At 32.6% G+C, this 115343-nt stretch carries 113 protein-coding genes and 1 riboswitch (2 of these 114 cut by a window edge); of the genes, 44 read left to right on the top strand and 69 right to left on the bottom strand.

Annotation, left to right across the window (positions count from 1 at the left end):
* The 15 genes from thrA to cysM form a co-directional block, all read left to right on the top strand.
* Positions 1-158, top strand: the 3' portion of a protein-coding gene (thrA, locus tag VCM48_RS03410) for a bifunctional aspartate kinase/homoserine dehydrogenase I (RefSeq protein ID WP_482271622.1). It extends 3241 nt beyond the left edge of the window; only the last 158 of its 3399 coding nucleotides appear in the window; its start codon lies beyond the left edge, outside the window; it ends in the stop codon at positions 156-158.
* A gap of 99 nt (positions 159-257) precedes the next feature.
* Positions 258-1424 (top strand): O-succinylhomoserine sulfhydrylase, encoded by a 1167-nt coding sequence (locus VCM48_RS03405; protein ID WP_482271621.1) that lies wholly within the window; start codon positions 258-260, stop codon positions 1422-1424.
* A gap of 23 nt (positions 1425-1447) precedes the next feature.
* A complete protein-coding gene (locus tag VCM48_RS03400) occupies positions 1448-1855 on the top strand; it encodes an RrF2 family transcriptional regulator (RefSeq protein WP_028891802.1) in 408 nt (135 codons plus the stop codon).
* 117 nt (positions 1856-1972) lie between these two features.
* Positions 1973-2227 carry a DUF2061 domain-containing protein gene (locus tag VCM48_RS03395; protein WP_028891803.1) on the top strand — a complete coding sequence of 85 codons (255 nt, stop codon included), beginning with the start codon at positions 1973-1975 and terminating at the stop codon, positions 2225-2227.
* Between the two features lie 11 nt (positions 2228-2238).
* On the top strand, positions 2239-2847 hold the full coding sequence (locus VCM48_RS03390) for a phosphoadenosine phosphosulfate reductase domain-containing protein (protein WP_482272205.1): 609 nt from the start codon (positions 2239-2241) through the stop codon (positions 2845-2847).
* 11 nt (positions 2848-2858) lie between these two features.
* On the top strand, positions 2859-3764 hold the full coding sequence (cysD, locus tag VCM48_RS03385) for a sulfate adenylyltransferase subunit CysD (RefSeq protein ID WP_028891805.1): 906 nt from the start codon (positions 2859-2861) through the stop codon (positions 3762-3764).
* A 123-nt stretch (positions 3765-3887) separates the two neighbouring features.
* Positions 3888-5135 carry a sulfate adenylyltransferase subunit 1 gene (locus VCM48_RS03380; RefSeq protein ID WP_482271620.1) on the top strand — a complete coding sequence of 416 codons (1248 nt, stop codon included), beginning with the start codon at positions 3888-3890 and terminating at the stop codon, positions 5133-5135.
* A gap of 13 nt (positions 5136-5148) precedes the next feature.
* Positions 5149-5496 (top strand): 4Fe-4S dicluster domain-containing protein, encoded by a 348-nt coding sequence (locus tag VCM48_RS03375; RefSeq protein ID WP_099214174.1) that lies wholly within the window; start codon positions 5149-5151, stop codon positions 5494-5496.
* 37 nt (positions 5497-5533) lie between these two features.
* The gene (locus tag VCM48_RS03370; protein ID WP_482271619.1) at positions 5534-7636 is read left to right on the top strand and encodes a HEPN domain-containing protein; all 2103 of its coding nucleotides are present in this window, start codon (positions 5534-5536) and stop codon (positions 7634-7636) included.
* A gap of 14 nt (positions 7637-7650) precedes the next feature.
* On the top strand, positions 7651-8418 hold the full coding sequence (gene cobA / locus VCM48_RS03365; RefSeq protein WP_482271618.1) for a uroporphyrinogen-III C-methyltransferase: 768 nt from the start codon (positions 7651-7653) through the stop codon (positions 8416-8418).
* Complete coding sequence (locus VCM48_RS03360) at positions 8418-8993, top strand: precorrin-2 dehydrogenase/sirohydrochlorin ferrochelatase family protein (protein ID WP_440121809.1); 576 nt, start codon at positions 8418-8420, stop codon at positions 8991-8993. Before cobA ends, VCM48_RS03360 begins: the two co-directional genes overlap by 1 nt.
* A 7-nt stretch (positions 8994-9000) precedes the next feature.
* A complete protein-coding gene (locus VCM48_RS03355) occupies positions 9001-10056 on the top strand; it encodes an NAD(P)/FAD-dependent oxidoreductase (protein WP_124589042.1) in 1056 nt (351 codons plus the stop codon).
* A gap of 135 nt (positions 10057-10191) precedes the next feature.
* The gene (locus tag VCM48_RS03350) at positions 10192-10527 is read left to right on the top strand and encodes a 2Fe-2S iron-sulfur cluster-binding family protein (RefSeq protein WP_482271617.1); all 336 of its coding nucleotides are present in this window, start codon (positions 10192-10194) and stop codon (positions 10525-10527) included.
* 23 nt (positions 10528-10550) lie between these two features.
* Positions 10551-11294: a serine O-acetyltransferase EpsC gene (gene epsC, locus VCM48_RS03345; protein WP_482271616.1), complete on the top strand. Its 744-nt coding sequence runs from the start codon at positions 10551-10553 to the stop codon at positions 11292-11294.
* A gap of 19 nt (positions 11295-11313) precedes the next feature.
* Positions 11314-12198 (top strand): cysteine synthase CysM, encoded by an 885-nt coding sequence (gene cysM, locus VCM48_RS03340; protein ID WP_482271615.1) that lies wholly within the window; start codon positions 11314-11316, stop codon positions 12196-12198.
* Positions 12199-12358: 160 nt separating this feature from the next.
* Here the strand turns inward: cysM and VCM48_RS03335 are convergent, their stop codons facing one another.
* The 3 genes from VCM48_RS03335 to VCM48_RS03325 all read right to left on the bottom strand — a co-directional run bounded on the left by VCM48_RS03335 (position 12359) and on the right by VCM48_RS03325 (position 15079).
* Entirely contained in the window at positions 12359-12823 is a 465-nt protein-coding gene (locus VCM48_RS03335; protein ID WP_482271614.1) for a hypothetical protein, read from the bottom strand.
* Between the two features lie 398 nt (positions 12824-13221).
* Complete coding sequence (locus tag VCM48_RS03330; RefSeq protein WP_482271613.1) at positions 13222-14208, bottom strand: hypothetical protein; 987 nt, start codon at positions 14206-14208, stop codon at positions 13222-13224.
* A 238-nt stretch (positions 14209-14446) separates the two neighbouring features.
* Positions 14447-15079, bottom strand: coding sequence for an NAD(P)H-dependent oxidoreductase (locus tag VCM48_RS03325; protein WP_482271612.1), 633 nt, complete (start codon positions 15077-15079; stop codon positions 14447-14449).
* A 936-nt stretch (positions 15080-16015) separates the two neighbouring features.
* On the opposite strand from VCM48_RS03325, the gene VCM48_RS03320 reads away from it, so the two are divergent.
* On the top strand, positions 16016-16519 hold the full coding sequence (locus VCM48_RS03320; protein ID WP_482271611.1) for an ecotin family protein: 504 nt from the start codon (positions 16016-16018) through the stop codon (positions 16517-16519).
* Between the two features lie 87 nt (positions 16520-16606).
* On the opposite strand, the gene VCM48_RS03315 is transcribed toward VCM48_RS03320, so the two are convergent.
* The 4 genes from VCM48_RS03315 to VCM48_RS03300 all read right to left on the bottom strand — a co-directional run bounded on the left by VCM48_RS03315 (position 16607) and on the right by VCM48_RS03300 (position 19218).
* The gene (locus VCM48_RS03315; RefSeq protein ID WP_482271610.1) at positions 16607-17071 is read right to left on the bottom strand and encodes a cupin domain-containing protein; all 465 of its coding nucleotides are present in this window, start codon (positions 17069-17071) and stop codon (positions 16607-16609) included.
* A 94-nt stretch (positions 17072-17165) separates the two neighbouring features.
* Positions 17166-17621 (bottom strand): DUF3291 domain-containing protein, encoded by a 456-nt coding sequence (locus tag VCM48_RS03310; protein WP_482271609.1) that lies wholly within the window; start codon positions 17619-17621, stop codon positions 17166-17168.
* A 15-nt stretch (positions 17622-17636) separates the two neighbouring features.
* Positions 17637-18467, bottom strand: coding sequence for a DUF4238 domain-containing protein (locus VCM48_RS03305; RefSeq protein ID WP_482271608.1), 831 nt, complete (start codon positions 18465-18467; stop codon positions 17637-17639).
* A gap of 151 nt (positions 18468-18618) precedes the next feature.
* Positions 18619-19218, bottom strand: a complete 600-nt coding sequence (locus VCM48_RS03300; RefSeq protein ID WP_482271607.1) for a hypothetical protein — start codon at positions 19216-19218, stop codon at positions 18619-18621.
* A gap of 238 nt (positions 19219-19456) precedes the next feature.
* Positions 19457-19561, top strand: a riboswitch (SAM riboswitch).
* 50 nt (positions 19562-19611) lie between these two features.
* Between VCM48_RS03300 and VCM48_RS03295 the strand changes: the two genes are divergently transcribed.
* The 4 genes from VCM48_RS03295 to VCM48_RS03280 all read left to right on the top strand — a co-directional run bounded on the left by VCM48_RS03295 (position 19612) and on the right by VCM48_RS03280 (position 25529).
* Positions 19612-20628 carry a homocysteine S-methyltransferase family protein gene (locus tag VCM48_RS03295; RefSeq protein ID WP_482271606.1) on the top strand — a complete coding sequence of 339 codons (1017 nt, stop codon included), beginning with the start codon at positions 19612-19614 and terminating at the stop codon, positions 20626-20628.
* 3 nt (positions 20629-20631) lie between these two features.
* The gene (metH, locus tag VCM48_RS03290; protein WP_482271605.1) at positions 20632-23307 is read left to right on the top strand and encodes a methionine synthase; all 2676 of its coding nucleotides are present in this window, start codon (positions 20632-20634) and stop codon (positions 23305-23307) included.
* A 238-nt stretch (positions 23308-23545) separates the two neighbouring features.
* Positions 23546-24502 carry a methylenetetrahydrofolate reductase [NAD(P)H] gene (metF, locus tag VCM48_RS03285; RefSeq protein WP_274641320.1) on the top strand — a complete coding sequence of 319 codons (957 nt, stop codon included), beginning with the start codon at positions 23546-23548 and terminating at the stop codon, positions 24500-24502.
* A gap of 238 nt (positions 24503-24740) precedes the next feature.
* Positions 24741-25529 (top strand): PhzF family phenazine biosynthesis protein, encoded by a 789-nt coding sequence (locus VCM48_RS03280; RefSeq protein ID WP_482271604.1) that lies wholly within the window; start codon positions 24741-24743, stop codon positions 25527-25529.
* A 209-nt stretch (positions 25530-25738) separates the two neighbouring features.
* On the opposite strand, the gene VCM48_RS03275 is transcribed toward VCM48_RS03280, so the two are convergent.
* Positions 25739-26746: a formimidoylglutamase gene (locus VCM48_RS03275; protein WP_482271603.1), complete on the bottom strand. Its 1008-nt coding sequence runs from the start codon at positions 26744-26746 to the stop codon at positions 25739-25741.
* 124 nt (positions 26747-26870) lie between these two features.
* Entirely contained in the window at positions 26871-28103 is a 1233-nt protein-coding gene (gene hutI / locus VCM48_RS03270; protein WP_482271602.1) for an imidazolonepropionase, read from the bottom strand.
* A 49-nt stretch (positions 28104-28152) separates the two neighbouring features.
* Here hutI and VCM48_RS03265 point away from each other — a divergent pair, with 49 nt between their 5' ends.
* Positions 28153-28575: a DUF3995 domain-containing protein gene (locus tag VCM48_RS03265; RefSeq protein WP_482271601.1), complete on the top strand. Its 423-nt coding sequence runs from the start codon at positions 28153-28155 to the stop codon at positions 28573-28575.
* A gap of 54 nt (positions 28576-28629) precedes the next feature.
* Here VCM48_RS03265 and VCM48_RS03260 read toward each other — a convergent pair whose 3' ends face one another.
* From VCM48_RS03260 to VCM48_RS03235, 6 genes are all read right to left on the bottom strand, one after another.
* Positions 28630-29613 carry a BtrH N-terminal domain-containing protein gene (locus VCM48_RS03260; RefSeq protein WP_482271600.1) on the bottom strand — a complete coding sequence of 328 codons (984 nt, stop codon included), beginning with the start codon at positions 29611-29613 and terminating at the stop codon, positions 28630-28632.
* 129 nt (positions 29614-29742) lie between these two features.
* Positions 29743-30798 carry an alpha/beta hydrolase gene (locus tag VCM48_RS03255; protein WP_482271599.1) on the bottom strand — a complete coding sequence of 352 codons (1056 nt, stop codon included), beginning with the start codon at positions 30796-30798 and terminating at the stop codon, positions 29743-29745.
* On the bottom strand, positions 30798-31304 hold the full coding sequence (locus VCM48_RS03250; protein ID WP_482271598.1) for a cupin domain-containing protein: 507 nt from the start codon (positions 31302-31304) through the stop codon (positions 30798-30800). Before VCM48_RS03250 ends, VCM48_RS03255 begins: the two co-directional genes overlap by 1 nt.
* Positions 31305-31321: 17 nt before the next feature.
* Entirely contained in the window at positions 31322-31771 is a 450-nt protein-coding gene (locus tag VCM48_RS03245) for a cyclophilin-like fold protein (RefSeq protein ID WP_482271597.1), read from the bottom strand.
* Positions 31772-31773: 2 nt separating this feature from the next.
* Positions 31774-32337, bottom strand: a complete 564-nt coding sequence (locus VCM48_RS03240; RefSeq protein WP_482271596.1) for a sugar O-acetyltransferase — start codon at positions 32335-32337, stop codon at positions 31774-31776.
* 78 nt (positions 32338-32415) lie between these two features.
* On the bottom strand, positions 32416-33282 hold the full coding sequence (locus VCM48_RS03235) for a helix-turn-helix domain-containing protein (protein WP_482271595.1): 867 nt from the start codon (positions 33280-33282) through the stop codon (positions 32416-32418).
* A gap of 794 nt (positions 33283-34076) precedes the next feature.
* Here VCM48_RS03235 and VCM48_RS03230 point away from each other — a divergent pair.
* Positions 34077-35483, top strand: a complete 1407-nt coding sequence (locus VCM48_RS03230) for a glycosyl hydrolase family 18 protein (protein ID WP_482271594.1) — start codon at positions 34077-34079, stop codon at positions 35481-35483.
* 91 nt (positions 35484-35574) lie between these two features.
* Here the strand turns inward: VCM48_RS03230 and VCM48_RS03225 are convergent, their stop codons facing one another.
* From VCM48_RS03225 to VCM48_RS03195, 7 genes are all read right to left on the bottom strand, one after another.
* Positions 35575-35925, bottom strand: a complete 351-nt coding sequence (locus tag VCM48_RS03225; RefSeq protein ID WP_482271593.1) for a hypothetical protein — start codon at positions 35923-35925, stop codon at positions 35575-35577.
* 11 nt (positions 35926-35936) lie between these two features.
* Complete coding sequence (locus tag VCM48_RS03220; protein ID WP_440121772.1) at positions 35937-36320, bottom strand: hypothetical protein; 384 nt, start codon at positions 36318-36320, stop codon at positions 35937-35939.
* Positions 36321-36379: 59 nt separating this feature from the next.
* Entirely contained in the window at positions 36380-37021 is a 642-nt protein-coding gene (locus VCM48_RS03215) for a hypothetical protein (protein ID WP_482271592.1), read from the bottom strand.
* A gap of 596 nt (positions 37022-37617) precedes the next feature.
* Positions 37618-38241, bottom strand: a complete 624-nt coding sequence (locus tag VCM48_RS03210) for an FMN-dependent NADH-azoreductase (protein WP_482271591.1) — start codon at positions 38239-38241, stop codon at positions 37618-37620.
* A 66-nt stretch (positions 38242-38307) separates the two neighbouring features.
* The gene (locus VCM48_RS03205; protein ID WP_482271590.1) at positions 38308-38889 is read right to left on the bottom strand and encodes a Crp/Fnr family transcriptional regulator; all 582 of its coding nucleotides are present in this window, start codon (positions 38887-38889) and stop codon (positions 38308-38310) included.
* Between the two features lie 23 nt (positions 38890-38912).
* Positions 38913-39563, bottom strand: a complete 651-nt coding sequence (locus tag VCM48_RS03200) for a class I SAM-dependent methyltransferase (RefSeq protein WP_482271589.1) — start codon at positions 39561-39563, stop codon at positions 38913-38915.
* A 120-nt stretch (positions 39564-39683) separates the two neighbouring features.
* Positions 39684-40679 (bottom strand): dienelactone hydrolase family protein, encoded by a 996-nt coding sequence (locus VCM48_RS03195; RefSeq protein ID WP_482271588.1) that lies wholly within the window; start codon positions 40677-40679, stop codon positions 39684-39686.
* A gap of 139 nt (positions 40680-40818) precedes the next feature.
* On the opposite strand from VCM48_RS03195, the gene VCM48_RS03190 reads away from it, so the two are divergent.
* Positions 40819-41028, top strand: a complete 210-nt coding sequence (locus VCM48_RS03190; protein ID WP_482271587.1) for an SHOCT domain-containing protein — start codon at positions 40819-40821, stop codon at positions 41026-41028.
* 88 nt (positions 41029-41116) lie between these two features.
* On the opposite strand, the gene VCM48_RS03185 is transcribed toward VCM48_RS03190, so the two are convergent.
* Positions 41117-41590, bottom strand: coding sequence for a nucleoside deaminase (locus VCM48_RS03185; protein WP_099214218.1), 474 nt, complete (start codon positions 41588-41590; stop codon positions 41117-41119).
* A gap of 218 nt (positions 41591-41808) precedes the next feature.
* On the opposite strand from VCM48_RS03185, the gene VCM48_RS03180 reads away from it, so the two are divergent.
* Complete coding sequence (locus VCM48_RS03180; RefSeq protein ID WP_482271586.1) at positions 41809-42666, top strand: hypothetical protein; 858 nt, start codon at positions 41809-41811, stop codon at positions 42664-42666.
* A gap of 162 nt (positions 42667-42828) precedes the next feature.
* Positions 42829-43314: a hypothetical protein gene (locus VCM48_RS03175; RefSeq protein ID WP_482271585.1), complete on the top strand. Its 486-nt coding sequence runs from the start codon at positions 42829-42831 to the stop codon at positions 43312-43314.
* A 233-nt stretch (positions 43315-43547) separates the two neighbouring features.
* On the opposite strand, the gene VCM48_RS03170 is transcribed toward VCM48_RS03175, so the two are convergent.
* Both VCM48_RS03170 and VCM48_RS03165 read right to left on the bottom strand, forming a co-directional pair.
* Entirely contained in the window at positions 43548-44684 is a 1137-nt protein-coding gene (locus tag VCM48_RS03170; protein WP_482271584.1) for an NAD(P)/FAD-dependent oxidoreductase, read from the bottom strand.
* 8 nt (positions 44685-44692) lie between these two features.
* On the bottom strand, positions 44693-47881 hold the full coding sequence (locus VCM48_RS03165; RefSeq protein WP_482271583.1) for a LodA/GoxA family CTQ-dependent oxidase: 3189 nt from the start codon (positions 47879-47881) through the stop codon (positions 44693-44695).
* Between the two features lie 422 nt (positions 47882-48303).
* On the opposite strand from VCM48_RS03165, the gene VCM48_RS03160 reads away from it, so the two are divergent.
* Entirely contained in the window at positions 48304-48552 is a 249-nt protein-coding gene (locus VCM48_RS03160) for a hypothetical protein (RefSeq protein WP_274640032.1), read from the top strand.
* Between the two features lie 74 nt (positions 48553-48626).
* On the opposite strand, the gene fumC is transcribed toward VCM48_RS03160, so the two are convergent.
* A complete protein-coding gene (gene fumC, locus VCM48_RS03155; protein ID WP_482271582.1) occupies positions 48627-50027 on the bottom strand; it encodes a class II fumarate hydratase in 1401 nt (466 codons plus the stop codon).
* Between the two features lie 145 nt (positions 50028-50172).
* Here fumC and VCM48_RS03150 point away from each other — a divergent pair, with 145 nt between their 5' ends.
* The gene (locus VCM48_RS03150; RefSeq protein WP_164505156.1) at positions 50173-50349 is read left to right on the top strand and encodes a hypothetical protein; all 177 of its coding nucleotides are present in this window, start codon (positions 50173-50175) and stop codon (positions 50347-50349) included.
* A 166-nt stretch (positions 50350-50515) separates the two neighbouring features.
* On the opposite strand, the gene VCM48_RS03145 is transcribed toward VCM48_RS03150, so the two are convergent.
* The 3 genes from VCM48_RS03145 to VCM48_RS03135 all read right to left on the bottom strand — a co-directional run bounded on the left by VCM48_RS03145 (position 50516) and on the right by VCM48_RS03135 (position 56786).
* Positions 50516-52963: a TonB-dependent receptor gene (locus VCM48_RS03145; RefSeq protein ID WP_482271581.1), complete on the bottom strand. Its 2448-nt coding sequence runs from the start codon at positions 52961-52963 to the stop codon at positions 50516-50518.
* Between the two features lie 127 nt (positions 52964-53090).
* Complete coding sequence (yidC, locus tag VCM48_RS03140) at positions 53091-54971, bottom strand: membrane protein insertase YidC (RefSeq protein ID WP_482271580.1); 1881 nt, start codon at positions 54969-54971, stop codon at positions 53091-53093.
* A 195-nt stretch (positions 54972-55166) separates the two neighbouring features.
* Positions 55167-56786, bottom strand: a complete 1620-nt coding sequence (locus VCM48_RS03135; protein ID WP_482271579.1) for a CTP synthase — start codon at positions 56784-56786, stop codon at positions 55167-55169.
* A 229-nt stretch (positions 56787-57015) separates the two neighbouring features.
* On the opposite strand from VCM48_RS03135, the gene rpmH reads away from it, so the two are divergent.
* Together rpmH and carB are read left to right on the top strand one after the other, a co-directional pair.
* Positions 57016-57177: a 50S ribosomal protein L34 gene (rpmH, locus tag VCM48_RS03130; protein WP_028891113.1), complete on the top strand. Its 162-nt coding sequence runs from the start codon at positions 57016-57018 to the stop codon at positions 57175-57177.
* Between the two features lie 103 nt (positions 57178-57280).
* Complete coding sequence (gene carB / locus VCM48_RS03125; protein WP_482271578.1) at positions 57281-60133, top strand: carbamoyl-phosphate synthase large subunit; 2853 nt, start codon at positions 57281-57283, stop codon at positions 60131-60133.
* 56 nt (positions 60134-60189) lie between these two features.
* Here carB and VCM48_RS03120 read toward each other — a convergent pair whose 3' ends face one another.
* The 6 genes from VCM48_RS03120 to VCM48_RS03095 form a co-directional block, all read right to left on the bottom strand.
* Positions 60190-60741 carry a hypothetical protein gene (locus tag VCM48_RS03120; RefSeq protein ID WP_482271577.1) on the bottom strand — a complete coding sequence of 184 codons (552 nt, stop codon included), beginning with the start codon at positions 60739-60741 and terminating at the stop codon, positions 60190-60192.
* 82 nt (positions 60742-60823) lie between these two features.
* Entirely contained in the window at positions 60824-62911 is a 2088-nt protein-coding gene (locus tag VCM48_RS03115) for a M64 family metallopeptidase (RefSeq protein ID WP_274640025.1), read from the bottom strand.
* A gap of 9 nt (positions 62912-62920) precedes the next feature.
* Positions 62921-64009: a hypothetical protein gene (locus VCM48_RS03110; protein ID WP_482271576.1), complete on the bottom strand. Its 1089-nt coding sequence runs from the start codon at positions 64007-64009 to the stop codon at positions 62921-62923.
* Between the two features lie 260 nt (positions 64010-64269).
* Positions 64270-64962 carry a cyclase family protein gene (locus VCM48_RS03105; protein WP_099214230.1) on the bottom strand — a complete coding sequence of 231 codons (693 nt, stop codon included), beginning with the start codon at positions 64960-64962 and terminating at the stop codon, positions 64270-64272.
* Positions 64963-64964: 2 nt separating this feature from the next.
* Entirely contained in the window at positions 64965-65513 is a 549-nt protein-coding gene (locus VCM48_RS03100; RefSeq protein ID WP_440121755.1) for an acyl-CoA thioesterase, read from the bottom strand.
* Complete coding sequence (locus VCM48_RS03095) at positions 65503-65889, bottom strand: 6-phosphogluconate dehydrogenase (RefSeq protein ID WP_274640022.1); 387 nt, start codon at positions 65887-65889, stop codon at positions 65503-65505. Before VCM48_RS03095 ends, VCM48_RS03100 begins: the two co-directional genes overlap by 11 nt.
* A gap of 104 nt (positions 65890-65993) precedes the next feature.
* On the opposite strand from VCM48_RS03095, the gene VCM48_RS03090 reads away from it, so the two are divergent.
* A complete protein-coding gene (locus tag VCM48_RS03090; RefSeq protein ID WP_482271575.1) occupies positions 65994-67169 on the top strand; it encodes a GlmU family protein in 1176 nt (391 codons plus the stop codon).
* Between the two features lie 42 nt (positions 67170-67211).
* Here the strand turns inward: VCM48_RS03090 and VCM48_RS03085 are convergent, their stop codons facing one another.
* From VCM48_RS03085 to VCM48_RS03060, 6 genes are all read right to left on the bottom strand, one after another.
* Complete coding sequence (locus VCM48_RS03085) at positions 67212-69584, bottom strand: TonB-dependent receptor plug domain-containing protein (protein WP_482271574.1); 2373 nt, start codon at positions 69582-69584, stop codon at positions 67212-67214.
* On the bottom strand, positions 69581-70501 hold the full coding sequence (locus VCM48_RS03080) for a FecR family protein (protein WP_482271573.1): 921 nt from the start codon (positions 70499-70501) through the stop codon (positions 69581-69583). Before VCM48_RS03080 ends, VCM48_RS03085 begins: the two co-directional genes overlap by 4 nt.
* A 73-nt stretch (positions 70502-70574) precedes the next feature.
* The gene (locus VCM48_RS03075; RefSeq protein WP_482271572.1) at positions 70575-71093 is read right to left on the bottom strand and encodes an RNA polymerase sigma factor; all 519 of its coding nucleotides are present in this window, start codon (positions 71091-71093) and stop codon (positions 70575-70577) included.
* Positions 71094-71155: 62 nt separating this feature from the next.
* Positions 71156-72904, bottom strand: a complete 1749-nt coding sequence (locus tag VCM48_RS03070; RefSeq protein ID WP_482271571.1) for a M14 family metallopeptidase — start codon at positions 72902-72904, stop codon at positions 71156-71158.
* Positions 72905-72922: 18 nt separating this feature from the next.
* A complete protein-coding gene (gene coaD, locus VCM48_RS03065; RefSeq protein WP_482271570.1) occupies positions 72923-73375 on the bottom strand; it encodes a pantetheine-phosphate adenylyltransferase in 453 nt (150 codons plus the stop codon).
* Positions 73375-74358, bottom strand: coding sequence for a D-alanine--D-alanine ligase (locus VCM48_RS03060; RefSeq protein WP_482271569.1), 984 nt, complete (start codon positions 74356-74358; stop codon positions 73375-73377). The genes coaD and VCM48_RS03060 overlap by 1 nt, the downstream gene beginning before the upstream one ends.
* Before the next feature lie 154 nt (positions 74359-74512).
* Between VCM48_RS03060 and VCM48_RS03055 the strand changes: the two genes are divergently transcribed.
* Positions 74513-75094: a PASTA domain-containing protein gene (locus VCM48_RS03055; RefSeq protein ID WP_440121746.1), complete on the top strand. Its 582-nt coding sequence runs from the start codon at positions 74513-74515 to the stop codon at positions 75092-75094.
* 15 nt (positions 75095-75109) lie between these two features.
* Positions 75110-76144, top strand: coding sequence for an RluA family pseudouridine synthase (locus VCM48_RS03050; RefSeq protein WP_482271568.1), 1035 nt, complete (start codon positions 75110-75112; stop codon positions 76142-76144).
* 41 nt (positions 76145-76185) lie between these two features.
* Here VCM48_RS03050 and VCM48_RS03045 read toward each other — a convergent pair whose 3' ends face one another.
* The 9 genes from VCM48_RS03045 to VCM48_RS03005 all read right to left on the bottom strand — a co-directional run bounded on the left by VCM48_RS03045 (position 76186) and on the right by VCM48_RS03005 (position 83354).
* The gene (locus VCM48_RS03045) at positions 76186-77469 is read right to left on the bottom strand and encodes an APC family permease (protein WP_482271567.1); all 1284 of its coding nucleotides are present in this window, start codon (positions 77467-77469) and stop codon (positions 76186-76188) included.
* Positions 77470-77563: 94 nt separating this feature from the next.
* A complete protein-coding gene (map, locus tag VCM48_RS03040) occupies positions 77564-78328 on the bottom strand; it encodes a type I methionyl aminopeptidase (RefSeq protein ID WP_482271566.1) in 765 nt (254 codons plus the stop codon).
* A 119-nt stretch (positions 78329-78447) separates the two neighbouring features.
* Entirely contained in the window at positions 78448-79554 is a 1107-nt protein-coding gene (locus VCM48_RS03035; protein WP_482271565.1) for an alkene reductase, read from the bottom strand.
* 99 nt (positions 79555-79653) lie between these two features.
* A complete protein-coding gene (locus VCM48_RS03030; protein ID WP_482271564.1) occupies positions 79654-80040 on the bottom strand; it encodes a hypothetical protein in 387 nt (128 codons plus the stop codon).
* 10 nt (positions 80041-80050) lie between these two features.
* Positions 80051-80563 carry a GNAT family N-acetyltransferase gene (locus tag VCM48_RS03025; protein WP_482271563.1) on the bottom strand — a complete coding sequence of 171 codons (513 nt, stop codon included), beginning with the start codon at positions 80561-80563 and terminating at the stop codon, positions 80051-80053.
* A 14-nt stretch (positions 80564-80577) separates the two neighbouring features.
* Positions 80578-81000 carry a DoxX family protein gene (locus VCM48_RS03020; protein ID WP_482271562.1) on the bottom strand — a complete coding sequence of 141 codons (423 nt, stop codon included), beginning with the start codon at positions 80998-81000 and terminating at the stop codon, positions 80578-80580.
* Entirely contained in the window at positions 81001-81468 is a 468-nt protein-coding gene (locus VCM48_RS03015; protein WP_482271561.1) for a cupin domain-containing protein, read from the bottom strand.
* 4 nt (positions 81469-81472) lie between these two features.
* Positions 81473-82360, bottom strand: coding sequence for an SMP-30/gluconolactonase/LRE family protein (locus VCM48_RS03010; protein ID WP_482271560.1), 888 nt, complete (start codon positions 82358-82360; stop codon positions 81473-81475).
* A gap of 10 nt (positions 82361-82370) precedes the next feature.
* Positions 82371-83354 (bottom strand): polysaccharide deacetylase family protein, encoded by a 984-nt coding sequence (locus tag VCM48_RS03005; RefSeq protein ID WP_482271559.1) that lies wholly within the window; start codon positions 83352-83354, stop codon positions 82371-82373.
* A gap of 99 nt (positions 83355-83453) precedes the next feature.
* Between VCM48_RS03005 and VCM48_RS03000 the strand changes: the two genes are divergently transcribed.
* Positions 83454-84302 (top strand): AraC family transcriptional regulator, encoded by an 849-nt coding sequence (locus VCM48_RS03000; protein WP_482271558.1) that lies wholly within the window; start codon positions 83454-83456, stop codon positions 84300-84302.
* Between the two features lie 30 nt (positions 84303-84332).
* On the opposite strand, the gene VCM48_RS02995 is transcribed toward VCM48_RS03000, so the two are convergent.
* From VCM48_RS02995 to VCM48_RS02980, 4 genes are all read right to left on the bottom strand, one after another.
* Positions 84333-84725: a VOC family protein gene (locus tag VCM48_RS02995; protein WP_482271557.1), complete on the bottom strand. Its 393-nt coding sequence runs from the start codon at positions 84723-84725 to the stop codon at positions 84333-84335.
* A 112-nt stretch (positions 84726-84837) separates the two neighbouring features.
* On the bottom strand, positions 84838-85362 hold the full coding sequence (locus tag VCM48_RS02990) for a hypothetical protein (RefSeq protein ID WP_482271556.1): 525 nt from the start codon (positions 85360-85362) through the stop codon (positions 84838-84840).
* Positions 85363-85419: 57 nt separating this feature from the next.
* Positions 85420-85677 (bottom strand): hypothetical protein, encoded by a 258-nt coding sequence (locus VCM48_RS02985; protein ID WP_482271555.1) that lies wholly within the window; start codon positions 85675-85677, stop codon positions 85420-85422.
* Between the two features lie 82 nt (positions 85678-85759).
* Complete coding sequence (locus VCM48_RS02980) at positions 85760-86818, bottom strand: DKNYY domain-containing protein (RefSeq protein WP_482272204.1); 1059 nt, start codon at positions 86816-86818, stop codon at positions 85760-85762.
* Between VCM48_RS02980 and VCM48_RS02975 the strand changes: the two genes are divergently transcribed.
* On the top strand, positions 86748-86903 hold the full coding sequence (locus tag VCM48_RS02975; RefSeq protein ID WP_440121724.1) for a hypothetical protein: 156 nt from the start codon (positions 86748-86750) through the stop codon (positions 86901-86903). The genes VCM48_RS02980 and VCM48_RS02975 overlap by 71 nt on opposite strands.
* A 73-nt stretch (positions 86904-86976) precedes the next feature.
* On the opposite strand, the gene VCM48_RS02970 is transcribed toward VCM48_RS02975, so the two are convergent.
* The 11 genes from VCM48_RS02970 to VCM48_RS02920 form a co-directional block, all read right to left on the bottom strand.
* Entirely contained in the window at positions 86977-87420 is a 444-nt protein-coding gene (locus VCM48_RS02970) for a DinB family protein (protein WP_482271554.1), read from the bottom strand.
* A 71-nt stretch (positions 87421-87491) separates the two neighbouring features.
* On the bottom strand, positions 87492-88034 hold the full coding sequence (locus VCM48_RS02965; protein WP_482271553.1) for a hypothetical protein: 543 nt from the start codon (positions 88032-88034) through the stop codon (positions 87492-87494).
* A 46-nt stretch (positions 88035-88080) separates the two neighbouring features.
* Positions 88081-88839 (bottom strand): subclass B1 metallo-beta-lactamase, encoded by a 759-nt coding sequence (bla, locus tag VCM48_RS02960; protein ID WP_482271552.1) that lies wholly within the window; start codon positions 88837-88839, stop codon positions 88081-88083.
* A 48-nt stretch (positions 88840-88887) separates the two neighbouring features.
* Positions 88888-89796 (bottom strand): alpha/beta hydrolase family protein, encoded by a 909-nt coding sequence (locus tag VCM48_RS02955; protein ID WP_482271551.1) that lies wholly within the window; start codon positions 89794-89796, stop codon positions 88888-88890.
* A 682-nt stretch (positions 89797-90478) separates the two neighbouring features.
* Entirely contained in the window at positions 90479-90739 is a 261-nt protein-coding gene (locus tag VCM48_RS02950) for a hypothetical protein (protein WP_482271550.1), read from the bottom strand.
* A complete protein-coding gene (locus VCM48_RS02945) occupies positions 90732-92474 on the bottom strand; it encodes a UvrD-helicase domain-containing protein (RefSeq protein ID WP_482271549.1) in 1743 nt (580 codons plus the stop codon). The genes VCM48_RS02950 and VCM48_RS02945 overlap by 8 nt, the downstream gene beginning before the upstream one ends.
* Positions 92467-94599, bottom strand: coding sequence for an ATP-dependent nuclease (locus tag VCM48_RS02940; protein ID WP_482271548.1), 2133 nt, complete (start codon positions 94597-94599; stop codon positions 92467-92469). Before VCM48_RS02940 ends, VCM48_RS02945 begins: the two co-directional genes overlap by 8 nt.
* A 351-nt stretch (positions 94600-94950) precedes the next feature.
* Positions 94951-95748: a TrmH family RNA methyltransferase gene (locus VCM48_RS02935; protein WP_482271547.1), complete on the bottom strand. Its 798-nt coding sequence runs from the start codon at positions 95746-95748 to the stop codon at positions 94951-94953.
* A gap of 492 nt (positions 95749-96240) precedes the next feature.
* Positions 96241-97485: an amidohydrolase family protein gene (locus VCM48_RS02930; RefSeq protein WP_482271546.1), complete on the bottom strand. Its 1245-nt coding sequence runs from the start codon at positions 97483-97485 to the stop codon at positions 96241-96243.
* Between the two features lie 120 nt (positions 97486-97605).
* Complete coding sequence (locus VCM48_RS02925) at positions 97606-100551, bottom strand: amidohydrolase family protein (protein WP_482271545.1); 2946 nt, start codon at positions 100549-100551, stop codon at positions 97606-97608.
* A gap of 178 nt (positions 100552-100729) precedes the next feature.
* Positions 100730-101776: a WD40/YVTN/BNR-like repeat-containing protein gene (locus VCM48_RS02920; protein ID WP_482271544.1), complete on the bottom strand. Its 1047-nt coding sequence runs from the start codon at positions 101774-101776 to the stop codon at positions 100730-100732.
* Between the two features lie 150 nt (positions 101777-101926).
* Here VCM48_RS02920 and VCM48_RS02915 point away from each other — a divergent pair, with 150 nt between their 5' ends.
* Entirely contained in the window at positions 101927-102886 is a 960-nt protein-coding gene (locus VCM48_RS02915; RefSeq protein ID WP_440121710.1) for a patatin-like phospholipase family protein, read from the top strand.
* Positions 102883-103746, top strand: coding sequence for a DUF72 domain-containing protein (locus VCM48_RS02910; RefSeq protein ID WP_482271543.1), 864 nt, complete (start codon positions 102883-102885; stop codon positions 103744-103746). The genes VCM48_RS02915 and VCM48_RS02910 overlap by 4 nt, the downstream gene beginning before the upstream one ends.
* A 229-nt stretch (positions 103747-103975) precedes the next feature.
* Here VCM48_RS02910 and VCM48_RS02905 read toward each other — a convergent pair whose 3' ends face one another.
* Together VCM48_RS02905 and VCM48_RS02900 are read right to left on the bottom strand one after the other, a co-directional pair.
* On the bottom strand, positions 103976-104362 hold the full coding sequence (locus VCM48_RS02905; RefSeq protein ID WP_482271542.1) for a hypothetical protein: 387 nt from the start codon (positions 104360-104362) through the stop codon (positions 103976-103978).
* Between the two features lie 173 nt (positions 104363-104535).
* Positions 104536-105984, bottom strand: a complete 1449-nt coding sequence (locus VCM48_RS02900; protein ID WP_482271541.1) for a S41 family peptidase — start codon at positions 105982-105984, stop codon at positions 104536-104538.
* Between the two features lie 158 nt (positions 105985-106142).
* On the opposite strand from VCM48_RS02900, the gene VCM48_RS02895 reads away from it, so the two are divergent.
* The 8 genes from VCM48_RS02895 (at position 106143) to VCM48_RS02860 (ending at position 113312) form a co-directional block, all read left to right on the top strand.
* Positions 106143-106652 (top strand): RNA polymerase sigma factor, encoded by a 510-nt coding sequence (locus tag VCM48_RS02895; RefSeq protein ID WP_047788702.1) that lies wholly within the window; start codon positions 106143-106145, stop codon positions 106650-106652.
* Positions 106639-107109, top strand: coding sequence for a hypothetical protein (locus VCM48_RS02890; RefSeq protein WP_047788703.1), 471 nt, complete (start codon positions 106639-106641; stop codon positions 107107-107109). Before VCM48_RS02895 ends, VCM48_RS02890 begins: the two co-directional genes overlap by 14 nt.
* 40 nt (positions 107110-107149) lie before the next feature.
* On the top strand, positions 107150-107665 hold the full coding sequence (locus VCM48_RS02885) for a DUF4252 domain-containing protein (RefSeq protein ID WP_440121707.1): 516 nt from the start codon (positions 107150-107152) through the stop codon (positions 107663-107665).
* Positions 107666-107721: 56 nt separating this feature from the next.
* Entirely contained in the window at positions 107722-108282 is a 561-nt protein-coding gene (locus VCM48_RS02880) for a DUF4252 domain-containing protein (RefSeq protein WP_482271540.1), read from the top strand.
* Between the two features lie 118 nt (positions 108283-108400).
* A complete protein-coding gene (locus tag VCM48_RS02875) occupies positions 108401-110848 on the top strand; it encodes a M1 family aminopeptidase (protein WP_482271539.1) in 2448 nt (815 codons plus the stop codon).
* Between the two features lie 84 nt (positions 110849-110932).
* On the top strand, positions 110933-112129 hold the full coding sequence (locus VCM48_RS02870; RefSeq protein WP_482271538.1) for a hypothetical protein: 1197 nt from the start codon (positions 110933-110935) through the stop codon (positions 112127-112129).
* Positions 112130-112192: 63 nt separating this feature from the next.
* On the top strand, positions 112193-112426 hold the full coding sequence (locus VCM48_RS02865; RefSeq protein WP_482271537.1) for a hypothetical protein: 234 nt from the start codon (positions 112193-112195) through the stop codon (positions 112424-112426).
* A 277-nt stretch (positions 112427-112703) separates the two neighbouring features.
* Positions 112704-113312, top strand: coding sequence for an alpha-ketoglutarate-dependent dioxygenase AlkB family protein (locus VCM48_RS02860; RefSeq protein ID WP_482271536.1), 609 nt, complete (start codon positions 112704-112706; stop codon positions 113310-113312).
* 26 nt (positions 113313-113338) lie between these two features.
* Here VCM48_RS02860 and VCM48_RS02855 read toward each other — a convergent pair whose 3' ends face one another.
* Both VCM48_RS02855 and VCM48_RS02850 read right to left on the bottom strand, forming a co-directional pair.
* On the bottom strand, positions 113339-114256 hold the full coding sequence (locus VCM48_RS02855) for a mechanosensitive ion channel family protein (RefSeq protein WP_482272203.1): 918 nt from the start codon (positions 114254-114256) through the stop codon (positions 113339-113341).
* A gap of 111 nt (positions 114257-114367) precedes the next feature.
* Positions 114368-115343 carry the 3' portion of an ABC transporter substrate-binding protein gene (locus VCM48_RS02850; protein ID WP_482271535.1) on the bottom strand. The gene runs 137 nt beyond the window's last position, so 976 of the gene's 1113 nt are visible here — the last part of the coding sequence; its start codon lies off the right edge, out of view — the gene reads right to left on this strand; the stop codon is at positions 114368-114370.

The raw sequence follows: 115343 nt of genomic DNA, 5'->3' as shown, positions 1-115343 counted from the left end.
CTTTAGGAAGTTTAAAAGGTTCCGATGCTATTTTTGAAATTTATACAGAATCTTACGGAGAACAACCTATTGTAATCCAAGGAGCAGGAGCAGGGTCTAAAGTAACTGCTAGAGGCGTATTTGGAGACATCTTACGATTAGCAAAGAATAATAACTAGAAAAGAAAATAGAGCAGAGAAAAAAGATACAAGAACTGAGACCCAAAAATCTAGATTCTTTTATCTGACAACGAAGCGGTCAAACACCTAAAAAACAACATGAGCAAAAATTTTGAAACACAAGCTATACGAACGCAAACAGAACGTTCACAATTTTCAGAACACTCTACACCTTTATACTTAACTTCAAGTTTTGTATTTGATGATGCTGAAGATATGAGAGCGTCGTTTGCTGAAGAAAAGCAACGAAACCTATATAGTCGATTTTCAAACCCGAATACCACAGAATTCGTCGATAAAATAGTGGCTATGGAAGGTGCCGAAGCAGGATATGCATTTGCAACAGGTATGGCAGCCGTGTTTTCAACTTTTGGAGCTCTGTTAAATGCAGGAGATCATATAGTATCGTGCCGCTCTGTTTTTGGTTCAACACATAGTTTGTTTACTAAATATTTACCGAAGTGGAATATAGAAACAAGTTATTTTAAAATTACCGAGGTAGATATTATTGAAAGTTTAATTCAACCGAACACCAAAATTTTATATGCTGAGACACCTACCAATCCAGCAGTAGATGTTTTAGATTTGGAATTGTTAGGAAGTATTGCCAAAAAGCACAATTTATTATTAGTGATAGACAATTGCTTCGCAACGCCGTATTTACAAAATCCCATAAAGTTCGGAGCCGATTTGGTGATTCACTCAGCTACAAAACTCATAGATGGTCAAGGTCGTGTTTTAGGAGGCGTAACCGTAGGAAAAGAGGACTTAGTTAGAGAAATCTATTTATTTTCAAGAAATACAGGTCCAGCAATGTCTCCATTCAATGCTTGGGTATTGTCTAAGAGTTTAGAAACGTTGTCGATTAGAGTAGAGAAACATTGTGAAAACGCCTTGAAAGTAGCGCAGTTTTTAGAAAAACATCCAAAGGTGAAATTGGTGAAGTATCCATTTTTAAAATCGCATCCACAGTATGAAATAGCTAAAAAACAAATGCGACTAGGAGGAAATATTGTTGCTTTTGAAATCCAAGGAGGTATAGAAGCAGGACGTAAATTTTTGAATAGTATTAAACTATGCTCATTATCAGCAAATTTAGGAGACACAAGAACCATTGTAACACATCCAGCATCTACAACACACAGTAAGTTAAGTGAAGAAGATCGGTTAGAGGTAGGAATTACTGACGGTTTAGTACGATGTTCGGTGGGATTAGAAAACGTAGAGGATGTAATTTATGATTTAAATCAGGCATTAAATAATTAAGAAGTAAAGCATATATTTGTAATATGCTTTCTAAGAAAACAAAATACGGAATTAAAGCGCTTACTTTTATTGCTAGGCAAGAAAAGGGCACTATGGTACAAATAGCTACCATTTCAGAAAAGGAAAATATTTCGCACAAGTTTTTAGAAAGCATATTACTTACCTTACGAAAATCAGGAATTTTAGGAGCTAAAAAAGGAAAAGGTGGAGGCTATTATTTGTTAAAGCCAGCTAGCGAAATTAGAATGACTGATGTTATAAGAACACTAGAAGGACCTATTGCTATGGTACCATGTGTTAGTTTGAATTATTATGAAAAATGTGATGACTGTCCAGATGAAGAAGCTTGCTCAGTACACAAACTTATGATTCAAGTAAGAGATAATACGCTACAAGTACTTCGTAATAACACACTAGCAGATTTAGTGTAGTATTAACAAATTGTAAAATTCAAATATTTTTTTGATTTCTCCTTGGAGAATTAAAAAGCATCTGTATATTTGTCGACTTAAAACCTAGTATTCCGATAGGGTAATGGTATTTTAAAAATGATTGTAGAACAAGTAGTAGAAAATAAAGCAAATTATAAAGAAGATAAGCTTTCTGAAAAACCAATAAGAAGCATTATAAAATCAATAAGTTGGAGAGTTGTTGGTACCATAGATACAATATTAATATCATGGGTAATTACAGGACAAGTAAAGACAGCTTTTTCAATTGGAGCTGTAGAGTTAGTAACAAAAATGCTATTGTATTTTTTTCACGAAAGAGTTTGGAACAGTATTAAATGGGGCAAAAAATGAGTATAGAAACAATGAATTTAGAAGCAGTAAACGCAGAGTTAAAAAACAAATCTCCAAAAGAGATTATTGTTTGGGCATTACTACAAGCAAATAAAGCCGTAGTAACTACAAACTTTCGTCCCTATGAAGGAGCTATTTTACACGCAGTAGCATCAGTAAAAAACAGTATAGATGTTATTTGGTGTGATACAGGATATAATACTCCACAAACTTATAAACATGCCGAAGAGTTAATTGAAAAACTACAGTTAAACATTCAGTTGTATGTACCTAAACAAACAGTAGCACACAGAAACATCACTTTAGGTTTACCAACAGTAGATGATCCAAAACATACTGTTTTTACTGAACAAGTAAAATTAGAACCTTTTAAAAGAGCAATGAATGAACACAAACCAGATGTTTGGTTTACGAATTTAAGAAAAGGACAAACTGCTTTTAGAGATAGTATTGATATTGTTTCAAGAAGTAAAGACGGAGTATTAAAAGTAAGTCCATTTTATCATTGGTCAGATGAGGAGTTAGATACTTATTTAGAAGAAAACCAGTTACCAAACGAGTTTAAGTACTTCGATCCCACAAAAGTAGAAAGTAACAGAGAATGTGGTTTACATATTTAAAGAACATGATTATGAATACAGAAACTATACAAGTAGGAGCTTTAGAAAGCGAAGCCATATACATATTAAGAGAAGTAGTCGCGCAATTTGAAAAACCGGTGTTATTGTTTTCGGGGGGCAAAGATAGCATAACACTGGTGCGACTTGCTCAAAAAGCATTTTATCCAGCAAAGATTCCATTCCCTTTATTACATATTGATACAGGGCATAATTTTCCTGAAACGATTGAATTTAGAGACCGTTTGGTAAAAGAATTAGGAGTTGAGTTAATAGTACGTCAAGTACAAGACAATATTGATGCTGGTAAAGTAAAAGAAGAAACAGGAAAATACGCAAGCCGAAACATGTTACAAACCGAAACGTTATTAGATGCCATAGAAGAATTTGGTTTCGACGCATGTATCGGTGGAGCGCGTAGAGATGAAGAGAAGGCAAGAGCTAAAGAGCGAATTTTCTCAGTACGAGATGATTTTGGGCAATGGGATGAAAAAAATCAACGTCCAGAATTGTTCGATATGTTAAATGGAAGAATCGATCTAGGTCAAAATGTACGTGTTTTCCCAATTTCTAACTGGACAGAATTAGATGTATGGTCGTATATACAACAAGAACAAATTGAAATTCCATCCATTTATTTTGCGCATAAAAGAGCCACTTTTATTAGAGATGGACTCATTTGGTCTGCAAATGATGAGGTGGTGTATAGAGAAGAAGAAGAAGAAGTACGTGAACGTATGGTACGATTTAGAACCGTAGGAGACATGAGCTGTACGGCAGCGGTTTTATCAGATGCAATAGATATAGATACGGTCGTAGATGAAATTAGAGAATCAACCATTTCAGAAAGAGGAGCAAGGATTGATGATAAACGATCTGAAGCAGCGATGGAGAAACGTAAACAACAAGGATATTTTTAAAAAAAAGATGTTAGCTATTAGTCTTTGGCTGTTAGCATTATAAAACTTAATAATATAAACTAAGCAAAAGTAGCTAAGAGCTAAAAACCAAAAGCTAATAGCCTATTGCCAACAACATAAAAAATGAACGTAGTAAAAATAGCAACAGCAGGAAGTGTAGATGACGGAAAGAGCACACTAATAGGGCGAATTTTATACGATACAAAATCATTAACCCAAGATAAATTAGAAGCAATAGAAGAAAAAAGTAAGCAACGTGGATTTGATTACTTAGATTTTTCTTTAGCAACAGATGGTTTGGTAGCAGAACGCGAACAAGGAATTACCATTGATGTAGCTCATATTTATTTTTCAACTCCTAAAACGAGTTTTATCATAGCTGATACTCCTGGGCATATAGAATATACTAGAAACATGGTTACAGGAGCTTCAAACTCTCAAGCTTCTATCATTTTAGTAGATGCTAGAAATGGGGTAGTAGAGCAAACCTATCGTCATTTCTTTATCAATAATTTATTAAGAGTAAAAGATGTAATAGTAGCTGTAAACAAAATGGATTTGGTAGACTTTTCAGAAGAAAAATTCAATCAGATTAAAGGAGAGATAGAATATCTAGCTAAGAAGAGCGACTATCAAAATCAAAATATCACATTCATACCTCTTTCAGCTTTAAAAGGAGATAATGTTGTGAAGTCTTCAGAAAACACCCCTTGGTATAAAGGAGAAACTTTATTGAATCACCTTGAAAACTTGGGGTCTGAAGATACGCAAGAAGTATCAAAAGCACGTTTTCCAGTACAAACTGTTATTCGCCCAAAAACAGATGAATATCATGACTTTAGAGGGTATGCAGGAAAACTGTACGGAGGAGATTTAGTGGTAGGAGATAGCGTAACGGTATTACCATCAGCAACAAAATCTACCATAAAAAGTATTCAGTTTTTTGATAAAGAGTATGTAAGAGCAAAAAGAGGAAGCTCTGTAAACATCATCTTAGAAGACGATGTGAATGTAAGTAGAGGAGATATGTTGGTAAAAACAGGAGAAGAACCTTCTGTGGTAAAACAGTTAGAAGCTACCATTTGTTGGATGGATAAAGCACCATTACAAGCTTCACAGAAATATTACATAAAGCATGGAGTAAACGATGTACAAGCAAAAATAACAGAATTAACATCTTTAATTCGTACCGATTTTTCTGGAAAAGAAGAAACACCATCTCAATTATCACTAAACGAAATAGGAGAGGTGAGTTTAAAAGTTAGCAAGCCATTGTTTGTTGATTCATATGAGGAAAACAAAGCAAACGGAGCGTTTATAATCATCAATCCAAAAACCAATACTACATCAGGAGTTGGTTTTATCAAGTAAATAATAAAAAGTTATGGCAATAATCATTACAGATGAGTGCATTAACTGCGGAGCTTGCGAACCTGAATGCCCAAATACAGCCATTTATGAAGGAGCAAGTGACTGGAAGTATAACGAAGGAACCTCACTACAAGGAAATGTAACCTTATTAGATGGAACTTCGGTAAATGCAGACGAGGATAATGAACCAGTATCAGACGAATACTACTTTATAGTACCCGATAAATGTACTGAATGTAAAGGTTTTCATGAAGAACCGCAATGTGCAGCAGTATGTCCGGTAGATTGTTGTGTACCAGATGATGCACACGTAGAAACCGAAGAACAATTGTTAGCAAAACAAGAGTTTTTACATAACTAATATCAACGCTTTTATAAGCAAACAACTAGTAAAACAGATGCAAAGTTTTAGATCAGAAATAGAAAACCCTTTAGTAGAAAAAGATATCCTAGAGTTAGAGCGTAAAATACGTTTGTTTAACGAAGGAAAAATAGATGAAGAACGTTTTAGAAGTTTACGTTTAGCCAGAGGAATTTACGGTCAACGCCAATTTGGAGTACAAATGATTCGTATTAAGTTACCGTATGGTAAAGTTACAAGTGAACAATTACACAGAATTGCAGATGTTTCTGATGAATATTCAAGAGGACGTTTACATATTACCACACGTCAAGATATTCAAATTCACCATGTAAGTTTAGACAGAACTCCTGAGTTATGGGCGCAGTTAGAGAAAGACGATATTACGTTGCGTGAAGCTTGTGGTAATGCGGTACGAAATGTTACGGCTTCAGAAACTGCGGGAATCGATCCGAAAGAGCCATTTGATGTAACACCATACGCACATGCTACTTTCCAATTCTTCTTACGTAATCCCATCTGTCAAGAAATGGGAAGGAAGTTCAAAATGTCTTTTTCTGCAACAGAAGAAGATACCGCATTGAGTTTTATTCATGATTTAGGATTTATTGCTAAAACAAAAATAGTAGAAGGTAAAGAAGTAAAAGGATTCAAGGTATTATTAGCAGGAGGATTGGGTTCACAACCACGCCATGCAGATGTAATTTATGAATTTTTAGAAGCAGATTTATTGATACCAACTATCGAAGGTGTTTTACGTGTGTTCGATCGTTATGGAGAACGTGCTAAAAGAGCCAAAGCCCGTTTAAAATTCTTGGTAAAAGATTTAGGAGTAGAAGCTTTTTTAGAATTGGTAGCAACAGAAAGAGCTGCTTTAGCGTATAAAACGTACCCTATAGATACTACCGATTTTGAGCAAAATCCTGTTTTTGAAACGATCGAAGTTCCATCTGTAGTTATAGAAGATAAAGAAGCGTATCAAAGTTGGAAATCAACGAATGTTTTTAAGCAAAAACAAGATGGATTATATGCGATAGGTATTAAAGTACATTTAGGAGATTTTTATACCGATAAAGCGCGTTTGTTAGCTGATTTAATCAAGAAACATGGAGCAAATGAGTTACGCTTTACCCTACGTCAAAACATTTTGATTCGTCACGTAAGAGAAGAGTTTTTACCATTTTTCTATACAGAATTACAAAAGTTAGGTTTTGCAGACGCAGGATATAACAGTTTGAATGACATTACTGCATGTCCTGGAACTGATACTTGTAATTTAGGAATTGCCAGCAGTACAGGAATTGCAGCTGAGTTAGAACGTGTGTTAAAAGCAGAATATCCGCAGTATGTAAATAATAAAGACATTACCATTAAAATTAGTGGATGTATGAATGCTTGTGGACAACACAACATGGCACATATTGGTTTTCAAGGAATGTCTATAAAAGTAGGAAAGTTGTTAGCACCAGCCTTACAAGTATTAGTTGGAGGAGGAGTTTTAGGACAAGGAAATGGACGTTTTGCTGATAAGTTGATAAAAATACCAAGTAAAAGAGGACCAGAATCTTTACGAATCTTATTAAACGACTTCGAAAGCCATAAACAAGCAGATGAAGACTTCTTAAACTATTACGATAGACAAGGAAAAACATATTTCTATGAGCTATTAAAAGAATTATCAGATACCACCAATTTAACAGAAGACGACTTTGTTGATTGGGGACACGATAAAAATTATGTAAAAGCCATTGGAGTAGGGGAATGTGCTGGAGTGGTAATCGACCTAGTAGCAACCTTACTGTTTGAAAGTGAAGAAAAGTTAGAAAATGCAACGCATGCATTAAACAGTAAACAATGGTCAGATAGTATTTACCACGCTTATGCGGCTATGGTTAACACTGCCAAAGCCTTGTTAACAGCAGAAGGAGCAAAAACGAATACACAAGCAGGAATCATTACCAATTTTGATGAACTGTTTGTAGTAACAAATAAAATAGAATTATCAAGTTCATTTGCAGAGTTGATTTATCAAATCAATAAAAATGAACCTACGGAAGCTTTTGCAAAAAAGTATTTAGAAGAAGCATCATCATTTTACAAAACAATTGATGCCTACAGAAAAGTAGCCGTAGAAAGTTAAAAAAGGAGAGTCCAATGAAAAATCAACCGAAATTAACCGTAGTAGGTGCAGGACCAGGAGATACTGATTTAATCACCTTAAAAGCCATCAAAGCATTAGAACAAGCTGATGTGGTGTTGTATGATGCGTTGGTAAACAACGAACTGTTAGGATATGTAAATCCGAATGCAGAATTAATTTTTGTAGGAAAACGAAGAGGATGTTACCGTTATCAACAAGAACAAATTAATGAGTTAATTGTCGCAAGAGGATTTTCACACGGACATGTGGTACGTTTAAAAGGAGGTGACCCTTTCATTTTTGGTAGAGGAGCAGAAGAAATGGAGTATGCAGCGAAAAACGGATTGGAAGTAGCTGTAGTTCCAGGAATTTCATCATCCTTAGCAGTACCAGCTTATCAGAACATTCCCTTAACAAAAAGAGGGAGTTCAGAAAGTTTTTGGGTAATTACAGGAACTACCAAACAGCACCAATTATCAAACGATGTTGCCTTGGCAGCAAAATCAAGTGCAACGGTTGTTATTTTAATGGGAATGGGTAAACTTTCAGAAATCATTCAGCTTTTTAAAGCGGAAGGAAAGAACGAATTACCAGTTGCTATTATTCAAAATGGAACAACTCCTGAAGAAAAAATAGGAATCGGTACTGTAGATACTATAGAAGAAGTAGTTACTAAAAATAACTTGAGTAATCCTGCTATTATTCTGTTAGGAGATGTGGTAAATCACAGACAGCAATTACTACAAGTACAACAAGAAATAGCTTTAAAAGAGGTGGTATAATGGAAGAAAGAAATAATCTATATCCTATCTTTTTAAAAACAGCAACCTTGAAAGTCCTTATAGTTGGAGGAGGTTTTGTTGCAGAAGAAAAGCTACGATTTTTATTAAAATCGAGTCCAGATGCTGAGGTAACCATGGTAGCTCCTTTTTTTAGAGAAGAAACCATTGCTATGGCTCAAAAAGGTAAAGTTACTAGAATAACAGATAGTTATAATGATACCTATTTACAAGGAAAACATTTGGTAATTGCGACTACCGATGTTCCAGAGGTAAATATACAAGTATATAAAGACTGTAGAAGTCAGAATATCTTGGTGAATGTGGCAGACAATCCACCATATTGTGATTTTTATATGGGCGGAATTGTAACCAAAGGGAACGTAAAAGTAGCTATTTCAACCAATGGAAAGTCGCCAACAACCGCTAAAAGATTGCGTCAGTTTTTTGAAGAAGTAATTCCAGAAGACATCAATCAATTAGTACAAAACCTAAATAGTTATAGAAAAACTATCAAAGGAAACTTTGAACATAAAGTAGAAACATTAAATAAACTGACAGAGAGTTTAGTGAAATAGAGTAGAAATGATACAAACAGATATATTAATTATTGGAGCAGGTCCTACAGGGCTATTCACCGTTTTTGAAGCAGGATTGTTAAAATTACGTTGTCATTTAATTGATGCCTTACCACAACCAGGTGGGCAATGTTCAGAAATTTATCCAAAGAAACCTATTTACGATATTCCAGCATATCCAGAAATTTTAGCAGGAGATTTAACAAAGAACTTGATGGAACAAATCAAGCAGTTTGAACCTGGATTTACTTTAGGGGAACGTGCTGACACCATCGAAAAGCAAGACGACGGAACGTTTATCGTAACCACCAATAAAGGAACCAAACATCAAGCACCTGTAGTAGCTATAGCAGGAGGACTAGGAAGTTTTGAACCACGTAAACCACCAATTCCAAATATTGCTGATTTTGAAGACAAAGGAGTAGAGTACATGATTAAAGAACCGGAACTGTATCGTGATAAAGATGTAGTAATTGCTGGGGGTGGAGATTCTGCTTTAGATTGGTCTATTTTCTTAACAGATGTAGCAAAATCGGTAACTTTAATTCACCGAAGAAATGAATTTAGAGGAGCGTTAGACTCTGTAGAAAAAGTTCAAGAGTTAAAGAATTTAGGAAAGATAAACTTAATTACACCAGCTGAGGTAAAAGCAGTATTAGGAGAAAATCATGTAACAGGTGTTGTGGTAGAAGAAAAAGGGAAAGAACCTTACATGATAGATACTGATCATTTTATTCCATTATTTGGATTAGCGCCAAAGTTAGGTCCTATTGCCAACTGGGGATTAGAAATTGAGAAGAATGCTATTAAAGTAAACAATGCGTTAGATTACCAAACGAATGTAGAAGGTATCTATGCAATTGGAGATGTAAATACTTATCCAGGTAAACTAAAATTGATTTTGTGTGGATTCCACGAAGCAACACTAATGTGTCAAAGTGCATATAAACGAATCCATCCAGATAAAAAATATGTGATGAAGTATACTACTGTTGGTGGTGTAGACGGTTTCGACGGAACAAGAAAAGAAGCACCAAAAGCGGTAGTAAAAGCAATTCAATAATTGGGGATTAGGATGAAAGTAGTTAGGAACTGAGCGGATAAGTTTGTTGTAATTACAAGTTTTAAGTAAAAACTCCTTCACCAACAAAACTAAAATAGCCACCTAACTACTGATTCCTTTAAGAAATTGTTACAAATGGATAATCAAGACATCAATATAAAAATAATAGACCGTGAAGGTGTAATGCATGAGGTAGTTGCTCCGACAGATATGGCAATGAACTTAATGGAAGTAGTTCGATCATACGAATTAGCTCCTGAAGGAACTATTGGAATCTGTGGAGGAATGGCCATGTGTGCCTCTTGTCAATGTTATGTGAAATCGAATCATGAATTGCCAGAAATGAACGATGATGAAGACGCGATGCTAGCAGAAGCATTTCATGTAGAAGAAAATAGCCGATTAGGATGCCAGATTCAAATGACATCTGAATTAGAAGGACTTGAAGTTGAGCTAGCTCCTGAAAGTTAGTTATTTTTGTAAAAAATTAGTAAATGCAATTCAAACAATACGATTTATCATTAAAAGATGATGTAGAAAACTTTACAAAACAATTATTTTACGCATTGTTTAATGATGTATGTCAAGAAAAAGCAAACCATTTAAAAGAGAAGTTTATAAAAATTTTGAATGGGTTGGCTATTAAAAATGCTCCAGAAGCATGGGCTGTATACCAACAAACATTTTGTGGAATACGAGAAAAGTTAGATTTAGATGCCAAGGCATTTGAAAAAACTGATCCTGCCTGTAAAAGCTTAGGAGAAGTGTATTTAGCCTATCCGGGTTTTCATGCGATTGCTGTGTATCGATTGAGTCATGAATTGTATAAAATGGAAATTCCAATTTTACCAAGAATGATGAGTGAATATGCGCATGGATTAACAGGAACAGACATCCATCCAGGAGCAGCAATTGGCGATTCGTTTTTTATAGATCATGCAACAGGAATTGTTATTGGAGAAACCACCATTATTAAAGAAAACGTAAAAATATACCAAGGAGTTACCTTAGGAGGGATTCAAGTAAAAAAAGAATTAGCATCCACAAAAAGGCATCCAACGATTGAAAATAATGTAACCATTTATGCCAACGCAACTATCTTAGGGGGTGATGTAGTAATAGGAAGAGATAGCGTAATAGGCGCAAATGTTTGCGTAACCACCTCTGTACCCGAAGGATCTATTGTAACCTATGAGTCAGAAAATAAAATAACCACTAGAAAATCCTATGTTAAATGATGTAGGTACCTAATTAACCATGAAAACTAAAACAATTATAGATAGTATAGGGAATACGCCACTAATAGAAGTTTCAAATATTCTTCAAAAAGAAGGCGTAAAACTATTATTAAAACTAGAGGGAAATAACCCTGGCGGAAGCGTAAAAGATAGAGCGGCGTTTAATATGATTGCTGAAGCTATTAAAAGGAAAAATATTCGTCAAGGAGATTATTTAGTAGAAGCAACTAGTGGAAACACAGGAATTGCGTTAGCACTCATGGCAAAAGTTTTAGGAGTAAATATGGTATTGGTAATGCCAGAAAATTCTACCGAAGAACGTGTAAAAACGATGCGTGCTTACGGAGCTGAGGTTATTTTAACGGATGCAGAAAAAGGTATTGAAGGTTCTAGAGATGTAGCCTTAGAACTACGCTATAAAAAAGGCTATTTTATGCTAAATCAGTTTGAAAACACTGATAACTGGAAAGCACATTATAAAACTACAGGTCCAGAAATATGGAACGATACAGAAGGAGAAGTAACTCATTTTGTATCGGCGATGGGAACTACAGGAACTATAATGGGAGTGTCTACTTATTTAAAAGAACAAAACCCTGAGGTACAAATTGTAGGAGCACAACCTAAAGATGGAGCTAGAATACCAGGAATTCGTAAGTGGTCGCCAGAATACCAACCAAAATTCTTTAATAAAAATAAGGTAGATCAAGTGGTAGAGTTAGATGAAAATGATGCCAAAAACATGACCAGAAAGTTAGCCCAAGAAGAAGGAATTTTTGCAGGAATGAGTAGTGGAGGAGCAGTACATGCAGCGCTTGAAATAGCCAAAACTATTGATAAAGGGGTAATTGTAGCGGTAATTTGTGATAGAGGCGATCGTTATTTATCTTCGGATTTGTTTTAATAAATAGTTTATTTCATATAAAGAATATTCCCGCATAGGCGGGAATATTCAGTTAATTATAATCTTATTAGAAAACCTTTTTTATTCGGTATATATTCTTTTTTAAAACAAATACAAACCTTTTTGGTTAGCTATATTTCATAAACGGTGCTGTAGCCCGTTATTTCCATTTTCCTTTTCCCTTTCCTTTGCTTTTTCCTTTTCCTTTGTTTTTTCGTTTAGACTTATTCTTCTTGGAATTAGCATTATTCTTTAATTGGTGGAACTCCGCAGAACCAGGTTTTATTCCTGCTTGCTTTGCTATGTAACCCCAACCTTTATTTTTATCTCTTCTATAAATGGTAATTATATCATCTATCGGTCTTCTTGATAATTTAGATATCTCCAGAGCCAAATAGATTTCTCCTGCCTTCATTCCTAAACTTACTCTCATGTATTTAATTTTCCTTTCTGAAACATTATAAGAAATGCTCAAACGATTCTTAAAAGTCCCAAAGTCTAGATTAGCATTGGTGTTAATAATATTCAAATCAGAATCTAATTGAAAATTTCCTGTATTAAAAGAAACTTGAGCAGAGGCTGAATAAATAAAAAATGATAGGAGGATAATAAATAAGTTTTTCATGTTTTGGGGTTTAATTAAACAAATCACTTGTGACAAAAAAAACATACCACTGTTTACATCTAGAACAACTGTAATACACCTTATTATAAAAGAACAAAAACTTCTTTTATCCGTGTGTTTAGATATAACAAATGGAATATTTTCGTAATACGTTGGCGAATGTAAAACAAAATAAAAAACCGTACAAAAATGTACAGTTATACTATTAATAAATACGTAATTGTAGCTGTGATTTTTGACAGAGGAGGCCGCTATTTATCTACAGATTTGTTTCAGTAGATTGTCTTTACTTATTTTATAAAATAGAAACTCCCGCTTTGGCGGGAATTTTTAAATTTATACTTTATAAAAAAGTAGACAAGAACAAGAAATTACTTTTAGTCATTGTTATGTGTAATTTACTTATAATTTTCAATTTTATTAATAATATTAATAATTTTTAAGATTTCTTCTTGAGCTTCATTACCGAATTTATTTTTATAACTGTTAATAAATTTAAATTGCTTGAAAAAATCTTTTAAAGAATCAATATTGTTAAAATTAGAGGCTACTAAAAAATCATCAAAATTGTGTTTTATTATGAATTCTAGATCTCTATTTAGTAGGATTTTACTTAAAGATTTATCTGTAGGAGGAATTTCATTTAATATAGTATACATTAAACCGTAGTTTTCTTTTAACAAAAATCTAAGTTTTTTATAAAGAGAAAATATTTCAGGTTTCATTTTAACTATACCTTTTGCTGAATTTAAATAAATAGTTTTGTGTGCTAAGTCTATTTTAAGATTCCTTTCATAAGGGTGACTAACTATTGTATATATTATTTCAGAATTGTAGTTTAAAGATATGCTAAAGGGCAATTTTTCAATTTTATAGGGTATTTGTCTAATAATTGAAGAAGATACAGTGTCTTTATCTACTGTCATAACAATTTCTTCATTAAGACTATTATTTAAATAACTTAATAACATTTCTTTATTGTTAAAAATAACATCAATATTACGACGTAATAACTGATTAAAGGATGTTTCGAGTTTCTTTATCTTATCCTTTTTTAAGTAATTATTATTTTTAGAGATTAACATTTCTCCTTTAGATAATATAAGTTTATCTAAGTCCTTTTGTGTCAAAAGGAAGGGAAATTTAAAAATAAGTTCATTTTTAGATTCATTTACAAGTGATGAAAAATCATATTCTCGTTGATATTTATCATTTAATTCACAGAAAAATTTAACTCTTTGAATAATCTTTTCTTTGAATTCAATATTTGTTTTATCAAAGTTTAGTTTCAATACCATACCGCCATTGTTTTCAAAATTTAATTTTTCATTTTGAGAACATGAGTTGATCGAAATAAAAAGGGCTAATAAATATATATACTTCATTCTAGTTTTTAAATTATGAATTTAGATTTATTATTTAAGTTGTTGAACTATAGTAAAAGTTGTGGTTGATTCAATTTGGGATAAAAGAATAAAAACTTCTTTTATCCGTGTATTTAAATGTGATAAGCGTAGTTTTTAGCAATTTTAATCTTTTTTAGTAAGCGTTAGCGAATATAAAACAAAATAAAAAACCGTACAAAAAATGCACGGTTATACTATTGTATTTCAAGAGTTGTAATTACTTATATTCTATAAAAAGACTCTCTATAGGTTTTCTCACTTTGTGAGTGTTTTGTGAACTATCTTCGTCAGAACGATAACCAACAGGAGCAACTACAGCAGCATTTAACCCAAACTTATCCAAGTCTAATATTTTGTTATAAGCTTCGGTGTCAAAACCCTCCATAGGACAAGCATCTATTTTAAGCTCAGAGCAAGCATTAAGCAAATTGCCCAAAGCAATGTAAACTTGGTTAGAAGTCCATTTGTTTTTTTCAACCAAAGTTCTGCTCGTAACGTCAGATTTAATAAAATCAGCATACCCTTTAAAATTAGAAATGTCTACCTGTTCTATTTCAGATTTTAAAGAGAAATAAGCGTCTATATGGTCATTGGTAACCTTTGTATAATTACAAAACACAAATAAATGAGAAGCATCTGTAATTTGACTCTGTCCGTAAGAAACAGCTTTTAACTGGTCTTTTATTGCACTGTCTTCTATAATCAAAACGGTATACAATTGCAGACCGTAAGAAGAAGGAGCTAATTGAATCGCTCTTTTTAAAAGTTCTATATGCTGTGCTGAAACTTTTTTAGAAACATCAAATTTTTTAGTGGCGTATCGCCACTCAAGGTTGTCTATTAAAGTCATACTATAATTGTTTAAGAATACGACAAAAATAGAAGAGGAGTAGCTACAAAGCCTTTACATATGTTGATTCAGCAATTTTTTACATTTTTTCTTTCCCAAAGGAGTTTGGATAGAAAATCCAAGTAAACGAAACTGTCAGCGAGCTTCGCTGAGCTTTCCTCAACGCAACGAAACCATCAGCGAGCTTCGCTGGTCTTTCCTCAAGGCAACGGAACCATCAGCGAGCTTCGCTGGTCTTTCCTCAAGGCAACGGAACCATCAGCGAGCTTCGCTGAGCTTTCCTCAAGGCAACGAAACCATCAGCGAGCTTCGCTGGTCTTTCCTCAAGGCAACGGAACCATCAGCGAGCTTCGCTGGTCTTTCCTCAAGTCAACGGAACCGTCAGCGAGCTTCGCTGGTCTTTCCTCAACACAACGGAACCATCAGCGTGACACGCTGAACCTTTCTAAGAACAAATAAACTAGGTTTTGAATGTAAACAAACAATTTTCTATTAAAAAGGTAAAAACAACATTCAAACTTTTAGTAAGAGGCTCTTTATTAAATATTTAGTAACTTTAATGTAAGTTACTAAAAATGATTACATGAGAACTCTCTATACCTTAATTGGAGTAGCATATCTTCTGTTCGTAGTGGTGACGTCGTACATGATTTTAGTCGAGCCACTCATAAACGCATGTAAAAAAAGTAAGAAAGAAAAATAATATGTTATTACAAGTGTTTTTTCTTTCATAGCAATTGGATCAAAAGGGTAACCATAGCAACAAATAAAACAAAAGAACTATTATCTAGGCATTTAGCAATGAGCAGAGAATGTGTTTGTACTCTAACACCATTTTCCATAGTTGTTAAAAGAATGGTAACAATGAATACAAAAGTCTTAGTTAGATTAGCTTTTGGCATGCATATTGAAAAGCTCTAGGAAAATTATTTTATTATGAGAACATTTTCAAGGCAAATCACCAAATTATTTTTAATAACATTCTTAACTATTACTTCTATGACAGTAGGGCAAACATCTTTAAAGAAAGTGGATGCATCAATATATCCTAAACCAGAGAAAGGATTTAAACAAATGGTTATAGAAGTTCCTCATTCAGCTAACGATAGTAACAAAAAAATAGAGTTTGTTATTGGAAAATGGATGGAAGTAGATACTTGTAATAAACACGGACTTGTAGGAAATCTAGAGAAAAAGGATCTTAAAGGATGGGGATATTCGTATTATGATTTTACTACCGATGGTGGAGTTATATCTACTAGAAAGGCTTGTTTTGAAAGTAGTACAGTCAGAAAATTTATTTCTAGTCAACCAACAACAGTAAGGTACAACGGGAAATTACCAATTGTAATTTATGTACCAGAAGGTTACGATGTTCAATTTAAGATATTTAAAGCAGAAGATGATGTATATCGTGCTAGTGAGGTAAAACAGAAATAAACTTAAAGCGCTGTGATTTATTACAGCTTTATATAAGAAAAGCAGCAAATACTATTTGCTGCTTTTCTTTTTTATAGAATTAATACACTACTTTTTTTCTTTAATAGGCACTGCATCAAAAGGATCTACCATAGCAACAAATAAAACACAAGGTCCATTATTTAAGCATTTAGCCCTATGTGGTTTCTTTGCAGGACCATAGGCATAAGAACCTGCTTTTAATACCGTGGCTTTTTCTCCTTCGTATTGTACTTCCAAATCTCCAGAAATTAAAATCATTCGTTCAGGAGAATTATGTGTATGATATATAACTTCTGTATTAGGTTCAATTCTAAAGAAAAAATCTAAATTAGGTTTAGCTATATCACCATGAAGTATTGTAAAAGAACAGTTAGGAAAGAAATCAGGAGCAGGAAGCCATTTCAAACTCTTATCATTAACAGTTGTAGCAATAGAAGTTTCAGTATTTGAAACACCGTTGCTTTGAGCATTTAATCCGATAGCTAAAAAAGCTAGGATAAGGGTTAACAGGTTTAGTTTGTTTGTTTTCATCTTGTTGATTTTTAAGTATTTAATATAGTTAAAATATTTAAAAAATCAAATACTATAGTTGAAGCAATCAACCAGAATTTATATGTAGAAGCTTTTATTTCTTTGGCATTGGAATTTTATTTCTGAAATCAAAAGCAACTTCTGAAGTACCATTTTTTTGTAAATAATCTAATTTATCAACCGCTTTTTGTATTGTAGGATATTCACCTTCAGGTACCCACCACATTGCAGTATATACTTTTCCGTATGATTGAAACCATTCTTTTCTTCTTTTCAAGAAATCCGTATGAAAAGTCTTGTACACAAAGTCACCCAAAGTCTCAATAGATTCCCAAACAGAAACATTAATAATTACCTGTTCGTCATTATAAGGATTGAAACTTGTTGCGTCATTATTCTCGTCTTTTAGCCTCCAAATAAAACCCTCACTGTTTTCAGCTAAATTGTTTACACGGTCTAAATTATCCACAAACTCTTTCATAATAGGGTCTTCAATATTTACTCCTTTCATTCGAGCTACATTGATTTCTGCTATATGGTACTTTTTCATAGGTGTGGTTTATTTTCAATTAAAATCATATTCATTTTTTCCAAACATTTGTTCAAATGAATGACTTTTTACCAAATCATTGTAAAACAATACATCATTACAATCATTTATAACTTTTTCATCATCAAGTTTGCTAATATAAATAGCATATTTTGGTGATATTGGATAATATAATTCAAATTCTTTCAATTCTTCTGTCTCATTGAGTGGTGCTTTAACATTAAAAATAGGCTGGTCACTTGTAATAAAATTTAAAGAAGTGTTGTTTTTTAATAGTTTAATTTTACCATTATTGTAAATCCAATTACCTGTAATTTCGCCATAAATAAAAGATAGAATAATTGACATTTTTTCTAAATCAAATTGTTTATTTTCTAATTCAGCATAATTTATGTTTTTACGCATTTTCTTCGTTCGGGTATATTGTACTCCTAAAAATAAACTTAACTGATGTTTATACTTATCTTCTTTTAAAAATTCAATGCTCCCATTTTGTAGTTTTTTTAGACAAAATTTACCGTACTCTTCCACTCTTGTATGTAAATCTTCAATTCCACATTTAATCAAATATTCATTATTTGAATTAGAAATTTCGTGGTATACGTTAAATATGAGACTCATAGATTTTGCAACATTTGGAATCATCCCCTTAATTATATACTGCAAGAATTTAATTTCTTCAGGGCCTAATTTGTAAGATTTGTAAAAAAATCTTTCTTGTGCTACTCTGCCCAATGATGTATAAAAAGTTTTACCTTTTCTTTGACAACAGATTTTACTATTTAATGTCCAGGGTTTTAGATATTCTTTCCAAACATAATGATGATGTTTTTTTAATTCTTGCACTATAATTTGGTTTTTCAGAGATTACACACAACGGTTTGCGTATATGAAAAGTAGTGGTTTTGTTAGTTGGGACTTTCCAGATGGAGTTATTGTTTAGTTTTAATTCGTTTAACCATTAGCCGCTATTTTTTATATACGTTGTTATGCATAGTTATTTTCTCATTGCGTTATAAATCAACTTTCCAATTCCGCCTCTTTCTTTTATTTTATCATAAACTCCAGCACCTCCGATACTCTTTTTACGTTTAGATTTCGCCTTTAATTTCTTCTTTCTTTTATCTAATTTAGTTTCGTTTTTCTTTTTGCTTGCTGATTTTCTTCTATTCAGAGCGTTTAGTCTTGAATCAAAAAAGTCAGTTAGAGATTCCTTTTCAGACTCACTTAAATAGCCATTTTTGTCAAAATCCGTTATTTCAAACTTTTTTACTATTTCAGTTAATTGTTCAAAACTAAGCTTCAGATTTTTTGCTAATTCAGAGTTTGTTGAGTTGAGATTATCAGATAAAAATTTAGTAATCAGTTCATCATTTCTTTTCCGAGATTCGGTAATCAAAACTCTATTTTGAGGTTTCTTATAGCTTTTCCCATTTTTTCTGTAAGCTTTTAATTCCTCTTTAATTTGGCTGTGTAAAATTTCAAGTTCATTTTTCTTACTATTTGAACGAACTCTTTTCCATAATTTATTCAAATCTTTTGCAGAAAAAGAATCTTGTTTAAAAAATTTTTCTATTTGAATTTGATGTTCGTTCATAATTATGTACAACTTGTTATAAGAGAACAAAAACTACTTTTATCCGGAGTATTGAAGGTGATAAATGGAAGTTTTAGCAATTTTATTCTTCTTGTTTCAAGCATCCAATATAAAACAAAATTATGTTGTTGCCTAGTAGTAAAAGAGCTCTTTTTCAGTTTGTCAATTTAATTATGAAAATAAAAATTGGGTAAATAAAAAATAATACTATAACTTTGCCTCGTTCATTAACGTATTGATGTTATCAAGAAAGGTGGAGGGAATAGACCCTTTGAAACCTTAGCAACCCTTTGTGCAAACAAAGAAGGTGCTACATTCTACTGCTTCGGCAGAGAGATAACGAAAAGAATTTTACTTCCTCTTTTCCTGATAACATTACACTAAATATCAGGAATGTCAAACATTTATCAAGAAATACAAAAACGAATCCTCGTGCTCGATGGCGCTATGGGAACCATGCTTCAGGAATATAAATTTACTGAAGAAGATTTTCGTGGAGAACGTTTTAAAGACTACCCAACGCCGTTGCAAGGAAACAATGATTTGTTGTCCATCACACAACCAGAAGCTGTAAAAGAAGTTCATAGAAAATACTTTGCTGCAGGAGCAGACATTGTAGAAACCAACACTTTTTCAGGAACTACTATCGCCATGGCAGATTACCAAATGGAAGATTTGGTATATGAGTTAAATTATGAATCTGCCAAAATAGCCAAAGAAGTAGCTGACGAGTTCACCGAAAAAGAACCACACAAACCTCGATTTGTAGCAGGCTCTATAGGGCCTACCAACCGTACGGCAAGCATGTCTCCAGATGTAAACGATCCAGGATACAGAGCAGTAACTTTTGACGAGCTGCGCATTGCGTATAAGCAACAAGTAGAAGCGTTGATAGATGGAGGATCAGATATCTTGTTAGTAGAAACTGTGTTTGATACCCTAAACGCTAAAGCTGCATTATTTGCTATTGAAGAGGTAAAAGCTGAACGAAACATAGAAATTCCTATCATGGTTTCTGGTACGATTACCGATGCTTCTGGGAGAACGTTGTCAGGACAAACAGCTGAGGCTTTTTTAATTTCTATTTCTCATATTCCACTACTATCTGTAGGATTCAATTGCGCTTTAGGAGCCAATTTATTACAGCCTCACTTAGAGGCGATAGCCTCTAAAACGGACTTTGCTATTTCTGCTCATCCAAATGCTGGATTACCCAATGCCTTTGGAGAATATGACGAAACTCCAGAAGAAACAGCGGAGCAAATAGAAGAATACTTAAAGAAAAATTTAATCAACATTATAGGAGGGTGCTGTGGCACCACGCCTAAACATATTTCAGCGATTGCAGCAATAGCCGCGAAGTATAAACCACGAAAAGCTGAATTTGTTGCAGCAGTACAAAATAGTTAGTAGATGAGTGAGGAAAGAAGATACATGAAATTATCGGGGTTAGAACCGTTAATTATTACACCCGAAAGTAATTTTATCAATGTAGGTGAGCGTACAAACGTAGCAGGATCGCGTAAATTTCTTCGATTAATTAAAGAAGAAAAGTTTGATGAAGCCTTAGCGATTGCACGTCATCAAGTAGATGGAGGGGCGCAAATCATCGATATTAATATGGATGATGGTTTAATTGAGGGAAAAGAAGCCATGGTACGTTTCTTAAACTTAATAGCCTCTGAACCTGATATTGCTAGAGTTCCTATTATGATTGATAGTTCTAAATGGGAAATCATTGAAGCTGGATTGCGAGTAGTACAAGGAAAATCGGTTGTAAATTCCATTTCTTTAAAAGAAGGAGAAGAAAAGTTTATTTGGGAAGCTACGCAGATTAAACGATATGGAGCCGCAGTAATTATCATGGCTTTTGATGAAGTAGGACAAGCAGATACTTACGAGCGAAGAATTGAAATTGCAGAGCGTTCGTATAACATATTAACTGACATTGTCGGTTTTCCGCCAGAAGATATCATTTTCGATTTAAATATTTTCCCAGTGGCAACTGGAATGGAAGAGCATCGAAAAAACGCACTAGATTTTATTGAAGCTACCCGATGGGTGCGCGAAAATTTACCGCATGTTAGTGTGAGTGGAGGAGTAAGTAATGTATCATTTTCATTTAGAGGAAATAATGTCGTTCGTGAAGCGATGCATTCGGTATTCTTATACTATGCCATTAAAGCAGGAATGAATATGGGAATTGTGAATCCGACAATGTTAGAAGTCTACGATGATATTCCGAAGGATTTATTAGAACATATTGAAGATGTTGTTTTAGATAGAAGAGATGATGCAACTGAACGCTTATTAGAGTTTGCAGAAACGGTAAAAGGAACTAAAAAAGAAAGTAGTGAGCAGGTTTTAGAATGGAGAAGTTTACCGTTGCAAGACCGTATAACACACTCTTTAGTAAAAGGAATAGATGCTTTTATTGAAGAAGATGCAGAAGAAGCACGCTTAAGTGTAGCGAAACCATTACATGTAATTGAAGGACATTTAATGACGGGGATGAATGTAGTAGGAGACTTGTTTGGTGCAGGGAAAATGTTTTTACCACAAGTAGTAAAATCTGCCCGAGTAATGAAAAAAGCAGTTGCTTACTTAAACCCGTTTATTGAAGCTGAAAAAAGCGAGGAACAGCAAGCTATTGGAAAAATATTGATGGCGACCGTAAAAGGAGATGTACACGATATTGGTAAAAACATTGTATCAGTAGTATTAGGCTGTAACAATTATGAGATTGTTGATTTAGGTGTGATGGTTCCACCAGAAAAAATCATAGAAACCGCTAAAAAAGAGAAGGTAGATGCTATTGGTTTAAGCGGATTGATAACGCCTTCGTTGGATGAAATGGTGTATTTAGCCAAAGAAATGGAACGTCAAAATTTAGAAATTCCACTATTGATTGGTGGGGCAACTACCTCAAAAGCACATACGGCTGTAAAAATAGACACACAGTATAAAAATGCAGTAGTACACGTTAATGATGCTTCAAGAGCGGTAACCGTAGTAGGAGATTTGTTGAACCAAGAAACCTCTAATGAATACGTAGCCAAATTGAAGAAAGATTACGAAGAATTTCGTGATAAGTTCTTAAAACGAGGAAAACAAAAGCATTACATACCTATTGCAGAAGCAAGAGAGCGAAAATTTAAAATAGATTGGGATACTACGAATATTACCAAGCCTAGAGAACTAGGAATACAAAAACTAGAACAAGTAAGTTTAAAAGATTTGGTACCGTATTTTGATTGGAGTCCGTTTTTCCGTTCGTGGGATTTACACGGAAAGTTTCCTGATATTTTAGAAGATGAAGTAGTAGGGGTAGAGGCAACTAATTTGTTTGCAGATGCTCAAAAAATGTTACAACAAATTATAGAAAAGCAAGCATTAAAGCCCAAAGCTATTTTTGGTTTGTTTGAGGCAAACTCTATTAACGATGATGATATTTCAGTTCAAAAGAAAGGAAAAGAAGTCGCCATATTTAGAACCTTACGTCAGCAATTAAAAAAGCGTGAAGGTAAACCAAGTTTTGCCTTAGCTGATTTTATTGCGCCTAAGGAAACAGATAGATCGGATTATATAGGAGCTTTCTGTACAGCCATTTTTGGTGCTGATGAATTAGCGCTACAATACAAAGAAAATCACGACGATTACAATGCAATTATGGCACAAGCTATTGCTGATCGTTTTGCTGAAGCTTTTGCTGAATATTTGCATCACAGAGTAAGAACAAAACATTGGGGTTATGCTTCCGAAGAAAATTTAACGAATGATGAATTAATAAAAGAAGATTATAAAGGAATTCGTCCTGCTCCCGGATACCCTGCATGTCCAGATCATTTAGAAAAAGAAACGATTTGGGAACTTTTACAAGTTGAAGAAAATATAGGGGTTAGCTTAACAGAAAGTTTAGCCATGTGGCCAGCAGCAGCAGTTTCAGGATATTATTTTGCCAATGAAGAAGCTAAATATTTCGGGTTGGGTAAAATAACAGACGACCAAGTAAGAGATTTTGCAGAGCGGAAAAACATTCCCTTAGAAAAAGCCAGAAAATGGTTACACCCAAACATATCAGATAATTAAGAATAATTTAAAAATAAACAAACAAAAGAGCGTATTTAATTAACAATAAGTTTTAAGTTAGGTAAACTAAAAACTACAAAACAGTAGTAATATTGCCATATAAAAAATCAATAAAATTAGACAAATGAAAAAGTATAATTTAGAGATTCGATTTGCAATACAGCTACTGGTAATGGCAGCAATATCGTTGATTGCAGCTTCATTGGTATAGTTAAATACGCCTTTATAAGATACACTTATGAAGGTAATAGAACATTTAGAAAAAGCTAACGGAACATCGTTGTTTTCGTTTGAAATACTTCCACCGTTAAAGGGAGATACAATAGAGTCAATATTTAAAAATATTGATCCATTAATGGAGTTTAATCCGCCGTTTATAGACGTAACTTACCATCGTGAAGAATACGTGTATAAAGAGTTAGGAGACGGACTCTTAAAAAAACAAGTTGTAAAAAAACGTCCGGGTACTGTCGGTATTTGTGCGGCTATTCAAAATAAATACCAAGTAGATGCTATTCCGCATATTTTATGTGGAGGGTTTACCAAAGAAGACACTGAAAACTTCTTAATAGACCTCGATTTTTTAGGAATTGATAACGTAGTTGCATTACGTGGTGATGCAGTAAAAAGCGAAACTTATTTTAAACCAGAAAATGATGGACATGCGTATGCAAGTGAGTTAGTTACACAAATAGAGAACTTAAATAAAGGAAGGTATTTGGATGATGACTTGCAAAACTCATCAAAAACTGATTTTTGTATTGGTGTAGCAGGGTATCCTGAAAAGCACATGGAAGCGCCAAGTTTAGATTCTGATATTCACTTTTTAAAGAAGAAGATAAAAAATGGAGCAAACTATGTGGTAACACAAATGTTTTTCGATAATCAAAAGTATTTTGAGTTTGTAGAAAAATGTAGAGAAGAAGGTATAACTGTTCCAATTATTCCGGGTTTAAAACCTATTTCAACCAAAAAACAGTTGAATTTAATTCCGCACCGTTTTAAGGTAGATTTACCTGATGCATTGGTAAAAGAGGTTGTGAATTGTAAGAGTAACGCAGAGGTACGACAAGTAGGAGTAGAGTGGTGTATTGCTCAAAGTAAAGAGTTACAACAGAAAGGTGTACCTATTTTACATTATTATTCAATGGGAAGATCAACTAATATTCAAAAAATTGCAGAAGCAGTTTTCTAAGATAAATCGTCATTTCGAACCGAAGGAGAAACCGTAAGGTTTAGCGAAGCTAAATCTCATTAAAGTGAGTTACTCATTTTTTTAAAATTTCTCACACTTTGTTTAACTCGATTCTAAATGACGTTAACAAGAGTTTTTTTGTTACTATATTATCTATGTCATTCCGAACGGTAGAGAGGTATCGTCTTTTATGTGACAAAATTGAAAGTAATATATTTACGTGTTAAATAATGAAAAGATGAAATTGCCATTATATCAAATAGACGCTTTTACAGATAAAGTTTTTGGAGGAAATCCAGCATGTGTTGTTCCGTTACAAGATTGGTTACCAGATGAAGTTCTTTTAAAAATAGCAAAAGAAAATGCGGTGGCAGAAACAGCATTTTTTGTTGATAAAGGAAAGAAAATACATTTAAGGTGGTTTACTCCAGAAATTGAAATGGATTTATGCGGGCATGCAACACTTGCTACAGCTCATTGTTTACATTCAATTTTAAATTATCCTCATAACGAAATAGTATTTGAAACATTAAGTGGTGATTTAATTATTACGATTGAAAAGGACTTTTATTCGATGGATTTGCCATCTCGAATGCCTGTTGCTTCTGAGTTACCTGAAATCATTCAGAAGTCTTTAAATATACAACCTAAAGAGGTTTTAAAATCTAGAGATTATGTATTAGTATATGATTCTGAAGAGGAAATAAAAAATATAAAAGTAGATAGACAGACCTTTGATCAAATAAATTTAGATCCAGGAGGGATAGTAGTTACAGCTGTAGGAAATAATTCCGATTTTGTATCAAGGTATTTTACACCACAATCCTCTATTTTAGAAGATCCTGTTACTGGTTCTTCTCATTGTTCATTGGTGCCATTTTGGAGTTCTCGATTGAATAAAGATAATCTTGATGCAATACAAGCTTCTGAAAGAGTAGGAGTATTAAAGTGCCAAAATAAAAAGGATAGGGTCATAATTAGCGGTAAAGCTAAAACGTATTCAGAAGGAAACTTATGGATAGAATAACTAGTATTTAAAGAATTGTCATTTCGAACCGAAGGAGAAACCGTAAGGTTCAGCGAAGCTAAATCTCATTAAAGTGAGTTACTCATTTGCTTAAGATTTCTCACACTTCGTTTCACTTGGTTCGAAATGACAAGAAGTAATCGGTTTGTCGACTCACAGATTGCTTCACTCTGTTCGCAATGACGTACTTATCTTCTTATAAGTAATTATTAATTGCTCTTAGCCTTTATAAAATCAGAAATTAAATAACTAATATATTTTCCTACTTGTCCGTTAGCAACGTCATCTTTAACAACTGCTGGAGCACCTTCACAAATGTGTAAATAAGAAGCATTTTGTAGCTTCCCAAAATAATGTGTGAATCTACGTGCTTGTTGTGGTGTAAATCCGCTAGGTGTCATGGCACTACTAGGAAAGTGTTGCACACAATCCAAATCGATTTCAATTCCGAAAGGAGTATTTTCTATAAAACTTTCAGCGCGTTGTAACTCACCATTAAAAGAAGTAGACTGATATACTTCTAACTCTTCAAAGGTGTTGTACTCTAAGTTTAAACTATCATGAATCATTTCAAAAACATACTGAGGCGTGTAGTTTTCATGCAGTCCAAACATAAAGTAGTTCTTAATAAAACCCTCTTGTAAAGCATACGAAAATCCGTTACCACTATGGCGCTCTTCCAAACGACGTAAATCGGTATGCGCATCTAGGTTAATTACATTTACAGGTTGTTCCTTTCCTTCTGAAAGTCCTTTAATGTTTCCGTAAGCGTTGTTATGACCTCCACCAATAATAATTGGTGTTTTACCACTTTTAACAATGACTTTGATAAGGTTAGAAAGTTCTTTATCAATTGCTTTTACTAATAAATCACCTTTCTCTCTGTCGTTAACGTCAAAGCTATATACATCGTCTAAACAATCTAAATATCCTAAAACTAGGATGTTATTTCCGTCGATAAACTGATTCTGCTGTGTGTTTAAAAATGCTTTTAAAGCAGGAACAAAAGCAGTATGTGCACCACCATTTCCACCATTCATACGAACCCCAATATCTTCGGGAACTCCTAAAATAACAAAAGAAGCAGTTGAGTTTTTAAGTTCCTCTTGTAGCTCTTTTTTAGAGTCGATTACAGCAACGCACTCTCCTAATTTTGTTTCACCTTCACGTGGGGTTACAAACTCTTGTATTTCTTTTTCGTTGAATATTGTTAGCATATTGTATTGTCTTTTTAGAAAACGTCATTTCGAACTGAAGTGTAACGAAAGGAGAAATCTCAAGAATGTTCGTAACTCACCTTAATGATATTCTTCGTTATCATTCGGAATGACAGGGTATAATTTACATTTCTTTTCCGTTGATGAATACTGAATCTATTAAATTACTTCCGAAGGAATACGGTAAAAATCCATACGAAGGAATTTCTTTAGTAAGAATTAAATTCGCTTTTTTTCCTTTAGTAATACTTCCAACCTCATCAGATAAATTCATTGCATACGCTCCGTTAATTGTTGCTGCATTAATAGCTTCTTCTGGTGTCATTTTCATTTTAATACAAGCCGTTGCTACTACAAAGTTCATGTTTCCTGATGGAGTAGACCCTGGATTGTAATCGGTAGCTAAGGCTAAAGGCAACCCAGCATTCATAATATCACGTGCAGGTGTGTACGGAATACTTAAAAAATACGAGCAAGATGGTAAGGCAACAGGCATGGTTTGCGTTCCTTTCAATGCTTCAATATCTTCTGTATTCATAACTTCTAAATGGTCTACAGATAAGGCATTGTGTTTTACACTTACCTGAACACCTCCAATAGTTGTAAACTGATTTACGTGTACTTTCGGTATTAACCCGTATTGTTGAGCGGCGGTTAAAATTCTGTCGGTATCTTCTACCGAGAAATATCCTGTTTCACAGAAAGCATCTACAAAATCAGCAAGGTTTTCTTCGGCAACTTTAGGTAGCATTTCATCAATAATTAAATTGATGTATCCTTCTTTATTGTTTTTATATTCAGTAGGAAAGGCATGTGCTCCTAAAAAGGTAGCTTTTACAGGAATGTTATAATTCTCGCGTAGCTTCTTAATAACACGCAACATTTTTAATTCAGCGTCTACGGTTAAACCATATCCTGATTTTATTTCAACTGCTCCAGTACCTAAAGCAATAACTTCTTCTAATCGTTTTGCCGATTGTTGGTATAATTCTTCTTCTGATGTTTCTTGTAATTTCTTTGCAGAGTTTACGATACCACCACCACGATTGGCAATTTCTTCATAACTCAATCCGTTAATTCTATCCACAAACTCTTGTTCACGATTTCCTGCATATACAATGTGTGTATGCGAATCGCACCAAGTAGGTAACATCATTTTACCAGTACAATCCACAGTTTTATCAGCAGAAGTAGGGGCTTTTTTCATGCTTCCATAGTCAGTAATAATACCATTTTCAACCAATAAAAAAGCGTTTTTTATGGTAGGTAAAATGTTCATCGAAGCTCCTGATACTTTTTTAGTACTTGTTTCTCTAATTTGGATTAATTCTTTGATGTTTATGAATAAAGTTGTCATGTTGAATGCTTAAATTTGTTAGACAAACTTACGGTAAAAACTACAATTTATGATACATTTTTTAGGAGTGATTTGCGTTTTAATACTCTTTTCTATTTCGTTAATTCACGTTTATTGGGCTTTTGGTGGAACTTTATGGGTAGATGCTGTAATACCTACTAAAACAGCAAATGAAAAAGCGATGAATCCACCTAAAGCACTAACTTTTGTAGTAGCTATAGTAATAGGTGCTTTTGCGGTTGTGTATGCAGAAAAAATACAGCTATTAATACTGAACTCAATGCCTACATGGCTACAAAACTATGGGCTTTATGTTGTAGCCAGTATTTTTATAATCAGAGCTATAGGAGATTTTAAATATGTAGGTTTTTTTAAGAAAGTTAAAGCAACTGAATTCGCAATAAATGATACCAAGTATTTTTCTCCACTATGTTTATTTTTAGGAGTGGTGGGGTTATTGATAGCATTTTAAAGTAAATTATTAAGATAATATAATAAACTTACTTAATAGTTGATTTTTAAGTGTTTAGCAGGTTTCTTTTAGTTGTTCCATTACTATTTTTTCTCTTTCTGATAATTCAATCAATATTTCAGAAGCATAATTAATATATTTAATATCTTTTGTTTCTCCTATTTCGTTGAATAAATCTGCAACGTTTGTCCATAATTTAGCAATAGCACTGTATTCTTCGCTCGATTTAATTAAAGTTTTAGAGTTAAGAAGTTCTCCACTTTCTTTAAGAAAATTACTATACATTTTTCTAAATAATGAACCTCCCGTACCTCCATTTTCCATAAGAGATGCAGAAGTTTGAAAATCCCTTTTTATATCCTTACTGGTTTCAAACCACGTTTTAATTTCTTTACTCGTTTTAAATATTCCTTTATAGCCAATATTCTTAATAGGTGGATTTAAAAAATCAGTAGCATTATTGTAAATAGCAGGTCTAATGATGTTTTTTAAATCAGGTGTTTTTTCTTTTTTAGAAATAGTATAAGAAAGGTTTTTGGAAGACATAGGCCCCTTTTCATTTCTTGCTAGTTCTAAGTTTTTTAGTGTAGTTTTAGCATCTCTACCTTGTTGATTTGTATCGTTTAAATATGCTAATTGGTCATCATACCCATAGATTGAAGCATAATGACCTGCAAAATGAATTTTTGTAGTAAAATAATCTAAATGATAACAATCTAATTTTAAGCCTACTGCTTTTCCTTGTGCTATATATTGCTGAACATTTTTCCACGCTTTTTTTATAGAGGAAGTCTCTTTGACCTCTAAATTTAAGTTTAGGTTTCTACAAATATTTTCGGTCAAAACATCTGGTTTAACTCTACCACCTATAAAGGGGAAGTCCATAATCTTCATATTCCAAAAAATATACCCTAAACCTTCTCCGAGTCCAAACAACATGGGTTCTGAAAGGTTAATATCAAGTTGATATAATAAACTCCCTGTAGTGGTAGTTTCGCAATGTTGACCGTTAAATGGCTTGAAATCTTTTATTATCATAATTTTTTTATTGTGATAACACAAAGCTATTAGTAGTTTGTGACAACCCTATGTCAACTATAAATTAAAAAAGCAGTATGAGTTAAGACTCATACCGCTTTTTTTAGATATTAATGTGCAGTGGTTTTTTTATTTCAAGTTCTCTTTAAAGAATACTTCAAGCTTAGCAAACGGAATTACATCTATTTTATCATATAAATCAGTGTGAACTGCGTTAGGAATAATCATTAACTCCTTGGGTTCTGCAGCAGCCTTAATAGCATCTTCACTAAAATACCTAGAATGTGCATTTTCTCCTGCAATTACTAAAATTGGTCTTGGAGAAATTTCCTCGATGTATGTCATAATTGGCATGTTCATCAATGAAATTGGGGTCGTCATCGTCCATGATCCATTTGAGTTTATAGAACGTGGATGAAAACCTCTTTCTGTCTTGTAATAACTAACATATCCTTGAACAAATTCAGGTTCTTCTCCTGTTAATTGATCTGCTGAAGGAAGTCCTGCTGGACTATATGCAGGTTCACCATTTTCAGCATCAGCCCAACGTTGCTGACTTAGTTGTTCTAACATCTGTGTACGTTGCTCTGGGGTTACACTGTCGAAGTAGCCTTTTGCTGTTACACGAGACATATCGTACATACTTGCTACTGCCACAGCTTTAACACGTTTGTCTACAGCAGCTGCATTCAAAGCAAATCCTCCAAATCCACAAATTCCCATAATTCCAACACGGTTTCGATCAACATAGGATAAAGTCCCAAGAAAATCAATTGCTGCACTTAAGTCTTCTGTAAATATTTCAGGTGATGCAACATTTCTTGGTTTTCCTCCACTTTCACCTGTAAATGAAGGATCGAATGCTACCACAACAAATCCACGTTGGGCAAGTTGATTAGCATATAATCCAGATGATTGTTCTTTTACAGCACCATAAGGTCCGCTGGTAGCTAAAGCAGGTAACTTTTCGTTTCCTTTATTTTTAGGAGAGTATAAATCACCAGTTAATGTTATTCCATATCGGTTTTTAAAAGTAACCTTTTCTCGTGTTACGTTTTCACTTAATTCAAACGTATAATGTTCTGTTTCTTGATACATGTTTTCTGTTTTTTTAATAGTATTATTCTGACCGTTTGAGTAGCTCACACATAAAAGTGTAGCTATTGCTAGTATTAACGCTCTCATTATTTATCTTTTAAATACTCTTTATCTGTAACAGCTTCTTTCCAGTCTACAATTCCTTTTTCAACATTTGGTACAATGTAGAGCTGTTGCAAGCCAACATTAGGACTAGCACCATGCCAGTGATTTACATTTGGTGGACATTTTACTACATCTCCTTTTTTAATAGTCTCAATCGGTCCTCCTTCAATTTGATGATAACCTACACCATCTGTTATAATTAAGATTTGTCCAGCAGGATGACTATGCCAATTGCTTCTAGCACCAGGTTCAAAATAGACATTACCTACTGCTGTGGTAAATACAGAGTCGGGAGCTACTAGTCCATAGTTAAAGGCATTTCCTGTAAATAGTTCATTTGATCCTTTCTCGCCTTTAGGAAAGATAGCGTCTAGTTTATTTTTGTCTGTTTTCATATTTTCTTGTTTTTTTTCGGTGTTTGAATTGCAAGCGGTTATCAGAAATAAACTTCCTGTGAGTATTGCAATCGTTTTGATGTACTTGTTCATATCTTTTAATTTTTGTGTTATTGTTCCAATTCAATAGTTACGGTAATTTTTTCTTTCGCTCTGAAATACTCTATTCCGTTTGTGATTTTCCCCAAGGGAATCAATCCGTTGGAATAACTGAAATCCTTATAAAACAGAGCGATATTTCCCCACGGTGCATACAGTGTAATATCGCCTTCGGACGGTTTAAAACCTTTGGGTGCATCTTCGGTGGAAAGTTTTTTGGACGGGTAAAATATTTTTTCCGTGTTGGCGTAATCGTCCATTTCAACAGTAATCGGAAGCATTGTGGCGAAATCCCTGCTCGTAGGGTTGTCGTACAAAATTGCAGTTGCCGTATTTTCTCCTATCGTTATTTTTAGTTTCATAGATTCCTGTTTTGGTTTGTTTAATTTCTTGTCCTTATTACAAGCGTGCAGTTGCGTACAACTCACTAAAAGAATAATTGTATAAATCAACTTCTTCATACTCATTCAATGTTTTTTATGAATTTTGCAGGTATACCACCTACGATTACATTGTCGGGAACATCTTTGGAAACGACAGCACCTGAAGCAACTACCGAATTTTCGCCAATGGTTACGCCTTGTAAAATTGTGGCATTTGCACCAATCCAAGCGTTTCTTTTGATGTGGATAGGTTTCGGTACGAGTGCGTGTCTGTTTTCGGGTTCTAAAGGGTGTCCTTCCGACAACAAACTGACTTTTGGTGCTATCAGTACATTATCTTCAATGGTAATGCCGCCTAAATCCAAAAACACACAATCAAAGTTGATGAATACGTTTTTGCCGATTTTGGTATGCTTTCCGTAATTGATGTAAAGCGGTGTAAATACGGCTGTACTTTCGTGAATTTCCGAACCTGTGATTTGCCTTAATAATTTTCTGACTTCACCTGGGTCATCCGAATTGTTCATTTGCACGAGCAGTTTTTTCGTGTCGTATGAAGCATTTCTTAATTCCTTTCGTTGGCTGTCGCTGGACGGAATAATTTCTCCGTTTCTCAATCGCTCAAAAATATCTGACTTATCCATCTTTGTATTTTTATAATACAAAGGTCGGACGATTTTAATAGATGCTGTTAAAGATTTTCAAACCAATGATTATGAAATTCAAACTTTTTCTAACCGAACAGAAGATGGACTTGCTCCTGTTTGCTTTTTGAAGAAATTATTAAAGTAAGTTGGGTACTCAAATCCCAAAGCGTATGCGATTTCAGAAATATTCCAATCGGTATTTTGTAAAATGGCTTTAGCTTCATTTGTAATACGTTCTGAAATATGGGTTGTGGTGGTTTTTCCCGTAACCTCCTTTACGGCTCTATTTAGGTAATTGACATGTACCGAAAGGTGTTTCGCATAATCTTTGGCGGTTCTTAATAGAAGCGGTCTATCGGGACTTTCCACAGGAAATTGCCTTTCTAAGAGTTCCATAAAAACATTGGTTAATCGTTCTGCTCCGTTCTTGTCTTGGTTGTAGTTTTCAGACGGTTTTAATTTTAGGGATTCGTGTAAAATCAAGTCTATATAGTTGCGAATCAGGTCATCTTTATGCTCATAGTCAGATTGTTGTTCTTCAATCATTTTTTGGAAAATGCTGTTTAAAAACTTTCGCTGTTGTTCTGAAATATCCAAAATCGGTGTGCCGCCCATTTTAAACAAAGGCGATTTTTGCAAGGTTTCCGAATGTTTTCCCGAAGTGTAAAAGTCTTCTGAAAATAGAATGGTGTAGCCCACATATTGGGTGGAAAGTGTTTCCCAAGAGTAGGGAATGTTTGGATTCCCAAAAAACAAAATAGTCCCTTCGGCATCAAAACTCCTGTTGGCATAATGAATACGGCTTTTTCCCGTGGTCAGACAGATTTTATAAAAATCTTTTCGGCTGTATGCCTTGGTAGCATTACCATCTTTTTCAATCTGAAAGACATTAAATCCTTTTAGTTTTAACTCGCTGTTATATGTTGATAAGATTCTTGACATAATACAAAGTTAAGAAATTCAAACAAGTCAGTGTTTTAGTTCTACATCTTTTTTCTTTCGAGCGCTGGCAAGAAACAGCACATTTGGTTTTTTACTCACATTACATTCATTTTATATAGGTGTTTGTGAATCGCTTCGCTTATTTCAGCGTTGGTTTTTGTATGTAGGCAAAACCAAATGTGCTGTTTGCGCGGTGGGCTTTTCAGCTTGCAGCCAACTTGTTTATATATGTGTAAAATACGTCGTTATACAACCAAAAAGTAAAGTATAAGAGTACCTTTATTGTTCTTTTATTTTTGTTGCTATTCTCCTTGTAAGGGAAATTAAAAAAGGAAGCCATAGCAATTTCACTCTCCCAAATATAAAAAAATAAACACAAGAAAGGATGCGACTTTTATAGGTACAACATCTTATATCTAAGGAGAGCAACACCAAACAAGTAAAAAGCTAAAAATAGGTGCGTGTGTAGAAAAATGTTTGTTAGCATAGTATGCCATATTCTTTTAAAGGTATTGTACATCAGTTAGTTATTTGTTTTTTCTTTTATACATATAAAACATGTATTCGTGATTGATTATCAGTCGTTTACTACCTTTTTTTTAAAACGTGCTTATTAATTTCTCAACTTTATAACAGTAAATGATATGAAATAAAAGCAATAAGAGCAGTAGGGGACTTTAAAAAACTGCATTCGTACTCAGGTAAAGCCTATGTTTGTTAGATATATAATGTATTTGATTAGGTTTTTAATCTGCTGTCGAAAATAATTTAGTAAACATTAAATACAATATATTATGAAAAATTCTCAATTCCCCTACGGCATTAACGCTTGGATCTTTTTAAATGAAGATGAACCACCAAAGACAAACTACAAAAGTCCTGATAGTTGTTTTCAATCGCTTATTAAACACAAAGTATACGATAGTGTAACATCACTTGGAATAGCCTTTTTTGAGGTAGTTCCAGCCACCAAAGGATCAACCATTAAAATGGGAGACTCATCACATCCGGGTGGACTTACGAATCAAGATTATTTAAACTATGTACTTAAGGATGCTCGACAAGTGAATCCGAATATAAAGTTTTTAGCAACGATGGTCTATTCGGGAGATAATACACTGGCGTCTATTTTTTCTCCTGGTGGAAACGAACAAGAAGAAGCAACTAATTTTGCTAATAATCTGGTAGCTTATTTAAAAGAGAATGGAATGAATGGATTAGACATTGACTGGGAAGGTAATGTGTCTACACGTATGACTCAATCTCAATTTAAAGTCTTGTTTTCTACAATTCGCTCTGTGTTTGATAAACAGCCAGTAAAATATTACTTATCGTTCACTCCTGCATGGCCAACAAATTCAATTGATTATCCAACTGTAAATAACGCATTTGATTTTGTATCACCACAGTTTTATGATGGTACACCGTTATCAAGCTTTATAAATGCAGGGATATCACCAGATAAAATTGGTTATGGAGCGCAATTTGAACCAGGAAATGCAGCACCAAACTCTAGTGCTCAACAAGTTTGGAATAGAGTTTCTGAAGGATTTACTAATAAAGGTGCTACTTATGATTATCAAGATATTTTTATGTGGCGTTTTAACTCTGGAAACTTCCAGTTTGAGCAAGCCCAATTTATGATTCTTAATCAGTTAGCAAATCCATTACCAAGTAATACATTTGATGATACCCAGATAGTTGGAGCGGCTGGGAATCCAAACATTACGCAAATGACGATTCGTTCGGGTGATGTACTTGATGCTATCCAAACGGTAAATACTGGAACTGGACCTTATAATACGGGTACTCAAGGTAATAATAAAGGTGTGTTTACTTTGCCACAGCATGGTGGAGATAGTGGAGTAGCTAAAACGATAGATATTCCGTTAAACGATCCAATTGTGGCTGTTTCTGGTTATACAGGTGTGTGGTATGGTTGGAAATGTGTATTACAAATAACTTTAACAGGTAAAAGCGGAGCTTCTTATGGTCCTTTCGGAACTATGAATGGTTCAGCTATGCAAACACCTTTTAAACAGTCTGCTGAGGCAGGACAAAGTTTGGTAGCATTTAAAGGTGCTACTGTAAGCGTTCCGTTGGCTAATGGTAGTCATACAGAAATTATTGCCAGTTTAAATGCTGTTTTTGCTAAGCCTTTTGTAGCTCAGAAATTAAACGAAAAGACACTTTCTCTTTAAGTTTTAGTATAGCAAAGAGTATATAAGATACTTTTAAAATAACATAGGCTATGTGTCATTAAAGTGGCACATAGCCTTTATTAATACAGTTTTACTCTCTAAAAAATAAGTAAATATTGTCTTGGTTTATAGGCTTCCAGTTTTTTGCATGGAAACTGTTTTCTTTCCAGTAAATTAAAAGATTTATATGGTCTATTTTTACAGAATCCTTCCTTTGAGTTAATAGGTTTAAAGTGTCTTTACTTTGAGTAATTCCATTCATTTTAAAATGACCATCTATTTCTGAAATAAAATCACTCAATTCTTCTATTCTTTTGATTTCAACCTGTTCACTATTAGCACTAGTAAGCTTAACCCATTTACTTTCTAATTGCTTCTTTGAATTACAACTTAATAAACTTAAAGAGAAGAATACGATTAGTAATGTGTTTTTTAATCTCATTTTATACCTTTTTATTTTATCACAGCTGTCATTAATTCTTTTTTTATAAACTCTATAGATTCCGCGTAATAATCATTTCCGTCCCAGTCTCCAATTTCTATTTGAGTTTGTTGATTATGTAAACAAATAACAGCTGACATAGGCTCTAATTGTATGCCAAAAGATACTTTTCCATCGTCATATATTGCATAACTATTTTCGGTCTCAGCTTCTCTCCAAGTAGTCTTTTCAATGAGTTTAGTTGCTTTATAAAACTTTAAATTATTGAAAATTTCAGGTTCATGTTCTTTTAGAATCTGATAAATATCTTTTCCAAATAGTACATATCTAGTTTTAGCTTCCTCATAAGTTTCTTCAGTATATTCCTGAGAATCATTTAATAAAAAGTGAGTCATTTTAATAGTCTTGTTTATGGCTTTATAAAAAGGTAAAATCAGGCAACACTCTTTATATATTACTGTAAGTTATTTTGTTGTAATTTACAAGTGAAAATAATATCAAAAGAGGGTACTATCTTTTTTATTTCTCCTTTTATATTTTTTTGATAAAAAGGCTCTGTTTTTAAGTATATTTTTCCTTTTATAGTTTCGTTTATCTTATATTCTATAGGTTTTGTTATTGTTAGTTTAATTTCGTCAGTTAAAAGATTAATGTTGTCAAAGAGGTCTTTTTCTTCTTTTGATTTGGAATAAACTTTCTTAGTAGTTAATAAAGATACTTTTCCTGAAATACTATCTTTATATATTTTTAAAAAGAAACCAACACCTCCTGTGTACCCTTGTCCACCAATAATTTTGATAGTATCATTAGATAAATTACAATTACAAACAGATTTTATGAATTTCATATTTAAGTCCCTTTGAGTTTTAAGAAAAGAAAATAAGTCACTAGACTTATCATTATTAAATTCATTAGCGTTTTTAATATCACGTATATTAAAATTTAATTGTCCAATACTATGATTTCCATATTGTTTTATTTCTACAATACTGTCAATTTCTGTTATAATACTTTTATCAACTAGTATAGGGTTTTCAGTTTTTTTATTACAGTTATTAAGTAAGAGTAGACATAATATTAATTTAAGTATTCTCATTTTCTTAAATTGGTGTTAACTAATTTATATATAGTATAAAACCACAATACAACCTTAAATAGTAAAATAATTAGAGGGCGTAGCAATTTTTACTCATCCAAATATAAAAAAAGGAAGATAAAAAAGTGTAACTTTTTTATCGGGACGACACCCCAAGCCTAATCGGGACGACACCCCAAGCCTAATCGGGACGACACCCCAAGCCTAATCGGGACGACACCCCAAGCCTAATCGGGACGACACCCCAAGCCTAATCGGGACGACACCCCAAGCCTAATCGGGACGACACCCCAAGCCTAATCGGGACGACACCCCAAGCCTAATCGGGACGACACCCCAAGCCTAATCGGGTCAACACTCCTTGCCTAAGGGGAGTGACACTCCCTCGGTAAGGGGAACGATACTCCCCGCCTAAGGGGAGTGTCATTCACTGCCTAAGGGGAGTGTCATTCACTGCCTAAGGGGAGCAACACCAAACAAGTAAAAAGATAAAAATAGATGCGTGTGTAGAAAAATGTTTGTTAGGTGCTGTGTTAAATAAAGAAGGCATTAAAAAACGCTGTTAACATAAGTATTAACAGCATTTTGATGGTGGGTTAAATAGCTTCAATTTCTTGATATATCTTCTTTTTAGAGTTTTCAAAAATAGCCCCTCCAAACTCCTCATTATCTAAAGAAATTATAGAAACATCTTTAATGCCCATAATTCCAAAAACAAACTTTAAATAGGTAGTTTGGAAGTTCATATGTTCATTTTTTTCATTTTCACCGTAACCAGTATCTCCTCGGCTAGATAGAATAAACATTTTTTTGTTTTTCAGTAAGCCAACATAATCACCATCGGGTGTACCTGAGCGGAATTTCCATGTTTCATTAATTCTCATAAGCTGATCTATGTAAGCCTTTAATCCGCTTGGTATAGACCAATTGTACATAGGTGTTCCAAGAACATATACATCATGTTCTTTAAACTCTTTAATTAGCTTATCGCTCAAGTTAACCCCTAATTGATTTTCAGCTGTTCTATCTTCAGGCTTAATAAAGGCACTAGCAATCCATTTTTCATTGATGGGAGGTATTTCTTTTAACCCAACTTCTCGGTATGAAAATGTATCGTTAGGGTGCTTTTGTTGCCAATTCTTTACAAAGAGTTGGGTTAATTGCCTACTGTTCGATTTTTCGTTTCTTACACTTGCGTTGATAATAAGTACCTTGTTCATATCTTAATATTGTTTACATGATATGGCAAAGTTCGTTGTAGAAGAAATGAAAAAAATTGACCTAGTTTAAGATGACTTGTGTTTTTTACGAATTCTGCTTAAAAACTCAGGAGTTACACCTAAGTAAGAAGCAATTAAGTATTGAGGAACTTTGTCTGCTATTTTTGGGTAGTCTTTTATAAAATCAAGATACCGTTGTTCTGCATCATACACATTGTTATAAATAATTCTTCTTTGCAAGCTACCAAGATAGTTTTCGAGTATAATTCTAAAAAAACGCTCCAGCTTAGGTATTTGTTTTAGCATTTTTTGAAAAGAGTCATAGCGTATCTGTAACAATTCAGTTTCTTCTATTGCTTGAATATTATAAATAGAAGGTTGTTGCTTTTGAAAGCTATCAATATCTGTAGCCCACCAATTTTCTATGGCAAAATATAAAACTTCTTCTGTTCCTGTAGCAGCGTTTATATAAAAGGCTTTAAGAGTTCCATTAACTACAAAGTTATCGGTTCTACATACATCACCATTTCTTAAAAGGTATTCTCCTTTTTCAAGAGTCTTTTCAGTCCAAAAGCTTTTAATGATATTCTCTTCTTCTGAAGTTAACTTGATGTATTTTGAAATTGATGTTATTAAGGCTTCTTTCATTTAAATAGTTTTAAAAAAGTGAATTACTCCTTTTTTAATTTGGCTAGGGTATAGGTTCGTTCTACAAAATCACCTGTTTTACTTGTAACTCGTTCAGTTTTATGGATAAGCTCGTCAATTTTTAAGTGAGAAGCACTAACAAGTGCTTCCATTTCTTTTGTGCCAAAAAGCTGAAACGTATCTCCCACAAAAGGTAAGGTTTTCATAAACTCTTTGTTGGCATAGGTTAAAATACAAATGCCATTGGGTTTTAAAATGCGTTCAATTTCTGTTATTAGTTTTTGAGGATTAGACCAAAAATAAACTGTATTTACACTCATAACACAATTAAAAGAATTGTTTTTAAACGGAATTGTTTCTCCGTTGTATAAAGAAAACTCTGCTTGTGTAGTTGTGTTAATAGCTTTAGCTTCTTCGTACATTGTTTTAGAAATTTCTAACCCAAAGTAATTTATATTGTTAGCTATAGCTAATAACTTTTGTAAATGTCCGCAATTACCATGACCTAGTTCTAATACAAAATCATTGTCTTGCAACTCTAAAGAATCAATAGTGCTTAAAGTCATGTTAATATTAGTCTCGTTCATGTTTTTTCCAACTTCAACGCCTAATTTTCCTTCAGGACAACTTAATTGTTTTTCTAATTCCTTAATTTCTTCCTGTGTTAATTGCATAGCTTTTTGGTTGAGATTAATAGTGGGATATTAAAAAACTAAATTATTGAAAATAGAACTTGAAAACAAGATAAACCGAGAGTATAAAAAATAGCGATATAATACATATTTATATCTTTTTTATTTGTCGTTTACCCAGTTCAAAAAATCATTAAAAACAGTGTTCCAATGTTTTTCATATTTTCCATTCTCTAGTTCTTTTCCAAATCCATGATCTAAACCTGAATAAGCTTTGAATGTTAAATTGTTTTTCTGTTTCCTAATAAACTCTATTGGAATTAGGTAAGCGGATTCAGGAGCTACAGCCTGGTCTTTTGTTCCAATAGCTACAAATAGAGGCTTTGAAATTTTTAATAAATTGTCAATTGGTGGCTCAGAAAAAGAACTCCATCTTTTATAACTATTGTTTTTACCTGCCCAATATTTATCGGTAGCATTAGGGTTTGCCATTATTTTTTTAAAATCTTTTAATATTGAATTAATCTCTCTTTGTGCTTCTTTTTCACTAATTAAACCTTTAACTAATTTATTTCTAGTAAATGTAATAAAGTCAATAAACTGTGTGTTTCCTCCACCAGACAAATACCCAAAATGAGTTATGCTGTTATTTACAGTTCCTAATTTGGCAACAACATCGCTTCCTTCAGAATGTCCGAGAGCAATAACTTTTTTGAATTTATTTGGGTACTTTTTAGTTATACTGTTAATTACTTGGTCAGCTTGATGAGTTCGATACGCTAATGTTTGGTTTTCATAGTAAGATTTAGGAACAGGAAACTCCTCATCCATTTTTGTTAAGAAAGGAAAACCTTTTTTAGATATTACAACAAATAGATAATTATCAGGCAAAAGGTTAAAATCAAGAGGCAATGTAGTTCCAACATACGTTTTTCCGTTTTCTTTCATTGTTTGATATAGAGACATTGCTTTGGAACCTTGAATATATAAGAGAAGAACATTGGTAGATTCAATATCTTTTTTAGCATATGTATGATAATTAATGGTGTCTTTACTTGTTACTACAGAATAGTGTTTAAAAGTCTTTAAGTCTTTTGTTCTTTGGCTAAAGGATGTTGAACAAATACATAACGATAATAATAGTGTAAGTAGTTTCATATAAATCTTTTTAATTTTATATTAAAGACTGAAAAGAAAAAGACATGTTGCAAAACTTATATTTAAAAGTGTATTTAACTGGCATTCAGTTGTATAATTTCGTAACTTAGTGTTGCTTTAATATAAAAACTAAATAGTTATGCATTATCACGACGGACATTTTTGGGGTATGCACTTTGTATGGTGGATTGTTTGGATAGTAATAGGAGTATTCTTTTTCTTGTCTTACAGTTCTTTATTCCAAGTAACAAAAAAAGAATCTCCGTTAGAAGTCCTTAAAAGACGTTTTGCAAAAGGTGAAATCACTAAAGAAGAATATGAAGAAGCTAAAAAAGTACTAGATTCTTAAGTGTAATAAAAAAGAACCCCTCTGTAAAAACTACAAAGGGAACTTTATTGGCATCGCCAAAGGGTATAATATCTCGAGGTTATTTACTCTAATACTCAATTTTATCTTCTTTCTCAGACCATTTCTGGAAAGGTTCTAGCGCAATATCACGTCCTATTTGCTCAAACGGAATACTTCTCTTTTCGTACGGTAACGGAATTTCTTTATAAATAAATTCATCATCAAAACCAATGTTAGCAGCATCTTGTTGGTTACTACCGTAAAAAACTTTATCAGGACGCGCCCAGTAAATAGCTCCTAAACACATAGGGCAAGGTTCGCAAGAAGTGTATACAATACAACCATCTAACTGAAAAGAACCTATATTTTTACAAGCATCACGAATGGCAGTTACTTCTGCGTGAGCTGTAGGGTCGTTAGTAGAGGTAACTTTGTTGTTACCACGCCCAATAACTTCTCCATCTTTTACTACAATACAACCAAAAGGACCTCCTTCGTTATTTTGCATTCCTTTTAAAGCTGCTTTTACAGCTTCACTCATATATTCTTCGTGTGTATTCATTGTTTAGTTTTTAATAAAAAAAGGGTTACAAAACTAAGCCTTTTCTTTGATTCAATTTACGAAATAAAACACTTTTTAAAGTAAGGGCATAAAGGGTATATACACTTGGCATCAAAAAACAGCTTTTTATAACTATAATTTAAGAGTTTATGCCATCTTTTTTAATAAGCTACTAAAATATTCGCTAATTTGTAACTATTATCAAAAACTAATCAATCATGAAATTAACAACCAAACTTATTTTAAATGCAATGCTTGTAATGGGTGTTGTATTTTTTAATTCTTGTAAAAAGAAGAAAAAAGAAAACGATGCTGTAGAGCCAGTAGAAGAAGTAGCTTACAATAAAACAGCAACCCAAAGTTTATGTGAAAGTGATTGGTTCCCTCACACACAAACCCCAGCCCCTTCAGAAGGAAAAGGAAGTCCGTTTGATGTATCGAGCACAACCAATGCAATTTTTCATCAATGGTCTTGGCAAAAGTTTTTATGGCTAACTAAACCAGAATATCAAATAGAAAAGTTATTAGTAAAACAAGAAGGAAAGGAAGTTCCTTTATACGTAGGAGAAACGTTACCGTTGTTTTTAAACCCAAAGAAAATGCACCAAGTTACAGCTCATATGCAAGATGTAAAACAAAAAGAAGGAGCTGCTTTGGTTTTGGTAGATACTGCTCAAGCAGGATCGGGCGGAACTTTAAAAACAAATCCTGCTTATAACGAAGATGGAGTTTCAGAAACAGTATTTTACTCAATTCACATAAGTCCTACAATGAGAGAAGCATCAAGAAAGTATAGAGATTCTATAGTTAGCGAAACTTTAAGTGGAGATAATCAAGCATCTTTTCCGGTGGGCTCTTTAGAGTTAAAAGTATCATGGACACCAGTAACTGCTATTGCTGAAGAAGAGATAGGTAACTATTATACAACAGTTGCAGCCTTAAGTAGAGACGGAGAAACATATACTAATACTGAAGTAGCTTTATTAGGAATGCACGTTGTAGGTATTGTAGAGAATCACCCAGAGTTTATTTGGGCTACGTTTGAACATGACGATTTAGCACCAAACTATAACTGAAAAGATAATAACGCATCTTCATCTACCAATAAATTATTATTTGCTGAAGGTACTACTACAGGAATTGATGGAATTGTATGGAGTAATGGTAGTGCAAAGTTACCTTACAAAGCATACGATTTATTTAAGTATGGAGTTCCAAGAGATAGCGTAGGAAACTTTATGAACACAAGCCAATCAGAACCTGTAAACTTTAATAACATAGAGAACCTTAATCTTTGTGTAAAAGAGAATTTAACTGATGTATGGAAAAATTACTTCTATAATGGTTCTCTTTGGATTGATACAGATGGATTGACACCTGAAGAGCAAACAGCTACAATAAATAGTTTAGGAGGAAACATAGGAAACGCAACACCAGATAGTACTTCGGTAGCAAGAGGATCTGTAAACTGTGCTAATGTTACTATGGAAACATATACACAAACTTTTAAAAGTAGTTTAAAAGATATTGAAGCAGATAATTTAGCAAACTGTTTTAGCTGTCATAACGCTGTAAACTTTTCAACAAATAATAAATCACCATTGTATATAAGCCATGTATTCAATGCTTACTTATTAAGAGGAAAAGGAAAAACATTTGATGAAGTTGAAGCTCTTAAAGCGAAACAAGAAGTAGAAGACTTTATGAAGAACAGTTTAAAGTAAAGTTTTTAAGATTGACTTTACAAAAAAGCCTCTCCAGTCTATTTAATTACTGGGGAGGTTTTATTTTTGTTAGTTGTTGGCATGTTTTACTTGAAAGAACAGTCATTCCGAACGGTAGTGAGGAATCTCACTCAAAGGAGTTACTCTTATTCTTTTATTGTAAGTCTTTATTTTTGTTTCTTTTTATCGTCATTAAGAGGAAGATATGACGAAGTAATCTGTCCGTAAAATTATCAGCTAATACTACGCCTTTTCCAAAAAGGAGCTTCTTTCCATCGAGTTTCAGTACTATAAAAGAAGTTTTTATGCTTAAGGTAATGATTCCAAACCTGTTGTACTTGTTGACTATATAATATATTGAATTGTTCCATCTTATCAGGATGTAAATCCTCAATAAAGTCAATATTTATAAGTAATTTTTGTAGTTGCATTGCATTTGCCATGGCATTAAACATTCCTTGTGAGGAAAGTGGATCAAAACTCATAGCAGCATCACCCAAAGCTATCCATTGTTTACCAGCTACCTGTTCTAAACGAGTAGAATTGGCACTTACCGTGCCATGAAAGTTAATGTTAGCTTCGTTTTCTTTAACTAAAGGAGTAATAAGTTTATGTTGTTTGGCAAAAGCTAAAAAAGCATCTAGATGTTTAAACGTATTCCTATCTACCAAATCTGCATCTGTTTGGAAAGCGATTACTCTTTTGTTGTTAGGAACTATAGCACTATACCACCAACCTAATTCATCAGCAACAATGGTACTCATGGTATTTTCTTGAGTATTAGGTAAGGTCATCCAGCAAGCTATCAACTTATCATAGGAGGTACGTTTAATATCTAAGCTCTTTGTGAAATGAGATTGCCTACCAGTAGCATCAATTACAAACTTAGCATGAATGGTATGTGTAGTTCTGTTTTTTAAATCATCAGACTTTGTTATTACTTTCCAGTAGTTATCTTCGTAAGAAGTATTAGAAAGACGTGTTCCCCAAACACAGTCAACACCTCTTTCAATAGCAACCTTTCTTAAATAAATTTCAAACTCTTTTCGATCTAAACTTCTAGAGAACCCATCGGGGTTTCTTAAATGATCTACAATTTGAAGTTGATTACTTCCCCAATAAGATTGCATTCCTAGATTATTTCGGAATATGGTTTGTTTTACAGCATCCGATTCGTTTTCTAATAGATTTAACTCTTTTAAAATCCGTTGTGCAGCAGGTGCTAGGGATTCTCCAATTCTATCAACAGGTTCAACTAGTTTATCTAGCAAGGTAATATTATAATAATTAACTAAAGAAATGGCGGCAATGCAACCTGCAATGCCACCACCTATAATTAGTATGTCAGTAGTACTATTATATTCTTTCAATTCGTATATTATTTAGGAATATATCTTGAAAAACGTGTCATCTTCTCAGGTATACCAACTTCCACTCTTTTAGGAGCTGCTTCTTGATGTGAATCAGACTGTTTCATGTGATGTAACTTAGAAGCAATTAAATGTATGGTTTTAATAACATTTGGTGTTGCTTTAAAGTCTTTTTCTAGTTCATTTTCCGTTAAGCTTAACAAACTACGCTGAGCATCTTCCAATACAAATTGCTCGTTTAATAAATTATCATGTGATAGTTTTTCTACAGCTGTATCTATTGTATTTTGAACTCCTTTCTTTAATGTACGTTTAGCTGTTAAAACACCTTGTAAATCTTGTATCGTAGCTTTTAATAATGCAGCTTCTTGTTCTGGAGTAGGGGTAATACCCACTTGCATTTCTTCAGGGAAATTTGGGTCATGCTGAACTCCCGGACGCTTTTGAACCACCGCTAACTTATCAAAATACTTAATCATACTATTAATTTGATTCGTATAAGTTGGTGCTTCACCATCTAAAGGAAGGTTGTCTAACCAATCGGAACGGAAATTAAAGGCTTGAATACGGGTTTCCTCTGATAAATTAGTATCCATCGTTTCTTTATAACGCTTTTCGTTTAAGATGTTATTCGGTACTCTCGCAGGCCAAAACGTTGGTAAATACGGATCATATTCACTAGTGTATCCATCTCTACAACTTGCTGTATCAGTTTGCCAAGGTATTGCCATCCAACGTGTAATTCCCCCAGCTACTTGTCCGCCTAAAATAGGCCCTTTTGCCAATGGTAATGTATCATTATTCATCATTGGTCCGTAATACGTGGTATTCACAGGCGGTGTTTTAGGTGCATGTTTAATTCTAAAAGGTGCCATATACATTCCTGACGAGCGCATAGGCCATGTCATTTCACAACCAGGATGGAAAGCATCTGCTAAACAAAATTCCATAGCAGCTTTGGTTAACATATCAGGTTGTTCAGCAACAGGAAGTTCATCTATCGTTGGTGGTTTAGGTACGTGCGGACACCCAGTCATATCCACATAATCCGCATCAAAATCACCTTCAACCCATTGGTCTAAAAATTCTAATTGTAAATCAGATAACGTAGCATGTTGACGTACAGATCCTGTGGAAGGAATACTAATTGCATCACCATACAACCAAGGCCATAGTTGAGGAGCTTCTGCTCCAGACACATCAAAACGACGGAAGTTGTTAGAAATGGTTCTTCGCATTTCCATATAGGCAGGCGACGGATTTCCTAATCGTTTTATCCATTCGTTTGTGGTATAATCAAACTGACCTCCAAAACCAAAAGCACCTGCAAAACCTGCATTTACCCATTGTAAGTCAGTCATACGTTGGAAAATTGGTAAAATATCTTTGGTAAACGATGGTCTGGTAGGACGTACTAACATTTTAGACTTTACAGCTACATCACGCATTAAATCCCACATAGTACGTACCGATTTTTGCATCGGTGCATAATCTGGTGGAGCACAAATAACCCAAGCAGGGTCTACTTTTAATTTTACACCTTCATATTCAACTTCCGCAGTAACAGGTCCGTCTGAAATATCATCGTGCCAACCTTCGTTATTTGCAAACGTAATAGCGATATCACCGTTGATGTTTTCCGATTTTCCATGTCCGCCTAACATAACTAAACGTCCTTTTTCATCCGTACGCATCTCACCTAAGTATACTTTTTTAGATAGAAATTCTCCTTCAAAGAAAGGACCTTCGGTAACATTTGTTCCAGTAATAGACTTTGCTCCGCCGTCAATCAATAAAGAGTTACGGTCTTTTACATCAATATTACGTAACATAGAAGGTGGCATATCGGCCGCTTCAGGAATATCTAAGGCAATGTTAAACTGATACCAAGACGATTTTTGATTGGCTAAATGGCTATGCCATGTAATTTTGGCATTTTCAGCAGTTAATTCTTTTACTGCTTTTCCGGCAGCATTGAATCCGTAGATTCTAAACTGTGCCGCTTGCCTTTTTAAGGCTCCTGTTTTATCTCTATATGCATACGGATCGGTTTGTGGTTCAGGGTTGTCAACCAACGGACCGATAAAGTATTCATTTTCACTATTTCCAACACGCATGACACCAATAGGAGGATAGATACCTGCTTTTACAATACAGTCGCTATTTTCATCGGTGTTACCCTCAAACTGTGGATTGATTTCCTTAGGTTCTTGTAATTGCTGCCCGTTTGCTTGATGACGTGCTTCTGCACTTGCAGCATATACTACTTTTCTTGCTTGTGCAATAGATCCTAATGGTTCGTGTTGAGGTAAGGTTCTCCAAATATTAAAAGCTAAGTTGCTTCCAAACTCTGCTTGTCCAATACTCGATACATCTTGTTGAGGTAAATGTAATTTAGCAATGCAGATATACGGACTTTCTTCTGTGCTCCAAACTACTTGTGCATCATCTAACGGCATAGTAGCATCGTTGGTACGGAGTTGTATTTCGAAACGGAAGGTAGCTTCTTTGGTTAACAAACGTTGTTGCAAATCAATACCTAAGTAATTGTTATCGTTAAAAGGAGTTCCTTTATAGGTGTCTTCAGGAACTAAACGATATTTTACAATTTGAGAATCGCCTAATTTGAAAGGAAGAATTGCCCAGTAGCTAGCACTTAATACACTAGCTTCTTCTTTGGTCATTGCCTTTAAAATACTCGCTAATTCGGGATGTTTTGCTATGTAAGAATCGTAATCACGATCAATAACACCAGCAGTGGTAAAACTACACATCTGCTGTGCATCACGTGCAAAAAAACGATCGATGTTTTGAAAGATAAAATCAGCATTAGTACCATCTCCTAATAGTTTAGGTCCATCTACACCGAAGAGTTTTAAACCTACACCTAAAGTAGAGTGTAAATCAGGAGAAGTTGGTCCCGTATCACTTGAAAAACGAACAGCACATTCGTAAGCGTCACCTGCAAAAATTCCGATTTTGAATTTTTCTTCGATGTCTTTGTTTACTACAAAACGACCGTAGGCAATCCCGTGTTGTTTTCTAAATACTGCTCTTTCTGCAGGTTGTTGTCCGTTTTCAATGCGTGTTTTTTGTCCCATTTCTACAAACATTTCTTTTAAACGTTGCGTAACTTGGGTAATGTCTCCATCGCAGTTCCAGCATGATGAAGATTTGTCTTGTGAGGGGTTTGTCATTTTTTTGGTTAGTTTAAGTTTGACATTATATACCTTTAAAAATAAGGAATATAAGTTAGAGTTGGTTTTAAGAAATTCTTAAGCGTTTAGTTTTTGGGTATTAATTGTTTGCATTTAGATTTGAGAGGGATATTTATAAAGCTCTTTATTGTTAGATAGAATAGTTATTGAGGGCTTTATGTAACTATAGATTAGAAGTTTTTCTATAGAATTAACGCATATCCTTTTGTAGAGTTATTAGTTATCCGTAACTTCATACTTTGAAAAAGCAAAAGTAATTCTTACTACATTCCTTTTATTTTTTTGATTGAACAGAGAATACACTATGTATATACGTAATGGTGTATTACCATAAATTATGGTGTTTTATAACATGAATGATAATTGTAAAAAGAAACTATTAAAAACCTAAATAAATAATTATGACAAAGACGGAAATGAATAAAAAAGGAGTAATAGGTATAACCAAACAAGCAAGTTTAATAGATAAGAACATTGGTTTGTATAAAGAGCATTTTATAAATGAAGATTTTGGGTATACTGTAAGATTATCTAATGGAGCCATTGAAGTACCAAGAAAAACAGCTGAAGATTATGAGGTACAAAAAGGAATTGTTACTCCTGAAAGAATAAAAAAAATAGCAGAAACATATAGACATAAAGAGATATAATTTATTTTAAAGTTCGTTAAACAAAAAACCACAACATTTAGTTGTGGTTTTTTATGTTTATGTGAAGGAAGTGATTATTTTAAACTTCCTGTCATGTCTTCTGGTTTAACCCATTCGTCATATTGCTCTGGAGTTACATATCCTAAACGTACTGCTTCTTCTTTTAAAGTAGTTCCGTTAGCATGTGCAGTGTTTGCAATCTCAGCAGCTTTGTAATATCCTATTTTAGTATTTAATGCTGTAACTAACATTAATGAGTTGTTTAATAACTCAGTAATTCTTGTTTGGTTTGGTTCAATACCAGCAGCACAGTTTACGTCGAATGACACACAAGCATCTCCAATTAATTGAGCTGATTGTAATACGTTAGCCGCCATCATAGGCTTGAATACGTTTAACTCGTAGTGTCCTTGTGTTCCACCAACAGTTACTGCAACATCGTTACCCATAACTTGTGCACATACCATTGTAATAGCTTCTGCTTGTGTAGGGTTTACTTTTCCAGGCATGATAGAAGATCCTGGTTCGTTTGCAGGAATGATAATTTCTCCAATTCCTGAACGCGGTCCTGAAGCCATTAAACGAATATCGTTGGCAATTTTATTTAAAGATACTGCTAATTGCTTTAAGGCTCCGTGTGTTTCTACTAACGCATCGTGAGCAGCCAAGGCTTCAAATTTATTTTCAGCAGTTACAAATGGTAATCCTGTAAACTCAGCGATATACTTAGCAACTAATACATCGTAACCAGCTGGAGTGTTTAATCCTGTTCCAACAGCAGTTCCTCCTAAAGCTAATTGAGCTAAGTGTGCTAATGAATTTTTTAAGGCATTTAATCCGAAGTTCAATTGTGCTACATATCCAGAAAATTCTTGGCCTAAGGTTAGGGGAGTAGCGTCCATTAAGTGTGTACGTCCAATTTTAACTACATCTTTAAAAGCTTCTGATTTAGCTTGTAACGTGTCGCGTAATTGCTCTACACCAGGAATGGTTACTTCTACAATTTTTTTGTAGGCTGCAATGTGCATTCCTGTAGGGAATGTATCGTTAGACGATTGTGATTTGTTTACATCGTCGTTTGGTTGAATAGTTTTTTCACCTTCACCAATTACATTTCCTGCAATTTCGTGTGCACGGTTAGCAATAACTTCGTTTACATTCATGTTCGACTGTGTACCAGAACCTGTTTGCCAGATTACTAATGGGAATTGGTCGTCGTGCTTTCCAGCTAAAATTTCATCACATACTTGTGCGATTAAGTCACGTTTTTCAGTAGCTAATACACCTAACTCTGCATTAGTGAAAGCTGCTGCTTTTTTTAAGTACGCAAATCCGTATACTACTTCTAATGGCATAGAGGCAGCAGGACCAATTTTAAAGTTATTACGAGAACGCTCAGTTTGTGCTCCCCAATATTTATCAGCTGGAACTTCTACTTGTCCCATTGTATCTTTCTCAATTCTATATTTTGTCATTTGGAATGATTTAAAATGCTTAAAATTAATGATGTCCAAAATTACAAATTCTAATAGTTTTTAATAGTGATTTTTATCAGATTTTATTGGAGGAAAAGAAAAATAGTTATAATTTTGTGGCATAACAATTATTAATAAGAAACAAATGTTAGATTTTTCAGAATTCTCAGGATTGGTATTATTCATGTTTATTTTTACAGCTGGATTTTGGCTGTTAATTTTCTTATTAACATTTGTAGTTCCTTACTGGATTGGTGGAACTATCTGGGAAAATATGAAGTTAAAAAGAGAAGCTAAAAAAGCTGCTGAGGAAGGTAAGTAAGCTTTTTATTACAATATATTCTAAAAACCACGCTAATAGCGTGGTTTTTTTTATAGCTTTATTTTAATATTAGGGCACACACTTTAACCTGATTTAATTCTTACTGTAAATAAAAAAGAGAACTATTATAGTTCTCTTTTTTATTAAGTTTTATAATGTTTAGGAATTAGAATCCTTCACCGCCTCCATCAAAGTCACCATTACGACCTGAGCGTTCACGTTTTTTCTTTTGATTAAATCTATAAGTAAAGCTTAGTGTAATTTGACGCTCTCTCCATTGAAATTCTTGATAAGACATTACTCTAGCTGTATTCGTGTAGCTTTTTCTTTTACGTTCGTTAAATAGGTCACTAACGTTTAAAACTAATGAGGCCTTGTCCTTGAATATATCTTTACTGAATGCTAAGTTGGTAACAAAAATACCTTCTCTACTACCTTGTGCATCATCTTGTGGTCCTCGATACATAATACGTGTTTGCCAATCTATTTTCGCAGGTAAAGTAATTCTAGAGTTAAAACGAGCAAACCAACTGCTACTATTTACTTCAGGTAAAGACTCAGTTTCGGTTACTAGATCACCATTGATAGGATTAGTATAAGAATAAGTGTAGTCGAAAGCATCTGTTCTAAACTTAAAATAGTTAAAAGTTGCTGATAAACGTGCCCATTTTGCTGGATTATAGTTTGTTGTTAGTTCAAGTCCGTAACGATCTTCATCATTTAAGTTTAAGAACTGACGTACGAAAACATTTCCTTTATCTCTTGTTTCAATTCTAGAAACAGGTCTGATTAAATCAGTTGAAAATTGATAGTATAATGAAGAGTTTAAGGTTACTTTACTAACTCTTGTAGTATACCCTAAGTCAAAAGAACTAGTATATGTAGGGTTTAAGTCTGGATTTCCTTTAAATACGTAAGTATCTGAACTACGTGTTTCGAATGGGTTTAAAAACCAGTGACGTGGTCTTCGTAATCTACGAGCATACCCTAAAGTTAAGTTATCTGTTTCACTAAATTCATATCCTAAATTAACGGTAGGGAACCATTCAGTATAGTTTTTATCAGAAAATTCACCAGTATTTAATACTGTTAAATCAACATCAGTGTATTCTGCACGTAATCCTAATAGGTATGAAAATTTATCTATTTTACTACCATATTGGGCGTAATAAGCGTAGATATATTGTTTAAAATCTATAGCATTCGAAGGATCAAAATCAAAAGGTTCTCCATTTTCATCACGAACTCTAAAATCAGAAGTTAAATCTTGTAAATCCGCTTTATGACCTAATTCTAATTGACTTTTCTCTCCTAATGGAAGTACATAGTCTATTTGTAATAATCTATTTTTAGATTTAGTAACTTGACTATTTTGTTCAGCTAAAATGTTGTTGTTAGTAATATCAGCAAGTTCATCTTCTTCGTTTTCGCTATACTGTAAGTCAATAATTAATTTTTGACCTTTGTCATCAATATTATTGGTATAGTTTAACGAATATTGAGTGTCAATATCGTCTTCAGTTTCAGTTTCTACTCTCTTTAAACTTCTGATAGGGTCGTTAGCAGGGGAAAAAACATCTGTATTGTTTGTGGCAATATCTTTACCGTCATTATTTCTATAAAAAACTGTTCCTGTAAGAGAGCTTTTATCGTTTAAATAATATTCCAAACCAAAAGAACCGTTAAAACTTTTATTTTTTCGGTCATAGTCTCTTTTTTCAATACTTAAACTATCGATAACACCGTCGGTTAAATATGTAAAATCACTAAAGGCATTTCCTGGACCTTTTCTATAAGAGTAACCAAGATTTGAAAAAATATTGAACTTTTTTGTACGGTAGTTTAAATTACTACTAACCCTGTACAAATCAGGATTACCTACAGAAAAGTTTAGAGAACCATTGAAGCCTCTTACTTTTCCTTTTCTAAGAATAATATTTAAAATACCAGCTGTACCCTCAGCATCGTAACGAGCCGAAGGAGAAGTAATAACTTCAACTTTTTCAATAGCATCAGCAGGTAAGTTACGTAAGGCATCTGTACCACTTAAACCTACTAGAGCAGAAGGCTTTCCATCAATTAAAATACGTACGTTTTCATTACCACGCAAGCTTACAGATCCTTCAGCATCTACATTTACTGATGGGACATTATCTAAAACATCAGAGGCGTTACCTCCTTTTACAGTCATGTCTTTACCAACGTTATAAATCTTTTTATCTAACCGTATTTCAACAGTAGATTTTTCTGCAATAATTTCAACTTCTTCTAATGTCTCTGCATCTTCTGAAAGTAAAATAGTTCCTAAACTTTTATTTTCAGTTAGAGTATGATTTCCTAAACTTTTGGTTTTAAAGCCTATAAATTCAACTTTTATATCATATGTGCCAGATGAAGCATCGATAGAAAAGCTTCCATTAGCGTCAGTAACTCCTCCAATAATTTGTTGTGTGTTAGTGTTTGTTAATACTAAAGTTGCGTACTCTAAAGGTTGTTTAGAGTTTGTTTCTAATACTTTACCAGTTAGGGTAACTTTAGAAGCGATACCTTTTGTAGCACGCTGTGCAACAGCTGTAAAACTAATTAGTAAAATAAGTAGTGTAATTTTCTTCATTATGTTGATTTATAAAGCTTGTTTGACCGCAAATTTCCCCAAAGGTTTAATGGGGTTTAGTTAAAAGAATGTTAAATAAAAAAAGGATGCTTTTAGCACCCTTTTTTTTATCAAAAGTATATTGAAATTATTTCTTTTTAGCACGTTGTTGTGCAGCTTGTTGTTCTTGAGCTTGTTTCATGGCAGCATCTAAACGCTCACGGAATTTACTCTTTTTAACAGGCTTCTTTTTGTTCTCTTCAATTTTAGCATGAATCTTAGCTTCATCAATAACATAGTTCTTAATAACAAACATAATTATGATGGTTAGTAAGTTTGAGATAAAGTAGTATAAACTTAATCCACTAGCATAGTTGTTAAAGAAGAATAACATCATAATAGGAGAGAAGTAAATCATCCATTTCATCATCTTACTCATATCAGGCATTCCTTCTTGAGTAGGTGCTTGCATGTTAGCTTGTTGGCTTTGGTTCATTTTCATGTAGAAAAAGATTGCAATAGATGCCAATATTGGAAACAAACTGACATGATTACCATAAAAAGGGATATCTAACCAAGAAGGTAGCTTATAAATAATGTCATAAGAAGATAAATCGTTAGCCCATAAAAATCCTTTTTGTCTAAAATCAATATTGGTAGGGAAAAACTTAAATAGCGCAAAGAATACAGGCATTTGCATTAATGCAGGTATACATCCAGACATCATACTTACTCCAGCTTTTCGCTGTACTGCCATAATTTCTTGTTGACGCTTCATAGCGTTTTCTTTCCCTGGATATTTTTTGTTGATTTCTTCCATTTCTGGACGAATCACCTTCATTTTAGCACTTGATAAGTAAGATTTGTATAATACTGGAGACATGATTATACGTACTACAATTGTCATTAAAATGATGATTAATCCAAAGTTGCCAATAAATCCTTTTAACATATTAAATACAGGGTAGAATATGGTACGGTTTAAGAAACCAAAAATACCCCAACCTAAATCAGCAATTTCGTCTAAACTAGTTCCTTCGTAAGACTTTAATAAATTATAATCTGTAGGTCCATAAAACCATTGCATGTTATAGTTTAACTCTCCATTTGTTAAAGCTAACGGAGTTTTTAATCCATAGGTTTTAGTGTATACACTATCTTTATCTTCACCTGCAAAGTCAACAGATTTTAAAGTGGCATTACTAAATGGTGTGTCTGATGTTAAAATAGAAGAGAAGAAGTGTTGTTTATAAGCAACCCAATCAATATCACTCACAACATCATCATCATTCATTTGTAAGTAATCTACTTCGTCATCAGCTTTATAATAGTAGTAAGAGTACATGTTTTCGGTTTTCAAACTCTTTTCGTGTCTAAAACCTTTTAAACTCCAATCTAAATTTATTTCTTGTGAACTATTAATAGTATTACTCAACCCTTGTGAACGAACGGCAAAGCCTACACGGTAATCACCTTCCTTCATTTCGTAACGATACTCTAAAAACTTAGCTTCAGAAACCTTTAATTTCATAGAAAGTACTTGAGTATCTCCATTTTTGGTTAGAGTAGGAGTAAATAGTAAATCTTTAGTATTTAAAATTCGGTTATCAGTAGTTCCGAAGTTAATATTAAAAGAAGCATTATTATCCTTTACTAAATAAAGAGGTAATGAATCGTATGTTTTGTAGTTTTTAACTAAAGCTTCTATAATCTGTCCACCTTTATTGTCGATAGTTAACTTTACAAGATCATTTTCAAGTGTAGTATTTCCCTCTTGACTTTTAGAAGCTCCGTATGCAAAAGCACCAAACTTATTTTGTAAAGCAATTTGTTGTAATGAATCGTTTACTATTACATTATCAGTTAAATTGTTTTGAGTGTTGGTTGTTGTAGCATCAGTAGTTTGCTCTGTCTGGGTAGTAGCTTCAGGAGTTTCTTCTGGCTTTTGTGTGTTCATCCACCAAAGCATAATTCCTCCTAATAAAAGCATTCCTATAAAGGAATTTAAATCAAATTTTTTTTGTTCCATTGATATATGTTAAAATGTCAACTTGTCATTTAAAGTTTTTCTTAAAAGCTGAAAAACCCGACAAAGGTAGTAAAACCCTATAGTTTTTTTGAGGTTTTACGGTGAATAATTTTGTTAGTATAGGTAGTTCAAACAGTGTTCCAGTTTTTATATGTCAAAAAAAATCCTGTAATTTTAGTTACAGGATTTTTTAACTTATTTTTTTGATTGTTTTAAAGCTGCTTTGATAAAGCTTACAAACAACGGGTGTGGATTTAATACCGTACTCTTGTATTCTGGATGATATTGAACTCCAACAAACCAAGGGTGTGAATCAATTTCAACAATTTCTACTAACCCTGTTTTAGGGTTAACACCTGCTGTTTTCATACCAGCGTTTTCTAATTGTTCTTTATAATCGTTATTGTATTCGTATCTGTGACGATGACGTTCACTTATTAATTCTTCTTTGTATGCTTGAAAAACCTTAGAATCTTGTGTTAATTGACAGTCCCAAGCACCTAAACGCATTGTTCCTCCTTTGTCAGTAACATTTTTTTGCTCTTCCATTAAGTTAATTACTGGGTGTGCTACTTCAGGATTCATTTCAGTAGAGTTAGCTTCTTTAAGTCCTAACACATTTCTTGCAAATTCGATAACAGCCATTTGCATTCCTAAACAAATACCTAAAAAAGGTATGTTATTTTCACGTACATATTGTACTGCTGCAATTTTTCCTTCAATTCCTCTATCACCAAATCCAGGGGCTACTAATACACCATTTAATCCTTCTAGTTGTTTGGCAGCATTATCTGGAGTTAACTCTTCAGAGTGAATCCAACGAACGTTAACTTTTGTTTTATTGGTAGCAGCAGCTCCTGCGTGGATAAAAGCTTCAGTAATTGATTTATACGAGTCGTGTAGCTCAACATATTTTCCTACCAAACCAATTTCAACAGAAGAAGTTGGATTTTTATGACGCTCTAAGAACTTATTCCATGTTTTTAAATTAGGTTGTTTACGTGTAGATAAATTTAACTTATCTAAGACTACATAATCCAACCCCTCTTTAAACATTAAGTTAGGAACATCGTAAATAGTCTCAGCATCTAATGATTGAATTACATTTTGCTTTTTAACATTACAAAATAAAGCTAGTTTACGTTTAATGTCATCAGAGATTTCATGTTCTGAACGACATACTAAAATGTCAGGTTTTACACCACTTTGCATTAATGTTTTTACAGAGTGTTGTGTAGGCTTCGTTTTTAATTCACCAGCAGCTGCTAAATAAGGAACTAAAGTTAGGTGTATAACAATTGCGTTATCTTCTCCTAAATCCCATTGTAATTGACGAACAGCTTCTATATACGGTAAAGATTCAATATCACCAACGGTTCCTCCAATTTCAGTAATTACGATATCATAATCACCTGTATTACCTAAAATTTGGATTCTGTTTTTAATTTCATCAGTAATATGAGGAATAACTTGAACGGTTTTTCCTAAAAACTCTCCTTTACGCTCTTTGTTTATTACAGATTGATATATTCTTCCTGTGGTAACATTGTTAGCTTGTGAAGTAGGAATGTTTAAATAACGTTCATAGTGTCCTAAATCTAAATCGGTTTCAGCACCATCATCGGTAACATAACATTCTCCATGTTCATATGGGTTTAATGTTCCAGGATCTATATTAATATATGGATCTAACTTTTGAATGGTTACTGAGTATCCTCTTTCTTGTAATAATTTGGCTAAAGAAGCGGCTATAATTCCCTTCCCTAGTGATGAAGTTACGCCTCCGGTTACAAAAACGTATTTTGTGTTGTTCATGGTACTGTTAGGTTTGCGCAAAAGTAAGAAGTCTGGCAATTAGAACAAATAAAAAAGAGAAAAAACGTACAGAAAAATTATGTATGTTTGCCAAACAAACTTTTTTTTAAAAAAAATAAAATAAGGGTTTGTCAGACTGAAAAACTGTTGTATATTTGCCCACGCTTTTAGCAGACGGAATTTCACAAAAGCAAAACATTTTTAAAGAAGATATTTAAGATATACTGTAATGAGTAAAAGAACGTACCAACCATCGAAGAGAAAAAGAAGAAACAAACACGGTTTCCGCGAAAGAATGGCTTCTGCTAATGGACGTAAAGTATTAGCTAGAAGAAGAGCAAAAGGAAGAAAGAAGTTGTCTGTTTCATCTGAATCAAGACCAAAGAAATAATGATTAACTATTGTTAATATTTTAAAGGCGTTACTATTAAGTATCGCCTTTTTTTATAACCAAACAATTTTTATTTTTACACCACAACACAACACAGACTAAAATGCCTAAAAGACAAGACCTTAAATCGATTTTAATTATTGGATCAGGACCAATTGTTATTGGTCAAGCATGTGAATTTGATTATTCAGGTTCTCAAGCGTTAAGATCTTTGAGAGAAGATGGAATTGAAACCATCTTAATTAATTCGAATCCTGCAACAATTATGACAGACCCTTCGATGGCTGATCATGTATACTTGTTGCCGCTTAACACGAAGTCTATTGTTCAAATTTTAAAAGAACACCCACAAATTGATGCTGTTTTACCTACAATGGGAGGGCAAACTGCATTAAACCTTTGTATTGAAGCCGACGAAAAAGGAATTTGGGAAGACTTTGATGTTGAAATTATAGGAGTAGATATAGACGCTATTAATATTACAGAAGATAGAGATAAGTTCCGTTTATTAATGGAAGAAATTGGCGTGCCAATGGCGCCTCAAGCTACTGCAACATCTTTCTTAAAAGGAAAGGAAATAGCACAAGAATTCGGATTTCCATTATGTATTAGAGCGTCGTTTACCTTAGGAGGAGCAGGAGCATCTATTGTATATGATGAAAAAGAATTTGAAGAATCATTATCAAGAGGATTAGAGATTTCTCCAATTCATGAGGTAATGATTGATAAGGCAATGATGGGATGGAAAGAATACGAGTTAGAATTATTACGAGATGATAATGATAATGTTGTAATTATCTGTTCTATTGAAAACATGGATCCAATGGGAATCCATACAGGAGATTCTATTACAGTAGCTCCGGCCATGACATTATCGGACAAAACGTTCCAAAAAATGCGTGACATGGCAATTAAAATGATGCGTTCTATTGGTGAGTTTGCAGGAGGATGTAACGTTCAGTTTGCGGTTTCACCAGACGAGAAAGAGGATATTATTGCGATTGAGATTAACCCACGTGTATCTCGTTCATCAGCATTAGCATCAAAAGCAACTGGATACCCAATTGCAAAGATTGCTGCGAAATTAGCAACAGGTTATACTTTAGATGAGTTAGATAACCAAATTACTAAGTCTACTTCAGCTTTATTTGAGCCAACATTAGATTATGTAATCGTAAAAATACCTCGTTGGAACTTTGACAAGTTTGAAGGTTCTGACAGAACGTTAGGTTTACAGATGAAAGCGGTTGGAGAAGTAATGGGGATTGGACGTTCGTTCCAAGAAGCTTTACATAAAGCAACACAATCGTTAGAAATTAAACGTAACGGAATTGGAGCAGATGGTAAAGGTTATAAAGACTATAACCAGATTATAGATAAATTAAAGTACGCTTCTTGGGATAGAGTATTTGCTATTTATGATGCAATTCAAATGGGGATTCCGTTGAGTAAAATCCACGCAATTACTAAGATTGATATGTGGTATTTACGTCAATATGAAGAGTTATATATGTTAGAAAAAGAAATTTCTACATATACTGTTGATACACTTGATAGAGAACTATTATTAGAGGCTAAGCAAAAAGGATATGGTGATCGTCAAATCGCTCACATGTTAGGATGCTTAGAAAGTGAAGTGTATAAAAAACGTGAAGAATTAAAAATAAAACGTGTATACAAGTTAGTAGATACTTGTGCTGCTGAGTTTAAAGCACAAACTCCTTACTACTATTCTACTTTTGAAAGTGAAATTGAAACTGCTGAAGGTGAAGTTTCTGTGTCAAATGAAAGTGTAGTATCTGATAAGAAAAAAGTAATCGTATTAGGTTCAGGACCAAACAGAATCGGTCAAGGAATTGAATTTGATTACTGTTGTGTTCATGGTGTATATGCAGCGAAAGAATGTGGTTACGAAACTATTATGATTAACTGTAACCCTGAAACAGTTTCTACCGATTTTGATACGGCAGATAAATTATACTTTGAGCCAGTTTTCTGGGAACATATTTACGACATCATTAAACATGAGAAACCAGAAGGAGTTATAGTTCAGTTAGGAGGACAAACAGCTTTAAAATTAGCTGAAAAGCTAGAACGTTACGGAATTCCGATCTTAGGAACTAGTTATAAAGCGTTAGACTTAGCGGAAGATCGTGGAAGTTTCTCTAGCTTATTAAAAGAAAACAATATTCCTTATCCTGAGTTTGGAGTAGCAGAAAATGCAGATGAAGCTTTAGCTTTAGCTGATGAATTAGATTTTCCAATTTTAGTACGCCCATCATATGTATTAGGAGGACAGGGAATGAAAATTGTGATTAATAAAGAAGAGTTATTAGAGCACGTTGTAGACTTATTACGTAAGATTCCAAATAACAAATTATTATTAGATCACTACTTGGAAGGAGCAATTGAAGCAGAAGCAGATGCAATTTGTGATGGTGAAAATGTATACATCATCGGAATTATGGAGCATATTGAGCCTTGTGGAATTCACTCAGGAGATTCAAATGCTACCTTACCAGCGTTTAACTTAGGAGAGTTAGTATTAGAACAAATTAGAGAGTATACTAAAACAATTGCTTTAGCGCTTGATACAGTTGGATTAATAAACATTCAGTTTGCAATTAAAGATGACAAAGTATATATCATTGAAGCAAATCCACGAGCATCTCGTACAGTTCCATTTATAGCAAAAGCTTATAAAGAACCTTATGTAAATTATGCTACTAAGGTGATGTTAGGAGAGAAGAAAGTTACTGATTTTGATTTTAACCCTCAGTTAGAAGGTTTTGCAATTAAGCAACCTGTATTCTCTTTTAATAAGTTCCCGAATGTAAATAAGAACTTAGGACCAGAAATGAAATCTACTGGAGAAAGCATCTTATTTATTGAAAGTTTAAGAGACGATGCCTTTTACGATTTGTACGCAAGACGTAAAATGTACTTGAGTAAGTAAAAGCGTTTTAGAATTAAAATAGATAAAATCCGAAGTTTAATAAACTTCGGATTTTTTTATTGGTTTAAAAAGTTAACTAATTGCTTAGCGTCAATGATGTACCTTTTTTCAATAAGCTCTTCTTTTTCTAATTGTTTGATTTTTTCTTTTGAATAAACTTGGGTGTCAAAGTCTTCTATATATCCATTTACTTTATAAATATAGATTTCAAGTTGTTTGATATTGCTTTTTTGAGCAAATTTTTTAGGTAAATTGATGTTTTCTGAGCCACTCTCTATAGTTTTTTCTATCTCTCGTTCTCCGACAGGTCTTATGGTCAGTGGATCATTCAATTCATTGTAAAAGAATAATTTTTCATTTTTATACGCTACTAAAAACATATCCGTAGGAATTTGAACATCAAATAACAAATTACCTTCATTTTTAGACTTCGAAATCAGTTGGTAATCCTCTTTTGTAAATTCAAAATTAACAGTGAAATAATAATCTTGTGTTTTAGAAATACTTTGTGATGAGTTAAAATCGCTTTGTGATTTTTTAGACGTATAATTTTTACAGTTTAAAGTAAGAAGTAGGAAAGTTAAAGGTAATAAAGCAAAATGTTTCATAATAAAGACTTTATAGTTTTTAAAATTAAGAATAACACGGATAAAATTAACCGTGTTATTCTTTTTTTTATAAAATTACTTATTAATACCATCCATAATCATGATACTTAAATGCATGTATATAATCTTTATACATTCCTTTTATGTACATGTTAGATGAACCTGGCCACATGTAAGCAAACCAGTTAGTATTGTGTATAAATAAGTTGTCTTTTCCTGTTTTGCGATTGTCTACAATTAATTTATCACTACTTCCAAGATTCCAGCCACCAATCCAGTCGCTTTGATAGTTTACACTTACTGTACTACCATTGGTAATTACACGTCCTAAGTATTGAGTGGACCAATCTTGATTATTGAATACATATAAATCATCTTTTCCATCACCATTAATATCAGCAACATAAAACTTATCACGGTTATTCATATTCCAACCTGGTAAGGCATCATTATATCTTTTAATATACTTGTATTCGTTTCCGTCAGACCTCAGTAATAATAGATATTCAGGTCCCCAGTTTGTACCATTAAAAATATAGACGTCATCTTTTCCGTCTCCATTAATGTCAGCAATATGGTATTTATCACCAGATTTGCTTGTCCAGCCTGGTAAACTAGCAAAATATTCTTTGGTTTTTGTTAGTGAGCTACCTGTAGATTTAAACATTCTGGTAACTTTAGAACTTGTATTGAATAATACCAATTCCTCTTTGTTGTCACCTGTATAATCGGCTACAAAATACTTATCAGTAGAACTCATGTAATGACCAGGTAAATATTTATCATACCTTCTAACATAAGAAAAGTTACTACCAGTTGACTTGAACATTCCCATATACCCTTGATTCCAGTTAGTAGCATTAAAAATGTAAAAATCATCTTTTCCATCTCCGTTAAAATCAGCAATAAAAAATTCATCACCATTACGCATCTGCCAACCAGGAAGGTTGTAATATATCTTTTTAACACATTCAAACCCGTCAGGAGTTGATTTTAATATTCCTAATCTTGAATATTGATTATTAGGATAGAATACAAGTAAGTCATCGTAGCCATCACCAGTAAAGTCTCCTACATAAAACTTGTCTTTTGAAGATACATACCATGTGCCACCTGGACCTTTAACCCTTTTTGTGGTTACATAAGAGTTAGCGGGACGCGTTATGTTTGCTCCACTACCTGTAAAACCTTTTGGGTGTTCGGTAGGGTAGGCTGCAATATAGTTTCCATAGTGAAGTACCACATCGTTATAGCTATTTCCTTGAAAATTACCTACTATTGGTTTGTTAAAATTGTAATTACTTTTTGATTTATTTCTTTTCCAGAATTCGTTATAACTTGGTGGATTAAAAAGGTTGGTGTTTCCTCTCATTGTGCTATTGGTTGAAGGACGGTAAATACACGTTGTATTATAGCGTCCACCTTCAAATCCATCTACATTATATTCAGATGGCGATCCAGTAGTTACAGTACTTCTAGCAAATTTATTCCATTTATTTGGGTTGTTATTTTTATCAACATTAACAGCAGAAGGATTGGTTCCACTAAAACAACCAGGTCTAGAATATTCGTCGGCTAATTTACCAACGGAGTGCCCTAATTCATGTAATAATACATTGTTACTAGTAGATTTGGTAATAGATAAAACTTTACCATAAGAGCAACCTCCAAAACCAGACTCATTTAAGATAACTACTACAAAATCAGCACCAGATAAACCAACTGTGCTTAAAGCGTTGTTAATTTTGGTATCGGTGTTTCCAGATTTTGACATCCAACAACAATTCCAACATCCTGAGTATCTAAAGTTTAGGGCTGTATTTCTACTACTAGCTGGATTGTTACTACAGTCGTCATTGTCACATGTGTATTGAGTTACGCCTGATTGACTTGAGTTTAGATTTACTCTGTACACGTTAAAAGCATCTTGTAGTTCAGATAAAACATTGTCTAAATTACCATTTTCATGGGTAAACATTGCTTTAAAATAATCAGCAACTAAATTATTAAATTCAGTTTGATTGGATGAAGTAAATCCATCTCCCATGAATACAATATCAAATTTTGATGCTGAACTTCCGTTATAAAGTAAGGTGCTTTTTGTTTGTGAATAAGCCGTAACAGCTAGAAAGGTCATTAATATTATTAGTGTTTTATGTAGGTTTTTCATTTTTTCTGATTATTGGTTAGTAATTTTTTTCAGTTTAGAAAAGTCAGCTTTAGGAGCTGTTCTTACGATTTGAAAAGAGGAGTTTAAATCACTTTTTCTTAATTGCTTCCTATTTACTCTTTGTAAAACATTTTTAGCTTTAGAAACATCTTTAAACTTAACTAGTTTTAAATCTAATTTTTCTGAAGCTACTTTAGATTTGTATTTAATAGGCATCTTTACAGAAACATAAGCTTCTTTTGCGGTGAACTCTTTATGATCACTTTTTTTAGGGGCAAAAATTGTTCTATAACTAAGAGGATTTTCAAAAGTTTCAGCAAGCACAGTATTATTACCATCTAAGCCAATGATGGCCCAATCTCCAGATTCTTCAGTTGGTAAAGAGTAACTACCATCTACTTCAGTTTTTGAAACAGGAGTCATTCCGTTGTTGGTAATTTTGTATGTTACTACTAAGTGTTTTTTACTGGCTCTGTTTTTTTTGTTTTGTAATCTAAGTTCAGGAGATAGGTTGTCAATTTTTCTTATACTCCTAGCAGAAGCAGGTTTAATTCCTCCAGACTTACTCATCGCTGTAGTACCTCTAAACCTTACATTTTTAGGTTTAAAAGGATCTTTAACTTTTTTTATGTTCTTAAAAGTGTTAATTCTTTTTACTTGAAGTAAGTTAGTACTGACTCCCAATTTAGGCTTGTTTTTGTCTATATTTTTGTTTTTATCATTTGTTTGTTTTGGTAAGAGTAATATTGAAGTTTTTAGACTTACTAAATTGTTAGTAGTTTTAGAAATCATATTTTTTTCTCCCTCTTTAGAGTCTATCTTATAAAAGTATTTGATGTTAGAAGGAATGATTTCTGAAAGGGCACGATCAACAGGTGTGTTTGCTAATTGACCTGTGACATTAAATTTTTTATTATCTCCAACTATAAATAAAAGAAAGTTTTGTTTAGAAAGCTCTTTTATAACTGAAGAAATAGGGGTTCTGTTTAATTTACCTGATAAGGTGTGGTTGTTAACGTTATACTTAATGTTTACTTGTTGTGAAAACAAATAATTAGTCATAAGTAAACAGATTACTACAATAGTTAGTTTTTTCATTACAGTGTTTTTAAGTTAATGAGTTGATTATTAGTTTACAAAGTTACTTTGAGACTTGTTTTTTAGGAGAATGCAAAAGAATGGTTTTAAAGGAGGGGTTTTCCCTCTTTTTCTATAGGTTATATATTGTAGATATGATATATTTTTCCTTGAAATGAAGAGTAAAAATATGGTTATAAGGAAGTAGGCCAATAATACATCATCCATATAACTACACAGTTATATGGATAAGTAAAAGTTAAATTAAAAAGTAGAATGTTTTATTCAAAAATAGCGACCGCTCTTACTGGCGATCCTGTTCCTCCTCTAATTTTTAAAGGTAAGGCTATAAAGCGAAATCTGCCTCTGCCTATTAATTTATCAAGGTTTATCATGTTTTCATAATGAGTAAACCCCATTTCTCCACAAATATGATGTACTTTTTTGTTGGATACTTTAGGAACACCAGGAGACATAGTTTCTACACCAAAAGCAGCAATTTTTTGTTCTCCAAGCCAAGTGGCACATTCAGCTGTAATACCTGGACCTTTTCCCCAGTTTTCAGTATTAAAATGTTTAGCGTAGTGGTTTGTACAAATAAGAACAGTATCACCTTTTTTTATGCTGAGTTTTTCTTTTTCTAACTGTTCTTTAACTTCTTCAGAAGTAATTAATTCCTGTAAGTTTTTATGAGAAAAATCTAAACAAATACCTTCAGTATAAAACATACTAAGAGGCATAGTATCTATCGATTTTCCTTCATGTTTAGCAGCCATATGGTTTAAAGCGTCAACATGAGTTCCTGTGTGCTCTCCCATTTCTAGTTTATATACAGCAGGAGTTTTAGTAGTAGGATTTTTAATTCCGTCCCATTCTTCATGGGTATTGTGCACAGACATTTTAACTTGTGGAAGACTTTTATAAACAGGCATCCCGTCAAAAATATCTTGACTTAAATCTATAATTTCAGGCATTGTTATAACTCAATCTTCACATTATAATTTTTAAGCTCTTCGATGTAGTTTTGAGCAGTAAAATTATCATTATCAAACTTCTCTTGCCTATTTTTTTTCATCTTAATTCTATGGATAGCTTCTAGAAAGCGACGCATTTCATTATCATCATTAATAATAATTCCAGGAACTTTGGCATTGTCACCATTATCCTTTTTGGCAACCATAGTAAAATAAGAGGAATTACAGTGCTTGGTCTTTCCTGTTTGTATATTTTGTGCTTCCACACGTATACCAACTACCATTGAAGTTTTTCCAACATAATTAATAGAGGCCTTCATGGTAACTAATTCGCCTACTTCAATAGGGTTTATAAAATTAACGGTATCTACAGATGCTGTTACACAATAGGTTCCTGAATGTTTAGAGGCACAAGCAAATGCAATTTGATCCATTAGCTTTAAAACGTATCCTCCGTGAATTTTACCACTAAAATTAGCATGAGAAGGAAGCATTAACTCAGAAATAGTAATGCGGGTATCTTCTATATTTCTATAAATATTATTGTTCATTATCTTTTCTTATTCCTCTAAAGTGAGGAGATTGTTCTTCTTCAACATGAGTTATAAAATACTTTGTGTCACCTAACCAAAAGAAAGTTCCAAAACGCTCTTTGTAAGTAACTTTTACATAGCGACCTTGGTATTCTTGAAGTTTCTCTATAACTTCTTTTTTGTTGTCTTCTACAGAAAAGGCAAAAATTTGTGCCCCAGAAATACCTTGGCTAATTTCGCCTTCCCAAGTTTTTACTACTACACCTTTATAGCTAATTTTAATGAGTTCACCTGAGCGAACACCTTCACTATAAGGAACAAAATAAATAAAAGCATAGTATAGCGCTGCTATAAGAGCAATGCCAATTAAAATTAATCCTAAAATTTTTTTCATAGTAACATATTGAAGAATGTATAATAACAAAAGTAAGGTTTATATTTTGACTTGTAAAATGAATTGAAAGTGGTAAGTTTGTGATGCTTCAAAAAATGATTAATATGAATTATATTTTATTTGATGGTGATGTACGCACAGCCTTATTACCATTTACATATACGAGACCAGTAGCCGATATTAGAGTAGGGATTTTAACCATTAGAGAAAAGTGGGAAAAATATTTAGGTTTAACAACTACAACTGTAACGGAAGAGTATTTAGAAGAAAAATACCCTATGGTTGAAATGGAAGAAAATGTATTGTTAAATGCTTCTTTCTTGCCAACTAAGCCTTTGGTTGAAATGGTAAAAAACCTGCAAGCTGATCAAGCTATTTTTAAAGGTGAGGATGTAATTGCTTTTTATGCTGCCGATACTCAAGAAGAAGTAGATTTTTCTTCTTATGAGCACATAGAGTTTGAAGATGATATAATTCAAATAAAAAATACTTGGGATATTTTCTCATTAAATGATAAAGCAATTAGAGCTGATTTTGATTTAATTACTGAAGGAAGAAAATCACAACCAATTCCTGAAACTGTTAACTGTGTTAATAGAAATGACATTTTTGTAGAAAAGGGAGCAAAATTAACTTTTGCTACGTTAAATGCTTCTACTGGACCAATTTATATTGGTAAGAAAGCTGAAATAATGGAAGGGGTAGTTGTGCGAGGAGCTTTGGCTATGTGTGAAAATTCAGTATTAAAATTAGGAGCAAAAATTTATGGAGCTACCACTTTAGGTCCTTACTGCAAAGTAGGAGGAGAGGTAAACAATTCAGTATTATTTGGATATTCAAATAAGGGACATGACGGGTTTTTAGGAAACTCAGTATTAGGGGAGTGGTGTAATATAGGAGCAGATAGTAATAATTCTAACCTTAAAAATAACTATGCTGAAGTTAAGTTATGGAATTATGAAACTGGTCGTTTTGCTAAAACTGGATTACAGTTCTGTGGATTAATGATGGGAGATCATTCAAAATGCGGAATTAATACGATGTTTAATACAGGAACAGTTGTTGGTGTTTCTGCGAACATTTTTGGCAGTGGGTTTCCAAGAAATTTTGTTCCTTCATTTAGTTGGGGAGGAGCTTCAGGATTTACTGAATATAAAACAAATAAAGTCTTTGAGGTAGCCGATGTAGTAATGAAAAGACGAGGTATTGAGTTCGATGAGAGAGAAAAACAAATTCTAGAACACGTTTTTGAAGAAACAAAACAATATAGAAACTATTAAACTATAAGAAAAAGGCTTTACATTTTGTAAAGTCTTTTTTAGTTAAAAACGAATCCTGAAAACAAAATTAGGAGTTACTCCTAAAGACATTTTATCTACTTCTTTTAGTTTATATTCAATTTCATTATCTGAGTTTCTAATAGGAATAGCGTTATAGGTTCTACTTAAAATATTTTTATTATTGAATATATTAAGTAAAGAGACTCCCAATTTACCTTTCCATCTTTTAGAAAAGTTAAAAGAATAGGTCATAGAAGCATCTATTCGACTATAATTAGGAAGTCTAAGAGCATTGATATTATCTGAGTCTAAGTTAATGTAAGGAGCCCCATCGTCATCAGTATAAAACTCTTTAACAGCAGTGTAAGGATTACCAGTTCTATAAATCCATCCAAGAGAGAATTCGTAATTATTTAACTTGTAGGCATGAGACCATGAAAAGTAGTTAGTAATATCGTGATTTGCAGGGAAAAACTTGTTTTCTAAATCTAAGAACTTAAATCTATTTTTAGTGTATGAATAATTAACCCAAGTTCTGTAATTGTTAATTTTTTTATTAATTAGTAAATCAATACCATATACTTTGCCCTTACCATTAGAAAAGTCATCAGTTTGATCATTATACCCACTTGTTTGCGATGTCATACCGCTAACTTTTTTATAATATGGTTCAATATCTATTTTCCAATTATCTTTATTAAAAAGGATTCCAGTAGAAACCTGCAAACTTTTTTGAAGAGGGATATCGTCGTTATTAACTTGAGCCCATATTTGGTTTTCTAAATCAAAGCCTAAACTAGAGGTTTGAAACTCTATAATTTGACTTAATGTTTGATGTTTTTGTTCAAAAGAAGCTTTAATACTTAAGTTTGAAGCAAGTTTTTTCTCAAAATATAACCTAGGCTCTAAAACAAACTTGTCAATTTTAGAAAAGTAATTAAATCTAATTCCAGAGTTTATATTCCAATCATCATTATCGTATAAATATTCAGCAAAAATAGAATGAGTGTTGTTTGTTCCTTTATCTTTTTGTATTGAAGAGTATCGGTTTTCACCTTCTACGTCAGCTAAATATTTTAATTCATAAGCAGCTTTGGTTGATGTAAATTCATAACCCCAAAATAAATCTTTTCTATCATTAAAAGAGTAGTTCATGTTATATGAAATACCAAAATCAGTTAATGAGTTGTTTTTTGAAGACAATAAAATAAGGTAATCATCTATGTAATTGTAGTTACCAACATAATCTAAGTGAAAACTAGAAAAATAACTTTTTATACTGTGGGTCTTTTTTTCAGATGATTGCTTCTTCCAGTTTGCGCTTATACCAGTATTATCGATATCTAATTTGTCATTGTATTTATCTTGGTATGTTGGAATTGTAAAATCATTAAACATTTGATTCCTTGTGTGTAAGAAACTAATGCTTAAAGACTCATCTTCATTAGGCCTGTATATAAACTTGGTAGTATAGTCCGAAAACTTAAATTCGTTATCTCTTTCAAACTTAATACTTTTATCTATAATTTGGTTCTCTTGATTATCATCAAATGTTTGAAAAACACGCATAGACAACTTATCAAAAGTAAATGTCTTTAAAACATCAGAAAAAGATCTTCGAGCTGAAAAAGAAAGTGCAGTTTTTTCTGAAAATGGAACAGTAATAAGAGCATCAGCATGCGTCATATTCAAACCAAAATTTCCTGTGATTTTTTCTGGTATTTTTTCTGTTGTTTTAATATCTATAACACCAGAAACTCTATTTCCATATCTGGCACCTGTACCACTTTTAGATAAGGTAACTTCTTTGGTTGTATATGGGTTAAAAGCAGAGATCATTCCAAAAAAATGCCCAGAATAATACATTTTTATACCATCCCACAAAACCAAGTTTTGATTAGGTGTACCACCTCTTATATAAATACCTGCTGCTGTTTCGTTAGGACTTTGAACACCGGGAATAATTTTTAAACTCTCTAACACATCTGGTTCTGTTAAACCAGGAAGAACACCTAATTGTTTAGGAAGTATGGATATAGCTCCATTTTTCTTTTTATTAATACCAGAGGTAATATAGTTTGTTACAAGTATCTCTTTTAAAAGATTGTACTCATTAAGTTTAAAATTAGAATTTTTAGTTATGTAATAATAACGCTCATTAATTTGGTTAAAAATTAAAGGAGTTTGGCGTTCAATTTCACCTATAAGGTATACTAGCTCACATTTTTTCTTTTTAAAAGAAAAGTTTTTTCCACGAATTATCTCTGTATTAAAAGAAAACTTTACGCCAAAATTGGTTTCTGTTTCTTTTAATACATCCAACAAAGGTGTATCAATAAAAGAAATGTCTACCTTTTCTTGAGAAAAAATAGACATCGCTAAGCATATAAAAAGTATACTTAATTTTATCTTCATTTACTATATGTCAATACAACTGAACTATTTTCTGCTAATTTATAAGAAATTTTCATAGGAGCAAAAACAGTTTGCAATGCTATATTAACATCTTCATGTGTAAAAGTACCTGTAAAACGTTGAGAGGTATCTATTCTTGAAGCGTCAAATTTTAATTTGAATTGATTTTCTAAAGCTTTTATAACTTGATGTAAAGGGGTGTTGTTAAAAGAACTTTCACCTTTTATCCAAGAAGGAGTAGTATCTACAAACTCCCATTTTTCACTAGAGTTACTATAGTTTCTGAAGGCTTTACCTTTAGTTAAAATAACTTCCTCTTTATTTTTTGAAGTAACTTTTACTTTACCTTCGAAACATTTAACTTCAAAATAGTTTTCAGAAGTATTTACAGTAAACTTAGTTCCTAGCACAGTTACATTACCTTCATTTGATTTTACAGTAAAAGACTTACCTTTTTCTACTTCAAAATAAGCTTTACCTTTTAATGATAACTCTCTTTTATCATTCCAATTTCTTTTTTTGTATGTTATTTCAGATTTTGGTGATAAATGTGCTTTAGAATTATCAGGTAAAGTAATTGTTAGTTGTTCTCCATAATTTGTTGAAAAATCAGTTGTATTATAATTAAAGTATAAAAAACTAATCAACAATGCTATAGAGGCAACTGCACCATACATCCAAGTAGGAATTAATTTTACTACTTTTTTGTTAGTTTTTGCTGGCTCTAAGTTTGTTTTTATTTTATTAAAAGCTTCTTCTTTATTATAAGAAGGAGTTTTTAATAATTGTGAAGCATCATCAATAGCTTTGAATTGATGATAAACTTCGGATTGTTGAAACTCTTTCAATTCATCAGCAGATAGCTCATTGGCTATCCATCTGGCTAAAAAAGTTTCATCTTTATAATTTATTTTCATTTCCTATTATTCGTGCTATTTGTATTAAAAACAAGTAAAAGACTAATTACCCTACTACAAATATTACTTTTTATTAGACTTTACCTATTTGCTCTTTTAAAGTAAGCAGAGCTTTGCTCATTCTTTTTTCTACTGCTTTCACAGAAACTCCAACTATATCTGCAATCTCACTGTACTTTTTCTTGTCTATTCGACTGAGTAAAAAAACTTCTCTTTGTTTTTCTGGTAAGTCGGCAATTGCTTTTTTTAATTTTGTGTGAAATTCTTCTTCTTCTAAAAGAAATTGAGGTGTTTCATTAGTTTTACCAGAAGAAACACTTTGTTTTTGATGTTCTAATACAACCTTTTTATGAGCTACATCATTTAAAAAATGGTTATTAGCTACAGTATATAGATAAGATTTTGCTTTTTCAAAAAAAACTTTAGAGCAATTATTCCATAATTTTATATACGCTTCTTGTACGATATCTTCAGCTTGCTGAGTATCACCGCACTTATAGTATATATAGTTTCTTAATGTTTGTGAGTGCTGATTAAAAATTTCGTTAAAATTATTCTGCTCACAAACAGACTTTAAGGGTTCTTTATTCATTTAGATTAATTTCCTAATCAACAACAAATGTATGAAAATGTAATTAAGAGGTTAAAAAATTATTAATATAACTTGTAAATTGGTAATTTCTTGTGTGCTTTTTCGTAATGTGGAGTTTTTTTGTAAACCCAATACAACTGTGCTTGCGGATTCTTAGCAAAATTGTCTTCAGACTTTAGTTTTTCTAAAAACTCTTGTTTTATAATAGGGTTGTTGTTTAAAAACTCCTCAGCAATATCTTCAAAAACATAAGAAGAGTATCCTTCTTTTTGTTGTAAGATGGTATCAAAAAAGTTCCAGTTAAAGAAAGAATCAGGAGCTTCAGCCTCTAAGGTTTCTATTATATAACGTATTCCTGTTTGATTTGTAGGAATATAAATATCTCCTTTAGAAAAATCAATTTGTTGATTTTCTGTTCTTGCCACTTCAGTATTGTAGTGTAAATAATGACCTTCGTATGCCATTTTTCGAGTTTCAAATTCTTTGATGTGTTGAACTTCGACAGTTAATAAGGTATCTTTATCAAAACGAGTAAATTCAATTTTATTATTTTGTAATCGATCTACAACATTATGCCAACCTTGTTCTAATATATAGGCTTTAGGTATGGTGATTTCTTTGGTAGGAATAAAGTTGTTATAATAAGAAATTTTTTTATTGTAAGGTTTTGTTCTATCATAAAACAAACGTTTTCCTTTGGTAACTTTACTGTCTATAAAAGTTCCTTCATACCCCTTAAAATCAAGAGCTGTAGGATTATTCTTATCAACTGTAAATACAATGGGGTATGTTTTCTTGTTTATGATTACATCAACAGTATTTTTTCGCAAACCTTTTATTTTGCCGCTGTTTTCTTCAGAAAAATCTAAAGTAGAAAATAATAGTTCATAGGTTTGTTCTACTCTAATTTTATACGGTTTTAACATATGAGTTTCAACCATTAATCCTAAGGTATTGAAGAGGGTAGTATAGCCAGTAGAATATCTAGGTGAATCGAAAAACTGTGACCAACCACTTTCTGGAGTTGTTCCCCAAACATTTACATAAGGAGTAATAATAATGTCTTTCTCAGCCAAAGACTGTTCTATTTCAGGACGCATTTTAGTTTCAATAAATTCACCAAGTTTTCCTCCCAATTTATTATGCTGTGTGAATAAATGTGTAATAGCATATTGATAATCTGCACCATTACTTACATGATTGTCAATAAAAACATCGGGATTTATAGTGTGAAAAATCTCAGCAAAAGTGGCGGCGTTTTTGGTATCCTGTTTAATAAAGTCACGATTCAAATCGTAATTACGAGCATTTCCTCTAAAACCATATTCTTTTGGGCCATTTTGGTTGGCTCTTGTGTGTGAATTTCTGTTTAGCGCACCACCTATATTGTAGACAGGAATAACACAGATTAAAGAATTTTTGTATTTGTTTTTTAAAGAGTCATTTTGAACAATGTTTCTTAATAGTAACATTGATGCATCAATCCCGTCAGATTCTCCAGGATGAATACCGTTATTAATTAAAACTCTATTTTTTGAAGAGCTCTTGAGTGTTTTAATATTGGTTTTTCCATCGGCATTGAAAACAACTAAATGTAAAGGTTTCCCAATATCTGTATTACCCATTTCAAACAAAGAAATTTCAGGATATATTTCAGCTAAACGTTCATAAAAAGAAATTACTTCTTGATATGTAGGAGTTTCTGTTCCGTTAGATGTTTCAAACAGTGTAGTGAAATCGTTATTCTTTTTTGTTGATTCTGGTTTACAAGCAACAGTAATTATTAGGAATAGTACAAATAGCTTTCTCAAAGTAATGTATTTAAAAGTTTAAATTCTAACTGCGTCAGGTACTAATCCTGTATAATCACCATTGTTTCTGATTACATCTCTTACAATTGATGAAGAAATATAACTTTTACCCGAAGAGGTTAGTAAAAATACAGTCTCTATTTCAGAAAGTTTTCTATTGGTGTGTGCAATCGCTTTTTCAAACTCAAAATCGGCAGGGTTACGTAAACCTCTTAAAATAAATTGAGCACCTTGCTCTTTACAAAAGTTAACGGTAAGCCCACTATAGGTAAGTACTTTTATTTTTGGTTCGTGTTTAAAAGTCTCTTCTATAAAACGTTGACGTTCTTCTAATGAAAACATGTACTTTTTATCTGCATTTACACCAATTGCAATGATTAGCTCATCAAAAAGGGTAACACCACGTTCAATAATATCTAAGTGTCCTAAAGTTATTGGATCAAAAGACCCAGGGAAAATTGCTCTTTTCATTATATTTTGTCATTTAAAGCCATTTCAATAGCATTTCCGAATAATTCTGTTAAAGAAATGCCTGCATGATTGGCTTGCTGTGGTAAAATACTTGCCTCAGTTAATCCTGGAACAGTATTCATTTCTATAAAATGTGGTTCATCATTAACTAAAATATATTCAGAACGAGAAAAACCACGCATGTTTAAAATTTCATATACACGTTTAGCTACTTCTTTAACTCTTTTTCTTTGAGAGTCAGTTAAACGTGCAGGAGTAATTTCTTGTGACTCTCCTTCATATTTAGCTTTGTAATCGAAGAAATCATTTTCAGAAACAATTTCAGTCATAGGAAGAACTTTTGTGGCTCCTTTATATTGAATTACTCCAACAGAAACTTCAGTTCCGTCTAAAAAGCTTTCAATTAATATTTCAGTATCTTCTTCGTATGCTTTTTCTATAGCAGGAATTAACTCTTCTTTAGTATATACTTTAGATATACCAAAACTAGAACCTGCACCATTTGGTTTTACAAAGCAAGGAAGTCCCACTTTTTTTATGAAAGCATCACAATCTATTTCATCACCTTTATTTAAGTATATAGAAATAGCTGTTGCTATTCCATATTGTTTTACTACACTTAAGGTATCACGTTTATTAAAGGTTAAGGCCATTTGATAGAATGGGGCAGAGGTGTGTTTTATGCCAATAAGATCAAAATAGGCTAAGATAATTCCGTTTTCTCCTGGTGTACCGTGAATAGCATTAAAAACACAATCGAATGTGATTTTTTTCTCCTTAACTTCAACTGAAAAATCTTTTTTATTTATCGGGTACTCTACGTTATTATCATCAACATATACCCATTTGTTTTCTAAAATATGAACTTTAAAAGCGTTATACTTTTCTTTATCAATATGTTTGTAAACTACATTACCACTTTTTAGAGAAATTCCTACTTCTGAGGAATAACCTCCCATAATAATAGCGATGTTTTTTTTCACTTCAAATGTATTTCAATTACTGTTTTTATCATTGTTTATCTAAAATCCAATCGTTGGATTATACAAACTTACCAAAAAAACTCGTTTAAGACTTATTGAATTTAAAATAGTAATATTTTTACTGTAAATTTGTGCGATCTTACAAAAAAATGATATGAGTAATTTAACAGGAAAGTTTGGAGGTTTATTTGAATTTATTAAAAGTAAATCTTTCTTAAAGAACATAATTATAGCAGTTGTTTCAATACTAGTTTTTGTATTTGTTTTACAATGGTGGTTAGGAGTTACAACAAATCACAGTCAAAAAATACAAGTACCTGACCTACATAAAATGTCGTTAGCTGATGTTGAACAGAAACTAAATGAATTAAATTTAGATTTTGTGGTAATTGATAGTGCAAGCTATAATCCTGAATATCCAAAAAAGTCAATTATTGAACAAGATCCAGAAGCAGGTGATTTTGTAAAAGAAAAACGTAAAATATATTTAACATTAAACCCATCTAAATACAGAGATGTTGAAGTGCCTAATTTAAACGGACGTACAAGACGTCAGGCAACAACACATTTACGTTCAATAGGGTTTAAAGTAGGTACAAAGGTTACTTGGGTTCATGATATAGGAAAAGATGTAGTTCGTGGATTAAAACATAATGGACAAAAAATTGAGCCAGGGACTAAATTACCAAAACAAACAACCATAGACTTGATTTTAGGTGATGGTAATGGATACTAATTTTATAACTGATTGATGCAGGAAGATAATACTCCAGAGATAGAGAATGATGATTTATATGAACATCATAGGTTTGTAGCAACAGATGGTCAAGTACCATTACGAGTAGATAAGTTTTTAATGAATTTTATTGAAAATGCTACTCGAAACAAAATACAGCAAGCAGCAAAAGCAGGAAATGTTATAGTAAATGATGTTGCTGTAAAACCAAACTACAAAGTAAAACCTAAGGATGTTGTTAGGGTGGTATTAACATATCCACCTCACGAAAACTTATTAGTAGCAGAAGATATTCCTATTGATATAGTATATGAGGATGATGAAGTAATAGTGGTGAACAAGCCAGCAGGTATGGTAGTACATCCTGGTCATGGAAATTATTCAGGTACGTTAGTAAATGGACTGATTCATCATATAGAAAACTTACCAAAAAACTCTAATGAGCGCCCCGGTTTAGTACATCGAATTGATAAAGATACTAGTGGATTACTAGTTGTTGCAAAAACTGAGTTTGCAATGGCTCATTTATCTAAGCAATTTTTCGACCGTACTACAGAACGTTTGTATTACGCTTTAGTTTGGGGGAATATAGAAGAGGATGAAGGAACTATTGAAGGAAATATAGGGCGTAGCTTTAAAAATCGCTTACAAATGGATGTTTTCCCTGATGGAGAACATGGTAAGCATGCAGTAACCCATTATAAAGTGTTAGAAAGACTTACGTATGTAACCTTGGTACAATGTAAGTTAGAAACGGGTAGAACGCATCAAATTAGAGCCCACTTTAAGCATATCGGTCATACACTTTTTAACGATGAGCGTTATGGAGGTAATGCTATTTTAAAGGGAACTACGTTTACTAAGTACAAACAATTTGTAGATAATTGTTTTAAAGTATTACGAAGACAAGCTTTACATGCAAAAACGTTAGGTTTTACACATCCAACTACTGGGGAATTTCTAAAGTTTGATTCTGAAGTACCAGAAGATATTACCGCTTGTTTAGAGAAATGGCGTACGTATTCTGAACATTCTAAATTGGAAGAATAAAAACTTATTCAAAAGCAAAGGCTATATAAAATGAATTAATTTTATATAGCCTTTGTTTCATTTTTCTTGTAGATCCACTCAATAATAAAACATAGGGTAATAATACCAAGAGAAACAAATACACCTGTAAGATTAGATTCTAGCTGTTGTTTAATTAGAATAACTAATGCTACTAAGCATAAAATACAACCTAATAAAGGAATTGTTTTGTTGGAGTTTGTTTCTTTTGAAAGTTTAAAGCCTACGTAATTTACAATTCCAAAAATAAGAATGAAGCCAACACTACCAGCAGTAGAAATACTTTCTAAATTTAATGTGTTAACTAATATCAAAGTTGCTATAGCTGTAATTAGTAATCCAATAGGTTGATTCCAAAACTTGGCAAGAAAATGGTGTGGTAATTCATCATCTTCAGCAATTTCATAGTTCACTTTACTTCCTCCGTATAATGAAGCATTAATAGCTGAAAATGTAGATATTAATGCAGCTATGGTTATAATAGTAAATCCTACTTGCCCTAACATTGGTTTAGCGGCTTCTGCTAGTACATAATCTTGTGCTTTGGCAATTTGATTAAATGGTAGAGAACCGACAGTAACAAGAGCAATGATAATGTACAATACAATTACAAATATTACAGAGTAGTAATAAGCCTTTGAAATGTTTTTTTCAGGATTTAAAATATCGGGAGCAGCATTAGCTATTAGCTCAAAACCTTCATAAGCAACAAAAATAACCATACCTCCAGCAAATAATTTGATAGGGTTCTCCCAATTACTAATGGATAGTTGTGCCATATTAGGGCTTCCTATTAGTCCATAAGCTCCAATGGCAATAAAACCAATAAGAATTATAAGTTTAATAACTACTGCGTACGATTCAATTTTTCCCACTACAGCAATACTGTAGTAGTTAATTGCTGTAGCTATAATAATAATAGCACTGGCATATATATGAAAGTTAATTGTTTTGTTTTGAGTAATTTCCCATAGGTTAGGAGCATAAGAGCCAAAAGCAGAAGCATATAAGGAGAGCATTACAATATAACTTATCCATAAAAGATTGTTAATAGCTCCACTAAAAACAGTTCTTCCAAAACCTTGATTAATAAATTTTACAGTTCCACCTCTATCTGGGTATTTCTTGGAAAGATGAACGTAGCTGTATGAGGTTAATAAAGCTAGTATTCCTGCAAGTAAAAAAGCAATTGGAGTTCCTCCTTTGGCAAGTAAAACAGCAAGACCTAAAACGGCAAAAATACCACCGCCTACCATACCACCAATTCCTATTGAAATTACTTCTCTTAATCCTATTTTTTTAGACATATTTAGTGACTGTTAGTTAGTGTAACAGTCACTAAAATAGTTATTTATTTTGAAAGTACTTTTTAAAAGTAAGAGCGATAGTGTAATGAGTTGCTTAAACCCAGATTTCATTAGATTTTGTTAGAACAATAGGAGTTTTACCCGTTACTAATATTGTTTGTTCGTGTTGTGTTATATATCCTCCTTTATTTCCAACCAAAGTCCAGCCATCTTGTAATTCAACAGCTATAGTTGAGTTTGTAGAGATAAAAGTTTCAATAGCCACAGTGGTATTTTTTCTAAATCGTTCTCGGTTAGTTTTTACTCTGTAGTTTAAAATATTTTCTGGTTCTTCGTGCAAACTTCTTCCAACTCCATGTCCAGCTAAGTTTTTAATTACTTTAAATCCAGATTTTTTAGCTTCAGTTTCTATTAAATATCCAATATCAGCTATTTTAACACCTCCTTTTATATTATTTATAGCTTTTTTTAAGATGTTTTTAGAAGCATTTACAAGAGGTTGATGATTGTAAATGTCTTTACCCAGTACAAATGAGCCCCCATTATCTGACCAAAAACCATTTAACTCAGCAGAAACATCAATATTAATTAAGTCTCCTTCTTTTAGAATTTTTTTATCAGAAGGAATTCCATGGGCCGCTTCTTCATTTACACTAATACAGGTATAACCAGGAAATCCATAAGTAACATTAGGAGCAGATTTAGCGCCGAAGCTTTTTAAAATCTCACCACCATATTTGTCTAGCTCTTTAGTAGACATTCCAACTTTAGCATATTCTCTCATTAGTTTTAGCGTTAATCCAACCACTTCACTAATTTTTTTCATTCCAATAAGCTCTGATTCTTTTGTTATTGACATTTTAATTTTTTTGAATTAAGACTTCTTTCTCTCTTAAGAAGTATAAGCAAGTTTTTATAGAGTAACAAAAGTACTAAAAAAGTAAAAGATTCTAGTTAAATAGATTTATGGTAAACGGGCTATTTTAAAAACGGATAATCTGTATATCCTCTAGCATCCCCGCCACCAAATAGGGTATGTGTGTCACTTATTTTGTTTAATGGAGCATTAAGTTTTACTCGCTTTGGATAATCGGGGTTGGTTAAAAAATTGCGTCCAAAACCAATTAAATCAACTAGTCCTTTTTCTAATAAATCTTCCCCTTGTTCAGGTGTTTTATTTCCTGTAGCAATGATAGTTTTGTTAAATGTTTTGCGTAGGTTCTGTCTAAAATCATTAGGAATTTCAGGAGCATCATCCCAATCTGCTTCACATAGATGTAAGTAAGTAACTCCGATTTTTTCAAGCTCTTGGGTAGCAATCATTATGGTGTCTAATATTTCGGGATCGTTCATGTCTTTAAAACTAATAAAAGGGGAGAGGCGAACCCCAGTTTTTTCATTACCTATTTCCTGAGCAACTGCTTGAGTGATTTCGGTTAGTAATCGAACTCTATTATATTTAGCTCCCCCATATTCATCGGTTCGTTGGTTAGAGTTACTTCTTAAAAACTGATCTATCAAATATCCATTGGCTCCGTGAATTTCAACACCATCAAAACCTGCTTTAATAGCATTTTTTGCCCCTGTTTTAAATTCTTCAATTACTTGATAGATGTCTGCTTTTGTCATTGCTCTAGGTTCTTCTACAGGTACAAAAGTAGCATCACCATTAGGCGCTCCATCAAAAATATAAACATTGGTGTCTTTGGCTGCTTTTTTAGAAGGAGCAATAGGCTGTAGTCCGTTTACTTTAGTGCTAGATACGCGACCAACATGCCATAATTGTAAAAATATTTTACTTCCTTTTTTATGGACTTCGTCAGTAATTAATTTCCAACCTTCCATTTGTTCTTGGGTGTAAATTCCGGGTGTTTTAGCGTAGCCTTTTCCTTGTAATGAAACTTGAGTAGCTTCAGATATAATTATTCCTGCGGAAGCTCTTTGTCCATAATATTCAGCCATTAATTTATTAGGAATATCACCAGGCTGTGAACTTCTAGAACGTGTCATGGGAGCCATTAAAAATCTGTTTTTTAATGTTAAGCCATTTTTGTTATAGGGTTGATATAATTTTTTAAAAGCCATGATTTACAAAGTTTTAATTATTTAATAGTACAAATTTACTATGGTTTAAAAGTTATGTTTTTGTATAATTTCATGTTTTACTTGTGAAAAAACATTGTGTTATTTCGCAAACTCTACAGTTGTAAAATGTAGGGTGGTAGTACCTATATTTTCTAGATTATGTATAAAGAAATTTTTAGTGTTTAAATTGTTAAAGTACTTAATATCATTAGGTTCATAGGATGTTTCAATTACAGCACCATTAGAAAAATAGGAACGAGAGCTACCCCTTGTATGACAAACATAAAAATAAGGTTTATCATGTTTATGAAACGGAAGAGTTTTTCCGGGTTCCAATTCAATATGCCATATTTTAACACGCTTATTTTCTAATAATAATTGTTGCCCAATTTTATAACTATTAGTTCCTAATTGAATGGCTTTTTTTAAGGATTCTGTCCAATGTACAGACCAATTGCCAGCTATGTTTATTGTTTCTACTTTCATAAGGAGGGTATTAGTTTATAGTATATAATAACCATTCTTTAAATTCATGATTAGGAAGAATGATGTCTTTTTTGAAGTTGAAACCTAGTTTATTAAGTAATTTTTGTGAACTAGTATTACTAGGGAGTGTAATAGCCACTAGGTTTTTAATTTTGAACTTATTTACAGCTACTTCTTTTATTTTAGAAGCACTTTCAAAAGCATATCCTTTACCTTCGAATTGAGGTAAAAAAGCAAAACCAAAATCAATTCCATCAATTCCTTCACGATCATAAAGTCCAACAGTTCCTATTTTTTCATTATCAGATTGTCTAATTATAGTGTAACTAGAGTATCCTAGTTGGTTGAATTGCTCAAGCATAACTGTTTCAATATATTGCTTTGCATGATGAGTTGATGCTATATTTCTATTTCCAATATTTTCAACCCATTTAGGAGTATTAAATAAGTTGAAAATAAAGTCAGCATCTTCAGTATTTGTTGGACGTATAATTAATCTTTCTGTTTGATATTTTGAGTTCATTTTATATTAATGATTTACAGATGTTTTTCTCTTAATGTTGATAGTTTGTTGTCAATAGCCCATTTATTCTCTGATACTTGACTTATAATAAAGAAATAAAATAAAGCATATAGCATTTGAGCACCAGCCCATTCCCAATGTTCTATTAAACAAGAACCAAGAATAAGTATGGCAATAACAAGAGCACCAGCAATAGCTGTTCTGTAAGTAAATAAGCCAATAATTAATAATGTACCTATGATAAATTCTATGAAAGGTAATACGCTTCCCCATGTGTATAAAAGAAAGTCTGGAAGTATACTTTCTTGAAATTGACTTACCATCCAATCACGAAATGAAGGGATTTTTGGCAATCTTGTTAATCCATGTCCGAAAAAATTGATTCCCATGGTAATACGTAGCAATGCATACGCTGTTTGTTTAGGTGTGGCTTTCATTTATTTACTTTTCTTTAAATATGTTGGTAGCTCATTAGTCAACCAATCTTGTCTTACTGGTACATGTACATCTAAATCAAGTGTGTTTTCCAGCGCAAAGAATTCGTGAGATACATTTTCAGGAAACACGATTACTTGTCCTGCAGAAATAATATATGTCTTTCTTTTTCCTTTATCAATAGTGTTAATTTTTACCTTTCCTTTAATTATGTATGTAATTTGCTCATTTGGGTGTTTGTGCATTGGAATATGTGCACCTTTTTTCAAGTGAAAATAGGCCATTTGCCCTTTGGTACCATGAAACCATTGTCGTGTAATTCCTTCGCTAATGGTATCATGTGGCATGGATTCAAAGTTTATAACTTGAATATTTTCTACTTTTTTACTTAGAGATATCGTATTTTCTTGCGCAGCTATTTGTCCGAAAAAAGTTAAGAAACTACCTAAGAATATTAATTTTATGTTCATAATGTTACTTTTTAAAGTGATATTTCAATAATTTATGATTCAACATTAAAGGGATGTATAACGTTTTGGTAGCTTTGTCAAAGTACGTGTCAGCACTTCCTTGAGGTAAATCTATTACAAGTTGCCCTTTATCATTCCCCTTTTTTAAGTAGAGTAGGCCTCCTGCTAACCAATCAGTAATTAAAAAACCGTGTAAAGTTTCGCTGAGTCCATCTAAGTTTCCAAAAGGCTGACTTATGGGTTTGATTTTTTTTGTTTTTAAATTGATTTTAACCAAATGCCCAGGTGTTTTAGTAGCAAATGTTTTAGCATCTAAATCTATACCCCAACCAGCAGCTATTAGATTATTCTTTGATATAAATAAACCATTAGGCATGTTTAATTTGTCATCTTTTAGCCATAGTTCAACTTTTCTTGTTCCTTTAATTGGGAGTTTGTAAATAGCACTAAATCCAAAAGTGTTAGAAGCATAGATATTTCCTTTTTTGTCAGCAACAATATCATTGAGGAACGTAGCATCTTTGGCTGTAAACCGTTGGACTTGTTTATTCGCTATATCAACTTCAACAATAGTATTAATATCCGTAACGTATAATTTTCCTTTGTGAATAGTAAGTCCTTTAGGAGCATCCAATCCCTTAAGCCACTCTAGTTCTATTATTTCTCCATCTAAACTTATTTTAGATATAAAACCATTACCATCTTTATCAGTAGGATTACCGTTTACATTAGACACATATAATACTTGATTTGATGTATCAAGAACTACACTTTCAGGATTTTTTAAACCTTCTAGTTCCCAGTCTTTTTCTAATTGAAAAGGTAATTTGTTTTGCGCATTAATAATTGTTACTGTACTAAGTACAAGGTATAAATAGATTGCTTGTTTCATGTTAGTACTCTTATTTGTTAAATTTTAATTCGGCGTTATCAATTGGGGTATTAGGGTCATTTATTACCATTTTAGCAATGTTATCTTTACGCATAAACACTACACCTTCATGTTGTTTTGCATATTCAATAAATTGATTTACAACATTAACTACTGCTGGAGTACCTCCGATTCTGTCATGTAAACTCACACTCATCATTCTCCTTTTAGAGGCACCTTCTTTATAAAGCTGATTGAATTCTGTTTTAAGTTGAAATAAGAATTGATCTGGCGACCAGTTTTTACCTGCAATATTTACAATATCGTTGTTACGCAACGTATAAGGCATTACAACAAAGTTTTTACCTCTTACTTTAGTAATGAAAGGCTCATCACGACTTACGTCATCAATATGGTATAAAAAGTCAAGTTCTTGTAAAACTTTAAGAGTGTTGGGGCTTCGGCGTAACCAGTTGGCATTGTATCCACGTCCTCTTTTTCCTGTAATTGCTTCTACTGTGTCAATTCCTTTTTTAACAAAGGTAAGTTCATCCTCGTAACTTAAATTCCATTGATCGTTCCAAGAAATTCCGTGAGCAGCTATTTCGTGTCCTTTGTTGGCCATAGTCTTAGCGATTTCAGGATATTTTATTGCAGCTTCGCCTACCACATGAGAGGTTACTTTTATATTATGTTTATCCCATAAATCCATCATTCTCCACATTCCTTCTCTAGCTCCATAACGAAACCAGCTTTCAGCAGGCAAATCAGGATTTCCTTTAGGTAATGGATTTCCTGAAAAAGGACTTTCAGCTCCTTCAGGTTGTCCTCCTGTTTCAAACTGCATTGAAAAAGAAATGACTAATTGTGCTCCGTTAGGCCAATAGCTTTTTTTTACTACATTTTTTGTCGAAGTAGAATTTGTTTCACTTGTATTCTTTTGCTCCTTTTTACAAGCATTTAATGTTAAACTTACCGCTATGATAACCAATGATATAATGCTATTATTTTTCATTTTATATTGTTTAATTGACTATTGTGTTTGCAAAATTAGTGGCTATTTTATACTGTTTTGTTGTATGAATACATTGTATATTTGTATAAAAACATTCTGATGACACAACGTTTTTATATTACTAAGAATTTAGATGTATTTGAGTTTGAAGCAGAGGAGGAGTGGGGCTACCCAAGGCATAAGCACCATTTTTTTGAGTTAACTTTTGTTTTAAAAGGAAGTGGAAAACATGTTTTAAATGAAAGTGTTATAGAGTATAAAGAGGGAGATTTATTTTTTTTAACACCAAAAGATGAACATGAATTTGTTATTGGAGAGCCAACAAAATTTGGTGTGGTAAAATTTACAGAACAGATGTTTTTAGAAAAGGCTACATTTTCTACAAGTACTTATTGGAGAAAGAATTTAGAAGCAGTAATTTTTCATCAGAATATTGTTGCTAAAAGTGTAATTAGTTGCGAAACAGATAAAGAGCAACTTTTTAGACTTTATCATTTAATAAAAAGTGAATTACATAGTCCGTTAACCTACAGTCGTAATGTATTATCTGAATTGTTTGGAGCTTTGTTGATTATACTATCGAGAAACTTAAAGTCTACATTAAAAAATAGCGGACATGTTTACGATAAGAATAAGGTAGATTTAATATTGACGTATATTCGACAAAATGTACAAAATAAAGAGCTTATAAAGGTTGATGTTATTGCAGAAACTTTTCATTTATCACCAAACTATGTTGGTATTTTTGTAAAGAAACATACAGGTATATCCTTACAGCGTTATATAATGGAAACCAAAATAAAAATGGCAGAAAGTTTGTTAAAACAAAGTAGTTTAAGTATTGGTGAAATTGCTGAGAAAACAGGTTTCACAGACTCTAGTCATTTTAATAAAACATTTAAAAAATATACGGGCAAAAACCCGAGCGAATATCAGACTTCAAAATAAATAGAAGTAGCATAAAGTCATTTACTGTACTTAAGCTTTCATGGGCGAACAAATTTCTATTAAGAAACCATTAATGTCTTTTACATAGCCTACTTTTTGCCCCCAGGGTTTTTCTTTGATTGGTTCAAACTCAATAGCTCCCATGTCAATGGCTTTTTTAAAATCGGCTTCTATATTTTCTGATACAAAAGCCATTTCTATTCCAAAAGGTTTATTAGATGTATTTGCTTTTACAGTTTCTTCTTTAAAGTTAGACTTTTCCAATTCGTAGGAAGCAAAAGCAATAGTTGTTTCTCCAGAAATTAATTCTCCATAATCATTTTCAGGTGTGATAAATTTTGAGGCAAAACCGAAAGCTTTTTCGTAAAAGTCAATAGTTTCTTTTACGTTTTTAACATAAAGTATAGTATATCCGTATTTCATTATAGCTCTTTTTATACAAGTAAAATTACTTATTTTTTAAATACTTTGTATAAAAAAAGCTATTTATAGTACAAGTACAATCTATGAGGTTTTTAATGTAAGGCTTATTATTTTATTTATGCTTACTACCAAATGGAGCTCTTTTAATTAAATACTTAATTGTACTGTGGTATTTATCTAAACCAGCCATAAATGGTTTACGAGAAACTGAGTAAATATTAGAGCCTTTATCATTATATATATCCATTGTAATCTTAGAGTCATATGTGTCTGAAGTAGATGAGCTGCCAGAACTAATAGCTGTTCCTCTTCTTTTACTTCTATCTCTTTTCGATTTGTATGAGCTTACTGTAGACCCTGAGGTTCTGGTTCCTGTATTTTCAACATCATAAGAACCAAAAACTACATGCTCAACGCCAAGTGTAATAGCTAACTCATTAGGTAGCATTGTTTCAAGTTGATTAACAGAAATATTGTTTTTAGCTAAAGTAGCGTTAACAATTCTAGGGTCAATAACATCAATCATAGGTGACTCCTTCTTTATGGTATTAGTACAATCAGTCTGAATTTGTCTTCCAATAGCCTCTTTATCTACTGAAGCCATATTAGTTATAACTTTAAAAGGAAGTACAGCCATTTTACCTTTTCTAATAACAAGGTTTGAGGTACTTTGAGTATTTTGTTTTGTTGCTTTTTAAGAAATTAATTGAGTTCGTCCGCTGGCAAAAATAATTTTATTGACTTCAGCTCGTTTGATTTTATATTCTAAGGTTTCACCGGTAAAAATGAATGTAATTTCACTATCATTAATGGCTGTTACTTTTCCTTTTCTTTCTTTTCCATCCATCATAATAACTGTATCTGCGCTATCTTGTGCAGTTACTGAAAATGATAAAAAGAATATTAAAAAAGATAAAACTGTAAGGGGGGTAGAGTTAAATAAGTTTTTCATGGTTTTGTAATTTTTTATTGGGAATGAAAATACAAAAAAAAATGATTATGAGTTGTATAGCTATTTTATAACAAGCTAAATTTTAGTTGTCTCTTACAATTTCATCACCTCTATAGGTGTGATTTTTATCTTTATATAGTAAAGAATGTTTTTTATTTACTGGTCCAAAAGTAGCTACATCAGCACCTTTTAATAATTTACCGTATACGTACACGTGACTTTTATCTTTTGAGTAATAAGACGTTTCGAAAACGCTGAAGGTCTTTGGATCAGCTTTTTCAATTATATCTCCATGATAGAATACATGGTTCTTGTCTTTTGAATAAGGGAATTGAATGATTTGAAATGACGAAGCATCAGCTTTTTTAATTATAGTTCCATCATACATTACCTTATTGTCAAATAGTAGAAACTTATCTTCTAATATGGTTAAATTATCAATGTTTTGGTAAGGTATAGAAGTGAGAGAATCTACCTTTTCACCATTTATATATTCTTGAAAATCATAAATATTGTTATTATCTACAATATATCTCCTGTTGATTTTTTTTGTTGTAGTAGGATCTATTTTAGAAGCCAGCAATTCATAGTTTTTTAGAGAATATACTTGATTTTTGTCTTTAGCAAAGCTTTTATTTAAAATAGTAAAAGAGTTATAATCCACATCAATAGGCACGTAGTTATAAAAATAATGTTTGTCGTCTTTAGACCAGTCGCTATCAATTTTTTGAAATGTTTTCGGATTAGCTTTAGCAACTTTCCATAAATGCTTTTTCTCTTGATCTGTTTGAGTAAAGTCGTGAGGTAAATAATTTAAAGCTCTATATACATGGTCTTTATCAAAACAAATGTAATTGTCATCATCAACATAGAAAGTAGCGATATCTACTTCATTATCTATAATATGAGTTTTAAAGTATAAATGATTCTTGTCTTTCCCAAAATCTCTTCCTAAAACTTTAAAACTCTGAACATCTGCATTTATTTTGGTATTACCCAGTTCAAACCAATTTCCCATAGGGGAATAACAAATATTTCTTTTTGATTTTGAATAGTAATAAGAATCTGAAATGGATTTATCAACCGGTCCTGCAAAAGGACTACAGGCTTGTGAAATTATTGCTATGATAAATAAGAGCACTTTTACTAGTGGAGAGTGTTTAGCTCGTGTAATTTTTTTAATTATAAAATTCAAAATAAGTATAATTATGATTGTTGATATATAAGGATGGTTTGTAATTAAGTTCATTAAGTAATTATAATGGTTTATAATTTAGTTGGGAATACAACTATTAGTTTTTATTCCATTATTTGGTTAAGGTGATGTTCTAAATGCTCTACATAATCAGTCATTAAAAATTTTAAATCTGATATGTTACCTTCTTCAAATTCTATTTTATAGTTTAGAGAGTCTTCAGTTTGTAGTTCCATCACCTTTTTTATTCTGTTATTTATTAAATACCAAAACTCAAGGATTTCTTTAGTGTCTGAATGTTGATAGTTATTTGCTTTTACTAACTCATCTTGATTGTATTTTCTAATCTTAAAAGGTTTATTATCAAACTGAATTTCCGTAAAGCGTTGTAAATTATTGATTCCAGAATCAATTAAATGTCCCAGTATTTCTTTTTTTGACCATTTTTTAGGAGAAGCTTTTTTAGCTAATTCATACTCAGAAGTTTTAGAAAAGTAGTCTCTTCCAGATTCTAATAGTTGGTTTAATTTATGTATAGTATTTGTCATTTTCTAAAATATATAAATTATTTCATTTTTTTATGAAGTATGAGGATAAGTAATGGTTTAGAGTAATGTTATCACTTACGATAGTCTATATTTTTTTCATCAATATAAATGTAAGCCGTATCTAATTTGTATTGATATTCTTCTTTATCAAACTTAAACTTACTTACGTATATTTTTGATGGATTATATGGTTCTGCTTCTTCATAAGATTTTATAGCGGTATACCCGTTTTTATCTTTTTTTAATTCAAAATTATTTAAATAATCCATATAAGCTAGCCTATAAAAGTTCTTGTACTGATTTAAAAAAACACCATACATACAACCTCCAGTACCACAGGCTCCCAAATAAACCATAATATCTTCTTTACTATCAGCATTAAAATCATGAACCTTAATTAGTTTTATTTTGGAAGCATGATCAGGTAATTCAAAGTCTAATTTTTTTGGAGCTTTAATTCTTACAAAATTTTCTTTAAGCCTAATATCAAGTTCAAATAAACTATCCTTTTTAGCACATTGTTTAGTAGTTAAGTTATTTGTATAACCTTTGTTTTTGGGTTTAAAGAAATAAGAAAATAAAATAACAAGTGTTAGGCCAAGTATACTTTTCATTTAATTTCTGGAGTTTTGTTAAAGAATATTATTAGTTAATGCTTTTTTATTCAGTTTTGAATAAGTTAATAGTGTAGTCTAATAACTTCATATCTCCATATTTTCCGTGTCCAGGAACAACAATTTTTATGTTGGGGTATTCTAATTTAATCTTTTTAACAGTATTAGACCATTCTGAAACATTGGCATCTGCTAAATTTCCTTTGCCCGCATTAAGTGTTTTTGTTAAACATCCTCCGAACATAATATTTTCATAAGGGAAATAACCAACAACGTTATCTTTTGTATGTCCTTCTCCAAAATATTTTGCAATAATATCTTTATTACCAACTTTTAATACAAGAGAATCTTTAAAGCTGTTTTTTGGAACTTCAGAATTATTTTCTTTAGCAAGCTCTATAGTTTTATAACATGAGTGAGAAGGAATTTGATGTTGGTGAAATGCCTTTAACCCACCTAAACAATCATCATGAAAATGAGTTGGAATAATTGCGTTAATTTTTGAGTCAAGAGTTTCATTTACCCATTTTATTAACTCTTCTGAGGTAGAGTTATCTGTTGGGGTATCAAAAATTATAACTTCATTCTTATAGCTAAAAATTAAACCGTTACAAGGAACATTTCCGAAACTTTCAGTTTGTAAAAAAGAGGTATGTTGAAACGAGTTTTTAGAAATTTGTTTGATAATTAGGTTTTTAGTTTTATAAACCTCTTTAGGTTTAAAAGAATCATTTTTTTTATGATCACAGCTTGTAACTGTTAATGAAATTAAGATTATCAATAAAGTTTTTATTACGGTTTTCATTTAGGTATGTATATTAATATTTTTTTGATTTAGATCTTCAAATTGTCATTAGCGTAATTTTATAGCTTCTCTTTTTATCCATTTCATTGCTATGTTAAATGGTTCTTTAGAGGCTGAATACCCAGTATTATGACCTAATGTTGGGAATAGAACATGTTCGAAGTGTTTATTCTGAGCTTTTAAGTTATTAAGGTTTTCTATGCACAATTTTGCAGGTATCTGAATATCTTTTTCACCAAAAAGCCAAAGACCAGAAATTGAAAGATTGCTCAATGCATCTAGAGGGTCAGTAGCTTTAAATTGGTATCTGTCAGGATCATTTTTAGTGTGTTGTTTGGCATTTTCTTCGGTATGATTTTTCCAAAAGTCAGAATTTCCATTAGTGTAAAATTGAAACCTGAGCTGTTCAAGAGTTGTGATAGTAGGACAACTAAACAATACCATGAATTCTACACGTGGATTTTTGTTTGCAGCAATTGGAATTATCCAACCTGCTTGGCTAAAACCTAATAAACCAATAGGCAGACTTTTATTTTCTTGTTGAATCAAATTTACAGCTGCACTTGCATCTTTTGCTAATAAATCAAGATTATCTGTACTAATATTGTTCGTGCCTACTTCAGGTCCTGCATAAATTCCACCTGATTCTCCAACACCACGCTTATCGTAAGTAAATACTAAAATGTTATTTTTAGCTAATAATTCAGCGAATTTGGTCATTCTCGGAACACTATCAGAACCGTGTACTATAACAACAGAAGCATGAGGTTTTTTTGGGGTGTAAATTGTACCAGCCAAAGTAACCCCTTCACTCTCAAATGTTACATCTTTTGTTTTTATTGAATCTATTGATTCGACTTTTGTTTGAGTAACTGAGATGCTTTTATGTTTAGCTAATTTATTACAACCAATTAAAGTTATACATAAAAATAGTAAAAGGAGACTGATATGTTTCATAAGTGGGTTATTTCTTACCTGAATTTAGAATGTATTGCTACTACTAGTTTATATACAGAATAAATTTACTGTTATATTCCTTTTATGGTATGATAAGCGGAAGTTTTTAGCAATTTTTGTTTTTTTTATTAGCGCTAGCCAAGATAAAACAAAATAAAAAACCGTATAAAAATGTACGGTTAAAATGGTGTTTTTGACTTTGAAAGATAAGTTATGATGAATCTCTCAGTGATTGTGTATGTTTTGTTATATGTAATTGTTTTTTCAGTTCTTTAATTTTTAATATTCTATTCATAATAATTCCGATATATGAGGTCAAAACTATAATCAATGATAAAATGATTTGCCAAGGTTCAGATTTCAGGTCGTTAAATAATAATTTAAATTGTGGGATTTGAATTATAGTCAGAATTATTATGAGAGTTGAGAATATCAGTAATGATTTCAGATTCCTAGTTGTTGATTTTGGTTTATATCCAATTAAAACTTCTTTTACGTAGAATATAAGCAGTCCAATTGTCAAAATATTTGGTGTAAGTAAATTCCAAGTGTTGTATTGATCGGTTCCAATACTTCCAAAAGTCAAATAAATAAAGGTTAACCAACCAAAAATATAGATTGTAAACAAAGTTAATCCAACCCATAATAGTTTAAATAATATTTTTAGTTTGTTATTTACCATTTAGTCTAATTGCATATAACGGTCTGAATATGGGGCGTTTGGCATTTCAAAGCTCCCAACTATCAAACCGCTATATATTTTATTAACTGTACTCATTTTCAATCTGTCACCATCCGCCAAATGACCTATATTTATTGTTAGCGTTTCGTGCTTTATTCTTATCTGCCCGTTCGATGGCAAGCCAAGATCTTTGGTAGGTTTCGGAAGTGCGTTTGCTGGTGCGATTTGACAATGTGCTTGTCTTAGGCGTGGGCTAATCATAGTCATAATCAACAGATTTTAATTGTGTTGTTGGGTTATATGGTCTGCGAGAACCAGTAACTCTTCCAGTCTCTGAAATCAGGTGCAATTCACGTTTTGCTCTTGAACAAATCACGTATAGTAACTTTTCCGCTGCATTTTCAGTTCTTTCATTCCAATTGGGTAGTTTCCCATGTAATAAACCAAATGCAATAACTGTATCAAACTCTTCCCCTTTTATGCCATGACAAGTATTTACAACAACACCTTCCTCGTGTTTAAACATTTTTCTAAAGCTTTCAATATCCTTGGCTAAATCAAAATCAGGATTCTCAAGTCTTTTCTCAGCCCCTTCAAAGAAAGATTCCCATTGTATTTGTAAATGTTCATTAAGTGAAAAGTCAATATTTAAAATTTCAAATAATTGCTGAAAGCTATCTGTTAAATATTTTAAGCCATCCTGTTCTTCTGAAAGAATCGAATTCATTATTTTCAAAAGTCTTTTTGATTTAAACTCATCGTTTTCGAATAAATTAACACCGTAATCTTTTAATTCATTAAGAAGTTCAGTCGCCCACCTTTTTCTAGTAAGGTAAGTCTTTGGTGATGGTGCAACAAGAAATAATCTTGCAATTTTAAACCATACGTTTTCTTTGTTTTTCAATAGAGGTGAAAGTCCAACAGCATCGAATTTAACTTCAGGCAGTAATGATTTTAGTTTTCTACCCATTGGAATTACTAAATACCAAGTCGGTGCTAAAACACATATTTCATGTTCAGGAATACCCTCACTTATCTTTTCTTTTATTATTTCAACGATGTATTCAACTAAAACATCTTTATGCACGGTTTTATTATAAGTAATGATTGCTGTTTCATCGGCATTTGCACCAAGAGCTTCTATTTCTATATTCGAAGTTTGAAAATTACGATAGTAGTCAATTACCTCTTGATTGCTCCTATAATTTCCAGATAACTCTTTATTAATAAATTGTGTTTCAAATTCTGATTCGATTTCATCTAGTGACTTTGCAACACCGCCTAAAGAACCATATATAGCTTGGTCTGAATCCCCAACCATGAACATTTTACAATTACCAGAAGCACCTTTCATAATTTCAGACAAGATTGCATACTGAAGTTTCTGCGTATCTTGATATTCATCGACACAAATGAGCTGAAACAGATTCTTTAAAGTTTCTGCGATTTTTGGATAGGTCAAGATTAATTTATGCGAATAATGTAATATCTGGTCAAAATCTATAAGTTTTTCGCTTTCTAGTTTTTCATGATATTCATCTAACAATTCTCTGTTATCAATCTCTTCAATATCTCCATTAGGTAAATATCTAGTTGAGACAGAAATCCAAAAATCTAGACCATAATCTTTCTTAAGCTCACTTATTATACTCTCCGTGTTATATTCATCTGAAATGGAAAAGCCATTTTTAATTTCATCTAGATAACACATATATGGTCTTAAAATCCATTCTAAACAAAATGAATGTATTGTACCAGCCCATAAATTTGTATCATCAGCATTTAGGCTTCTTATTCTCTTTTTAATTTCATCTGCAGCTCTGTTAGTGAAAGTAACGGCAATAATAATTTTTTTAGAACTTATTAATTTTTCTAATTCGTATGCTATTTTATAAGTTAAAGCACGCGTTTTACCACTACCAGGACATGCAGTCAAAAGAACATTACCTTCTTCAACTACAGCTTCTCTTTGTTGTTCATTTAAGCCTTTAAGCATCTAGCAAATCCATTAATTGTGATAAAATATCGCCAGGTAATTTTTCTTTGAAAAATGCTAAAGCTTCTTCTTGGCATTCAAACTCCTTAAGGCTTTTAAGTAGCCCTTTATAATCAGTTTCATCTTTGTCAAAATGTTGTTTTTCCAAGGTACTTAGTCTGTAATGTGCAATAGAAATAAGAGCACCTTTGTTAATATTTGGGCAAGCAAATGAGATAGCTTTTAAGATATATTTGGGAAGGATAGTTATATTATCAATGTTTTCAGAAATCATTATTGCAAACCATCCCTTTCCAAACTTTTCAGCTAAACGTAAAACTTCTTTTCCAGAAACTGCAACATCATTATCTTTAAGTAATTTTGCAATCCTATCTTTATCCTTTTTTCTTTTGAATTCCTTATTTATCGTTTTGATTATTTCATGTGAATTATTATCCAATAAAAAATCCACTTCAAATGTGTGTTTTGCATAAAATGCCTGTAAATAATCATTCCCATTACAATAAGCTTCCAGCTTCTCTTTTCTTTCTTTACCTGATGCTTCAGATTGCCTACATGATTTTTCATATTCAGTATCTTGCTCAGAATCATCTGGTAGTTTGGCAATGGATAAATCATTATCAGTAATAATGCTACAATTCCTTTGGACACGTTCCTTATGAAATAACTGAGCTACATTTTCAAACCCTGTGCTACCAATGTTTATTATAGATATTCCTAGCTCATCCAGGGAAACACCTAATACATTTTTAACTAGTTCTGGAATTAGAATATGCTCTGCATCACCTTCAACGAGAATCACTCCTTTAGCAAATAGTAAATTAGTCCTATTCGCATCTAAGTACCTTTCTAATTTTGTAATCTTTCCTTTATCAAGATTATTTGCTGGATTATATACTTCAGCTTTTTGCTTTACTCTACCCAAGATATTCATAGAACTGATTGCACTAACTGATGATATGTGCGTTGAATGCGTAGATATGAAAACTTGTGTTTTTTGCTTATCTAATTTTTGAAAAAGAGTTTTCTGAATATGCGTATGTATATGAGCTTCTGGCTCTTCAATTAGAATGAAGTTTGCTATCTTGTTTTCCTTTTTAATCTTTTCAAACTCCAATAATTTAAGTGAAAGATAAATCAGATTAGCTCCACCCAAACTTAGCTCCCACAATCGTCCTTCATGACCTTCTTCATCTGGGTCACCAACCCATAACTTCAAGGATTGAAGTAGTTTCTCCATTTCAGAAGGCAATTCAGATTTAACATTAACATTAGGGGCGTAAGTTTCTCCAACAGCTTCCTTAATTGTTTTCGTAATTCCTTTTGAAACTCCTTTTACTTCGTCAAGTACAGAAATTTCAGTATTTAATGCTTCTACTTGCTCTTTAATTTCAGTTTTCTTCTCAATGGATATGTTTTTCTCCTTGTCCCTTAAAAGATTAAGTAATGGATTATCACGATATGAACGTAGATCAGATTCAACATCTCTAAGAGCCTTAGCATATGTGCATGCAAATTCATTTGGGATTGATATACCATACATTTTCACGCCATAAATGTCAGTTTTTTCTTCATCAGGGTCAGGAAAAGTAATGGTGCTAAAATCTCCGACATATTTTAAATAGTTTTCATCAATAGAGAAATCTACATTTCCTCTTCCTGCGAAAACTGATTCATAATCATTTAAAGAAATTCCACCTAGTATTGTTTCGAGTTCCTCCTTTGTTTTGTTTTTGTCTTCAGAAAGCTCAAATAAGCTTCTTCTAAATTCAATCCTAGGTCGAAAATATAATGAATAAGTTCCATGCGAAGCGTCAAAATCATCGACAGCGCCAACTTTATGCATAGCTATTGACTGCGCTTCTTCACTTGCATCTAACTCTTGAAATTCTAATTGAATTATTATCCAATGACCTTTCCATTCTCCAATTGAGCGATTAAAATCAGTTTCATATAGTTTCGTTGCTCTTGGCATGCTTTCATCAACCAATAATCTTATTGCATGAAAAAGGTTTGTCTTTCCAGAACCATTCTCCCCAATTATTGTATTTACTCCTTTAGTGAAGTCTAGTGAAACATTACAAAAGTTTCTAAAATTTCTTATCGATAGCTTTGATATATACATCTCAATTCAATTTATCTGGTTGGTGCAAGGGCAAAAAATAGCTCTTTTGCAAGCTGAAGTATAAGCTTGTGCGTTGGGTTTTCATTAATTTGTCAATATTGTTTTGGTTTTTCTGCATGAACGCTAACTTGTTTATATAGATGTAAAATACATCGTTATACAACCAAAAAGGAGTTATAAGAGTACTTTACTGTTCTTTTATATTTATTGCTAAGCTTACTTGTTTTGGAAAAAAGGAAATCTATAGCAATTTTTATTCTTTTTTATTAGCGTTAGCCAAGATAAAACAAAATAAAAAACCGTACAAAAATGTACGATTAAAAAGATGTTTTTTAATATTGATAAGTAAGCTTATTGTACAAAATTACGTTGACGTTTGGCTTCAAAAGTTAAGATAGCTGCGGCAACCGATACATTCATAGAATCTATTTCTCCTTGCATTGGGATGTTGATATTCTGAGTAGCTTCGTCTCGCCAAACTTGCGTTAACCCTGTAGCTTCGGTACCTACTACCAAAGCAGTAGCCTTAGTATAGTCGTTTTTATGGTATTCGTTTGAGTTTTGTAGGGTAGCACTGTAAATATTAATGTTGTGCTCCTGTAAGTACGCTATAATGTCTTCAGAAGTGCCTGTAGCTATCTGATTGGTAAATACACAACCTACACTAGAACGTATGATATTAGGATTGAATAAATCTGTTTTAGGGTTGGCGATAAAAACAGCATCCACATTAGCAGCATCGGCGGTACGTAACATAGCACCAATGTTTCCTGGTTTTTCAATACCTTCCATAACCAAAACGAGTGGGGTAGTGGTGTTGAATTCAATAGCATCCAAATCGAAGTTTTTAGCTTTTACTACAGCAATAATACCCTCGGTAGTATCACGATAGGCTAGCTTTTGGTATACCTCTTTTGTTATTTCTATACAATTAGCAGCCTTATTTAGAATTTTGTTTACACTTTCTTCGGTAAACATATCAGCAACAAACAGCAGGGTGTCTATTTCATAACCTCCTTTAACAACTAACGAAATTTCACGTTGTCCTTCTACTAAAAACAATCCTTTCTTCCTACGTTCTCTAGATTTTTCTTGAAGCTTTAAAAGCTCTTTTATATAGGCGTTTTGTGTACTACTAATCTGTTTCATCTGCTATGATATCTAAATACAAAAGTACTATTCTGTTTTATAATAAAATACCATCTTACTAAAAGAATAATTACTAACTATTGTTGTTGTTAGGCAAACAACAGTACTGTTGCCCAACACCTAACACCACTGTTGTTTAACACCAGATGCTACTGTTTGAATCTTCAAACAAAACCAAAATATGGGGTGTACTAGTTTGTATTAAGCTTCATACAGTAGTGTATGAAGTCACCCGACACTACTGTATGGTGTTATAATACAGTGGTGTATGAAGTTACCATACAGTAGCGCATACCTATTGGCACCGCCAAAGGGTTTAATTCCCCGAGGCTTGCTTCGAAAATCAAGAACTTTTTTTCCTATAAAAGTTTCGTGAGCTTGCTTTGAGGTAGTTTACTATCAGTGCATAAAAAAACATCATTCTTTATTACGGAATGATGTTCTTAAGTTCTAATAATGAGATTTTGCTATCTCATTCGTTAAGGATGGTGTTTATTGGTTTTTATACTTATTAGCATAACGCTTCCATAATTTTGTTTGATGCGATTCTAGGCTAATTTTTCTGCCTTGAATAAAAGCATCTTTTAAAATATTGGTACGCATATCTAAGGCATCACCTTCAGAAATAAATAGGGTAGCGTCTTTACCAGCTTCTAAAGTACCTACGTTGTCATCAACGTCTAAGATTTTAGCATTGTTTTGGGTAATTAATTGTAAGGCTTTTTCTTTACCTAATCCGTAAGCAGCGTAAGTTCCTGCATAAAAAGGCAAGTTACGTGTGCTCATACGTTCCATATCTCCTTCCATACCTAAACCAACTAAAATACCTGCATCGGTTAATATCTTAGCCGCTCTAAAAGGTCTGTCATAATCAGCATCTTCACCATTAGGCAAGCGGTGAGCACGTTCTAAAATAACAGGTACATTGTTTGCTTTTAATAAGTCAGCAACTTTTTCAGCCTCTTGTCCGCGAACAATCACGATATTTTTAACTCCTAACTCTTTACAAATATTTACAGCATCAGTAATTCCTTTTTCTCCTGATACGTGTACAAACATTCTTTGCGTACCGTTTAAAACTCCTTGTAAAGCTTCGTATGGTAAGTTTTTAGGTGTTTTGTTACCTGCTAGGTAGCTTTTTGCATTGGCGAAAAATTCTTTAAGCTTATCAATGCTTTTTTGATAGTTTTTGTTAGGTTTTAATCCAGGATCTTCACCCATCCACCAACGACCTCTCGAAAACACTTGAGGCCAGTTCATGTGAACACCATCATCGGTTTTAATAGTAGCATCTTCCCAGTTCCAAGCATCTAATTGTACTACCGAAGAGGTACCAGAAATAACACCACCACGTGGGGTAATTTGTGCCATTAATACTCCGTTAGGACGCATGGTTTCTACCACTTTACTTTCTGCATTATAAGCAATAATACTACGAATGTGTGGTAGCATAGAACCTACCTCATCAAAATCTCTCGTTGCACGAACAGCATCAATTTCAGCTAAACCTAAAGAGGTGTTTGCTGCAATAAAACCTGGGTATACGTGTTTTCCTTTGGCATTAATAACAGTTCCCATACGGGCAATTCTCATATTAGCACTTCCTACAAATTCAATTTTTCCGTTAGAGAACATAATTAAAGAGTTCTCAATTACTTTTCCGTTTCCTAAGTGTGCTGTGGCACCTTCAATACTATAAGCTTCAGCTTGCTTAGGTGCCGGTGTTTGTTGCGCCATTATGTTTCCTATAAATAAGAAGCATAATATGTTATATATATATTTAATTTTCACGTTTTAAATTTTTGTTACTATTAGTTTATACTTAGTAGTTAATCTTACTAAATTTCTCTGTGAGGATTACTCTGTATCACAGTGAAATAATTTCTGAGTTTTCTTTTTAGGAGCTTGTGTTTTACCCCCTTTAATCTTCTCTTGTAACATCATATTGATTAGCTTAGCACGTTCTGCTTTAATAGCTTTACGCTTTTCTAAGTCTTTTTCAATATCAAAATAAACAGCTCCGTCAATAATTGTTTTTTCTGCTTTAGAATATACTGAAAGTGGATTTCCGCTCCATACTACAACATCTGCATCTTTACCTTCTTTAATACTACCTGTACGGTCGTTTAAGTGTAATAATTTAGCAGGATTGATAGTTACTGTAGCCCAAGCTTCTTGTTCGCTTAAACCTCCGTATTTAATTAGTTTAGCGGCTTCTTGATTCAGTCTACGAGACATTTCTGCATCATCAGAATTAATAGCAACGGTAACACCTTGGTTGTGCATAATAGCAGCGTTGTATGGTATAGCATCGTTAACCTCGTATTTATATGCCCACCAGTCAGCAAAAGTAGAACCACCAACTCCGTGTTCTTTCATTTTATCTGCTAGTTTGTATCCTTCTAAAATGTGGGTAAAGGTGTTGATGTTAAAGTTGAATTGTTCTGCAACCTTCATTAACATATTAATTTCTGATTGTACGTAAGAGTGACAAGAAATAAAACGTTCTTTATTAATAATTTCTGCTAAGGTTTCTAACTCAATATCTTTACGATATGGTTGTCCGCTTTTCTTTTTAGCATCGTATTCTTTCGCTCTTTGGAAGTAGTCAATATATACTTGTTCAACTCCCATACGGGTTTGAGGGAAACGAATGGTATTTAAATCTCCCCAGTTAGATTGTTTTACGTTTTCACCTAAGGCGAACTTGATAAACTTAGGTGTGTTGTTGTATAACATTCCGTCAGCATTCTCTCCCCATTTTAGTTTGATAATTGCCGAACGTCCACCAATTGGATTCGCAGAACCGTGTAATACTTGAATAGAAGTAACACCACCCGCAATGTTTCTGTAAATATTTACATCGTTAGGGTTAATAACGTCTTCAATAGTAACCTCAGCCGTTGAATTATGACCTGATTCGTTTACTGCTGAAGTAGCAATATGTGAATGTTCATCAATAATACCTGCGGTTACATATTTACCAGTTCCGTCTATAACTTTTGCACCTCTTGAAGATAGGTTGGTACCTATTTTGGCTATTTTACCATCTTTAATTAATACATCGGTATTGTTTAGTACTTCGTTGTTTTCTGAAGTCCATACCGTAGCATTTTTAATTAAAATAGTTTCCTTTTGTGGTACTGTAGAGTTTCCTAATCCGATGTTTGGATATGAAACAGCAACAACTTCAGGAGTATTGTCTTTTTTCTTGTTGTCTTTCTTTTTAGCATCAGCTTTTCCAGTAAAAGCAGCACTCCAAGAACTTTCGTTTCCGTTATTATCGGTAGCAGTACCTGTAATTTGTTGTTTGTTTTTTACAAATGCTGTTAAGCGAGTATAGTTGTCACCATCTTTAAAAGCTATATGTAACCAGTCGTTGCTAAAAGACGATTTACTGTTTACCTTTTTATCTCCACTTTTTAAAGCAGCTGTTTGTTTAGCTCCCTTACCAGTAATGGTCATGTCGTATGACTTCCCGTTAACTGTTAATGTGTACTTACCAGTAATATCTTTAATATCCATTGAGTTAATGGTGTTTTTATCACCTTGTACCCAGTTTTCATATAAAGTAGTTTGCTTATCAAAAATATCACCAGAGGTAATTAAAAAGTTAGCATAGCTACCTGCTTTTAAGTTACCAACTTTGTCATTTTTTAAAATTTGAGCAGGTACTGTAGTTAATGCTTTTAAGGCAGTAGTTTTATCTAATCCGTAAGTAATAGCTTTTTGAAGATTGCTATTAAACTCTTTTACTTTTTTTAATTTATAGGTAGTTAAAGCAAAAGGAACATTGTTTTTTGCTAAAATTGAAGGATTTGCTGGTTCTTGATTCCAAGAGCGCATATCACTCAATGCAATTTTATCTGTTAAGAAAGGGTTAGATACATCGTATGCCTTTCTAAAATTAATAGGAAGAATATAAGTAGCATTGGTTGCTTTAATATCTTTGATTCTTTCATATTCATTTCCTCCACCTACAATGGTATATTGAATTCCAAACTCATCACCAACTTTGTCGGCACGTATATTATCTAAGTATCCACCAGCATTAAATATTTGTGGTAACTCTTTTTTATTATTTAAGGCTTCTAAAGCTAAATCGGTATTTTTTGCATTTCCTTTAGCATACCAATCGGCATCTAAATAAGTTTGACGTAATAGTGCCATAGCTCCCATGCGTGAAGTAGGGTAGCTTTGACGTGATTTAGCACTTTTAGAAAAGGATAAGTAGTTTCCTGATTGTTTGTCTAATATTCTGTAAGCATCAGAACTATTAGGGTTTAATGCAACTAAAACTCCGTTACCTTGCATGATACCATCTTCTAAATGTGTATTAACAGCACCAAAACCTAAAGACAATAATTCTTTAGCTTTTTTAGCATCAAAGTTAAACTCAGCAGAAGCGTCTACATCAGGACGAATATGATCGTTCCAGTAATATCCTTTTCTACCAGCATCGTATTGTGGTCTTTTACCACGACCACTTTCACGTTTAGGTTTTGCAATACCAAAGGTTGAATAAGCATCTACAAAAGAAGGATACATAGATTTCCCATCTAAGTTAATTACTTGTGCTTCGTTAGGTATGTTAACTGATTTACCTACAGCAACAACTTTTCCGTCTTTAATAAGTAGTGTTCCTTTTTTTACTACTTGGGTAGGAGTAACATAAATAGTAGCATTGGTAAAAGCGTACACATTGTTTTTGGATGACTTTACTCCTGTGTTGGTAGGAAAGTACTCTTGTGCAAAAGAAGTACTAATACACAGGGATAAGAGTAAGAATAGTATTTTTTTCATTTAAAATTGAGTTGATTAGCTCATAAAAATATAGAGTTAAAAAGGAAAATAATTCCTTTTAACAAAACATTAAGAATTAATCACAGGGTGATAGCCAATAATTTAATCCACTAAGGCTTACCTAATAGACTTAAAATGGGGTTTCTTATAGTTCTTTGTTTATTTACCCTAAGATAGTTTAGTTAAGAACTAGCTTTCCAATCTTTTCATGACCAGATAACCAAGCTGTATTGCTATCAATAAACTGTATAGCATAGTAGCTTTCCTTGCTTATTTGTTTCCAAGTATGTCCACCATCGTTAGAAAATGAAATACCTGTTTTTCCAACAGCAAAAACTTCTTCTCCGTTTGTGTTAGGTACATATTGTACGCAGCTTTTGTAATTAGGGTTCATATTATTAGCCACAAGGGTCCATGTTTTACCACCATCGGTAGTAATTGCTTTATTAGCGTTATTATCTTCTGGCTTCGAATAGTTTCCTCCAATAGCAATTCCATGGTTTTCATCATAAAAATCAATAGAGTAAATTCCTTGTGGTCCGTCACCCTGTACAATTGGTGTATCAAAAACCTCCCAAGTGTTTCCAAAGTCGGTAGATTTTAAAATACGTGCTTTGGCTCCTCCAGAACCTATCCATACAGTATTGTTTACAATAGCAATATTGGTATTACTAGCAGCAAAGAAAGCTTCTCCTTCTTTAAAAGCAGGTAGTTGAGAGCAAGGTAGTTTTGTCCAAGTGTTTCCTCCGTCTGAGGTAAGAATAATAGACGGACAATTTTCTGTAGGGTCTCCAACGGCAATACCATGCTTCCCATCAGCAAAGAACTTCATGCAGTCGTAAAAAACCTTTTCGTGTTTTTCAGTATATACTAATTCATACTTATTTTCACTTCCTTTATATAATAAGGCTGGGTTTGCTACCGATAAGGCAAATATGTTTTCACCATTTTTGGCAATACTTCTAAAGTGTGGTATAATAGTATCATTATACTTTAAAGTTTGTGTTTGCCACGTTCTACCACCATCTTTTGTTGTTGTAATATCTCCTTTAGAGCCTGCATAAATCAATTCATTGTTACTAATAGCTAGTATGGCTCTAATACTGGTGCTGTCTTGTTTAAATTCGGTAATTTTAATAGTATCAAAGGTTCTAGGAGCTTTCTTTTCTTGTTTACAAGATAGTATTGTAAAAGAGAGTAAAAAAAGGAATGCTAATCGTTTCATGTGTTTGTTTTAGTTGTTTTAATTGGAAAAGTGAACCTAAGGAATTTAAAATAATCATTAAACATGTAGAGAAAGTTTACTTTAAATATGTTGGTTCTATTTTTTTGATATTTTTACAGAACTAAAAATAGGAAAACCAAACTTAAATCAATGAAAAAAGCCTTAGTAATTTCAGGAGGGGGAAGTAAAGGAGCCTTTGCAGGCGGTGTTGCACAATACCTAATGAATCATAAAAATAAAGATTACGATATGCTTTTAGGAACATCAACAGGTAGTTTAATGGTTTCTCATTTGGCTTTGGGTATGGTTGATGAACTTAAAGAAGTATATACATCGGTAGATCAAAAGGCTATTTTTAGTAACAGTCCCTTTAAAATAAAATCGGTACATGGAGAAAAAGTGGTTTCTATACGACATAGAAATACTTTTTGGAACTTTTTAAATGGTCGTAAAACTTTTGGTGAGAGTAAGAACTTACGAAAGCTTATAACTAAGAGTGTTACTAAAGAGATGTACGATGAAATTAGAAGGCTGAATAAAGAGGTTGTAGTAACGGTATCTAACTTAACAGCTAATCAAATTGAGTACAAGTCTATCTTAGAATGTGAATATGAAGATTTTTGTGATTGGATTTGGGGGTCGTGTAATTACGTGCCTTTTATGAGTTTGTTAGAGAAAGATCATTGTCAGTATGCTGATGGTGGTTTTGGAAGTTTAATACCTATTCGTGAAGCTATAGCAAGAGGGGCTACAGAGGTTGATGCAATTATTTTAGCTACAGAAGTAACACAAATGAATCGACTACCTGCTAAAAACCCTTTTTCATTAATGATGGATACGTTTGATTTTATGTTGGAAAATGTAGAGAGACATAATATTACTATTGGAAAGTTATCAGCAAAACAACATAATGTAAAGTTGAATTTATACTATACACCAACAGTATTAACAACTAATTCGCTAGTTTTTGATAAAGAAAAAATGAAGCAGTGGTGGAAATCGGGGCATAAATATGCGAAAAAGCTGAATGATGATAGAATGACAGAGTTTAGACCAGAGATGGTAGATAATCAAGAAATAGAAGAGGGAATAGAAAATAGTGAAGTATGAAGTTTGGAAAAGTAGAGCATCCAGAGTTAATAGATTTTACATTACCTAAAACACATCCTAAAACAATAGAGTTATTAAGCTCCTTTGAAAAGAATGGTACACCTAATGTGTATGTGGGGTGTGCAAAATGGAATAAAGCTGATTTAAAAGGGTTTTATCCAAGAGGTACAAAAGATGAATTGGAATATTATTCAAAGCAGTTTAACTCAATAGAGCTCAATGCTACTTTTTACCGACAGTTTCCTGCAGAACAGTTTGAAAAGTGGAAAGCTAAAACTCCTAAAAACTTTAAATTCTTTCCTAAACTAGGGCAGGAGATAAGCCACTGGAAGCGTTTACAGGGTGTACAAGATGCGGTAAATGTTTATTTAGATAATGCCTCGCATTTACAAGAAAAGTTAGGCACCATCTTTTTACAGTTACACGCTAATTTTGGAAATAAAAACTTTGACAGATTACAAAACTTTGTAGTGAGCTGGCCTAAAGGTATACCATTAGCTATTGAAGTTCGTCACCCAGATTGGTTTGAAGATACAACGGTATTTGATGAGTTTACAGAGTTGTTTGAAGAACATAACATAGCCAATGTATTAGTTGATACAGCAGGTAGAAGAGATATGATGCATATGCGCTTAACGAACAACGAAGCTTTTATTCGTTATGTTGGAGCAAATCACCCGTCTGATTATGCGCGTTTGGATGATTGGGTGGTTCGTTTAAAAGAATGGAACGATTTAGGCTTAGAAAATATTCACTTTTTTATACATCAAAATTTAGAAGTAGAATCGCCATTATTAGCAGCGTATTTTATAAGGAAGCTAAACAAGGAGTTAGGAGTTGACTTAAAGATTCAGGCTTAGAAAATATTCACTTTTTTATACATCAAAATTTAGAAGTAGAATCGCCATTATTAGCAGCGTATTTTATAAGGAAGCTAAACAAGGAGTTAGGAGTTGACTTAAAGATTCCTAATGAAGAGAATAACCAACAAATGAGTTTGTTGTAATAAAATAAGATGGTAGTAACATAAAAAAGATTATAATTGAATTAAACTCTTAGCTAAAAGAGAATGATTCTGGTTAAGTTTAATCAATAAAAATCTCTATCAGTTCTGAAATAGTAAAATAAATAGATAACACTACCAATACCTAATAAGCAAAAAACGATACTCCAGATTAAAAAATCATACATTAAAAAAGGAGTAATAATCATAGATATAATGATGAATATCTTAATAATCATTATCAGTATGTTTACAAATAGTGATCTTTTGATTTCATACTTTTCCTTTCTAAAATATTCAAAGATGTAACCAAAACTAATCATTCCCATAATCATAATAGGAAAAGTATGAAGCACAGCAGAGTCTTTATTTACCTTAAAAACATTATTGTAGGCTAAAGAGGGGTAAAGTAAGATTCCAATATAGAAGTTATAAATACACAGTATAAACCATTTACGCTTAATGTACATCATAGTGTTGCTGTAATTTTCTTATAAATATAATATTATTCTTTAAATATAGACACTAGTAAGTGTAGTTAAGATGATTGGGTAGTTCGCTTAAAAGAGTGGAGTGATTTAGAGTTTGTTGTAATAAAAAAAATCCAGCTGAATAAGCTGGATTTTATTTTATATCATGTAGTTCTCTATTTCAACTCCACGTACATATTGTTATAATCAGGACGCATCATGTTTGAATTCCATGATGGAGAGAATTGAACTCCTTTTTTCATGGTAGGTAGGCCTTTTGCTCCGGTTGTAATGTATTGAATGGTTCTTTGTAATAAAGGCTCGTTAGGATCTCCTAAAATGCCCAAGTTACCCGGATCTTCGTCTATAATAACTTCAGGTATAAATCCTTCAGGAGCATTCTCACCATCAACATTTTGAATTTCTAATACAATAGGTTGCATTGCCCAAGTATGACTCTTTAAGTTGTCACCATTACGGGTATAATCATCAGAATCGTATAAAGTTATAGAACCTACGTGTTTTCCGTAAGTTTGTGTTCCTACTAACTTTACATCAATATAAGGTTTAAGCGAGTTGATAACCAGTTCAGAAGCAGAGGCAGAATCACCAGATACTATAAAATATACAGTGGTTAGGTTTAAGCTATTAATAGCTTCATCTAACACCACATTTCCTTGTTGGTCTTTATTTAAAATTTGATCTGTAAAGTTATTAATCAATAAATCAGGATTTGTTACTTCCATCACTTTATGGTTCCATACTTGTTTAGCAAACAAATAGCCAGGGAATTGTCCTGTAATCATACTTCCTAAATAAGTTGCAGTTTGTACAGATCCACCACCATTATAACGTAAATCGATGATTAAGTCGGTAAGACCAGCTGATTGAAACTTAGCAAATTCAGCATTTAACTCTCCATCAAAATTTCTAGAGAATTGATTATACATTAAATATCCAATGGTATGGCTACCATTAGTAATTACATTGGTAACTTTTACAGGGTTTTCTGTTACTTGAGATTTCGTAACTGTAATAGTTGTTCCGTTACTAACTGGGTTTCCGCCATTATAATCAGCTAAATGAATAGTAAATGTGTCATTGTCTAATAAATCATTTACATTATCTCTAGTTATAGTTGTTCCGTTAATCTCAGTAATAATCATACCACGAGTAACTCCTTGTGCATCGGCATCAGAACCAGTTACAACGTCATATACATATATATAATAACCACCAGAACCATTAGCATAGTCAACTCCTTCTAGTTTCATACCACTTGTTAAACGTATTCCAGCAAAAGCTTCTTCTAAAGCAATATAGTCGTCTACAATCCAAGAATACGTTCTGTTAGGATCTTTAGGGTATTCATTAGGCATGTATAATAAATTGTAAAATAAATTAGCGGGGTCGTCATAGCCCGATAAATAACTATACAATTCATTATCGTTACTAAAACGTCTATCTGCTAAATCAGGAACTAAATCTTGCCATAGGTAGTAGGCGTTTAAACCTTTCCAAACAAAATTTTGAACTTCTATATTTTTTGGTGCATCATCTTTTTCACTACATGAAACAAGTATTATTGAAAATAAGACGATAAGGGATACTTTAAGTAATTTCATAAGAGTATATTAGTTCTAACAACAACGCAATTTACTGAATAATATTATTTTTTTTATTATTGATGTAACAAACTTGAAACTGCGTCGTCGTAGATATGTAAACCTGTTAAATAAGACGCAAACGTTTTAATAGGCTTACAGAACTAATTAACCAAACCATGAACCAATCGGACTTTTTAAAAGTTGTATTACCATTTAAAGACAAAGTCTTTCGTTTAGCGAAAAGATTGTTGGTTTCTACAGAAGAAGCTGAGGACGCTACACAAGAGTTGTACTTTAAATTGTGGAGAAATAGAGAGAAGCTCTCTAATTATAAAAATGTAGAGGCATTTGCAATGACCATGACGAAGAATTACTGTTATGACAGATTAAAGTCTAAACAGGCAAGTAATTTAACATTGGTTCATAGCAATTATAAAGAGAAAGATACTCCTTTAGAGAAGAGAGTAGAACATAACGACAGTGTAAACCGAGTACATGAGCTTATAGAGAAGTTACCAGAGCAGCAAAAAATAATCATACAATTAAGAGATATTGAACAATATGATTTTGATGAAATATGTAAAATGGTTGATATGAAACCAACAGCTGTAAGAGTAGCATTATCAAGAGCTAGAAAAGCAATAAGACAAGAATTAATAAAACAACACAACTATGGAGTTAGCTAACATAGAAAAGTTATTAGATAAATACCTAGACGCAGAAACAACATTGCAAGAAGAGCAAACGTTACAAGAGTATTTTACCTCAAACAACGTGGCACCGCATTTGCAAGAATACAGTATGATGTTTGGCTATTTTAAACAAAGTAAAGACGAAACCTTTACGAAAACCATTCAGTTAAAACCTGAGAAAACTAAGAAGAACTGGAAATGGTTATCAGTAGCAGCGTCAGTAGTCTTACTATTTAGTGTTTTCATGGGTAATGAAGAGTACAAAAAGTATCAACAACGTAAACAGTTTGCGCAAATTAAAGAAGCGTTGCAACTAGTTTCGGTCAATCTAAACAAAGGAAACGATGCATTATATGCAGTTTCAAACAACCTAAAAAAAGGAAATGATGCTATTGAACAATTAGGAGCCTACGAAGAAACAGTAAACAAAGTAATAAACACAGTAAATTAATTAAGAAAGTAAAACCAAGTACTTATAAACCAAGAAAATCATGAAAAAAGTAATATTATTATTCGCATTCGTATTTATAGCTAATGTTAGTTTCGGACAATCAATGTTCGATAAATTAGAAGACCTAGATGAGGTATCATCAGTGGTAGTAAATAAAGATGCTTTTGAAATTTTATCTAAATTCAAAGTAGAGTCAGAAGACAATGAAGCAATGGAGGTTTTTAAAATGATTCAAGACTTACAAGAATTAAAGGTGTTTTCAACTGAAAGTGCAAAAGTATCTGCTCAAATGGAAAGCATGGTAAAATCAGCTATTAAAAAGAGTAATTTAATAGAGTTAATGCGTGTAAAAGACAAAGATTCTCGTGTTAAAATCTATGTAAAGTCTACTAAAAACAAAGACTTTGTAAGCGAAGTATTAATGTTTGTAAAAGACAAAAACTCTAATGGTGGTTCACCAGAATCTGTAATAGTTTCGTTAACTGGTAATATAGATATTAATAAAATGTCAAAATTAGCAGAGACGTTTTCTAAAGACGGAAAGAATAACAAATAAAACAAACAAGGCAGCGTTAATTCGTTAACGCTGCTTTTAATCAAAAACTAACAACAATGAAAAAACTATTTATATACTCAATGTTACTAGTAGCGTTTGTAACAGTTTCCTGTAAAACAGAATCGTTACAAAGTTACTTGGTAGAAAGCCAAGAAAAAGAAGGTTTTATAACCTTTGATGTTCCTGCAAGTGTATTACAATTAAGCATGGATAAAGCTTCTGAACAAGATAAAGAAGCGTACAATAGCATTAAAAAAATAAACATAACTGGAGTTCCTTATAAGAATTTAGATGAAGCTAGTTATGAGGCAGAAAAAGAGAAGTTAAAGTCTATCTTTAAAAAGTCGAGCTATAAAGAATTAATGAAATTCAAAAAAGATGGAGCCAATGCAGCAATCTACTATTCTGGAGATGCTGATGCTATTGATGAAATCGTAGCTTTTGGTTATGGTAAAGAAATGGGAGTGGGAGTTGCTCGTGTTCTAGGAGATAATATGAATGTAGGAAAGATTATGGAAATGATGCAAAAAGCTAAGATGGATGCAGGAAATTTAGATTTAAAGCAATTTAAAATGATTTTTGACGAAAAGCACCGTTCATCAGAAGAAACAGAATAAAAATTAGTACTGAAAAAGTAAAGAAGCCATCAGATTATCTGGTGGCTTTTTCTTTTTAACGGCTCATTAACAAGCCTCCCAATAGAATTTCATATTTTTGAACTCTAAACAAAAACATATGAAATTTAACAAACTCCTTGTTTTTATCGCTGTTTTCTTTACAGCAACCCTATTTTCTCAATCAAATAAAGTTTATAGAGCTGAAAGAGATAAAGTTCATAATTTAGTTCATACGAAGTTAAAAGTAGACTTTAACTTTCAAGAAAAAGAAATGAACGGAGAAGAGTGGGTAACCTTAACACCACATTTTTATGAAACAGATAAGGTAACGTTAGATGCTAAAGCAATGGTTATTCATAAAGTAACGATGAATAATCAACCACTAGAGTATAATTACGATGATTATGAGTTAATCATCAACTTACCTCGTGCATATAAGCGAAACGAAGAGTTTACACTATATATTAAGTATACAGCCCGACCAGAAAGAGTAAAACAAAAAGGAAGTGCTGCTATTACATCTGCAAAAGGATTGTACTTTGTTAATCCAACAGGTTTTGATAAAAACAAACCTACTCAAATCTGGACGCAAGGTGAAACTGAAGCAAGTAGCTGTTGGTTTCCAACGATTGATGCTCCAAACCAAAAGACATCACAAGAAATTTATATGACTGTTCCACAAAAGTATGTAACACTTTCTAACGGGAAATTAGAAAAGCAAACTACCAACGCTAATGGAACTCGTACTGATTATTGGAATTTTACTCAAAAACACGCTCCGTATTTATTTTTTATGGGAGTAGGAGAGTATGAAGTAATCAAAGATAAATACAAAGATATTCCTGTAGATTATTATGTAGAGAAGGAGTATGCTCCGTATGCAAAAGATATTTTTGGAAATACTCCCGAAATGTTGGCTTTCTTTTCAAAGATTACTGGAATAGAATATCCATGGAATAAATATGCACAAATTGTAGGACGTGATTATGTAAGTGGTGCAATGGAGAATACTACGGCTGTAATTCATGGGGAAAGAGCCTACCAAACTCCAGGACAATTAATTGACGAAAATGTACAAGAAAACACAATTGCACACGAAGCTTTTCATCATTGGTTTGGCGATTTAGTAACTACAGAGAGTTGGAGTAATTTAACTGTGAACGAAAGTTTTGCTAATTACAGCGAGTATTTATGGTTAGAGCATAAATATGGAAAAGATGAAGCAGACGCACATTTGTTTGAAGATATTGAAGGTTATAAAAACGGACAAAACTATGATAAGCATTTAGTTCGTTTTTATTATGAAGATAAAGAAGATATGTTTGATGCGGTTAGCTATAACAAGGGAGGGGCTATTTTACACATGTTACGTAATTATTTAGGTGACGATGCTTTTTATGAAGGATTAAACACCTATTTAACAGATAATAAATACGGAACGGGAGAAGCGCATCAATTACGTTTAGCTTTTGAAAAAGTAAGTGGTAAAGACTTAAACTGGTTTTTTAATCAATGGTATTTTAATAGCGGGCACCCAAAGTTGTCAATTTCTTATGATTTTAATGAACTAAGAAAAACAGTAACGGTGAATATTATTCAATCTCAAATGAATGAATTTAAATTCCCGTTTGCAATTGATGTTTTTGAAGGAAGTAAGCGTACACGCCATACTGTGTTTGTAGAAGGTAGAGATGCCTCATTTACCTTTCCTTTTACCAAACAACCAGATTTAATCCAAGTAAATGCTGATGGAGTATTACTGTGTGATATTAGCGAGAATAAAGTATTGAGCGATTATATTCATCAACTAAAATATGCTGAAAATTACGTGCATAAGAGGGAAGCTTTGTTAGAAGTAGCAAAACATCAAGATGATAAAAAAGCGTTTAATGCTGTTGCAGATGCTCTGAATAATGACTTTTATAAGATTAGAATTTTAGCGTTGGAGAACATTAATTTAATCAATAAGTATTCAAAAAAGAATGTGATCGATCAAATTATGAGAATTGCTCAGAACGATAAAAAGACCTTAGTACAAGCAGCTGCAATTGAAACGTTAGGAAAGTTAACAGACCCTGCATTAAAATCAGTATTTGAAAAAGGTTTACAAAGTAAATCGTATTCAGTATTAGGAAAGTCGTTGGTAGGAATGTACTATATCGATAAGCAACTGGCTATACAAAAATCAAAGACCTTACCATTAGCAGTAAAAAAGATTATTGCAACACCATTAACACGTATTTATTTAGAAGAAAATGACGATGAAGAGCTAAGTTTTATAGCAAGTAACGTAATGTCTGGAATGTTTTTAAGTCCAAACAAGAAAATTCAATCATTGTATAAAAAAGCATTCGATAAGATTGGAAAAAGTAATAATACTGTGGCTATTCAAAACCTATCAGACGATATTGTAGCTAAAGGACTTCAGTACAAACAATATAACTTTGATCAGGTTGGGGTAAACTTGTTACGTCAAATGGCACAAATGCAAAAAAATAACAAGCCATCAAATAAGGAAAAGCATCTTAAAATTATTCAAATAGCGATGGCGAAACTTCTTGAATAAATAGTGTGATTTCATAAAGTTTAAGTTAAAAAGAATACTTAGTTTTGGCACAATAATTGAATTTTCTTGCGAAACTTAAACTTTATGAGAAAAACTACTTTACTACTTATTTTATCAGTACTAGTATTAGCGTCTTGTAGTAGTGTAAAAACTACTGAGAAAGCCCTTAATACTGGTAATTATGATAAGGCGATTTCATTATCTATTGAAAAGTTAGCCAAAAACAAAACCAAAGAAAAGAATCAGCCGCATGTGTTGATGCTTCAGGAAGCTTTTAGAAAAGCAGCAGATAGAGATTTGAATAGAATTTCTTTTTTAGAAAAAGAGCAAAATCCTGAAAACTTTGAAACAATCTATACTTTATATCAACGTCTTAAAAACAGACAAGAAAGAATAAAGCCATTATTACCATTACGAATTTTATCTTCAGGTAGAAATGCCAAGTTTAAATTAGTTAATTATACTGATAGAATTCTTACAGCAAAAGAAAACTATGCTGGTTACTTATACGAAAACGGTGTAGCCTTGTTAAATGAAGGAGACCGTAATAAAATTAACTACAGAAGAGCTTTTGATGAGTTAAGACACTTAGATAAAATTAGCCCTAACTATAGAGATACAAGAAACTTAATAGAGGAGGCACATGCTAAAGGAATTGATTATGTACATGTTTCTGTTAGAAATAGAACAGAGCAAATAATTCCTAGAAGATTAGAAAGAGATTTATTAGCGATTGATACTTACGGATTGAATGATTTATGGACACAGTATCATGCTAAAAAGGATAGAAATATTCGTTATGACTTTGATTTAGAGTTAGATTTTAGAGATATTATAATTTCTCCTGAACAAGTTCATGAAAAGGAAGTTATTAAAGAAAGACGCATAAAAGATGGGTTTAAGTATTTACGAGATAACAGCGGAAACTATGTAAAAGATAGTTTAGGAAATAAAATAAAAGTAGATAAGTTTAAAAGAGTACGTTGTACGTTTTATCAGTTTACACAATTTAAGAGTAGTAAAGTTACGGGAGTTGTAAAGTATATTGACAATAGAACAAATCAGTTATTACAACGATTCCCTATACAAAGTGAGTTTGTTTTTGAACACATTTATGCTGATTATGATGGAGACAGAAGAGCGTTGGATAAATCATTTACAGATTTACTTGATGAAACATCGGTAGAATTTCCTTCTAATGAGCAAATGGTGTACGATACAGGGACAGATTTAAAACAGAAACTCAAACATATTATCACACGAAATAAGTTTAGAAATTAGTTTTGTTGCGGATTAGTTACTTTTTTCTATATTTGAGGGATTAATCCCTAAATTTTATTAAATATGAAAATTACAACATTAATTTTTAGTTTTATTTTAATCCCTTTGTTAGCAAATCAAACTACTTTAAAGAGTAAAGAGTCAAAGGGTAAAGACTCAAAAGTTACTATTTGCCACGTACCACCAGGAAATCCTAGTAACGTTCATTCGATAACTATTAGCAAAAACGCTTTAAAAGCGCATTTAGCTCATGGTGATTTTTTTGGTAATTGTGGAGGTGAAGAACAACAATACTAAAATAGTATAGTAATTCATATTAAATCAAAATCTCCTGTTTTAACAGGAGATTTTTTTATTATATTTGAGTATGGAAAAGGATTTAAACATCATAACTTTTGAATACCATAAAACGAATAAAACTAACTTAGTTTTTAGATTGTTGAGTGTAGTTTTAATTTTGATCTTTCTTTTGAATCCTTTAAATGAACTTGTAGATGTTTTCAGAAAAAGTTTGCCTCATGGTTGGTGTTGTCAACCTAACTTTTGTAGCTTAAATACTTACCATTTTTTATAAATGGACTTATTCTCACAATTTGACAATTTTCCTAAAAACTTACTTCCGAAAGATGGAACAGTACACTATTACGGAATTGTTCTACCAAAAGAGGAAGCAGACCATTATTACGAAGCTTTATTGAATTCTATTGAGTGGCGCAATGATGAAGCAATTATTTTTGGAAAACGAATGGTAACCAAACGAAAAGTAGCTTGGTATGCCGAACAGCCTTTTGAATATTCCTATTCCAACATTACAAAAACAGCTTTACCGTTTACGAAAGAATTGTTAGCATTAAAAGAATTGGTAGAGAAGGAAACCAACGAAACCTATAATTCTTGTTTATTGAATTTATACCACGATGGTTCAGAAGGAATGGCGTGGCATAGTGACGGAGAAAAAGATTTAAAAAAGAATGGAGCGATTGCCTCTTTGAGTTTTGGAGCAGAAAGACGCTTTGGTTTTAAACACAAACAGACCAAAGAAACGGTGTATAAAGTATTGGAACATGGTTCGTTATTAGTAATGAAAGATGAAACCCAAACCCATTGGTTACACCGATTACCACCTACAAAAAAAGTCCACCGACCACGAGTAAACTTAACGTTTAGAACGATTGTGAGGTAGTCTCACAGCAGGTTAGATAAAACAGTTTATTTTTTGCTTTGTGTTGTTTTTTCTCCTTCAAAGTTTACCGTAGGGATTTTTACAATTTCAAATGTCGTGGAAGCTAGAATAACTTTACCATTAGTTTGTTGAATTTTCTTTCCAATCTCGTCGTTCAAAATATGTTTAGTAAATCTTCTTTTCTTGTAATCAACAATATATCTTAGGTTAAACTGAATCCAATTGTCAGTTAGAGTAATAGCAAGAGTTGGATTGACTTGTGCGTCTTCTATATAATATTTGTCAACTACATCTTTCCAATCAGAAATCGAAGCATTAACATATTCCGATAGATATTCTTGAGCAACAGAAATTATAATTTTCTTTGCCATTTCAATATCAGAGCCGTAACGAATAGGTAAATTGAATTCATCCCACACAAAGGGAAAATCTTGAGAATAGTTATAAACAGGACCTTTAAATACAAAAGCATTACTTAGTTTGACTATTCGACCACTGTAATTATCACTTGAAACCCATTGACCGATTTCCATCATTGTTGTGTAAATACTATCAATATCAATCACATCGCCTTTAATTCCATTGATTTCAATTCTGTCACCTGGTTTGTATACATGTACAAAGAAAATATAAAATGAACCAGCAATACTAAGAAATAACTCCTGTAAAGTGATTGTTATACCGGCTGTTAGAAGACCAATAGCAAGACCAAAATCTTTAATGTTACCCGTGAAATATGTGATAGTAATAAGGATAGCGAAAAAGTAGCCGATAATTTCAATTCCTTTCTGCGATTTATATCTCAGAGAATTGTCTGGCAGTCGCTTTTTTAGAATCCTTCTTACCCATGTAATAATTGATAAAATCAATATAATCCATACTAAGTATTTTAAGATACTTATAAGAGTGGGGTGTTCAGTAGACCAATATTTTAACTCTTCTATCAATTTCTTCTTTTTTATTACAGACAGTAATTAAGGATATAAGTTTGTTATAAATAACTTATATCGCTGATAGCTAAGTTAATAGTTTAAAGATTAAGAACCAATCTAAGTTTACTCAACCTTCTTATAAAAAGTTAATTCATATTCTGGTAACAAATTAGGATGTGTAATTTTTATCAAATCTTTTAAAACTAAATCTGGTCGTACAGGAGATAGCTCAAAGTAAATTAAACCACCAGTTTCTCCTTTGTTATGTCCGATAGAAAATATCTTGTTATTGGTAAACGCATCAAATTCTTTGTAATGAATATTTGCAGTAGTTAACTGTTCTTTGGTAGCATACAATCCACAGTTAAACCAAAAATCAGCGTGTTGCCCTTTTTCTAAAACACTTTCAAAACTTAGAGGTAAGCTACCCGTTCCTTCCGTGTCTTTCCATAAGTAATTTAAATTCGCATCGTTGTAAAACGTCGCAATAAAGCTTTCACCCGCAGGTACATTCCACACATCTTTAAACATACTTCCTGATAAAATGATAGGCTGTTTAGCGCTGTTTTTAGCAATTTCTTTAGCTTTTAAGTATTCTGTTTCTATGTTGGTAAAAATGCTATCAGCTTCCTTCTCTTTTCCGTATAAAGCCCCAAAAAACTTAATCCATTCTGCTCTTCCTAACGGAGTTTCTTCCAGCCAATCTCCATTAAAAATTACAGGAATTCCTGTTTTTTTGATGTTTTGATATAATTTAGTGTTTGGATGTAGGGCAAAACCAACAACTAATTCAGGTTCAATATCAATCAACTTTTCAGTATTCATGTCTTGTTCCAAGCCTAATTCAACAATAAAACCTTCGTCAATTCTATTTCTTGTTCTTTTTGAAGAAACATATTTGGTATGCGGAAAACCAACAATAGTGTTTTCAGCATTCAAAAGTTCCAACATCGGAACATGCGTAGTACTGGTAATTACCATTTTTTCGATAGGAACTTTAATTTCTTTTTTAGAAAGGTTGGTTTTGTTGGAAAGGGTGTAAGAAAAATATTCGTGCGAGCTTTGAAAAGCTTTTTTTATGACTAATTTTTTTGCTCCG

It is taken from the genome of Tenacibaculum sp. DPLXC6 (assembly GCF_056815515.1).
The sequence above is the reverse complement of the archived record's forward strand: the minus strand, read 5'-3'. Positions and strand labels throughout refer to the sequence as shown.

Coding starts and splice junctions, on each gene's coding strand:
- VCM48_RS03405 (WP_482271621.1), top strand. CDS start 258: ATGAGCAAAAATTTTGAAACACAAGCTATACGAACGCAAACAGAACGT.
- VCM48_RS03400 (WP_028891802.1), top strand. CDS start 1,448: ATGCTTTCTAAGAAAACAAAATACGGAATTAAAGCGCTTACTTTTATT.
- VCM48_RS03395 (WP_028891803.1), top strand. CDS start 1,973: ATGATTGTAGAACAAGTAGTAGAAAATAAAGCAAATTATAAAGAAGAT.
- VCM48_RS03390 (WP_482272205.1), top strand. CDS start 2,239: ATGAATTTAGAAGCAGTAAACGCAGAGTTAAAAAACAAATCTCCAAAA.
- cysD (WP_028891805.1), top strand. CDS start 2,859: ATGAATACAGAAACTATACAAGTAGGAGCTTTAGAAAGCGAAGCCATA.
- VCM48_RS03380 (WP_482271620.1), top strand. CDS start 3,888: ATGAACGTAGTAAAAATAGCAACAGCAGGAAGTGTAGATGACGGAAAG.
- VCM48_RS03375 (WP_099214174.1), top strand. CDS start 5,149: ATGGCAATAATCATTACAGATGAGTGCATTAACTGCGGAGCTTGCGAA.
- VCM48_RS03370 (WP_482271619.1), top strand. CDS start 5,534: ATGCAAAGTTTTAGATCAGAAATAGAAAACCCTTTAGTAGAAAAAGAT.
- cobA (WP_482271618.1), top strand. CDS start 7,651: ATGAAAAATCAACCGAAATTAACCGTAGTAGGTGCAGGACCAGGAGAT.
- VCM48_RS03360 (WP_440121809.1), top strand. CDS start 8,418: ATGGAAGAAAGAAATAATCTATATCCTATCTTTTTAAAAACAGCAACC.
- VCM48_RS03355 (WP_124589042.1), top strand. CDS start 9,001: ATGATACAAACAGATATATTAATTATTGGAGCAGGTCCTACAGGGCTA.
- VCM48_RS03350 (WP_482271617.1), top strand. CDS start 10,192: ATGGATAATCAAGACATCAATATAAAAATAATAGACCGTGAAGGTGTA.
- epsC (WP_482271616.1), top strand. CDS start 10,551: ATGCAATTCAAACAATACGATTTATCATTAAAAGATGATGTAGAAAAC.
- cysM (WP_482271615.1), top strand. CDS start 11,314: ATGAAAACTAAAACAATTATAGATAGTATAGGGAATACGCCACTAATA.
- VCM48_RS03335 (WP_482271614.1), bottom strand. CDS start 12,823: ATGAAAAACTTATTTATTATCCTCCTATCATTTTTTATTTATTCAGCC.
- VCM48_RS03330 (WP_482271613.1), bottom strand. CDS start 14,208: ATGAAGTATATATATTTATTAGCCCTTTTTATTTCGATCAACTCATGT.
- VCM48_RS03325 (WP_482271612.1), bottom strand. CDS start 15,079: ATGACTTTAATAGACAACCTTGAGTGGCGATACGCCACTAAAAAATTT.
- VCM48_RS03320 (WP_482271611.1), top strand. CDS start 16,016: ATGAGAACATTTTCAAGGCAAATCACCAAATTATTTTTAATAACATTC.
- VCM48_RS03315 (WP_482271610.1), bottom strand. CDS start 17,071: ATGAAAACAAACAAACTAAACCTGTTAACCCTTATCCTAGCTTTTTTA.
- VCM48_RS03310 (WP_482271609.1), bottom strand. CDS start 17,621: ATGAAAAAGTACCATATAGCAGAAATCAATGTAGCTCGAATGAAAGGA.
- VCM48_RS03300 (WP_482271607.1), bottom strand. CDS start 19,218: ATGAACGAACATCAAATTCAAATAGAAAAATTTTTTAAACAAGATTCT.
- VCM48_RS03295 (WP_482271606.1), top strand. CDS start 19,612: ATGTCAAACATTTATCAAGAAATACAAAAACGAATCCTCGTGCTCGAT.
- metH (WP_482271605.1), top strand. CDS start 20,632: ATGAGTGAGGAAAGAAGATACATGAAATTATCGGGGTTAGAACCGTTA.
- metF (WP_274641320.1), top strand. CDS start 23,546: ATGAAGGTAATAGAACATTTAGAAAAAGCTAACGGAACATCGTTGTTT.
- VCM48_RS03280 (WP_482271604.1), top strand. CDS start 24,741: ATGAAATTGCCATTATATCAAATAGACGCTTTTACAGATAAAGTTTTT.
- VCM48_RS03275 (WP_482271603.1), bottom strand. CDS start 26,746: ATGCTAACAATATTCAACGAAAAAGAAATACAAGAGTTTGTAACCCCA.
- hutI (WP_482271602.1), bottom strand. CDS start 28,103: ATGACAACTTTATTCATAAACATCAAAGAATTAATCCAAATTAGAGAA.
- VCM48_RS03265 (WP_482271601.1), top strand. CDS start 28,153: ATGATACATTTTTTAGGAGTGATTTGCGTTTTAATACTCTTTTCTATT.
- VCM48_RS03260 (WP_482271600.1), bottom strand. CDS start 29,613: ATGATAATAAAAGATTTCAAGCCATTTAACGGTCAACATTGCGAAACT.
- VCM48_RS03255 (WP_482271599.1), bottom strand. CDS start 30,798: ATGAGAGCGTTAATACTAGCAATAGCTACACTTTTATGTGTGAGCTAC.
- VCM48_RS03250 (WP_482271598.1), bottom strand. CDS start 31,304: ATGAACAAGTACATCAAAACGATTGCAATACTCACAGGAAGTTTATTT.
- VCM48_RS03245 (WP_482271597.1), bottom strand. CDS start 31,771: ATGAAGAAGTTGATTTATACAATTATTCTTTTAGTGAGTTGTACGCAA.
- VCM48_RS03240 (WP_482271596.1), bottom strand. CDS start 32,337: ATGGATAAGTCAGATATTTTTGAGCGATTGAGAAACGGAGAAATTATT.
- VCM48_RS03235 (WP_482271595.1), bottom strand. CDS start 33,282: ATGTCAAGAATCTTATCAACATATAACAGCGAGTTAAAACTAAAAGGA.
- VCM48_RS03230 (WP_482271594.1), top strand. CDS start 34,077: ATGAAAAATTCTCAATTCCCCTACGGCATTAACGCTTGGATCTTTTTA.
- VCM48_RS03225 (WP_482271593.1), bottom strand. CDS start 35,925: ATGAGATTAAAAAACACATTACTAATCGTATTCTTCTCTTTAAGTTTA.
- VCM48_RS03220 (WP_440121772.1), bottom strand. CDS start 36,320: ATGACTCACTTTTTATTAAATGATTCTCAGGAATATACTGAAGAAACT.
- VCM48_RS03215 (WP_482271592.1), bottom strand. CDS start 37,021: ATGAGAATACTTAAATTAATATTATGTCTACTCTTACTTAATAACTGT.
- VCM48_RS03210 (WP_482271591.1), bottom strand. CDS start 38,241: ATGAACAAGGTACTTATTATCAACGCAAGTGTAAGAAACGAAAAATCG.
- VCM48_RS03205 (WP_482271590.1), bottom strand. CDS start 38,889: ATGAAAGAAGCCTTAATAACATCAATTTCAAAATACATCAAGTTAACT.
- VCM48_RS03200 (WP_482271589.1), bottom strand. CDS start 39,563: ATGCAATTAACACAGGAAGAAATTAAGGAATTAGAAAAACAATTAAGT.
- VCM48_RS03195 (WP_482271588.1), bottom strand. CDS start 40,679: ATGAAACTACTTACACTATTATTATCGTTATGTATTTGTTCAACATCC.
- VCM48_RS03190 (WP_482271587.1), top strand. CDS start 40,819: ATGCATTATCACGACGGACATTTTTGGGGTATGCACTTTGTATGGTGG.
- VCM48_RS03185 (WP_099214218.1), bottom strand. CDS start 41,590: ATGAATACACACGAAGAATATATGAGTGAAGCTGTAAAAGCAGCTTTA.
- VCM48_RS03180 (WP_482271586.1), top strand. CDS start 41,809: ATGAAATTAACAACCAAACTTATTTTAAATGCAATGCTTGTAATGGGT.
- VCM48_RS03175 (WP_482271585.1), top strand. CDS start 42,829: ATGAACACAAGCCAATCAGAACCTGTAAACTTTAATAACATAGAGAAC.
- VCM48_RS03165 (WP_482271583.1), bottom strand. CDS start 47,881: ATGACAAACCCCTCACAAGACAAATCTTCATCATGCTGGAACTGCGAT.
- VCM48_RS03160 (WP_274640032.1), top strand. CDS start 48,304: ATGACAAAGACGGAAATGAATAAAAAAGGAGTAATAGGTATAACCAAA.
- fumC (WP_482271582.1), bottom strand. CDS start 50,027: ATGACAAAATATAGAATTGAGAAAGATACAATGGGACAAGTAGAAGTT.
- VCM48_RS03150 (WP_164505156.1), top strand. CDS start 50,173: ATGTTAGATTTTTCAGAATTCTCAGGATTGGTATTATTCATGTTTATT.
- VCM48_RS03145 (WP_482271581.1), bottom strand. CDS start 52,963: ATGAAGAAAATTACACTACTTATTTTACTAATTAGTTTTACAGCTGTT.
- yidC (WP_482271580.1), bottom strand. CDS start 54,971: ATGGAACAAAAAAAATTTGATTTAAATTCCTTTATAGGAATGCTTTTA.
- VCM48_RS03135 (WP_482271579.1), bottom strand. CDS start 56,786: ATGAACAACACAAAATACGTTTTTGTAACCGGAGGCGTAACTTCATCA.
- rpmH (WP_028891113.1), top strand. CDS start 57,016: ATGAGTAAAAGAACGTACCAACCATCGAAGAGAAAAAGAAGAAACAAA.
- carB (WP_482271578.1), top strand. CDS start 57,281: ATGCCTAAAAGACAAGACCTTAAATCGATTTTAATTATTGGATCAGGA.
- VCM48_RS03120 (WP_482271577.1), bottom strand. CDS start 60,741: ATGAAACATTTTGCTTTATTACCTTTAACTTTCCTACTTCTTACTTTA.
- VCM48_RS03115 (WP_274640025.1), bottom strand. CDS start 62,911: ATGAAAAACCTACATAAAACACTAATAATATTAATGACCTTTCTAGCT.
- VCM48_RS03110 (WP_482271576.1), bottom strand. CDS start 64,009: ATGAAAAAACTAACTATTGTAGTAATCTGTTTACTTATGACTAATTAT.
- VCM48_RS03105 (WP_099214230.1), bottom strand. CDS start 64,962: ATGCCTGAAATTATAGATTTAAGTCAAGATATTTTTGACGGGATGCCT.
- VCM48_RS03100 (WP_440121755.1), bottom strand. CDS start 65,513: ATGAACAATAATATTTATAGAAATATAGAAGATACCCGCATTACTATT.
- VCM48_RS03095 (WP_274640022.1), bottom strand. CDS start 65,889: ATGAAAAAAATTTTAGGATTAATTTTAATTGGCATTGCTCTTATAGCA.
- VCM48_RS03090 (WP_482271575.1), top strand. CDS start 65,994: ATGAATTATATTTTATTTGATGGTGATGTACGCACAGCCTTATTACCA.
- VCM48_RS03085 (WP_482271574.1), bottom strand. CDS start 69,584: ATGAAGATAAAATTAAGTATACTTTTTATATGCTTAGCGATGTCTATT.
- VCM48_RS03080 (WP_482271573.1), bottom strand. CDS start 70,501: ATGAAAATAAATTATAAAGATGAAACTTTTTTAGCCAGATGGATAGCC.
- VCM48_RS03075 (WP_482271572.1), bottom strand. CDS start 71,093: ATGAATAAAGAACCCTTAAAGTCTGTTTGTGAGCAGAATAATTTTAAC.
- coaD (WP_482271570.1), bottom strand. CDS start 73,375: ATGAAAAGAGCAATTTTCCCTGGGTCTTTTGATCCAATAACTTTAGGA.
- VCM48_RS03055 (WP_440121746.1), top strand. CDS start 74,513: ATGAGTAATTTAACAGGAAAGTTTGGAGGTTTATTTGAATTTATTAAA.
- VCM48_RS03050 (WP_482271568.1), top strand. CDS start 75,110: ATGCAGGAAGATAATACTCCAGAGATAGAGAATGATGATTTATATGAA.
- VCM48_RS03045 (WP_482271567.1), bottom strand. CDS start 77,469: ATGTCTAAAAAAATAGGATTAAGAGAAGTAATTTCAATAGGAATTGGT.
- map (WP_482271566.1), bottom strand. CDS start 78,328: ATGTCAATAACAAAAGAATCAGAGCTTATTGGAATGAAAAAAATTAGT.
- VCM48_RS03035 (WP_482271565.1), bottom strand. CDS start 79,554: ATGGCTTTTAAAAAATTATATCAACCCTATAACAAAAATGGCTTAACA.
- VCM48_RS03030 (WP_482271564.1), bottom strand. CDS start 80,040: ATGAAAGTAGAAACAATAAACATAGCTGGCAATTGGTCTGTACATTGG.
- VCM48_RS03025 (WP_482271563.1), bottom strand. CDS start 80,563: ATGAACTCAAAATATCAAACAGAAAGATTAATTATACGTCCAACAAAT.
- VCM48_RS03020 (WP_482271562.1), bottom strand. CDS start 81,000: ATGAAAGCCACACCTAAACAAACAGCGTATGCATTGCTACGTATTACC.
- VCM48_RS03015 (WP_482271561.1), bottom strand. CDS start 81,468: ATGAACATAAAATTAATATTCTTAGGTAGTTTCTTAACTTTTTTCGGA.
- VCM48_RS03010 (WP_482271560.1), bottom strand. CDS start 82,360: ATGAAACAAGCAATCTATTTATACCTTGTACTTAGTACAGTAACAATT.
- VCM48_RS03005 (WP_482271559.1), bottom strand. CDS start 83,354: ATGAAAAATAATAGCATTATATCATTGGTTATCATAGCGGTAAGTTTA.
- VCM48_RS03000 (WP_482271558.1), top strand. CDS start 83,454: ATGACACAACGTTTTTATATTACTAAGAATTTAGATGTATTTGAGTTT.
- VCM48_RS02995 (WP_482271557.1), bottom strand. CDS start 84,725: ATGAAATACGGATATACTATACTTTATGTTAAAAACGTAAAAGAAACT.
- VCM48_RS02990 (WP_482271556.1), bottom strand. CDS start 85,362: ATGGCTGTACTTCCTTTTAAAGTTATAACTAATATGGCTTCAGTAGAT.
- VCM48_RS02985 (WP_482271555.1), bottom strand. CDS start 85,677: ATGAAAAACTTATTTAACTCTACCCCCCTTACAGTTTTATCTTTTTTA.
- VCM48_RS02975 (WP_440121724.1), top strand. CDS start 86,748: ATGGATTTATCAACCGGTCCTGCAAAAGGACTACAGGCTTGTGAAATT.
- VCM48_RS02970 (WP_482271554.1), bottom strand. CDS start 87,420: ATGACAAATACTATACATAAATTAAACCAACTATTAGAATCTGGAAGA.
- VCM48_RS02965 (WP_482271553.1), bottom strand. CDS start 88,034: ATGAAAAGTATACTTGGCCTAACACTTGTTATTTTATTTTCTTATTTC.
- bla (WP_482271552.1), bottom strand. CDS start 88,839: ATGAAAACCGTAATAAAAACTTTATTGATAATCTTAATTTCATTAACA.
- VCM48_RS02955 (WP_482271551.1), bottom strand. CDS start 89,796: ATGAAACATATCAGTCTCCTTTTACTATTTTTATGTATAACTTTAATT.
- VCM48_RS02950 (WP_482271550.1), bottom strand. CDS start 90,739: ATGATTAGCCCACGCCTAAGACAAGCACATTGTCAAATCGCACCAGCA.
- VCM48_RS02945 (WP_482271549.1), bottom strand. CDS start 92,474: ATGCTTAAAGGCTTAAATGAACAACAAAGAGAAGCTGTAGTTGAAGAA.
- VCM48_RS02940 (WP_482271548.1), bottom strand. CDS start 94,599: ATGTATATATCAAAGCTATCGATAAGAAATTTTAGAAACTTTTGTAAT.
- VCM48_RS02935 (WP_482271547.1), bottom strand. CDS start 95,748: ATGAAACAGATTAGTAGTACACAAAACGCCTATATAAAAGAGCTTTTA.
- VCM48_RS02930 (WP_482271546.1), bottom strand. CDS start 97,485: ATGGCGCAACAAACACCGGCACCTAAGCAAGCTGAAGCTTATAGTATT.
- VCM48_RS02925 (WP_482271545.1), bottom strand. CDS start 100,551: ATGAAAAAAATACTATTCTTACTCTTATCCCTGTGTATTAGTACTTCT.
- VCM48_RS02920 (WP_482271544.1), bottom strand. CDS start 101,776: ATGAAACGATTAGCATTCCTTTTTTTACTCTCTTTTACAATACTATCT.
- VCM48_RS02915 (WP_440121710.1), top strand. CDS start 101,927: ATGAAAAAAGCCTTAGTAATTTCAGGAGGGGGAAGTAAAGGAGCCTTT.
- VCM48_RS02910 (WP_482271543.1), top strand. CDS start 102,883: ATGAAGTTTGGAAAAGTAGAGCATCCAGAGTTAATAGATTTTACATTA.
- VCM48_RS02905 (WP_482271542.1), bottom strand. CDS start 104,362: ATGATGTACATTAAGCGTAAATGGTTTATACTGTGTATTTATAACTTC.
- VCM48_RS02900 (WP_482271541.1), bottom strand. CDS start 105,984: ATGAAATTACTTAAAGTATCCCTTATCGTCTTATTTTCAATAATACTT.
- VCM48_RS02895 (WP_047788702.1), top strand. CDS start 106,143: ATGAACCAATCGGACTTTTTAAAAGTTGTATTACCATTTAAAGACAAA.
- VCM48_RS02890 (WP_047788703.1), top strand. CDS start 106,639: ATGGAGTTAGCTAACATAGAAAAGTTATTAGATAAATACCTAGACGCA.
- VCM48_RS02885 (WP_440121707.1), top strand. CDS start 107,150: ATGAAAAAAGTAATATTATTATTCGCATTCGTATTTATAGCTAATGTT.
- VCM48_RS02880 (WP_482271540.1), top strand. CDS start 107,722: ATGAAAAAACTATTTATATACTCAATGTTACTAGTAGCGTTTGTAACA.
- VCM48_RS02875 (WP_482271539.1), top strand. CDS start 108,401: ATGAAATTTAACAAACTCCTTGTTTTTATCGCTGTTTTCTTTACAGCA.
- VCM48_RS02870 (WP_482271538.1), top strand. CDS start 110,933: ATGAGAAAAACTACTTTACTACTTATTTTATCAGTACTAGTATTAGCG.
- VCM48_RS02865 (WP_482271537.1), top strand. CDS start 112,193: ATGAAAATTACAACATTAATTTTTAGTTTTATTTTAATCCCTTTGTTA.
- VCM48_RS02860 (WP_482271536.1), top strand. CDS start 112,704: ATGGACTTATTCTCACAATTTGACAATTTTCCTAAAAACTTACTTCCG.